General features: G+C 47.4%; 84 protein-coding genes and 3 pseudogenes (1 of these 87 cut by a window edge). 20 read left to right on the forward strand and 67 right to left on the reverse strand.

Features of this window, described 5'->3' with window-relative positions:
• The 8 genes in view from ABEQ74_RS23150 to ABEQ74_RS23185 are tightly spaced (at most 59 nt apart) and all read right to left on the reverse strand, a layout consistent with a single transcriptional unit that may run on beyond the window.
• On the reverse strand, positions 1 to 707 hold the 5' portion of the coding sequence (locus ABEQ74_RS23150) for an N-acetylglucosamine-6-phosphate deacetylase (RefSeq protein WP_430124522.1). The gene continues 457 nt to the left of window position 1, outside the view; only the first 707 of its 1164 coding nucleotides appear in the window; its start codon is at positions 705 to 707; the stop codon falls past the left edge of the window.
• Positions 700 to 1488 (reverse strand): glucosamine-6-phosphate deaminase, encoded by a 789-nt coding sequence (locus ABEQ74_RS23155; protein ID WP_430124524.1) that lies wholly within the window; start codon positions 1486 to 1488, stop codon positions 700 to 702. Before ABEQ74_RS23155 ends, ABEQ74_RS23150 begins: the two co-directional genes overlap by 8 nt.
• Before the next feature lie 20 nt (positions 1489 to 1508).
• Positions 1509 to 2537, reverse strand: a complete 1029-nt coding sequence (locus ABEQ74_RS23160) for a Gfo/Idh/MocA family protein (RefSeq protein WP_430124525.1) — start codon at positions 2535 to 2537, stop codon at positions 1509 to 1511.
• A 52-nt stretch (positions 2538 to 2589) separates the two neighbouring features.
• A complete protein-coding gene (locus ABEQ74_RS23165; RefSeq protein WP_430124526.1) occupies positions 2590 to 3606 on the reverse strand; it encodes a Gfo/Idh/MocA family protein in 1017 nt (338 codons plus the stop codon).
• Complete coding sequence (locus tag ABEQ74_RS23170; RefSeq protein ID WP_430124527.1) at positions 3603 to 4466, reverse strand: sugar phosphate isomerase/epimerase family protein; 864 nt, start codon at positions 4464 to 4466, stop codon at positions 3603 to 3605. Before ABEQ74_RS23170 ends, ABEQ74_RS23165 begins: the two co-directional genes overlap by 4 nt.
• Before the next feature lie 58 nt (positions 4467 to 4524).
• Entirely contained in the window at positions 4525 to 5349 is an 825-nt protein-coding gene (locus ABEQ74_RS23175) for a carbohydrate ABC transporter permease (protein ID WP_430124528.1), read from the reverse strand.
• A gap of 59 nt (positions 5350 to 5408) precedes the next feature.
• Positions 5409 to 6374, reverse strand: a complete 966-nt coding sequence (locus tag ABEQ74_RS23180; RefSeq protein ID WP_430124529.1) for a carbohydrate ABC transporter permease — start codon at positions 6372 to 6374, stop codon at positions 5409 to 5411.
• A gap of 29 nt (positions 6375 to 6403) precedes the next feature.
• Positions 6404 to 7771 carry an ABC transporter substrate-binding protein gene (locus tag ABEQ74_RS23185; RefSeq protein ID WP_430124530.1) on the reverse strand — a complete coding sequence of 456 codons (1368 nt, stop codon included), beginning with the start codon at positions 7769 to 7771 and terminating at the stop codon, positions 6404 to 6406.
• Positions 7772 to 7960: 189 nt separating this feature from the next.
• Between ABEQ74_RS23185 and ABEQ74_RS23190 the strand changes: the two genes are divergently transcribed.
• Positions 7961 to 9832, forward strand: a complete 1872-nt coding sequence (locus ABEQ74_RS23190; RefSeq protein WP_430124531.1) for a sensor histidine kinase — start codon at positions 7961 to 7963, stop codon at positions 9830 to 9832.
• A complete protein-coding gene (locus ABEQ74_RS23195) occupies positions 9810 to 10874 on the forward strand; it encodes a response regulator transcription factor (protein WP_430124532.1) in 1065 nt (354 codons plus the stop codon). Before ABEQ74_RS23190 ends, ABEQ74_RS23195 begins: the two co-directional genes overlap by 23 nt.
• A 143-nt stretch (positions 10875 to 11017) precedes the next feature.
• On the opposite strand, the gene ABEQ74_RS23200 is transcribed toward ABEQ74_RS23195, so the two are convergent.
• Positions 11018 to 11566 carry an NAD(P)H-dependent oxidoreductase gene (locus ABEQ74_RS23200; protein ID WP_430124534.1) on the reverse strand — a complete coding sequence of 183 codons (549 nt, stop codon included), beginning with the start codon at positions 11564 to 11566 and terminating at the stop codon, positions 11018 to 11020.
• A gap of 247 nt (positions 11567 to 11813) precedes the next feature.
• Here ABEQ74_RS23200 and ABEQ74_RS23205 point away from each other — a divergent pair, with 247 nt between their 5' ends.
• Positions 11814 to 12194 (forward strand): winged helix-turn-helix transcriptional regulator, encoded by a 381-nt coding sequence (locus tag ABEQ74_RS23205; protein ID WP_430124535.1) that lies wholly within the window; start codon positions 11814 to 11816, stop codon positions 12192 to 12194.
• A 38-nt stretch (positions 12195 to 12232) separates the two neighbouring features.
• Positions 12233 to 12859 (forward strand): DUF3298 domain-containing protein, encoded by a 627-nt coding sequence (locus tag ABEQ74_RS23210; RefSeq protein WP_430124536.1) that lies wholly within the window; start codon positions 12233 to 12235, stop codon positions 12857 to 12859.
• A 110-nt stretch (positions 12860 to 12969) separates the two neighbouring features.
• On the opposite strand, the gene htpG is transcribed toward ABEQ74_RS23210, so the two are convergent.
• The 9 genes from htpG to ABEQ74_RS23255 all read right to left on the reverse strand — a co-directional run bounded on the left by htpG (position 12970) and on the right by ABEQ74_RS23255 (position 27726).
• Positions 12970 to 14847 (reverse strand): molecular chaperone HtpG, encoded by a 1878-nt coding sequence (gene htpG, locus ABEQ74_RS23215; protein WP_430124537.1) that lies wholly within the window; start codon positions 14845 to 14847, stop codon positions 12970 to 12972.
• 249 nt (positions 14848 to 15096) lie between these two features.
• Positions 15097 to 16338 (reverse strand): MFS transporter, encoded by a 1242-nt coding sequence (locus ABEQ74_RS23220; RefSeq protein ID WP_430124538.1) that lies wholly within the window; start codon positions 16336 to 16338, stop codon positions 15097 to 15099.
• Between the two features lie 54 nt (positions 16339 to 16392).
• Entirely contained in the window at positions 16393 to 19491 is a 3099-nt protein-coding gene (locus tag ABEQ74_RS23225) for a glycoside hydrolase family 2 TIM barrel-domain containing protein (RefSeq protein WP_430124539.1), read from the reverse strand.
• A gap of 148 nt (positions 19492 to 19639) precedes the next feature.
• A complete protein-coding gene (locus ABEQ74_RS23230; RefSeq protein WP_430124540.1) occupies positions 19640 to 20452 on the reverse strand; it encodes a carbohydrate ABC transporter permease in 813 nt (270 codons plus the stop codon).
• Positions 20449 to 21447, reverse strand: a complete 999-nt coding sequence (locus ABEQ74_RS23235; RefSeq protein WP_430124623.1) for a carbohydrate ABC transporter permease — start codon at positions 21445 to 21447, stop codon at positions 20449 to 20451. The genes ABEQ74_RS23230 and ABEQ74_RS23235 overlap by 4 nt, the downstream gene beginning before the upstream one ends.
• A 38-nt stretch (positions 21448 to 21485) precedes the next feature.
• Entirely contained in the window at positions 21486 to 22763 is a 1278-nt protein-coding gene (locus tag ABEQ74_RS23240; protein WP_430124541.1) for an ABC transporter substrate-binding protein, read from the reverse strand.
• Between the two features lie 141 nt (positions 22764 to 22904).
• Positions 22905 to 24080 carry a response regulator transcription factor gene (locus tag ABEQ74_RS23245; protein WP_430124542.1) on the reverse strand — a complete coding sequence of 392 codons (1176 nt, stop codon included), beginning with the start codon at positions 24078 to 24080 and terminating at the stop codon, positions 22905 to 22907.
• Positions 24058 to 25803: a cache domain-containing sensor histidine kinase gene (locus tag ABEQ74_RS23250; RefSeq protein WP_430124544.1), complete on the reverse strand. Its 1746-nt coding sequence runs from the start codon at positions 25801 to 25803 to the stop codon at positions 24058 to 24060. Before ABEQ74_RS23250 ends, ABEQ74_RS23245 begins: the two co-directional genes overlap by 23 nt.
• Positions 25804 to 26013: 210 nt before the next feature.
• Positions 26014 to 27726 (reverse strand): amylo-alpha-1,6-glucosidase, encoded by a 1713-nt coding sequence (locus ABEQ74_RS23255; RefSeq protein ID WP_430124545.1) that lies wholly within the window; start codon positions 27724 to 27726, stop codon positions 26014 to 26016.
• 312 nt (positions 27727 to 28038) lie between these two features.
• On the opposite strand from ABEQ74_RS23255, the gene ABEQ74_RS23260 reads away from it, so the two are divergent.
• Positions 28039 to 28938 (forward strand): NAD-dependent epimerase/dehydratase family protein, encoded by a 900-nt coding sequence (locus ABEQ74_RS23260; RefSeq protein WP_430124546.1) that lies wholly within the window; start codon positions 28039 to 28041, stop codon positions 28936 to 28938.
• 11 nt (positions 28939 to 28949) lie between these two features.
• Here the strand turns inward: ABEQ74_RS23260 and ABEQ74_RS23265 are convergent, their stop codons facing one another.
• On the reverse strand, positions 28950 to 29435 hold the full coding sequence (locus ABEQ74_RS23265; RefSeq protein ID WP_430124547.1) for a MarR family winged helix-turn-helix transcriptional regulator: 486 nt from the start codon (positions 29433 to 29435) through the stop codon (positions 28950 to 28952).
• A 178-nt stretch (positions 29436 to 29613) separates the two neighbouring features.
• Between ABEQ74_RS23265 and ABEQ74_RS23270 the strand changes: the two genes are divergently transcribed.
• Positions 29614 to 30672, forward strand: coding sequence for an NADH:flavin oxidoreductase (locus ABEQ74_RS23270; protein WP_430124624.1), 1059 nt, complete (start codon positions 29614 to 29616; stop codon positions 30670 to 30672).
• Between the two features lie 118 nt (positions 30673 to 30790).
• On the opposite strand, the gene ABEQ74_RS23275 is transcribed toward ABEQ74_RS23270, so the two are convergent.
• The 4 genes from ABEQ74_RS23275 to ABEQ74_RS23290 all read right to left on the reverse strand — a co-directional run bounded on the left by ABEQ74_RS23275 (position 30791) and on the right by ABEQ74_RS23290 (position 33738).
• Complete coding sequence (locus ABEQ74_RS23275; protein ID WP_430124548.1) at positions 30791 to 30997, reverse strand: hypothetical protein; 207 nt, start codon at positions 30995 to 30997, stop codon at positions 30791 to 30793.
• Between the two features lie 19 nt (positions 30998 to 31016).
• Positions 31017 to 32225, reverse strand: coding sequence for a hypothetical protein (locus ABEQ74_RS23280; protein ID WP_430124549.1), 1209 nt, complete (start codon positions 32223 to 32225; stop codon positions 31017 to 31019).
• Positions 32222 to 32689, reverse strand: coding sequence for an RNA polymerase sigma factor (locus ABEQ74_RS23285; RefSeq protein WP_430124550.1), 468 nt, complete (start codon positions 32687 to 32689; stop codon positions 32222 to 32224). Before ABEQ74_RS23285 ends, ABEQ74_RS23280 begins: the two co-directional genes overlap by 4 nt.
• Positions 32690 to 33219: 530 nt before the next feature.
• Complete coding sequence (locus ABEQ74_RS23290; protein WP_430124551.1) at positions 33220 to 33738, reverse strand: TetR/AcrR family transcriptional regulator; 519 nt, start codon at positions 33736 to 33738, stop codon at positions 33220 to 33222.
• A 247-nt stretch (positions 33739 to 33985) separates the two neighbouring features.
• Between ABEQ74_RS23290 and ABEQ74_RS23295 the strand changes: the two genes are divergently transcribed.
• Positions 33986 to 34456: a DinB family protein gene (locus ABEQ74_RS23295; protein WP_430124552.1), complete on the forward strand. Its 471-nt coding sequence runs from the start codon at positions 33986 to 33988 to the stop codon at positions 34454 to 34456.
• Between the two features lie 134 nt (positions 34457 to 34590).
• Here the strand turns inward: ABEQ74_RS23295 and ABEQ74_RS23300 are convergent, their stop codons facing one another.
• The 7 genes from ABEQ74_RS23300 to ABEQ74_RS23330 form a co-directional block, all read right to left on the reverse strand.
• Complete coding sequence (locus ABEQ74_RS23300) at positions 34591 to 35322, reverse strand: nucleoside phosphorylase (RefSeq protein WP_430124553.1); 732 nt, start codon at positions 35320 to 35322, stop codon at positions 34591 to 34593.
• 1 nt (position 35323) lies between these two features.
• Positions 35324 to 35998: a sulfite oxidase-like oxidoreductase gene (locus tag ABEQ74_RS23305; protein WP_430124554.1), complete on the reverse strand. Its 675-nt coding sequence runs from the start codon at positions 35996 to 35998 to the stop codon at positions 35324 to 35326.
• Between the two features lie 89 nt (positions 35999 to 36087).
• The gene (locus ABEQ74_RS23310; protein WP_430124555.1) at positions 36088 to 37011 is read right to left on the reverse strand and encodes an ABC transporter permease; all 924 of its coding nucleotides are present in this window, start codon (positions 37009 to 37011) and stop codon (positions 36088 to 36090) included.
• Positions 36995 to 38062, reverse strand: coding sequence for an ABC transporter permease (locus ABEQ74_RS23315; RefSeq protein WP_430124556.1), 1068 nt, complete (start codon positions 38060 to 38062; stop codon positions 36995 to 36997). Before ABEQ74_RS23315 ends, ABEQ74_RS23310 begins: the two co-directional genes overlap by 17 nt.
• A complete protein-coding gene (locus tag ABEQ74_RS23320) occupies positions 38062 to 39555 on the reverse strand; it encodes an ABC transporter ATP-binding protein (protein ID WP_430124558.1) in 1494 nt (497 codons plus the stop codon). The genes ABEQ74_RS23315 and ABEQ74_RS23320 overlap by 1 nt, the downstream gene beginning before the upstream one ends.
• A 69-nt stretch (positions 39556 to 39624) precedes the next feature.
• Entirely contained in the window at positions 39625 to 40668 is a 1044-nt protein-coding gene (locus ABEQ74_RS23325) for a BMP family protein (RefSeq protein WP_430124560.1), read from the reverse strand.
• Positions 40669 to 41060: 392 nt separating this feature from the next.
• Positions 41061 to 44942 carry an S-layer homology domain-containing protein gene (locus ABEQ74_RS23330; RefSeq protein WP_430124561.1) on the reverse strand — a complete coding sequence of 1294 codons (3882 nt, stop codon included), beginning with the start codon at positions 44940 to 44942 and terminating at the stop codon, positions 41061 to 41063.
• A gap of 192 nt (positions 44943 to 45134) precedes the next feature.
• On the opposite strand from ABEQ74_RS23330, the gene ABEQ74_RS23335 reads away from it, so the two are divergent.
• A complete protein-coding gene (locus ABEQ74_RS23335; protein WP_430124562.1) occupies positions 45135 to 47756 on the forward strand; it encodes a LuxR C-terminal-related transcriptional regulator in 2622 nt (873 codons plus the stop codon).
• Between the two features lie 98 nt (positions 47757 to 47854).
• Here the strand turns inward: ABEQ74_RS23335 and ABEQ74_RS23340 are convergent, their stop codons facing one another.
• Positions 47855 to 49207, reverse strand: a complete 1353-nt coding sequence (locus tag ABEQ74_RS23340; protein WP_430124563.1) for an MATE family efflux transporter — start codon at positions 49205 to 49207, stop codon at positions 47855 to 47857.
• 398 nt (positions 49208 to 49605) lie between these two features.
• Between ABEQ74_RS23340 and ABEQ74_RS23345 the strand changes: the two genes are divergently transcribed.
• Complete coding sequence (locus ABEQ74_RS23345; protein ID WP_430124564.1) at positions 49606 to 50877, forward strand: chitinase; 1272 nt, start codon at positions 49606 to 49608, stop codon at positions 50875 to 50877.
• 93 nt (positions 50878 to 50970) lie between these two features.
• Here the strand turns inward: ABEQ74_RS23345 and ABEQ74_RS23350 are convergent, their stop codons facing one another.
• On the reverse strand, positions 50971 to 51336 hold the full coding sequence (locus ABEQ74_RS23350; RefSeq protein ID WP_430124565.1) for an MmcQ/YjbR family DNA-binding protein: 366 nt from the start codon (positions 51334 to 51336) through the stop codon (positions 50971 to 50973).
• 145 nt (positions 51337 to 51481) lie between these two features.
• Between ABEQ74_RS23350 and ABEQ74_RS23355 the strand changes: the two genes are divergently transcribed.
• Together ABEQ74_RS23355 and ABEQ74_RS23360 are read left to right on the forward strand one after the other, a co-directional pair.
• On the forward strand, positions 51482 to 51874 hold the full coding sequence (locus ABEQ74_RS23355; RefSeq protein ID WP_430124566.1) for a hypothetical protein: 393 nt from the start codon (positions 51482 to 51484) through the stop codon (positions 51872 to 51874).
• Between the two features lie 80 nt (positions 51875 to 51954).
• Positions 51955 to 52710, forward strand: a complete 756-nt coding sequence (locus ABEQ74_RS23360; RefSeq protein WP_430124567.1) for a YheC/YheD family protein — start codon at positions 51955 to 51957, stop codon at positions 52708 to 52710.
• Between the two features lie 115 nt (positions 52711 to 52825).
• On the opposite strand, the gene ABEQ74_RS23365 is transcribed toward ABEQ74_RS23360, so the two are convergent.
• The 7 genes from ABEQ74_RS23365 to ABEQ74_RS23395 all read right to left on the reverse strand — a co-directional run bounded on the left by ABEQ74_RS23365 (position 52826) and on the right by ABEQ74_RS23395 (position 58623).
• Positions 52826 to 53212, reverse strand: a complete 387-nt coding sequence (locus tag ABEQ74_RS23365; RefSeq protein WP_430124568.1) for a RidA family protein — start codon at positions 53210 to 53212, stop codon at positions 52826 to 52828.
• An 87-nt stretch (positions 53213 to 53299) separates the two neighbouring features.
• On the reverse strand, positions 53300 to 54823 hold the full coding sequence (nhaC, locus tag ABEQ74_RS23370; protein ID WP_430124569.1) for a Na+/H+ antiporter NhaC: 1524 nt from the start codon (positions 54821 to 54823) through the stop codon (positions 53300 to 53302).
• Positions 54824 to 54867: 44 nt separating this feature from the next.
• The gene (locus ABEQ74_RS23375) at positions 54868 to 56040 is read right to left on the reverse strand and encodes a MalY/PatB family protein (RefSeq protein WP_430124570.1); all 1173 of its coding nucleotides are present in this window, start codon (positions 56038 to 56040) and stop codon (positions 54868 to 54870) included.
• 56 nt (positions 56041 to 56096) lie between these two features.
• Positions 56097 to 56768, reverse strand: coding sequence for a helix-turn-helix transcriptional regulator (locus tag ABEQ74_RS23380; RefSeq protein ID WP_430124572.1), 672 nt, complete (start codon positions 56766 to 56768; stop codon positions 56097 to 56099).
• Between the two features lie 228 nt (positions 56769 to 56996).
• Positions 56997 to 57506, reverse strand: coding sequence for a CYTH domain-containing protein (locus ABEQ74_RS23385; protein ID WP_430124573.1), 510 nt, complete (start codon positions 57504 to 57506; stop codon positions 56997 to 56999).
• Between the two features lie 131 nt (positions 57507 to 57637).
• Complete coding sequence (locus ABEQ74_RS23390; RefSeq protein ID WP_430124574.1) at positions 57638 to 58102, reverse strand: DinB family protein; 465 nt, start codon at positions 58100 to 58102, stop codon at positions 57638 to 57640.
• Between the two features lie 206 nt (positions 58103 to 58308).
• On the reverse strand, positions 58309 to 58623 hold the full coding sequence (locus ABEQ74_RS23395; RefSeq protein WP_430124575.1) for a DUF2628 domain-containing protein: 315 nt from the start codon (positions 58621 to 58623) through the stop codon (positions 58309 to 58311).
• A 265-nt stretch (positions 58624 to 58888) separates the two neighbouring features.
• Here ABEQ74_RS23395 and ABEQ74_RS23400 point away from each other — a divergent pair, with 265 nt between their 5' ends.
• Positions 58889 to 59863: an aldo/keto reductase gene (locus tag ABEQ74_RS23400; RefSeq protein ID WP_430124576.1), complete on the forward strand. Its 975-nt coding sequence runs from the start codon at positions 58889 to 58891 to the stop codon at positions 59861 to 59863.
• A gap of 71 nt (positions 59864 to 59934) precedes the next feature.
• On the opposite strand, the gene ABEQ74_RS23405 is transcribed toward ABEQ74_RS23400, so the two are convergent.
• The 3 genes and pseudogenes from ABEQ74_RS23405 to ABEQ74_RS23415 all read right to left on the reverse strand — a co-directional run bounded on the left by ABEQ74_RS23405 (position 59935) and on the right by ABEQ74_RS23415 (position 65453).
• Positions 59935 to 63984 carry a tail fiber protein gene (locus ABEQ74_RS23405; RefSeq protein WP_430124625.1) on the reverse strand — a complete coding sequence of 1350 codons (4050 nt, stop codon included), beginning with the start codon at positions 63982 to 63984 and terminating at the stop codon, positions 59935 to 59937.
• A 307-nt stretch (positions 63985 to 64291) separates the two neighbouring features.
• Positions 64292 to 64495: pseudogene (locus ABEQ74_RS23410) on the reverse strand (KGG domain-containing protein); the annotation flags it as partial.
• 196 nt (positions 64496 to 64691) lie between these two features.
• Positions 64692 to 65453 (reverse strand): MerR family transcriptional regulator, encoded by a 762-nt coding sequence (locus tag ABEQ74_RS23415; RefSeq protein WP_430124577.1) that lies wholly within the window; start codon positions 65451 to 65453, stop codon positions 64692 to 64694.
• 187 nt (positions 65454 to 65640) lie between these two features.
• On the opposite strand from ABEQ74_RS23415, the gene ABEQ74_RS23420 reads away from it, so the two are divergent.
• The gene (locus ABEQ74_RS23420; RefSeq protein WP_430124579.1) at positions 65641 to 66597 is read left to right on the forward strand and encodes an LCP family protein; all 957 of its coding nucleotides are present in this window, start codon (positions 65641 to 65643) and stop codon (positions 66595 to 66597) included.
• Positions 66598 to 66646: 49 nt separating this feature from the next.
• On the opposite strand, the gene ABEQ74_RS23425 is transcribed toward ABEQ74_RS23420, so the two are convergent.
• Positions 66647 to 67426, reverse strand: a complete 780-nt coding sequence (locus ABEQ74_RS23425; protein WP_430124580.1) for a helix-turn-helix domain-containing protein — start codon at positions 67424 to 67426, stop codon at positions 66647 to 66649.
• Between the two features lie 153 nt (positions 67427 to 67579).
• On the opposite strand from ABEQ74_RS23425, the gene pyk reads away from it, so the two are divergent.
• Positions 67580 to 68995, forward strand: a complete 1416-nt coding sequence (gene pyk, locus ABEQ74_RS23430) for a pyruvate kinase (protein ID WP_430124582.1) — start codon at positions 67580 to 67582, stop codon at positions 68993 to 68995.
• Positions 68996 to 69154: 159 nt separating this feature from the next.
• Positions 69155 to 70375, forward strand: coding sequence for an L-dopachrome tautomerase-related protein (locus ABEQ74_RS23435; RefSeq protein WP_430124583.1), 1221 nt, complete (start codon positions 69155 to 69157; stop codon positions 70373 to 70375).
• Between the two features lie 83 nt (positions 70376 to 70458).
• Here the strand turns inward: ABEQ74_RS23435 and ABEQ74_RS23440 are convergent, their stop codons facing one another.
• Positions 70459 to 71196, reverse strand: coding sequence for a FadR/GntR family transcriptional regulator (locus tag ABEQ74_RS23440; protein ID WP_430124584.1), 738 nt, complete (start codon positions 71194 to 71196; stop codon positions 70459 to 70461).
• A gap of 109 nt (positions 71197 to 71305) precedes the next feature.
• Here ABEQ74_RS23440 and ABEQ74_RS23445 point away from each other — a divergent pair, with 109 nt between their 5' ends.
• A complete protein-coding gene (locus tag ABEQ74_RS23445; protein WP_430124585.1) occupies positions 71306 to 72721 on the forward strand; it encodes an FAD-binding oxidoreductase in 1416 nt (471 codons plus the stop codon).
• Positions 72714 to 74078 carry a (Fe-S)-binding protein gene (locus ABEQ74_RS23450; RefSeq protein ID WP_430124586.1) on the forward strand — a complete coding sequence of 455 codons (1365 nt, stop codon included), beginning with the start codon at positions 72714 to 72716 and terminating at the stop codon, positions 74076 to 74078. The genes ABEQ74_RS23445 and ABEQ74_RS23450 overlap by 8 nt, the downstream gene beginning before the upstream one ends.
• A 316-nt stretch (positions 74079 to 74394) precedes the next feature.
• On the opposite strand, the gene ABEQ74_RS23455 is transcribed toward ABEQ74_RS23450, so the two are convergent.
• Entirely contained in the window at positions 74395 to 75759 is a 1365-nt protein-coding gene (locus ABEQ74_RS23455) for a helix-turn-helix domain-containing protein (protein WP_430124587.1), read from the reverse strand.
• Between the two features lie 1404 nt (positions 75760 to 77163).
• Between ABEQ74_RS23455 and ABEQ74_RS23460 the strand changes: the two genes are divergently transcribed.
• Positions 77164 to 79500, forward strand: a complete 2337-nt coding sequence (locus ABEQ74_RS23460) for a helix-turn-helix domain-containing protein (RefSeq protein WP_430124589.1) — start codon at positions 77164 to 77166, stop codon at positions 79498 to 79500.
• Positions 79501 to 79561: 61 nt separating this feature from the next.
• Here ABEQ74_RS23460 and ABEQ74_RS23465 read toward each other — a convergent pair whose 3' ends face one another.
• From ABEQ74_RS23465 to ABEQ74_RS23475, 3 genes are read right to left on the reverse strand one after another with little or no spacing between them, the layout of a single operon-like run.
• On the reverse strand, positions 79562 to 80581 hold the full coding sequence (locus ABEQ74_RS23465) for a glycosidase (protein ID WP_430124590.1): 1020 nt from the start codon (positions 80579 to 80581) through the stop codon (positions 79562 to 79564).
• A gap of 59 nt (positions 80582 to 80640) precedes the next feature.
• Positions 80641 to 81555, reverse strand: a complete 915-nt coding sequence (locus ABEQ74_RS23470) for a carbohydrate ABC transporter permease (protein ID WP_430124591.1) — start codon at positions 81553 to 81555, stop codon at positions 80641 to 80643.
• A gap of 24 nt (positions 81556 to 81579) precedes the next feature.
• The gene (locus tag ABEQ74_RS23475; RefSeq protein ID WP_321178645.1) at positions 81580 to 82506 is read right to left on the reverse strand and encodes an ABC transporter permease subunit; all 927 of its coding nucleotides are present in this window, start codon (positions 82504 to 82506) and stop codon (positions 81580 to 81582) included.
• A 333-nt stretch (positions 82507 to 82839) separates the two neighbouring features.
• Between ABEQ74_RS23475 and ABEQ74_RS23480 the strand changes: the two genes are divergently transcribed.
• Complete coding sequence (locus ABEQ74_RS23480; RefSeq protein ID WP_430124592.1) at positions 82840 to 85593, forward strand: alpha-mannosidase; 2754 nt, start codon at positions 82840 to 82842, stop codon at positions 85591 to 85593.
• Between the two features lie 27 nt (positions 85594 to 85620).
• Complete coding sequence (locus ABEQ74_RS23485; protein WP_430124593.1) at positions 85621 to 86901, forward strand: glycoside hydrolase family 125 protein; 1281 nt, start codon at positions 85621 to 85623, stop codon at positions 86899 to 86901.
• A 162-nt stretch (positions 86902 to 87063) separates the two neighbouring features.
• Here ABEQ74_RS23485 and ABEQ74_RS23490 read toward each other — a convergent pair whose 3' ends face one another.
• The 19 genes and pseudogenes from ABEQ74_RS23490 to ABEQ74_RS23580 form a co-directional block, all read right to left on the reverse strand.
• Positions 87064 to 88680, reverse strand: a complete 1617-nt coding sequence (locus ABEQ74_RS23490) for an extracellular solute-binding protein (protein ID WP_430124594.1) — start codon at positions 88678 to 88680, stop codon at positions 87064 to 87066.
• A gap of 343 nt (positions 88681 to 89023) precedes the next feature.
• Entirely contained in the window at positions 89024 to 90916 is a 1893-nt protein-coding gene (locus ABEQ74_RS23495; protein ID WP_430124596.1) for a serine hydrolase domain-containing protein, read from the reverse strand.
• Positions 90917 to 90997: 81 nt separating this feature from the next.
• Entirely contained in the window at positions 90998 to 91945 is a 948-nt protein-coding gene (locus ABEQ74_RS23500) for a sensor histidine kinase (RefSeq protein ID WP_430124598.1), read from the reverse strand.
• Between the two features lie 112 nt (positions 91946 to 92057).
• Positions 92058 to 92756, reverse strand: a complete 699-nt coding sequence (locus ABEQ74_RS23505; protein WP_430124599.1) for a response regulator transcription factor — start codon at positions 92754 to 92756, stop codon at positions 92058 to 92060.
• Positions 92757 to 92917: 161 nt separating this feature from the next.
• Positions 92918 to 93610: a hypothetical protein gene (locus ABEQ74_RS23510; protein ID WP_430124601.1), complete on the reverse strand. Its 693-nt coding sequence runs from the start codon at positions 93608 to 93610 to the stop codon at positions 92918 to 92920.
• A gap of 1149 nt (positions 93611 to 94759) precedes the next feature.
• The gene (locus tag ABEQ74_RS23515) at positions 94760 to 95230 is read right to left on the reverse strand and encodes an SMI1/KNR4 family protein (protein WP_430124602.1); all 471 of its coding nucleotides are present in this window, start codon (positions 95228 to 95230) and stop codon (positions 94760 to 94762) included.
• A gap of 482 nt (positions 95231 to 95712) precedes the next feature.
• Positions 95713 to 96201, reverse strand: a complete 489-nt coding sequence (locus ABEQ74_RS23520; RefSeq protein WP_430124604.1) for an SMI1/KNR4 family protein — start codon at positions 96199 to 96201, stop codon at positions 95713 to 95715.
• 136 nt (positions 96202 to 96337) lie between these two features.
• Positions 96338 to 96682 (reverse strand): Imm3 family immunity protein, encoded by a 345-nt coding sequence (locus ABEQ74_RS23525; protein ID WP_430124605.1) that lies wholly within the window; start codon positions 96680 to 96682, stop codon positions 96338 to 96340.
• Positions 96683 to 96924: 242 nt separating this feature from the next.
• Positions 96925 to 97569 (reverse strand): hypothetical protein, encoded by a 645-nt coding sequence (locus ABEQ74_RS23530; protein ID WP_430124606.1) that lies wholly within the window; start codon positions 97567 to 97569, stop codon positions 96925 to 96927.
• Positions 97570 to 97819: 250 nt separating this feature from the next.
• Complete coding sequence (locus tag ABEQ74_RS23535) at positions 97820 to 98287, reverse strand: DUF6985 domain-containing protein (RefSeq protein WP_430124607.1); 468 nt, start codon at positions 98285 to 98287, stop codon at positions 97820 to 97822.
• 401 nt (positions 98288 to 98688) lie between these two features.
• Positions 98689 to 99615: a WG repeat-containing protein gene (locus ABEQ74_RS23540; RefSeq protein ID WP_430124608.1), complete on the reverse strand. Its 927-nt coding sequence runs from the start codon at positions 99613 to 99615 to the stop codon at positions 98689 to 98691.
• A gap of 244 nt (positions 99616 to 99859) precedes the next feature.
• Positions 99860 to 100261 (reverse strand): hypothetical protein, encoded by a 402-nt coding sequence (locus ABEQ74_RS23545; protein ID WP_430124609.1) that lies wholly within the window; start codon positions 100259 to 100261, stop codon positions 99860 to 99862.
• A gap of 104 nt (positions 100262 to 100365) precedes the next feature.
• The gene (locus ABEQ74_RS23550; protein WP_430124610.1) at positions 100366 to 100953 is read right to left on the reverse strand and encodes a hypothetical protein; all 588 of its coding nucleotides are present in this window, start codon (positions 100951 to 100953) and stop codon (positions 100366 to 100368) included.
• A 770-nt stretch (positions 100954 to 101723) separates the two neighbouring features.
• Positions 101724 to 102236, reverse strand: a complete 513-nt coding sequence (locus tag ABEQ74_RS23555) for a hypothetical protein (protein WP_430124611.1) — start codon at positions 102234 to 102236, stop codon at positions 101724 to 101726.
• Positions 102237 to 102397: 161 nt separating this feature from the next.
• Entirely contained in the window at positions 102398 to 102685 is a 288-nt protein-coding gene (locus ABEQ74_RS23560; RefSeq protein ID WP_430124612.1) for an SMI1/KNR4 family protein, read from the reverse strand.
• 11 nt (positions 102686 to 102696) lie between these two features.
• Complete coding sequence (locus tag ABEQ74_RS23565) at positions 102697 to 102870, reverse strand: hypothetical protein (RefSeq protein ID WP_430124613.1); 174 nt, start codon at positions 102868 to 102870, stop codon at positions 102697 to 102699.
• A gap of 13 nt (positions 102871 to 102883) precedes the next feature.
• Positions 102884 to 102991 (reverse strand): annotated as a pseudogene (locus tag ABEQ74_RS23570) (HNH endonuclease); the annotation flags it as partial.
• Between the two features lie 455 nt (positions 102992 to 103446).
• Positions 103447 to 103848: a hypothetical protein gene (locus tag ABEQ74_RS23575; protein WP_430124614.1), complete on the reverse strand. Its 402-nt coding sequence runs from the start codon at positions 103846 to 103848 to the stop codon at positions 103447 to 103449.
• Positions 103848 to 106336: pseudogene (locus ABEQ74_RS23580) on the reverse strand (hypothetical protein); the annotation flags it as partial. The gene ABEQ74_RS23575 and the pseudogene ABEQ74_RS23580, both read right to left, overlap by 1 nt.

Below are 106336 nucleotides of genomic sequence, written 5' to 3' on the forward strand. Positions count from 1 at the left end.
TCATGCGCAAGCTGCTCCCATATATAATTCGGATGGCGCGGTAGCGTCAGATGTGCCCCATTGCCAAGATGCGTGGACATGGTAGCTCCAGCGGCTACGGCTTCCCTGATTTGCTCAGGCGTGGCAGCGGTATGGCCGATCGATGCAACGATTCCCGCCTCTGCACACGCTCGGATGAATCCCGCTGCTTCCGGCCACTCCGGCGACAAGGTCACGATCCAGATCCGGTTTCCCGATGCTGCCTGCCATCTCATGAACAGCTCCCAATCCGGTGCCTTGATGTACCGCGAATCATGCGCTCCCTTCGGCCCTTCCTCCGGAGAAATAAAAGGGCCCTCCAGATGAATCCCACCTATAGTTGAACCGACCCGCTCATCCTCCCGGCAAGCCGCGTCAATAACACGCAATAATTGTTCTATCTCTTCATCGCCGTTCGTAATAACAGTGGGATAGTACAGGGTTACGCCTTTTTCCCATAAACGCCTTGTTGCCTGGATTACCGTATCGACAGTAAGGGGCAGCGAATTGAAATCATGGCCGTAGCCTCCATTAATCTGAAGATCGATTAATCCTGGAGCGATCCATGTCTCACCATCGCCATGTCCAGGAACTACTCGCTCTATTTCCCCGTCAGGATTCCATGCGAGCTGAGTCCACTCACCTGTAACATAATGCCGCCCTGCACGAACCCTTTCTTGGCTATTCATTCCTGATCTCCCCGTAAGATTCCTGATCCACGTACAGCGTGCAATCCGGATGCCGCCTAAGGATACTTGCAGGGCAGGCCTCGCTTATATCACCATACAGCGTTTTCTGCACGGCTGACCGCTTGCTTGCGCCCGGAACGATGCAGAACAAATGGGTCCCCGACATTAGAGCTGGAATCGTGAGGGTTAGTGCATATTCCGGAACCTCCTCCAGACTCGCAAAGCAGCCGTCATTCACCTGCTGAAGGCGGCAGGCCTCATCCAACTTGACCTGCTTCACCCATAACGGATCGGTAAAATCGGCAACAGGCGGATCATTAAAGGCAATATGCCCATTCTCACCAATACCGAGGACGACCATATCAATCGGCGCAGCCGTGATTAAGCGGCTGTATCGATCACATTCTGCTTCAGGATCATTCATGCCATCGATCAGATGCACCTCGCCAGGGGATACCTGATCAAACAACCGCTGGGATAAGAAGTTCCCGAACCGCTGCGGCGCCGACGAGGGCAGGCCGATGTATTCATCCATATGAAAAGCCGTTACCCGGCTCCAGTCCAATCCTTCCGTTTGAACCAGTGCCGCCAGGCATTCATTCTGCGACGGGGCGGCTGCAAACACGATGCGAATCCGCTCCTTCGCAGCCAGAAGGCGCTGCATCGCTGCGCAAATATCAGCGGCTGCCGCCTTTCCCATTGCTTCACGCCCAGCATGGACGCGAATCTTCAGTTTATCCTGCACCTCTTCAAGAACAGGCTTCAAGCTGTGGCCGGACATGATAGGCTCACCTCCATATTCTAGGATACTGCTGTTCCCGTTTGCAGTTCGATTTCTTGGCGCTGCCTCGAAGCCTCATAAGTACCAAGAATAATCTCCAGTGAATGTCTGCCTTCCTCCCCGGTAATCACAGGCCTGCGGCCTTCTCGCACGGCAAGTGCCATATCCCGGATCTGCAGTCGGTGACCGTCCGGGATCACTTTAAACGGTTCGAATTCTGGCAGCTCGACTTGCACGCCATCGATTTCAAGGGATACGATGGTATCTTCTTCAATAATGAGCACGCCTTTATCCCCGTGGATGACCAGGCGCTGCCCCTTCCCGTCACAAGCTGTGGTCGTGATCTCAAGAACGCCGAGCGCTCCGTTTACGAATTCAAGCGCAGCGATTACCGTGTCTTCAACTTCGATGTCGCGCAGCACGGCTTTGGCCTTCGCCGACAAGGAGGCGACGGGTCCAACAAGCCATTGCAGCATATCCACGGTGTGAATTCCCTGGTTCATCATTGCGCCGCCGCCATCCATCTCCCAAGTCCCGCGCCAGCCAGCACTGTCATAATAGGCTTGATCCCGGTACAGCATGACATACGCCGAACATAAGCTAAGCTTTCCCAGCCGCCCTTCCTGAATGACCTGCCGGGCAAACTTGGCCTGTGGGGACATGCGCCGCGGAAAGACGGTGGCAAGCAGCACGCCGTTCTCAGCACAGACTTCAATCATACGCTCGACATCTTCAAGCCGGATCGCCATCGGTTTCTCCACCAGCACATGCTTGCCCGCCCGGGCAACCATCGCTGTCTGCTCTCCATGCATACCACTCGGTGTGCAGATACAGACCACTTCCACATCCTCGCGTGCCAGCAGTTCTTCCATCGTGCTGCAAATGTCGCCTCCGTACGTTTCAGTCAGCTTGGCCGCCGCTTCGCGTTTCGGATCGAATACAGCGACAAGTTCTGCCTCCTCCGTATTCGAGATACCTTGTGCATGAATGTTCGCAATAATTCCGCAGCCGATGATTCCGAACCGGACCGACAGCTGTTTCTCCGTCATGTTCTTCACGCCTCCCCTATGCATTGTTTGCTGTATGCTCTTATCCACCTTTTTACTCCCGCAAGAGAATCTGTGCCCCTTCATCGGCCTTTACCGTGGCCTCCGAAGCTTTATAAATATCGTCAAACGAAATCATGCAATCTTCTCCCTCAATCCTGCTCAGGAAATCCTGGGCGAGTGAAAATGGGGGGGATGCCAAAGGCATCGAACGAAGCTCCTGTTCATTGATAACAAGCAGAACCTCATCGCTCGATAGTAAGGGATCGCCTTCCAGCCGAATTTCCGCAATACCAAGCGTTCCCGTAATGAATATCCGGCCATCTCCCCAAGTCCAGCTTCCTGCAGGTGTATGCCAGTCCGCGTAGAGCTGTGCCGTTATTCCCCCGTTCATGATGACCTGCACACCGGCAGTATCATAGAAGGTCGGGTATTCAGGCAAAATATGCTTCGCCATATAACTGGATACTGATTTCACTTCCCGCCTTGTCAGCCATCTCAGCAGATCGAAATCATGAACGAGGAGGTCATTCAGGATCCCCCCGGATTGCACTCTATCAAAATGCCAGGCCGGGCGGGTATCCGGATTCAGCCGATGCGGCTTACGCATCGCAATATGAACAATGTCGCCCAATTCTCCGGATTCGATCAACTGTTGAACCGTATGAAGGGAAGGACGAAAACGTTCAGTCAGCATCATGCCTACCTCGATTCTTCCCCGCTCCATAACCCCTCGCAGCCGGAGAAGCCCAGCCCGATCCGTTACCGCAGGCTTGTCAATCATGATGGGCTTGCTGTGCTGTTCGCACAGCTCGATAACATCCATCTTCTCATTATTAATCGCCGCACACCCAATTACAGCCACCTGTTCATCGTTCAGCAAGCATTCCCGATCCTTGATGAGTTCCAAATCATAACGGTCGGCGAGTGAACGAGCTAACCGCTTATTCTCTGGTTCGTATACCCCTGCACATTCGTAACCCAGTGCCTGCATCTCCTCAATGAATATGCCGATGTGAGCATGCTGGCAGCCGATAATTCCAAATTTCCGTCCCTGCCCGATCCCGATCATTCTGGCACCTCCGCTTCCTGCAGCCATTTCTTAATAACCAGCAGATCGTAAGCGAGGCGTTCCTTCGGCGGATAGGGAGCCGCGCATTCCAGCGTCAACCAGCCCTGATACTGCTGCTGTCGAAGTCCTCTAAGCAGCCCGCTATGGTCCACCTCTCCTTCACCAAGGCGGCATTGCAGAAAGAACTCTTCTCCATGACGAGTCAAATTCTTGAAGGTTCCGGGCTCACCCACCTGCCCGATCCGCTGTTCATCCTTGATATGCACATGAAACAACCGGCTTCCAAGCTGCCGAACAGACTCTTCCCCATAGTCCGTGTCCGTGATATACATATTGCCTGCATCATGAATCACACCGACATGATCCTCACCGATTAAATCCAGCAAACGAAGGGCGCTGTCCGTCGTTTCCACCAGACTCTGGTTATGAATCTCCAGTACAATCCGCTTTCCTGCAGCCCGGGCCTCCTCCGCACATTTTTGAATCCAGTGAGCGGCCTTGGCATAATGATAGTCCTCTGCCAGGAAGGCGTTCGGCCCTCCCTGAAAGATGCGCAGCATCTCTGAGTTCAACATGACTGCCCGCTCCAGCAAACCCATAAACTGATCATAGGCCACGGCGCAATCCTCGTCTCCACTTGTTGAGAAATGCCCCATATACCCTGCCAATGCAGGAATCGAAAGACCGTACCCATCCGCAATCGTCTTCATCTCGCGCACACGCGGAAGTGAGGTCTCCGGGCTTAAATGCGGCTCTCGACACGCAATCTCGATGCCATTAAACCCGAGCTCCGCGCAGATTCCCATCGCTTCGTGGATGCTGTAATCAATTAAAGATCCACTGAATGCAGCTAACTTCATCTTGTCTTACATCCTTTCCTTGGATCACAGCATGTCTCACTTTGCTGATAAATGTCCATTACTTGATTCCGGCCATATTGTGGTTTTGCACAAAATACTTTTCTGCGAACAGGAACACCAGCAGGATTGGAACAAGACTGACCAGTGCTGCCGCAATCATCAGCTGCTCATTACCGGTCCATTGTCCGGATAAAGAGAGGATACCGATCGGCAGCGTATACTTCTCATTCGAAGTCAAATAGATAACAGGCGTCAGAATTTCATTCCACTTGCCCATGAACGTAAAGATCGCCAGTGTCGCCAGTGTAGGCCTGGCCATCGGAATGAAGATCCGCAAATAGATCTGAAATGGATTACAGCCCTCCATCTTGGCCGCTTCCTCATATTCCTTAGGAATATTCATGAAAGCCTGCCGCATGAGGAATATCCCGAACGGTTGAGCGAGCCATTCAATGATCCAGAGCGGCGTGAGGGTATCCAGCATGTTCAGCTTATTAAAAATGATAAAGTGCGGAATGATGATCACGACGGCCGGGATCATCATCGTACCCAGCACCATCACAAACAACGTACTTTTCAGCGGAAAACGCAGCCTGGCAAATGCATAGCCAACCATCGAGCAAGAGATCAAGGCGCCGATGACAGACAAGACGGCTACGAAAATACTGTTCAGTGTATACCCTCCGATATTCCCTAGCTTGAATACCTCAGCATAATTGGCCCACTGAAATACCTCGGGAATCCAGCGGGGCGGCACCGTTGTATATTCCTTATATGTTTTTAAAGAGTTCATGAATGCCGACAAGAACGGCACAATCATAATGAGTGAGCTGATTCCGATCAGCACATATCCGATGCTTTTGCCCAGCAGCCTTCTTCTCATGTCAGATTCCTCCTTTTGTCCGGCGCTTTACAAGCTGCAATTCCTTCTTAACCACTGGATCAGTCATAGTGCACCCATTTCTTCTGCGCCCTAAGCTGTACCAGCGTCAACAAGAACAGAATCATGAACAGCACCCAAGCGATAGCGGAAGCATAACCCATTCTCATAAACGTGAAACCCTCACGGTATAAATACAGCATCATGACCAGACTGGAGTTATTCGGGCCACCCGCCGAACTGATATCCCCTCTACCGGTGAGCACGTAAATTTGTTCAAATGCCTGGAAGGTGGAGATCGTACTCATGATGACCACCAGGAATGTCGTCGGCGAAATCAAAGGAACCGTAATATTGCGGAATTTGCGTATAGCTCCTGCTCCGTCAATCTCCGCGGCTTCATACAAATCCCCGGGGACGCTCTGAAGTCCCGCCAGATAAATGACCATGATATAACCGATCCCTTTCCATACCGCGATGAAGACGAGCAGCGGGATGGCCAGCTTCGGATCCTGCAGCCAGCCTTGCCCTGCGAACCCCAGCTTCGCTAGCAGCGTATTCGCCAAGCCAAAGCGTGGATTGAATACGGCGTCAGCAACATACAAGATAACGGTCCATGAGGAGATCACCGGAATAAAATGAGCCATCCGAAACCATTTAAGGCCTTTTAAACGCTGGTTTAACGCAACAGCCAGCACGAGGGCCAGGAAGGTCTGAAGAGGTACGAACAGCACTGCAAAATACAAGGTATTCCATAGGGAACGCATGAACAGCGAATCACCGGCCATACGCCGAAAATTATCCAATCCGCTCCACTGGGGCGGATTCAGCATATCGTAGTCGGAAAAGCTGAAATACAGCGATGCGGCGAGTGGTCCCGCCACAAAAATAATAAAGTGAAGGAGATAAGGGGAGGCCATAAGCAGCCCCCATCTCCCCTCGTGATCCCATTTCCGTTTTCGGGCGGGCCGTTTGTGCGGCATCGGATCGGCTTTGAGTGCTGCATTGTCGTTTATCATATTGCCCATTTCACTCCCGCCTTTCTTCCACCCTTGTTTTATTTTTTATAAAAATCATCGAGGACCGATTGGACGGCTGCATCTGCATCGCTTAGCGCCTGATCAATGGTTGCATCGCCCAGGAACGCACGCTCTGCATTCTCGTTGAATTTGCCTACCCACTCTTCCCAAACCGCATTATTATCGAGCGTCTGTGCAAACTCCAGACTATCCAGGAAGGCCTGGCGGTTCGCTGGCTTCTCCCCCGCTTTGAGGAACACTTCAGATTGTGCTACCGATTTCTTCACAGGCACCGCCTCACCAAGCTCGGTCCATTGCTTCTGTACGTCATCTTCCGTAGCCCAGTATTTAATCCATTCCCAAGCGGCTTTTGCTTTCTCATCATTCGACTTCTGATTAATCACCCACGAGTTGGCAATAACCGGGGAGACGCGTTTGCCGTCAGGTCCCTTCGGCAGCATCGTCACATCATAATTCAGGCCGGCTTCATTCGCTGCCTGCACACGGGCATAGATCCCAATCCGCATGGCAGCCGAGCCGCTTGGGAACACAGCGGTATTGCTCTGGAAGCTCTTCAGGTCAACCGGGTCCGTAATGATGCCCCGCTGCATGCCATCAACCATCCATTCAAACGCCTGCTTGTTCTCGGGCGTATTGACGATCGAATTTTCCGCCTTTTCATCAAGAACGCCGCCCCCATAAGATTTCATGACAGAGAACCAGCCTTCAGTGATGCTAAAGAATGTGAGCCCGAACTGATTGACACTGGCAGCGTCAAACCCGCTGTCCTCTGCCGTTTTTCCACTCGCATCTACCGTCAGCTTCGCAGCTGTAGCTTTCAGGTCTTCCCATGTCCATTCATCCGAAGGATAGTCTACGCCAGCTTTATCAAACATGTCCTTGTTGTAGAACAGAACACCGACCTGAATTCCTTGAGGTACCCCCCAATAACGTCCGTCTGCGTCTTTATTGAAATCAAGCCCGTAATACTCATCCGCCTTCAGGTCACTTTCAATCCAATCGGTCAGATCCTTGGCTGCCCCGCGCTGGGCGTATTTCATTACGTACACACCGTCAGAAAGCCATACGTCCGGTGCCTGACCGGCTGCAATCTGCGTATCCAGCTTTTGATAGAACTGGCCATACGGAGCACTTTGAGTCTTAACCTTAATGTTCGGGTGCTGCTTCTCAAACTGCTCAATCAGCTCCTTCATCTTCGTATCGGAGCTGTCACTGGAATAGTATCCAAGCAGAATTTCCACTTTCTTACCGTTGTCACCGCCGTCGCCCGCCCCCGAGGAAGCGGTTCCACCTTTTCCCTCACTAGCATTGCCGCAGCCGCTGGCCACGATGGATATGAATAATAATGCCGCTAACCAACCGTGAAAGCCTTTTCTTTTTTTCACGAAGTCTCGCCCCCTGATTCAATTTAAATGGATTAATGCGATTGTAGTTGATAATGCCAAAAGCGCCCATGTGCTTTCTTGACTCACTTGTGATTTCTTGCTGCAGCATCATGGTTTTTTATTTACAACTTGTGTTTTTTTGCTACAATGTCCTTACATTCCCTACTTCAATGCCAGGAAGGCGGAAGCATGATGAATATCCAAGGAATCCCTTCAGGTCACTTGACCATTAACCAACGTTTATTCGTTCTGATCATCCTGTTCATTGGCTTTCCTTTCTTTCTGCTGGGCAGCTTCTGGTACCTATCATCGACCAAAGCGATTGAACAATTTGCTGCGGGCGCCAACAAGCGTATCATTGAGCAAACCAACGTGTCGCTCGACTCCTATCTATCCAATCTCGAAAATTCAACCTATCCCTTTATTCATAACCCGCAGATCCAGCAGTTTCTCTCTGCAACTCAGCTTACTCCCTATGCTTACTTCCAGCTATCCAAAAAAGTGGAAGATGATTTGTTTGCTCAGATGATCTATGGCAGATCCGATATCATTGGCATCTCGCTTGTAGCCGAGAACAACAGACAGATCACCGATTACGAAAGCGCTTCCTCACTGCTGGATATGCGGGAAATTCGTAAGCGCAACCGATCCTTCCAGGAGCGGCTGGATCAATACAGTGACTTTCAGATCGTCGGCCTCAGCCGGGTTGGCAATACACCGTCCCTAACTGTAGCCCGAAAACTATACGATAATTCCACCTTCCTCTACAAAGGCTTATTGATTATCGATCTCAATCTGAAGCAAATCGGGGCCATCTGCACTAACGATTCACTGGGTGGCTTTGATGTCTGGATCATGGGCAAGGACGGGCAGGTCATCTACCATCCGAATCCAAATCAAATCGGGTCTGTTGTCGAGCATGAGCTATTTACGCGTATTCAGAAAGAGGACAGCACCTTCTTCCGGCATCAAGACACAACGTCCAACACCGAAAAAATGGTTCTGCATGAAAAGTCGCAAATTACCGGCTGGACGGTTGTTGCCGATCTGCCGCTGAACAATCTTATCGGCGGGCTGATCACGCTGCGTAATTACTCACTAGCCGCCGCTGCCGTGCTGATCATCATTGCTTTGTCCCTTGTGGGTGGTTTTTCTTTTTCCTTGACCAGACAGCTGTCCATGCTGCAGAAGTTAATGGCCCGTGTCGAGCGAGGTGACTTTGTTCTTCCTATCAAATTAGGCAGGTTCCGTAATCCTGAGATGACTGCCGTATTTCACAGCTTTTACAGCATGACGGGAGAACTGAAGCGATTGATCCGGGAAGTCCATGATTCCCAGCTGAAGGAACGCGATCTCATGATCAAGCAAAAGGAATCAGAGCTCCGCTCCATGCAGTCCCATATTAATCCACATTTCTTGTACAATTCGCTGGAGATTATTAATTCATATGCCATCGCGGATGATCATATGGAGATCAGCCGGATGACCCGGGCGCTTGCACATATGTTCCGCTACAACATTGGTCATGCCGGATCAGTCGTGCCACTCCGGGAAGAGATGACGCATATCCGATATTATCTTGATCTGCAAAGTGCCCGTTTCCGCAAACTCCAGATCGACATGGATGTGAAAGAGCAAGATTGGGATCGTGTAATGGCCGTCAGACTCACGCTGCAGCCGATCGTAGAGAATGTATTCATACATGGATACCGAGGCAAGAAGCCGCGTTATGTTCGGATCGGGGCTAGCGCGGAGGCAGACTATTATGCGATCGTGATTCAGGATAAAGGGGTTGGCATGAGCGCAGATACAGTGCGGAATATCAGAGAAATCCTGCAATATCAAGAGCATTCGGAGAAAGGGCTACTGCGGGGTGATGGAAAAGAAACCTCGGGAGGCATTGGTCTTCTGAATGTACACCAGAGACTTCAGCTGACCTTCGGAGCTGAATATGGCCTGTACCTCATGGAATCTATTCCAGGAGAAGGCACCCAGTTTGAAATCAGACTGCCGTATAAAACGAGCGAGGAGGAACGCTATGTATCGGTTAATGATGATTGATGATGAATATGCCATTCATTTTAGCTTACGCAAGCTTGTCGAAAGATCCGGTCTTCAGGTGGAGGTCACAGGAGAAGCCGAAGACGGGGTTGAAGCTCTTCAACTGCTGGAGAGCAGCCGGCCTGACATTATCGTGACCGATATCTGCATGCCCGAAATGGATGGACTGGAATTTATCAGACGTGTTAGGGAATCTCATTCGCATATGCATTTCATTATCCTCTCGGGTCATGATAACTTCGAGTTTGCTCGTCAAGCGATCCGCTATGGCGTTTCGGATTTTCTGCTGAAGCCCATCGACCCTGATCAGTTTCAGATGACACTGGAGCAAGCGTGCAGGGATCTGGATAATCGGCGGGCGAAATTCTCCAGGCAAACGGAATGGACGCTTGTCCAGCAGCACCATAAAGCCAGACTGGCTGAACTGTTATGGTCTGCGAATGAACAGGAGGCCCTAGAGCAAGCCCGTGAGATCATGACTCTTTTTGAAACGAAGGGACCGGCGGAAGTCAGCCTATCACGGTACGTTCGGATGCTGATTCAGGATTTGCTCTCTGCGCTTGACGAACGCGGTTTAACTCTTGCGGTAAAGATCGGCGAGGACGAATGGCTTCTGGAAGATGATCCCGTTGTCTGCGGCAGCCAAGTAGAGGATAAGATCAAGGATTTGCTTGCGTTAATTAAGGGTTCCCGCAATCTAGGATCGCATCATAATATCCAGAAAGCCAAACGGTACATTGAAGAGAATTATGCGATGGAGGATTTGTCGCTGCAGGAGGTGGCCGATTCGGTCGGGATGTCAGTTACGTATTTAAGCCGTACCTTCAAGAATGAAACGAATATGAATTTCGTGAAATATCTGGTGCAGGTCCGCATGGAAAAAGCGAAGGAATTGCTTGCGGAGTCAGAGCTTTCGGCTCAGGAAACGGCCTACCGTGTCGGCTTTTCGGACTATGTCCATTTCAGCAAAACATTTAAAAAATATCATGGCCTGACCCCTTCGGCATACCGAAAGCAGTGCAAGGCCATGGATGGAGGATGAGACAGGCAGGTGTTTAATTAACTTGTTCTCCCGTTCTTCCACTCCTTCGCTCTGGCAAGAAGCTGCTCAATGAACGCAGTCTTCTCATCGGAGTATCGGAGCAGGGTCCGGGCTCCTTGCGAAACGATCAAGCCATGGATCTCTCAGTATCGACTTCCCACAACAGCAGGTGCAAGGACTTGTTCCGCATACCTGGCAGCCTCGGCCTGAAGTGCTTCATCACTGACCCGCTCGACGTTATATGTTACAAATGCAGGAAGATAGGTCACTTTGCACCTGTTAAATGTGGCTTGAATCGGCCTCAGCAGCTCACTGGCGGTAAACCAGTTCTCCCCTCCTGCTTGATATCCGTATTCTAAACCCGCTGCCGTCGTCGCCAACATAAACTCTTTGCCCTTCAGACCGTTCCCTTCGGGACCGAATGCCCACCCGAAGGTCAGCACATCATCGAACCATTTCTTCAGCAGGGGCGGACAGCTGTACCAGTAAAATGGGAACTGGAACACCACACGATCATATTGAAGAAGAAGCTGCTGCTCCCGCTCCATATCAATAATCCAATCCGGATATTCCTTGTAAAGATTCCGAATATCTACATTTCCATTGGCATGCAGTCGGCTGTGCTGCAGCAGTGCTCGATTGGCACGCGAGTTCTCCAAATTCGGATGAGCTACAATTATCATAATTTTCATAGTCAGGTCTCCTATCTGGTTCGGTTTGTTTGACACCCCCATTATGGTTCGGTTCGTAATCTTTGAAAAGTACGCTCTTTTTATGTACTTAGTCCGGTTAATGGTACGTACTCATCCCATGCATAGTACGGTAAAACATACTAAGTACGGTACAGAATAGTACTAGGTTAAAACCAGCTACTGTGCTACAGTAACAATCATCAAGCATCTAATGATCAAATAGCATACTTTCTCGGGAGTTGAGAATATGAGAACAACGGATCAAGGACAGCCTAACACGGACGGCATCCTGACAACGCTGCAATTAATTGGCGGCAAGTGGAAACCGCTGATTCTGTTTATTCTGCTTCAGGACGGAACCAAACGGTTCGGGGAACTGCGGCGTATGCTTCCAGGCGTGACCCAAGGCATGCTGACGAATCAGCTGCGCGAACTGGAACAGGATGGGCTGGTCAGACGCAAGGTGTATCAGGAGATTCCGCCCAAAGTAGAGTATTCCATCTCTGAACATGGAAAGACCTTGGACAGCGTTCTAGCTGACATGTGTACCTGGGGATTTCATCACTTGGAATATGTCGACAATCTCCCTCCCACTATATCCGTAACCCACGCGCCCACTTCCGAATAGGCTAATGTATCTAATGCTGGAATGGAGCGATCTTACGCATGGCGCAATATGTACCGCCGGTAAATGTCCATACCCTCACGCATACGGCACCTGGTCTCGTCATTCATTATCCACAAGTATACGGCCTCATGAATTCGGAGGCGGAGGCTGCCATCAACCGGGCCATTATTCTTCAAATTCAGGAAATGCAGCGTGAACAGCAGCAGGTTCAAACCGGGACCAACCCGCAAACGACGGGTACTTTTGAGATTAAGACGAATGAGCGCGGCATTCTCAGCCTCGTGCTGACCAACTACACCTACTCGGAGCCTATGGCACACGGGTTTACGGTGACGAAGGGCCTGACTTTCTCCACAGCTACCGGAAAATCCTACTCCTTATCAGACCTGTTTCGTCCAGGGTCGGGCTATCAAGCCGTCTTGGCTGCTGAAGTGAACCGGCAGATCAAGGAACGCAGCATTCCCTTGCTGGAGAACAGCCAGGTCACCGTTTCGCCGAATCAGGACTTCTATCTGGCCGACAAATCCCTGGTCATCTTTTATCCGCTCTATGCCATCACACCTTACTATGTCGGATTTCCGATGTTCCCCATCTCGGTGTATGACCTTCTTGGCATAGCACCCGAGAACGGCTTGTTATCGGATCTGGCCGCGAACGTGGTGTAAGCGCCTTAGCGTGATCAGGTTACAGGCAAAAAAACAAACTCGATTCCCTGGTTTCATGCACCAGGGTTTCGGGTTTGTTTGTTATCATCGTTAGCAATTAGCTGTGATGGTTACACCATGATTTTGCAAATATCGTTTGTGAATTCTACCGGATCAGCAATCGGCAAGCCTTCAATCAGCAATGCCTGATTGTACAGCAGATTCGTGTAAAGCTTCAGCTTATCCTGATCCGCTTGCTGTGCTTTCAGGGATTTAAACACTTCATGGTTGGTGTTAATCTCCAGCACCTTATCCGCTTGAACATCCTGTCCGTTCGGCATGGCCTTCAAGATTTTTTCCATCTCGATCGAGACTTCGCCCTCCGTGGACAAGCATACCGGATGGGATTTCAACCGCTTGGAGGCCTTAACGGATTTCACCTTGCCTGCCAAGAGGCTGCCCATAGCTTCAAAGAGTTCCTTGTTGTCGCTTTCTTCTGCTTCGTTCTCCTGCTGATCCCCCTCCGAATCAAGGCCAAGATCACCGCTGGATACCGATTTGAATTCTTTTTCCTTGTATTTCATCAGCATTTTGATCGCAAACTCATCCACATCGTCGGTGAAGTACAGGATTTCGTAACCTTTATCCAGCACCATTTCCGTTTGCGGAAGCTTCTCGATGCGGTCGATGGAATCGCCGGATGCATAATAGATAAACTTCTGATCTTCCGGCATTCTTGATACGTACTCATCCAGGGAGACCAGCTTCTTCTCTTTAGAGGATGTGAACAGCAGCAGATCCTGCAGATCTTCCTTGTTCATGCCGTAATCGTTATAGACGCCGAATTTTAGACCTCTGCCAAAGGATGCGAAGAATTTTTCATAGTTCTCCCGCTCGTCCTTCATCATGCTCTGAAGCGCGCCCTTCACTTTGTTCTTGATATTCTTCGCAATCAGTGTCAACTGCCGATCATGCTGCAGCATCTCGCGGGAGATGTTCAGCGACAGATCCTCGGAATCGACCATCCCTTTCACGAAGCTGAAATAGTCCGGCAGCAGATCGCCGCATTTATCCATGATCAGGACACCGTTGGAGTAGAGCTCAAGTCCCTTCTCGTATTCCTTGGTGTAATAATCAAACGGTGTATTCTCAGGAATGAACAAAATCGCGTTGTAAACAACGGCACCGTCCGCTTTGATATGAACATGCTTCAGCGGTTTATCAAAGCCGTATCGCTTCTCATTATAGAAGTTCTGATAATCTTCTTCCGTAAGCTCGCTCTTGTTCTTGCGCCAGATCGGCACCATGCTGTTGATGGTTTGTTCTTCCTGTACTTCTTCGAACTCGTTCTCAGCGTCTTCTTTCGGCCGCTGCGTCTTCACATCCATCTTGATCGGATAGCGGATGAAATCTGAGTACTTCTTGATGATCGCTCTTAAGCGATACTCTTCCAAATACTCGTCATACTGATCGTCTTCCGTGTTCTCCTTGATCTTCATTACGATCTCGGTTCCAACGGAATCCTTCTCGGCCGGCGTAATGGTATATCCGTCTGCGCCTTCGGATTCCCATTTATATGCCTCATCGCTGCCCAGAGCACGGCTCGTCACAGTTACCACATCGGCAACCATAAAGGCAGAGTAGAAGCCTACGCCGAATTGACCGATGATATTGTGACCGTCCTTCGCTTCATTTTCGCTCTTGAATGCAAGAGAACCGCTCTTCGCGATGACGCCGAGATTGTTCTCAAGGTCTTCCTTGGTCATCCCGATCCCCGTGTCGGTAATGGTAAGCGTACGATTAGCTTTATCTGCGGTAATCTTAACGTAGTAATCTTCTTTGTTAAAGGTCAGGTTGTCGTCGGTCAGCGCTTTATAGTAAATCTTGTCGATCGCATCGCTGGCATTCGAAATCAGCTCACGCAGAAAAATTTCACGCTGCGTATAAATCGAGTTGATCATCATCTCGAGCAGCCGTTTGGATTCGGCTTTAAATTGTTGTTTCGCCATGAAAAAGTCTCCTTTCCAATCTAAACGAGTTTTTTCTTTTTTAGCACTCTATTGAGCAGAGTGCTAACACTTCCTCTATTTAAACATGTTCCAATTTTTAATGTCAATATGTTTGCAGACTTTCGCACGAACAAATCAGGATAAGCTTCAATTAAGAAGCGGACAGCTTGAGATGAATGTGAAAACATACCGAAATCAGCAAAAAGACTGTCTAAAAGAGGTAATTCTCTTTTAGACAGCCTAATCTATTCAAGACTCCATGCTGCTGTTTAATCGCTTGGACAAGACGGGCCGAATCCACCATAAATAATACATACCGCAGATGAACAGTGCCCCTGCTGTGACCAGAAAAGGCAGCCGGTAATCCTGCCGGGCGAGGATCCATCCGGCGACCAAGGTTGCCCCCGATGAGCCCAGGCTCCTGAACACCGACCGCATGCCGGCATACAGATTTCGTTCCTCTTCGTTGAAGGCCGACATCAGCAGACTGTCCAGCAGATTGGACAGCATCGTCACACCCCCACCCCGCAATAGAAACAGCACAATAAACAGCCATACGGGAAGTATTAGGGACAGAATAGCGAACAGGAGGATATTGACCATAAATACCGCAATAATGGCCGTGTTATAACCAAACCGCTCCATGACATACGGCGTCATCAATGAGCATATAAAGAGCAGAATCGCACCGATGGCCAGAATTAGGGAGACCTGATCATCCATTAAGTTCAAACGGAACTTCACGATGACATTCAGGAATGAACCGGTCATCGCAATGCACCCTCCAAGGAGCGCCATGAACAAGGCGAACAACCATAATGTCCCGGAAGATAGTGGTTTCACTAACCTGGTGATTCCCTTGACTGATGAAGCCGCTGCCGCCGGCTTCATCGCGACTTTACGCTCAGGGGGCAGCCAGTATGCCCGGATGATCCCATGAAGCACAAGCACCAGCCCGGTCAGCAGCAGAGAGGCCTCATAGCCCCTGCTGCCTTCAAACCCCTTCGAGATATACCCGGCTGCCAGCGTTCCCAAACCCGAGAAAGCCGTAAAAACAGCAAACATCAAGGAGAATGCACGCGCTTCTTCCTTACGGGACCTGCAATAATGAAAGAGCAGCTGGATCTCCGTCGTTTCCACCAGCGTCAAACCGGCAGACACCAGAATCTGAGCGGCATAGAACCAGAGCAATTGATCACTGAGAGCAAACAGCACATTCCCTGCAGCGATGAAGAAAATGCCGGTGACCAGCAATTTCTTTCTCCCGGTCCGGTTAGCGAGCATGGAAACTGGAATGGCGAGCACACCCATGACCAGAATCCCCATCGATACCAATGCACCAATCTCGTCTTCCCTGAGTCCCCGGAAGAGCAGATGCAGATTGAGGACGAGTGAGTAAAGTCCGATACCGAGGCCGTAGAAGGCCTCACTTATCAGGAATCGGCGCACGCCCGTAGACAGCTGCAGCAGGTCTTTGATGTAAAGAGACATGTTATTCCCCTTTTCCAGAAAATCCGATGACGATTTTGAAATAAAATCAGTCGGTTACTTATACAATTCCGCTTCCGAGCGCATCCGCCGGCTTAATCCAGCCGGGTCGGTATCCTCGCCAGTGTAAGCCTTCAGGAGGATGCGGAATGCAAACGGCTCCGGTTTGATCGAATGCTCAGGCGACTGTGCCGGACCGCAGCTGTTGCTGCCAAGTCCGTTCTGCTGGTAATCCAGATTCAATGTCGTGAAGCTGCGTGGAATCAGATCACTGGCATGTGCGGCAGATTCCACATCCTGATCGGTGTACCGGCTCGCACTAAAGTTCAAGACGGGCTCGCCTACGGCGAGGAGTCCCAATCCCGCGCCATCCGTGAGCGAAATCCACCGGACATCCGAGCGGTTTCCGTTCTCCTGCGGGTAAATATAAGGTGTGAACAAGCCGTCCACGGTGCTGCGGTATTCTCCAAATCGTCCCGCTTCCAGACTGTCCGGATAGCTCTCTCCAGGTCCTCTGCCATACCAGCGGACATGCTCCATGTCCCCCGCTACTTGCATTTGAAGCCCGATTTTGGGCAGCATGGCAGGCGGAGTTCCAATCGGCTCCCCCTTCACGTCAATCACAATCAGACCACTGGAAGTGATCGTATAGGTTGTTTCGCAGCGGAAGCCCCAATCATACACTGGCGGCGCAATTCGGGAGATTCGTCGCACCTCTACGCTGTCCTGGTCCAGTCGCTTCCATTCAAAATGATCGATCCGCTCGGAGAGCCGATCCAGATGCGCTTTACGCCAATCCGGCAGCACATACATATCGTTATCGATCGGCGAACGCCAGAAATTTAGTAGCGGTCCGCTAAGCGCGATTCTTTTGCCTTGCAGAGACAAGCTTTGGAAGCCCGGATGGCGGGAGCTTAATGACACCTGAAAGCTGCCGTTATTTACATAAAGGCCATTCTTCTCCTCGCTAATCTGCAGAGGTCCCTGCCGAAAAGCAGCGGTCGGTTTGAATTCAGGCTTCGACGCTTCGCGCAGCTGAAACTGGGACCACGCCACTTCATGCCCCCGCTCTGCCCAGCGGCAGTCCGCAGCCAGTGAGAGGGATACCTCAAGCCACAGCTCGGCATAAGGGCTTACGCCGATAGCAGACTGTTTCACAATTTCTGCGAGGCTTAGTTCAGCACTTGTGCCTGCCTCGATACGGGGAAGCTCCAGTACCCCGCTATGAACAAGCTGTCCATCAGCCAGCACGCGGTAACTGGCCTCCAAATGATCCAGCGTTATAAAATCATAGCGGTTCATGATGTGCAGCAGCTCAGGGTGCGGCATCGTCATCCGTACAGGTTCAATGACCTTTTTGTATTCCAGCAGACCAGGTGAAGGCGTCCGGTCCGGACGGATCAAACCGTCGATGACAAAATTGCTGTTGTTTGGCACATCGCCGTAATCGCCGCCGTATGCATAATCCAGCTTTCCGTCCGCCGTCCTTCTGCTCAGCCCGTGATCAATCCACTCCCACACGAACCCCCCCGCAAGACAGCGATGCGCTTCAAAAGTATCAAAGTATGGGCGTAGTCCACCAGGCCCGTTGCCCATTGCATGCGCAAATTCGCACAGAATATGCGGCTTGGGATGATCGGTCATTTTGCCGAAGCCCTCCATCTTCTCAACGGAGGAATACATGGTGCTCACCACGTCGCACACCTCAGCCTCGCGGTCCTCTTCGTAATGAATCAGCCTGGTAGTGTCATGCTCCCGGCACCACTCCGCCATCGCGCGGAAATTGCAGCCAAAGCCGGATTCATTGCCGAGGGACCAGAACAGAACGGACGGGTGGTTCTTATCCCGCTCCACCATTCTGCGCACGCGGTCCACGTAAGCTTCCTTCCAGTCCGGATCGTCACTTAAGCGGGAGATGTTGCCGAGCGGCTCAAAGCCGTGGGTCTCCAAATCCGTCTCTTCCATAACATACAGTCCGTACACATCGCACAGATCATAGAATCGTGGATCGTTCGGGTAATGAGCGGTCCGGACGGCATTGATGTTGTGCTGCTTCATCAAACGGATGTCCTCCAGCATCGTGGACAGGGTGACTGTTCGGCCCGTATCCGGATGATGATCGTGTCGGTTAACTCCCTTAAGTAGAATCGCCTTGCCATTGACCAGAAGCTCTCCGTCCTTCACTTCGATTGAACGAAACCCGACACGCTGCGCCACGTTCTCCAGCGTTTCCCCCTGATCATCCCGCAAGGTGATAAGCAGATGGTACAGTGACGGTGATTCGGCACTCCATAATTCCGGGCCCACCACATCCATTTCAAATTCCTCCACGGCGGAGTGTGTAACATCCTTTTGAACTGAACCTAACACCTCGCCGGTTCCATCCAGCAGCTGCAGCCGTACCGATCCAGATTCCGTTCCTGCGAACTCCAATCGCACGTTTAGCTTGGCGTTCACGTATTCCTCATCCAGCTTGGTCGTTACACAGAAATCGTTGATTCGAAGCGCTGACGGCTCGGCGACCAGATAGACATCCCGGAAAATGCCGCTCATCCACCACATATCCTGATCTTCCAGATAACTTCCATCCGACCACTGATATACCCGGACGGATATTTTGTTTACGCCAGTCTTTACGTAAGGCGTCAGATCGAACTCGGAGGTCAGCCGGCTTCCCTGGCTGTAGCCGATAAACGCGCCGTTCAGCCACACATGAAACGCGCTGTCCACACCATCGAATTTGATGCTGATCTCGCTGCCGTCCCAGTGCTCAGGCAGTTCGAACTCACGGACATAGCTGCCAGTCGGATTCGCATTCGGCACATGCGGCGGATCCACAGGAAACGGATAGTACAAATCCGTGTAATGGGGGTGACCGTAGCCTTTCAGCTGCCAGTGTCCCGGAACCGGGATGTCATCCCAGGCCGATACATCGTAATCCTTTTCAAAAAATGCTTCTGGAGCACTCTCGGGCTCCTCGGCATAGTGGAATTTCCAAACTCCGTTCAGCGATTGATACCAGGCCGAGCTGCCTCTGTCATAACTAAGTGCTCCGTCCGCATCCGCAAACGGAATGAAATAGGCCCGGCTCTTCGCCCGGTTTCGCTCCAGCACGCTCAGGTTATCCCAGTCGCGGCCGATACGAGGGTCTTTCATAGATCTCTCCATCCTTTCCAAACGGTCTAATTTTCTAGAGGTAGTTCAAAAAGTCATCTTCCCCTGACTTTTTGAACACACACTTCTATGTTCTGATATTGCATCAAGCTGCAGATCAATCGTGGACGTCTCTTATCGAAGACATCCACTATCCCTTGATCCCCGTCGTGGCTATGCCGCCAACGATATAACGCTGGGCGAAGAAAAATACGGCAAGCGGCGGGATCGAGATCAGGCAGGTGATCGCCATAATGGACTGCATATCAACGCCGTGCATGCCCTTGAATTGGGATAACCCCAGCGTCAGCGTATATTTCGTCTGATCATTCAGGAAGATGAGCGGGCCCAGATAATCATTCCAGCAGCTCATCATATGGAATACAGCCACCAGGATAAGCGATGGTCCCATCAGTGGGACGATGATTCGCAATAGAACCGTCATTCTTCCCGCCCCGTCAATCGTTGCCGCCTCATCCAGCTCCTTCGGCAAGGTCATGATGAACTGGCGCAGCAGGAATATGAAATATGCAGAGCCGAACCAGGATGGAACAATGAGCGGTTTAAGAGTATTAATCCAGCCCAGATAGTTAAACTCCATATACTGCGGAATCATCGTCACTTCCCAAGGAATCATCATGGTGGCCAGCACGATCAGAAACAGCGCGTCCCGCCCCTTGAATTGAAACCGGGCGAATCCGTAGGCCACCAGTGTGCAGGATACAAGCTGTCCGAGCGTGGACAGCAGCGTTACAATCAGCGTATTTTTCATAAACAGATTAAACGGCTGAATGCTCCACGCTTCCGCGAAATTGCTAAAGCGCCAAACGGACGGAAACCATTTTGGAGGAAACAGATACAGTTCTTGCTGCGATTTGAGCGCTGTCGTTACCGCCCAGAAGAGCGGGGCAATGAACAGCAGCGAGCACAAGATTAGCAGCGTGTATGTGGTCACCTTTTTCATATGGAACTTCCCTCCCGACTAGCTTGAGGCCCTCGCTTGGCACGCTTCGGCTTCGCTTTCTCCTTCTTCGTCTTCATCTCGCCCTCATAGAACACCCAGGCTTCCGAAGACTTGAATACGAGGAACGTCAACGTCAGCACGATCAGGAACATGAACCAGGCATTTGCTGCGGAGTACCCCATTTTGAAAAACTTGAATGCATTCTCGTACATGTACATGGCGTAGAAATACGTCGACTTCAGCGGCCCTCCGCCCGTAAGCAGGAGCGCCAGCGTCAGCTGCTGGAAGGCAGCAATGATGGATGTAATCAGGTTAAAGAGCAGCGTCGGCGTAATCATCGGGATGGTCACATTGAAGAACTGCCGAATCTTGCCCGCCCCGTCCATCGAGGCCGACTCATACAGATCCTTCGGAATTCCCTTGAGGCCCGCCAGAAAAATAAGCATCATCGAGCCTTGTCCCCACAGACTTGCGATAACCATGGCGACCAGGGACCACTTCGTATCGTTCAGCCAGTCCGGGCCTTCAATGCCGACTAGAGACAAGAAGTAATTGAGTATTCCGTAATCTCCGCTGTACACCCACGACCAGATCATGGCGAGCGCTACACCGGAAATAACCGATGGCAGGTAGAAGGCTGTGCGGAAGAACGCGCTCCCTTTTACATTCTGATTCAGCAGCATGGCGAGTCCCAAAGCCACGATGATGTTTAGCGGCACAAACAGAGCCGCAAATTTCAACGTAACGAACAGCGATTTCCAGAACAACGGATCGTTCGAGAACATCTCGACATAGTTGTTGACGCCGACAAAGGTCACTTGGCCTACGATCGGCCAATCAAAGAATGAGATGATAAGAGAAAACAGCAGCGGACCAAGGGTGAAGACCAGGAATCCGAATATCCAAGGAAAAATGAAGAGGTAGGGCACGGCCCCACCCCATCGTTTGATTCCAAGTCGCTTCGGGGCCGCTGTCTGCTGTTGTGAGTAAGGCATATCAGTATGGGCCATTTTCGCGAACCTTCCTTCTTCGTTTATTTCAAATAGCGTTCGCTATCCTTCACAGCCTGGTTCAGAACCTCCCCAGCATCGCTGCCGAACATGATGGACTCCACGGCTGCCGACAACTGGCGATTTACTTCATTCCATTTTGGATTTAGCAGGAAGGCCGGCGTATTGTCCGAACGCTCCAGCATCGTGTAATACGGCTTGTAGAGAGGATCCTGATCCTTCTTCAGCTCATTCACCACGCTCACCCGGACCGGAAGGTCGGCGACGCGCATTTTGATCGCTTCATCCGATACGTAATACTTGATGAATTCCCATGCCAAATCCTTATTCTTGGAATCCTTGGCTATGGACAGCGCGGATTCAGCCAGTACTCCCTTCAGAGGTTTGCCCGGGAAGGCCGGCATTTCCACCGTACCTACATCAATACCAGCGTCTCTGAAGGATTCCAGCGGCCAGATACCGCTTTCCCACATGGCGATTTTGCCTGCTTTGAAAATATCCTCTCCGCTCTGCTGGCCTTTGCCGCCGGTCAGGACGGCTGAGCCATTCTTGAGCATATCTCCCAGCATCTGAATGGCTTCTGCTGTTTCTTTGCTGTTCATATAGCCCTCAATCGATTTGCCGTCCTCTGAAATAAAGGAACCGCCGTTGCTCCATACGAACCCTTGAAGATCATACGTATCGTTCTCGGCCCGAACACCGAAGCCGTACTGCTTCTTGGATTTATCCGTCAGCTTCTGGGCAACCTCCTGGAATTCGCCCCATGTCCACCCATCAGCAGGGTAAGTGATCCCTGCATCGTCGAACATCTTCTTGTTGTAATATACAACCCGGGTCGTAAAGCCCGCCGGGATTCCGTACAGCTTGTTGTCGATTTTGCCGTAGTTAAACAATCCTTGATAAAAATCGTCGATATTCAAATCCTTGTCCTTGGACGCATAGTCGTCCAGCGGCTCCAGGGATTGGTGATACGTCGGAAAGTCCCACATGTACATCACGTCCGGCGGATTGGCTGCCCCAAACCCTGCGGCCAGCTTTTGGTCGAATCCGTCAGCATATGCCTCCACTTGTACCTTCGTTCCCGGATGGGATTCCTCGAACTTCTTGGCAATCTCCTGCTCAATCTTCAGCGCATCTCCCGTATCCCACGTAGCGAACCGCAGCGTCGTTGCTGCGCTCGATGAATTGCCATCCGGCTCCTTCGAGCTCCCGGTCCCGCCGCTGCCGCCGCATGCGGCCAGCAAGGATGCCATTAACGTCATAACCGATACCAATGCGATCCAGGACTTTCTCTTTTTCATATTGTCAGCTCCCCTAAAGTATTGAGTTGAGATGAATTGAACCGCTTTCATCATAACTCGGATGAAAGCGGTTCAAAACGTGCGCTGATTCGCAGATGACCGTATTTTTGTTCGAACTTGCGCCTTGGGGTGTTCATTTGTTCACCATGACTCCCCTTTTTGTTCGGCACGGTATTGGCTTGGCGTCTGACCCGTGCACCGTTTAAACCATTTACTGAAATATTTGCTGTCGCCAAGCCCTGTTTTTTCGGCGATCTCCTGCATCGTTAAGGAGGTTTCGCGCAGCAGGCCATAGGCGAGTCGAAGTTTGCGCTTGTATTGGAAGGCGATGAAGCTGTCACCAACCGTTTTCTTAAACAGAATTGAAAAATGACTGCGGCTCAGTCCCACCTTCTGGGCCAGCTCCGCTGCCGACCACTCGTCCGCAGGATATTCATGAAGCAGATGGACCGCATGCAGAATCGGGTCCGGCCAGTCCTCCCCGCTCAGACCGTATACCCTTTCCAGCTCGGCCTCCTTATGCAAGGCTTGGAAGGCTTCCTGCAGCTCCTCTGAATCCTGAAGACCTCCCCGCGAATTCCAGATGAGCTTCCCGCAGCGGCTCTTGATTGCCACAAGGAGGCTGTCCGCTGCTTCCTTGACCTCCTCCGGGATGATCCAATAGCAGCTGTCCGTGCTGTACGGAAGCAACTTGCCGCAGCGTAAATCCCGCTCTTGGGAGCCCTGCTCCTGCAAAAGGCTATTCCATGAGCTATTGCAGCCTGCCGTCTTGACCAGGTACAGGGAGAGGGGCTTGGCATCCGCCTGCCCGGAACGGCTGCAGAGCTTCTTGAGTTCTTGCGGAAAGCGGTCGCTGTGTCCGTTTAGCCAAGCAAACAGCTGAGCAGATAGCCGCTCTTCCTGCTCGTACCCTTGGTCGGACGTATCGGACAGCTCACGTTGGAATTTTCCGAGCATCGCCTCTAGCTCTTCGTCCTCGAAGGCCGTTTTCAACAGGTATCCGGACGCACCGAGACGTATCCCTTCTTGGGCATATTCGAAATCGCGATGACAGCTGAGCAGAATGATTCGGGTTTCGGGCGCAAGCTGCTTCACCTTATGCGACAGCTCGATCCCGTCCATTTCCGGCATGACGATATCCGTAATGACAACCTGAGGCCGAAACTCGAGGAAAGCCTCCCAGGCCGCCTGACCGTTGGGGCTGTCCGCCACGACCTCCATTCCGAAGCGTTCCCAAGGCACGGTGGAGCGGAGTCCCTTGCGTACAATGCTCTCGTCGTCAGCAATCATCACCTTAATGTTCCCTGTGTTCATCATCGTTAGCTTCCTCCCTTTTCGGCCAGCGTATGGTGATCAATGTTCCTTCTCCCTTTACCGAGTGTACCGTTAGTCCGTAAAGCGGACCAAAATGCAGCTTGAATTTCTGGTCGGCGTTTACAACGCCAAGCCCGCCGCGCCCTTTCCGCTTCACCTTCTGCGAGAATAATTGCGACAGTTTGTCCTCATTCATGCCGGCCCCGTTATCGCGGAGCGTAAGCACAAGCTCGTCCTGATCCTCTTTAACCGTCACCTCTATTTCTCCCTCGCCGTCAGTGAAAGCGTGGAAGAAAATATTTTCGAATAGCGGCTGCAGCGTCATTCGCGGAATCAAGTAAGACTGAAGATGCTCATCGCAATCCAGCCGATAATGAAATACTTTTCCGTACCGTATCTCCTGGATCTTCAGGAAGTGGCCGATCATGCGCAGTTCCCTGTTCAGGGTAATAAGCTCCTGCGAAATATCCAGATTTCCCTCCAGCACCATCGTCAGATGGTACAGCATCTGGCGAATGTCCTCTGCACCTTGCAGCCGGGCCTTCCACTGGATGGAATTCAAGGTGTTGAACAGCAAATGAGGATTGATCTGATAATGGAATGCGCGCAGCTCGGCCTCTTTTTTCAACCGTTCGCTCTGCTCTACTTCACCAATCAACGTCTGTACACCCATAACCATCCGGTTAAAACTCATATCCAGGCTGCCCAGCTCGTCACTGCCCTCAATCGGCGTACGGGTATCCAGCTTGCCAAAGCTTACCTTCTGCATCGAGTCCTTCAAGGTCCGAATTCGTGAGGTAAACCGGGAGGAGAACAGATAGGCAATCCCAAAAGCGAGCAGGCAGGAAACCACGGCAACTAGCATTGTATTGGCCCGGATCACGCCTGAGGATTGATAGAATGCCTTGGCCGGTATTCTGGCTTCCATGGTCCATTGATTAACGTCAAGCGTCCGGGTCCAAGTCACATCGCTGTTATGGGGCGTATACGGAGCGTTAGTCTCATACACAACTGTACCGTCCGGTGATTTGATAAGCAGATGCGCATGGGTATCCGCCTCGAACTTGGCATAACTGCGAAGCAGCTCCTCTGCGTTCTCCTCAATGAGAATGACGCTGCCATCCTGTGCTTTGTCCGGATGATGGATCGGTACCGCCAATCCCAGGACAGGCACTTTGTCGCTATCGCTACTCTTTATTGCATGATTCTGCGGATAGAAGCCCAGCCAGTAAGTGCCCGCATAAGCTTTTGGCCTTGTTTTCCACGTCTGGATATTGCTGAGCTTATTCACATCCAGATTGTTCTCCCCATAGTAGTAGCCAGAGGTCGTAATAATGTAAATCCCAGCCGTCAGCTGAGTCCGCAAAGACTTCAACAACGTTTCGAAATCGTTCTTCTCCATAATGTCGCTGTAGGTGGACGGCGTCTCATTTCCGATTCCCGAATGGCTCGGGTCTAGTAAGTATGAATAAATCGTCTCCGCTGTCTGCTTCATCCTGTTCAGACTTGAGCTGGTCTGCTGCTCCAGCTGCGCCACGGCATTATCTCCGTATTTGCCGAACTGGGAATTAATGACCCGGGCGGATTGAATATAGGAAAGACCGCCAAGCGAGAACAGCGGAATCAAGGTTACGATTAAAAAACAGGTCAGAAGCTTCGTTCGTATACTGTGATAGGTGCCGGTGAACTTCCGTCCGGTTCGCTCTTTGATCTCTCGAAGATTCATAGTTATTCTCCCCGTTGTTGTATCGAATCGTATCGTAAAATTGCATCTATATGTTTGCTATGCAGCTGGTACTACCCTACGTAATCATGATACCGCTTTCATTATAAACCGGAATAAAGGGCTTGTAATTAGGCGCCAACTGGAAAATGGGGGAAACGCCAAAAGCACCTCCTCCGCTAGGCAAAAAGCCCGGGAAGAAGTGTTTGGCCGTTATCTATCAAGAGTATATTCATGTCCCAAAATCAAAAATACGCTGGACGTCCAGGTAAACGCCCGATCGCGCAGACCCGCTCCGGTTAAGGCATCGAAATTCTCGGCCATGCCGCTGCGGCTAACCATCCGGCAGTACTTCTCCGCAATTTCCTTCGCCAGTTCCATGTCGCCGGCTGCCGCCACGCCTTCGACAAGCAGCATCGTGGAGGGTGCCCAGATCGGTCCGCGCCAATAACCGTCCGGCTTATAGTAAGGGCTATTAACGCTCTCGGTAGCCCAGCCATTGTTCGTCAGGAATCGATTCTTATCCCGAAGCCCTTCGAGCAGCGTCATCCGAATATGCTCAGGAAGACGTCTTCCCAGCAGGATCGGTACAAAGAGCAGCAAGCTGTCGCCTTCGGATACCTCATGGGTTCCCGATCGGCAGGCGATGAAACGTCCATCCTTCCAGAAATGCCGGATCATGCGGTCCAGCGTATCGTCTGCTCTACGTCTCCATTCACTCGATTCCTCCGACAATCCCAGCAAGCCCGCAATTTCGGCAAGTGTCTCCATCTGGATGATTAGATAAGCGGCAAGGTCAGGGCTTTCCACGGGAATGCCATTATTAAACGCCGTACTGTTGTCCCAGCCCGAATCGTTGCCATGGTTATACTGGGGAATGCCGTCGCCGTCATGATCCCGGTGCGTAAACCACCACTCGGTCCATTTGGACAAAGGGCCATAGACTTCTCGCAGCTGGGCTTCCTTAATAAAATCGGTTCGTCGCATCATCCAGGCGAGCGTCCAGCCATGAATCGGCGGTTTGTTGCAATTCCAAAGCTCGTACTTATCGTTCACGAAATCCGGAATCAGCCCGCTCTCATCCTGCCGGTCAAAAAAGATCATAAACTGATCCCAAGCAAGCTCCGGATTGTGACGCACAAGGGCCATTGCGTTAAAGCAGTTATCCCAGCTCCAGATGTTGGTCATCCAGTTCTTGGACATGTACATGGCAGGTCGGGTCAAACAGCCTTCGGCCGGAACTACACATGACCAAGTAATATAGGCAGCAAGTTCCCTTGCATCCATATACTGCTCCGAGACGGTAAGGGTATGATCCAGCCAGTAGGCATAATCCTTTCGAACGGTGTCCACCGCCTCGTCAAAAGACTCCCATTCGTTGCGCGGCTTCAATACCGTAATAAATTCTTCAACCGCAAATTCCGCCACATGGGTTGCGGGATCTACGGAGAATTCGGCGGTCACCCGCGTGCTCTTGATTTCGTTCCACTCTACTTCCATATCCATCTGGCCAGCAAGCCGGGTCAGCATGAAACGGCAGCCATGCGTAAAGCTGTTCACTTCCCAACTGTCTAGATTTGTCTCATAGGCATAATCATACGCTGCCGGGAAGAAGGTTAGCCGGATACCGCAGCCTTCCGAGCGGAACCGGACGGTCTGGGAGTCCGATAAACAGATATCAACGTGGCCTCCCGCATCGGAGGCTGCAAGGCGAATGTGGTCGGGAGATGCAATAGGTTCAAATGGAACCGGCTCGTTTTGCTGGTCCAGCAGTTCTATCAGAAACGCCTCGCCAAACTTGTCATCCCCTCCGCGGACATTCCGCAGGTACAATCCCTGTCTCCGATCCTTTGCTTCGGGCAGGAGGGATATTGCCAAGAAGGACTCTCTTCGGCTGAAAGGTACGATATTCAGATCAAAATTCATAGGACATCTCCTTCGCTGAGGTATCGCTTTCATTGTAAGCCTTCTCATCAAAAGAGAGGACTGCCGGATGTCTTGCCGATAGAGGGATATTGTTTGCGAGAGGCTTTATGGAGCGGAAGAGGTGTCATTTTGTTCGATTACAGGTGGTGAAAATGTTAGGAATGAGACCCGCACTGGCTGATAATCCGCTTCTTCTGATTGGATTTGATCCTAAGATGGTCGCTAATATAATGTATCAATCATTGACAATTTAGTTTACTTACTAAATAATATACTTAATAATTAAAAATGTTATTTTCAGGAGGGATTGTTATGAAAGTTTTCATCACAGGAGTTACGGGTTACCTCGGATCGGTCATTGCACAGCATTTCTTGTCGCACGGGTATCAAGTATCCGGCCTAATAAGGTCACAAGAAAAAAACGAACAGCTAGTTAAAATGGGCATCTCCCCTATACTAGGGAATCTGGAGGATTTAGCTCTATTGGAGGATTGTGTACGGAATGCTGATGGCGTTATTCATACAGCTATATCGCATACATCGGATATGGAGAAGATTGATGTAACCGCCGTGCATGCTATGCTGAACGGTTTGGAGGGTTCCGGAAAGCCTTTTATTTATACAAGCGGGACCTTGATTTATAACGATACCTTCCAGAAGGTTGTTGATGAGGAATCGGATGTAAATCCCCTGCCTTTTTTACAATGGAAAGCCAATATGGAGCAACAAGTGCTGCAGGCTGCAAAGCGGGATATTCGTACAATCGTTATTCGTCCAGCACTCGTTTACGGACGCGGAGGCGGGCTCGTTCAAGCCACGATCAGAAGCGCAAAGCTAACCCAATCAGCTAACTATATCCATGACGGCCAAAACGCATGGTCCACCATAAACGTAGATGACCTGGCTGACCTTTATGTACGTGCTTATTCAAGAGCATTGCCTGGAACTTTATTTAATGCTGCCTCCAGAGAATTAATAACGACCCAAGAACTCATAACATCCATCGGAAAAATAACAGGGGTTCAGGTTGATTCTTGGAGTTACGAAGACGCGGTAAATGCCCTTGGCCCTACTGCTTGGGGGTCCAGTATTAATCAAAGAATATCCGGATTACGTGCTGAACGAGAACTGCAGTGGAAACCTAATGCTCATTCAATTCTCAAAGAAATTGAAGAAGGTTCATATCAAACCAGGACACAAATAAAACCATAGTCAGATATGGACTATGGTTTGGCCTCATTATGGTCTTGGTAAACACTAAGATATTTTATCGACTTGGATAAAATCCTTACCAGTTGTTCCGTATCTTCCGTTCCCAAATGTTCGCGTAAATGCTGAAAGCGATTAAACAAGTCTTTCTCTCTTGCTTCAATATACGCGTGCCCGGCTTCAGTCGCTGAAACTAGAATAGACCGCCGATCTTTGGAATCCATCTTACGAACAACATACCCGCCTTGCTCAAGCGATTGAACGACATGCGTCACAGCGGCTGAGGTTATTTTTAAATGCTTGCCCAGTTCAGAAACTTTAATGCCCTTGGCTCCCGGAGGGCAAAGATATGTCAGGTTAACAAGCAAATTGGATTCGCTCGGTCTGAGATCATTAGATGGGCTGAATACATGACCCACGCGTTTCAATTGCCCGAATACGAGAGCCAGTTCTTTCGTTAAGTTATCTATATTTGCTGCTTGCCTATCTTTGTCTGTCATTTCATTCCCTCCACTAACTGTATGACATCACTAGATTATTTACTAACTTAAATATATTGTCAAGAAGACAGGAAACAGCATATAAACCAACTTGCTATAGATTATCTACCTTAAGGAGGTATTTCTTATTCAAACTCAATCGGTTCAACCCTTGTTCCAACCGTTTACACTAGGCAATATGACACTGCCTAACCGAATCGTAATGGCTCCCATGACGCGGTCATTCTCTCCTGGAGGCATTCCCGGAGAAGATGTTCTAAATTACTACAGACGTCGGGCGGAAAATGGAGTAGGCCTGATCGTAACAGAGGGTACAGTAATTAATCACCCCGCTGCATCCTTACATCCCAATATTCCTTATTTTTATGGTGAACAGGCATTAAACGGGTGGGCAAACATTGTGAAGGCGGTGCATGAAGCAGGCGGCCGAATTATCCCACAGCTCTGGCATGTAGGCACACAGCGAGGCATCGGCCAGCTGCCTAATCCTGAATCCTTGCCGATAGGCCCATCGGGATTAACTGCAGAAGGCTTCAACATAAACGAGCCCATGACTGAACGGGAAATCGAAGGAGTTGTTGAGGCATTTGCTCAATCGGCGGCGGATGCAAAGAGGCTAGGATTCGACGGCATTGAGCTCCACGGAGGACATGGTTACTTAATCGACCAATTCTTTTGGGACCAAACGAACCGACGCACAGACCGTTACGGGGGTGACTTTATCGCCCGGACACGTTTTGCCGTTGAAATTATCCGGGCATGCAGACGTGCGGTAGGACCTGATTTTCCGATTATACTCCGTTACTCGCAATGGAAAAGAAGACCCTTCACAGCTAAATTAGTAACAACCCCACAACAGCTGGCCGAGTTTTTATCCCCTTTAGTTGATGCCGGGGTTGATATATTCCATTGTTCTACCCGCCGTTTCTGGGAACCGGAATTCGAAGGCTCTCCCCTTAATCTTGCAGGCTGGACCAAAAAACTGACAGGTAAACCAACCATTACGGTCGGGTCCGTTGGGCTTGATACCGAATTTATTCGTTTTTTTGCGGAAGGCAAAGGTGCCCTCAACGTCAATATCAATGGATTAATTGAGCGCCTTGAACGTGAAGAATTCGATTTGGTGGCAGTAGGTCGGGCTTTATTAGTAGATCCGGCATGGGCTGAGAAGATAAGAACCGGGCGTGTGGAAGAGCTAATTCCCTTTACGGCTGAAGCTTCAAAAACCTTATATTAATTTATCTACTGCACGCAGTTCCCTTTAAACTTGACTCCAACTAAAAAATCGTCGATGCTGGAAGGCATCGACGATTCGTTATGAGTAAGTATAGTGCTCTACCCTCTGCTTCTGCGGATTAGAGCATTCTTCTTCCCATCATCATGATGGTTTCAAACAGCGATTTCCACTTGCTTCCGACTGTTCGTGCAGTCGTTGTGGTGTGGGCTGCTTCATTGCGTTCATTGCGTTTAGAGCGCAATTTCGTTGCCATCCTGCATCGTTCTAATTCCTGACGGAGATCGCGAACATGCTGTTTGGCAATATCTTCATTATTGATATTCATATTTCATTCCTCATTTCTGTTATAGCGACAACATTCCGACATTACCAATACCCGCAAGCTCCTCTTCCGTCCCCTTCACTATCATACTTCCATTGTTTACTCTAAGGTAAGGGTACAAAATGCCTTTAATTCTTTTTTCCCCTACAACGACTTCACCGAAAAGATCCAGAGAGGACACCGATGCCTTAATATCTTCCTCGGTCACGTCATCATCAAAAGTCAGCGTCCCATCAACAATAAAGCTCGCCTGTTGCCCCAAAGCCAACAACTGATCTCTTGACCAGGTCTCTTCACCGTTGATGAAGACAAATTGCCGCTCGTAACTTACAATTTCCGTATTCAGATCGGGACAGCGCTCCCAGACCAGATCCTCGATCTCCTCGCTGCAAATGATGAAGGAAGTCGAATGTATCTCTGAGATGGCCTGGCTGAAGGCCTCCCGGCTCACATCCGTTTCAATAATGAACGGCTTCTTGGTGTAGAACTTATGACCTTTAAAGCGCCGAATATTTCTTGCGTTTAGCCTTAGCGGTTTGATTACGTATTCGAACCCTTCCGGGATCACCTCAACCAAGCCGTTCATCGTTTTCAGTTTATCGTAGAAATAAGGGGATTGATGCTCATAAATAACCGCTTTGCCGTTAATACGGAGACTCTCAATCCGGGCTGCGAATTGCTCCATATCCAGCTCCTTATCCAGCTGTATCTTGCCGTTTAAGATCAGATCCATAGGCTCATTGCTGGAAGTGAGGTACGCATTGTTCAACTGCACCTTCCCTGACTCGAACCTGGGCTCGTATTCATAAGCATGAACCTCCGCGCTGGCTCCTCCCACTTTGATGAGCGCTGCAGTAACGGCAGCGGCCAGATGCCGGGGGGCATAGACCTCGCCGTTGACCACCAGATGCAGCGGGCTGTTCTGGAATGCTTCAAGGGATACTCCTTTATCGATGATGACCGTGCCGTTAACGAATACGCGGTCCGGCTGCTCCAGAAGCTGAAAGTAATCCTCGCTCAGCCTCAGTGTGCCGCTGTAATAACGGTGTCCCTCTGGAATTTCAATCGTCTTTCCGATATTGCCTGCGTTTTTCAATTGCGTGAGGAGGTATGACGTCTCTGAACGGTATATCACTAGACCTACGTTTCCGATCCGTTCGATGCTTGTTACGCTTTCCTCCGTGGCCTCTGTAAGATCCAGGACCCCTACGTTTCCAATCATTCTGCTCATGTCATATCTTCCTCCCATAATTTTCTCATTTTTCTGATGGCTGTCTGCAATTTGTACCGCACCGTTGCTGCCGGCATGCCCAGCTGCTCGCCGATTTCCTGGCTGGACATCCCGAGCCAGAAGCGCTTAAACACGATATCGCTCTGTGATTGTGGCAAACGGGCGAGCCATTCCGTCATTTCAATATTGCGGCTTGAAACAGGGAGCACGGCGACGTCCAGATCATCCTCCCACGATACGAGCCGCTTCTCCCGGCGGCTAATATCGATCATGCGATTTTTGACGACTCTGAAGAACCAGGCCTTTTGCTTGTGAAGGGGCAGTGCTGCCAGGTTCGGCTCCTTGATGGCCTTCATAAAGGCATCCTGGACCAGATCATCCGCTTCATAAGCATGCTTGGCAATGGATCTGGCATAACGCTGGACATCGTCCTTCAGGTTTTCATAGAGATCACATACTTCCATTAGCCAACCTCTCACTCTTCGTTTTGTCTTTCTTGTTAATATAACGTTTGGGAAAATGAAACTGATGGATATTCTCGAAATTTTTTTCGAGCCTATAAAAAACACGCCGACCGTCTACGCGGTCAGCGTGTTTACGAACATTAATCCCACATGGAGAACAGCACCAGTAGTACGGCTGCTACGCCCAGCAAGAACGAGTGCCTGGAAAACCATATCGAACGCATCTCTTCCTTCATGCTTGCATCCTCCTTCGATTTCCAATTAATCGCTAACAACTCATCTTCCCTGATGCTTTAATCCCACCAGCTAAGCATGCACACCAGCATAATCGCTACAAAGAAACCGTCCATAAACTTGAGCTGAAGTTTAGCCATATTGGATTCACCTCCTTTTTAAGAGACAATAAAACTAGAGCGAGAAACCTTAACTTATTTATTGATTGATCAATTACAATTGATTAAAAAAGAAATGCCCTTTCTCCACCGCGCACAACCTTATGCAGTACGCGGTGCGGCACTTACACGCGTGCCTTATATAATGGGCATCATATTCGGCATATTCATCGCCATGGCTACATTGCACAGCATCCCCCGGGCCAGGAAATCGGAGGTTTTCTTGTCGGCATCCCCGAATCCCGCTTTCACGAAAGCATTCTGTACCAGGTCCTTCACCTCATTCATTCCCTGCTGCATCGCTTCGCGGATAGGCGCTTCCTGGATCGTCTGGGCCTGCATCTGCAGCAAGATCTCGCTGCGATGGGATTGCACAATCTCTTCGTACGCCCGGATCAGGCCCGTCTCCAATTCCTCCGGAGCAGCGGACTCGATCACCGCTTGAAATGCCTGCACGATGCGCTTCCAGGAGACAGTCAGCGATTCGACAAGCAGCGATTCCTTGGTAAAGAACCGATAGACATAAGGCTGGGATATCGCTGCCCGTTCGGCAACCTGAGCCGTGGTCGCGCGATAGTATCCGATCTCTGCAAACACTTCGATTGCTGCCGCTACGATTTCTTTACGTCGATTCGCAGAGGTTGAAGCTCTAGCCATTCAACCAACCTCCTCTCACTCATTTAATTCAATTATTGATTGGCCAATCACTAATTGAACCCAGTATATACGGTCCGTTTTCCTTTTGCAACTGCTTTCTGTCAAAATTATTGAATTCAACACATGGACATAGCTTGCGTATAGGGCAGGAATCCGCTATTTCTTATCGAACTGTTTTATGAACCACGAATAAGGTGGGCAACTATTTTCAAGACTTTATTCTGTAATCAATCAAGGAGGATCAATTATGAGTCATGAAGGTCAACAGCAATTCGAACGATGGCATAGACACCGGACGGTCTTGCTTCCACTACTGCAGGACATACACAGCGAGAATCTGGATTATAAACCGTGGGAGAATGCTCACACTTTGGGTGCGTTAGTCGTTCATATTGCGGCGTCCTCGGATATGTTCCTGCGCTCCATTCTAAACGGCTCGTTCTCTCCGCCTTCGATTTCCACCCAGTACGAAACCATCGATGACATCAGAAGTATCGTACAGGCATCATCCGAATCATCCACGGCACTCTTTGCCGAGTTATCCGACAGTCAGTTAGAGCAGCCCCTGGACTTTAACGGATTCGTTGCCCCGGGAGGAGTATGGCTGAACAATATGGTCGACCACGAAATTCATCATAAAGGACAACTATTCACGTACGTACGGAGTGCAGGAATTGAGAAGGTTCCCTTCTTCATCATGCAGCCGTCAAAACAGTAACGGCGGGGACGACTGGACTGGATTTTCTTCGTTACAAGTACAAGTTACCTAAAGGGATTTCATTTAGACCAAATTAAAAAGCCGGATATTCTGCAGCTTACGCTCAGCATATCCGGCTTTTATCTGTCTTATTGTTAACCCTGCTTCGCCAGCTTCACCACAGCCTGCAAGGCCGTTTGAATCTCACGCTCCACCGCGTCGGCAACCACATTCGTATTCGGATCGTACTCGGCTGCGAGATCGGCGTCTGCAAAGCCGTCCATCGCCACAATCGCTCCAGCGCGAACGCCGCGGATCGCTGCAACGACATAGAGTGCCGCAATTTCCATCTCTACACCGAGCGCACCTGCCGCTTTATATTTCTGATGCGGCACCTCTTCAACTCCGTTAAAGAACACGTCCAGTGTGACGGTTATGCCCTTGCGCACAACGCCTTCACCGATCGCAAGCGCAGATTCGTATAACGCTTCCGCCACCTGGCTATCCGCAACCGCCGGAAAACCGTCCGGTACCAGCTGCTTTGTCAGTCCATCCGTACGGATGGCTGCAGTACTGACCACGAGGCTTCCCGCAGGGGTATCTGCACGATAGGAACCAGCGGTTCCCACGCGAATCAGGGTCTTCGCTCCTGCACGAATTAGCTCCTCAAAACAAACTGCAGCTCCCGGACATCCTACACCGTGGCTGGTTACGGCCAGTTCCACGCCTTCATACGTCCCCACGAAAGTGCGATACTCGCGGCTGAATGCCAGCTCACGCGCATCATCCAGCTTGCGGGAAATGACCTCCGCACGCTTGGGATCGCCGCAGACGATCACAAATTCAGGAATATCTTCTGAGTTTACTTGCAAAATAGGCATCAACATATTAGTCAAACTCCTTACGTGTCCATTCGTCTTCAGGTATATCCAGTGCCTCGCCGCTAAACCGCTCTTCCTTGAACGGATCCGCTTCGTTATGGAAGCCGTTTCGTTCCCAGAAGCCCGGGCGGTCTTCCTTCATAAATTCAATCCCGCGCAGCCATTTGGCACTTTTCCAAAAATAGCGATGCGGTACAACCGTACGCAGCGGCCACCCATGCTTGTCCGTCAGCGGCTCGCCGTTAAAACGATAAGCCAGCAGCACATCATCCTTCATCAGATCTTCAATCGGTACATTCGTATCGTAATCGGGGTCGGCATGGAACATAACGTATTTAGCATCCGGCTTGATCCCAAGCCCCGCGATAAAATCACGGAACAGAATGCCCTCCCATATGGTATCAAACTTGGACCAGCGTGTTACGCAGTGAATATCGGTATTCACGGTTACCGTTGGCATCGCCATAAGATCTTCATAGGTAAACGTCCGTTCCTCTTCCACTTCGCCGAATATCTTGAGGGTCCATTCTGACATGTCATAATGGGGAACCTCCCCTTCATGCAATATCGGGAATTTCTCGGTCAGCGTCTGTCCCGGAGGCAGCTTGGCCTGCTGCTCTTCGGTCAGGTTGCCTACCGCCACCGGCTTCATTTTCTTCAAACGTTCTGCTTTTTTATGCACCAAGTTCATCTCCTCTATGCTTGATCGCTTTCGCATCCGCCTATCGACGGGAGGACTTCAATCACAGGTTGTCTAGGCGCCATTCGCGCCTATCTGGAGCTGGATCCCTGCTTCAATGCATCCTTCTGGAAGCTTTTATCCTTAAAGAAGAACATCGCCAGAATCGTAACGACATAAGGCAGCATCTGCGTAAAATGCGTAGGCAGCGCCAGCCCCTGGAAGCGGATGCTCAGTGCATCCATAAAGCCGAACAGCAAGCTTGCCGCCGTTACTCCAAGCGGGCCCGACTGGCCTAACATCGTCGCTACCAGCGCGATAAAGCCGCGACCAGCCGTCATGCCTTCCGTAAACATCGTCACCTGTCCAAGAGACAGCTGTGCACCGGCAAGCGCACATAACACGCCGCTCGCCAGCACGGCTCCATACTGATACCGTCTTACACGGATGCCCATGCTTTTGGCAGCAAGCGGATTCTCGCCAACAGCCAGAAAGCGGAAACCGTTCTTCGTGCGATAGAAATAATACCACATAAGGCCCGCAATCAGAAACGATAGATAGACAAGCGGCGTCAAACCGGCCAGAATCGGACCGAGCACCGGAATATTCTCGATAATCGGGATATTCCATTTCGGCAGCCCGACCATCGTGTTGTCATAAAATGCACCCTTTACATCAAAGAGCGCCCGCAAACTAAATGTAGTCAAGCCAGCCGCCAGCGCATTCATCGCGATACCGACCACAATGACGTTGGCCTGCAGATTAATGCTGAGATAAGCAAATATAAAAGAAAATATCGATACGATCGCAATCGCGAACAAAATCGCATAAAAGACATTGCCGAAGAAATGATTTCCCACCACGGCAGAAAAAGCGCCGAGCAGCATAAAGCCTTCCAAACCGACGTTGAACAGTCCGACGCGCGAACACAGGGCACCGCCGAGGGCCGCAAGCAAGATTGGAGTGAGCACACGGAGGGCCGAGTTGACTAAGGCAAGATCAAACAGCTGTTCCATCGGATTTGTTCCCCTTTCTGCGCTTCAGGAAGCTGTAAGTGAATCGGGCGGAAATAAACAGAATCAGCACGGCTTGGATAATGGCTCCCACCTCAAGCGGCACTTCCGTATTCCGTTCCACGCCCATGCCGCCTGTCTGCAGCGCGGCCAAAAAGATCGAGGCAATCAGCGTACCGATCGGATGCGATCCTGCCAGCAATGCAGCCATAATGCCCGTCCAGGCATAGTCGGCCGTAGATAATGCACCATCGATATAGCGATACTGGGAGCCCAGAATTTCAACGGCTCCGCCAAGTCCGGCCAAGCCACCGCTGAAGAACATCGCACCAAGCATCATCGGTCCGCGCTTAACCCCGCCAAACAGGGCAAACAACGGATTGCCGCCAAGCATCCGCACTTCATAGCCGATCACGGAGCGCTTCAACAGCACGAATATAATGAGCGCGGCCAGCACCGCGAGCACAAAGCCTGCATGCAGCGGCATGCCGGAGATCAGCTTCGGCAGCCAAACGCTGTTATCAAGCATTTCGGACTGCGCCATCGCAGCCGAACCCGAGCGGTCCTTTAGCGGATAGGCGACCAGATAGCCTGCAAACAATACGGCTACATAGTTCAGCAGCAGCGTAGAGATCAGCAGGTTCACCCCGAACCTGGAATCAAAATACCCGGCCATTACCGACCATAATCCGCCTGCGATCACACCGGCAAGAATAGCCGCGATACACACCAGCCAGCCCGGACCCGGCATATACAATCCGACCAATGCGGCGGACAGAGCACCAAACACCATCTGCCCTTCTGCGCCAAGGTTAAAGAAACCTGCACGGAAGGCAAACGCTGCGCCCAGACCAATCAGAATGATTGGGGTCGCGCGGGACAGCGTATTCGTAAAGAAATACATCCCCCCGAAAGCGCCCTTCCACATCTCCGCATAAGTCTGCAGAATATCGCCGCCGGCAATCATGATCGCTATAGCTCCGGCAAGGAGTCCCACAATGATTGCGGCAATTGGCTGAAGCAGCGGAAGCGTTAATTTTGTCCATTTATTCATTACAAGGTTCCCCCCGCCATCAGCAGTCCCAATTTCTCTTCTGTCGCTTCCTTCGCCGACAGCTCGCCCGCGATCCGGCCTTCAAACATAACCAGAACACGGTCGGAGAGCTTCAATATTTCCGTTAATTCCGATGATACCAGCAAAATCCCCGTACCCTCTTCACGCCGTTTGAGCAGCTCGCCATGAATCGTTTCCATAGCTCCGATATCGACGCCGCGCGTCGGTTCGGCAGCGATGAGAAACGGGGTTCCCTGCTCCAGCTCCCGTGCGACGATCAGCTTCTGCAGATTGCCGCCGGATAAATACTGCGTGCTGGTCTCCAAAGAGCCCGTCTTGATTGAGAACTTCTGAACCCACCCGGAGACGAGGGATCGGATGTCTTTCAGATTAAGAAAACCACCCTTTTGCAAACGGCGTTGGTGTCCCATAAGCCCGGTATCCATCACGGTTGCCGTTCGATTCGCTCCCCACACATAGCGATCCTCCGGGATATGGGCTAATCCGTGCTCCCGTATTTCTCTTGTCGACATGCCGGTCACGTCCTTGCCCGAAACGGCAATTCGTCCGCTGTCCGGCTGAGCCAGACCCGAAATGACCTGAAGCAGCTCAGATTGCCCGTTGCCAGAAATACCGGCAATCCCGACAATCTCACCTGCCCGTACTTCCAGGTTTACTTCATCCAGAACCGGCTTCCCTTTTGTGCCGCGGATTGAAACATTTGCTACCTCCAGCACCTTCTCACCTGGGGTGATTGGCTTACGGTCCAGCTCTATCAGCTCTCGGCCAACCATAAGACGGGAGAGCTGATGGGCATCCGTGTTCCCTTTCTCAACAACACCCGTGACGGCACCGTCACGGAGCACTGTGATGCGATCCGCCACATCCAGAACCTCGCTGAGCTTATGACTGATCAGAATAAAGCTTTTTCCCTGTTTGGAGAGCTGCTTGATCGCATCCAGAAGCTCCTGCACCTCCAGCGGCGTCAGCACGCCCGTAGGCTCATCCAGAATGATGATTTCAGCACCCTGGTACAGCACCTTCAAAATTTCAACTCGCTGCTGCACGCCGGGAGCGCTGCTGCTGACAACGGCGCGCGGGTCCACCTTCATTCCGTATTGATCACACAGACCCTCTACAATCTTTACAGCTTTCTTTCGATCAAACTTTGCACCTGATCCAGGCTCATTACCGATCACGATATTCTCAGCGATCGTAAACGTAGGAAACAGCATAAAGTGCTGGTGCACCATGCCGATGCCGCCTTGAATTGCGTCAAGCGGGCTTGCAAACGAAACTTCCTTGCCATTAAGCCGAATCGTACCCGAGGTTGGCTGCTCCATCCCGTACAATATCCGCATCAGCGTCGTTTTGCCTGCGCCATTTTCTCCGACGATCGCATGAACCTCACCCGCGCGCAGCGAAAAATCAATGCCGCGGTTTGCGCTAAACTCGCCATACTTTTTCGTAATATTGTCCATCTGGAGTAGCATCGAGTCATGCCTTCCTTTCGCTTCTGAATGAAAGACCGACTGCTCATGCGCAGCCGGTCCAGGTGAGAACTAATTTTGTTCCAATGCGTTGGTTACTTTAATTTTTCCAGCGATAATATCGTCGGAAATCACCTTGAGCTGATCCACGATGTCTTGTCCAATGAATGGGTTAAGCGGTGTTTTGCTCTCATGCGTTACGTAAGTAAGACCAACCGCGCCTTCCTTCAAGCCGTACTCACGAGTATCGAATGTGAATTTGCCTTCTACAAAATCCTTGATCGTTTCATATACAACAGCGTCTGTTCCTTTCAATTGCGCAAGCACCACATGCTCAGGGTCCGTCCCTGTGTTATCCGTATCTTGTCCGGAAGTGTAGAAGCCCTTCTCTTTCGCCGCTTCGAACACGCCCAGGTCGCCAACAGCAGACATGCCTGCTACGAAATCAGCGCCTTTGGAATTCTGCAGGAGCGCGAGCTCCTTCGCTTTGGCCGGATCGTCAAATGCCCCTACAAAGTTTACGAAAATCTCAACATTAGGATTGACCGATTTCGCGCCTTCTTCAAAGCCGGTCATATATTTGTGCATAATTGGAATGTCGTTTGCCACAACGTTGCCGACCTTGTTCGTCTTGGTTGCCAATCCCGCTGCAGCTCCGAGAAGATAAGCCGCCTCATGCTCACGGAATCCAACACTGCGTACATTCGGCAGATCCACAACTGTATCGATAATAGCAAAAGGAACATCCGGGTTTTCTGGTGCTACCTTCTTCAATGCATCCTCCATTTGGAAAGTGGATGTAATGATCAGATCATATTTCTCGGCTACGGCCGTGCGCAGGTTCTGCTCAATCGAGGCCGGGTCTGTCGATTCAATAGTTTTCACTTCAACGTCGAAATCAGCAGCAGCCTTCTTCAGACCTTCGTCCATCAAGGCAAAGAATGGGTTGACGCCAATCTTCTCCGGCATAACTAGTGCGATGCGTTTCTTATCTTTAGATCCTTCTGAACCGCCATCAGCAGAGCCGCTATCAGCAGCCTTATCATTGTTGCCGCAACCTGCAAGCAATCCAACGGATAATACGAGTGTTAATAGAATTGACCATGTCTTTTTCATTTCCTGACCTAATCCCCCTAGATGTGCACTTTTTATACTCTTATCCTATGGCATAGACAGTCAGTTGTCAAAGTAAAAAATTTAGCGTTTTATGTAGTTTAATGCCTATTATAGCAAAAAAATGGGTGAAAACTGCGCATATCACAGAACATTCCCTTGTTAAAACAACGATATTGTTCGGAAATTGCCAACATTTAATCACACGATTCCGGCATGAATCGGAGATGAAAACGCATTTTTTTCAAATTTCTGGCATCGCGCAAACCTGGCTTCTCTCTATCTAATATAAAAAGGATGCCGTTAGGCATCCTGCTAATGCATGTTTTCTATTAGATGAGACAACATACGAATTTGTTAAATTCCTTCGACAGCGGCCTGATTCCACCGCCAATTCAATCGATTAGCTCTGCTCCCTTCAATAACCGCTGCAGCATGACCGCAGCTTCGCCACGGGATAGCTTCTGGAGCGGCTTAAGCCCTGCGCCCGATCCCAGGACAATTCCATGTTTCAAAAGGACGGCCGCAGCCGGTTTGGCCCAATCGGACAGTTCTTCAAGGTCCTGGTGAAGGGAGAGGACGGCTGCCGCTTCCACCTCATTCACTGCACTCGTTATTCCCGCCAGCTTCATCACTCTCGCCATAACCGCCATGGCCTCTTGACGCGTGATGCCTTGGGCTGGCCTGAAACGGCCATCCTCATACCCCTGAAGAAGCCCATACTGCACAGCTTGCGTTATGACGCCGTTATACCAATCGTCGGCGCCGACGTCCTGGAAAGCAGGAACTCCGACCTGCACCTCATCCAAGCCGAGCGCCCTCACGATCATGGCGGCAAACTCAGCACGGCTCACTTGTGCATTCGGCGCGAAATGAATTGCTGCGGGCTGATCCGCGTTTATGTCTGTCCAAGCTTCGGCAAGTCTGGTTCCGTTCAGGATCATTCGCGAAGCAAGATCGCTCACCGCATCCTTGGACCAGTGGAACGATACATCAGCAACATGCACTTGATGAGAGATGAAAGCAACCGTACCTGCTGCGAAGCGGTGCAGAATCGCCTCGCTGCTTCCGTCCTCCTTCAGCTCGAAACGCGTCGGGATTGGGTGTAAGTTGCCGTTCCGATCCAGCAGGACAGCCGTTGTCATCTGGCCCGGCATTCCCTTCGGCCAAATGATTCGCTGCTTCATATATTGCGGGAATGGATCTAACTGTAGTACCGTGTCCTGAGCTTTAGCTGTGATTTCAAACTCGATAGGCAAACCGACAAGCGTAGTGCCGGATTGCAGCGCAGTCTTCTTAACGGCCTCTACCTTGGCAGCGTCGCTGCCAGCCATCGTCAGGGTTACCGTAATTTGATCCGCAGTCGGCAAATCCGTGCTTCCTGGCGCGTGCCAGCGCGATGATGCCATCAAGGCCGCAGGAACATGGAAATGACCAAGCGACGACTGGATTTCAATGGCACCCTGCTTGGCTTTCAGCAGGTCAAGAGCAGCTCCGCTTGTTTCCAGGGAGACCTGATCTGCGGGCCGTGCCAGCGAGATGACGATTACCGGATTGTAGTCCACTGTTCTTAAACGGGCTTCCAGCTTAGTCGTATCCAATTTCATCGATACGACGGTATGTCCATTGGCCTCATGGAACAAACCTGTAACCATCCCTTCGTGTGATTCATCGTTTATCGTAACTTTGACGTCTACTCTATTCGAAGGTTCAGACGTACCCGATGGGTCCGGCATAGCCGATCCTTGGCCGGAACCTGCCGGGGATGAACCTCCTGGTGACGAACCTTCCGGCGACGAACCTTCCGGTTCTTCAGGCGTTCCGCCACCGCCTCCGGATGAAGCTCTACTCACCGTCGTTCTGTAATTCAGATGCTGGCCGTCAGGGGTTGTCACCACGACCTCAATGACCTGGCTGCCTTCGGCGACAGGGAGGAACGGGCTCTCCTGACCGGAGAGGAGATCTGTCGGTCCCCATACCAAATCCCCGGCCTCCCCGTACACGCTGGCTGTTACCGTCGCCCTTGCATCATACACCTGCGCCGTCACCGTGAGACGATCCGTATCGTTTGTGACCTGCGCTTTGTAATCATAGTGAGCTCTGGCGAATTCAGGGCTCAGTGCGACCTCCCCGCTCGATGAATAAAGCGCCATTGCTTTCAAAGTAGCATCGTACGCCGGAGCCGATTGTTCTCTGACCGTAAAGCTCCAAGCATCGCCCCCCTGAATGCCGGCATAGCTGGCACCCGAATGGTTACCGGTAAAAGCCCCCTGCTCGATCTCAACGTAATAGGCCGCCCCCGCATCAAATTCGTTCAGCGGATCTATGCTCGCCGTGTTCCCGAGAATCGTGACGCTCCCGGCATCGGCAGCATCGATAGTTTCGACGATGCGATGATCCGAAGCCAGTCTAATCGTAATCGATTTACCGGATACCGCTGTCACTTCTTCATTAAAGACAACCTGCAAGATTGTATCTCTGTCAACGCCGACAGACTGATGAGACGGCGTGTACGAAACGGCTTTAAGCTCGTCCGGAGTCTGGATCGCCTTCCACTGAGCATACAACGTGACGTCCTGTGTACCGAATATAAGCTTACCCCCGGCAGGATAATCGATTCCGCTTCCGTCGGCCTCTGTGTTCCAGCCTGCGAAGACAAACCCATCCTTGCCCAGCCCCCCCGTATTGTCCGCCACGACCGTTTCGTCGCCTCTGGCAAACAAACCATTGATTACCGGAACATTCCCTGTGGTATGTCCATTGCCGTCATAGGTTAACGAGTAGATTTGCGGCCATTTGGTTGTCACCTTCAACATGCGGTATGCGCTTTTCCTGCCGACGGCATCTTTGACTATGACGTTAAAGTAATAATCTGTACCCTCCGTAAGTCCGTTTACCACAAGTCCGGTTTGATCCTCCGCGTAGCTTCCGACCGGCTTTCCATTCCTCTCCATTTGACTGACATCCCCGATATTCGGGCTGCCGGATATATACAACAGATATTGCAGCTCTTGCTGCTCCGTCATATTGTCCGAGGCTTTCAGCCATTCCAATGCAACGGAGTCAAACGTGATGGTGTACGGAGTCAGACTCCCGCTGCCCGTATCCGGAGACGTGGTATCCAGCACGGCTTTTGTCAGGGTAGGTACATCCCTGGTATTGTTGTAAGTCCCGTCTCCGATCTGACCTCCGGAATTATAGCCCCATCCCCAGACGGTTCCATCCTTCTTCATGACCACGCTATGAAAGCCGCCGGCGGAAATTTCGCGTACTTGCTCGATCCCTGGCACAGGGATCGGGCTGAGACTGGAGGCATTCGAGCCCAGGCCAAGCTGCTTCTGACTGTTATCCCCCCAGCTCCATACGTTTCCTGCCTGGTCCACTGCAAGGCTGTGATAACCACCTGCCGCAACGGCAACGATATGCTGCAAGTTTCGAACCTGCACCGGTCTCGTCCGGTGGGTTCTCGTACCGTCCCCAAGCATGCCGTACGTGTTAATTCCCCAGGCCCATACGGTGCCGTCTTGTTTAATAGCCAAACTATGGGAACCGCCAGCGGCGATCGCCATGACGTCACTCAGTCCGGCAACCTGCACAGGAACGTATCGATCCGTCGTCGTCCCATCGCCAAGCTCTCCATTTCCGTTCACACCCCAGGCCCACACGGTACCATCCGATTTCAAGGCAAGACTGTAATATCCTCCAGCCGCAATCGCCGTCACATCACTTAGACCCGTCACCAGAACCGGGGTATTTTGTTGTATTGTCGTTCCATTGCCCAGCTCGCCGTTATCGTTTTTCCCCCAAGTCCATACGGTGCCGTTCTCTGAAAGCGCCATGCCGTGATAGCCCAATCCGCCCGATATCGCCTTGATACCGCTTAGACCCGCAACTTGGGCGGGAGCATTCACATTCGTTATCGTTCCGATTCCTAACTGTCCGTTCTCGTTGGCGCCCCAGGTCCATACCGTTCCGTCCTGCCTTAGCGCCATCGAACTGCGGACGCCGGAGTGAATATCGATGACATGGTTCAGATTCTTCGCCTTGACCGGAGTCGTTCGGGTATACCAGGTGCCGTCACCCAGCTGCCCCCTGTCCCCGTACCCCCATGAGTAAACTTCACCGCTGCTTACGAGCGAAGCGGTATGATAGTACCCGGCAACAAGCTTCGGTGCAACGGACGCGGCCGCAAAGGCTTCGCGATTTCCCATTATCCCATTGAGCTGCAGTAGCAGCAAAGCCATACACAGCAGAATTTTTCCTGAACGCCTTAACATATTCTCCTCCTTCGTTTCATCAACGTTATACAATCTGCGGCCCGATTGGGACCGCGGCACCAAGGATGCTATCAAATTTATGGGAGGAAAACGATTGACAAACGTTAACTTTTCATCTTTTTTTTCATATAATCTAGTTATCTCGACTCAATTTCCGTGAAAATAACGGTTCGTATATTGCGAGGGTATCCTATGAAACTACTAAACGACTCACCCATTCTGAAAATGAAAATAAGCCTTCCCGGCCTGAAGGAGCATCTGATTCGCCGGGATCGGCTGTTGCAGGATATGGCATCTGGCCGTAGGGGACAGCTGACAGCCATCATTGCGCCTGCCGGATACGGCAAATCGACGCTGCTCGCCCAATGGGCTCATGAAGCCGCTGAACGATGCGCCTGGGTTTCGCTGGATGAACGGGATAACGATCCTGTCCGCTTTTGGCGATACGTTGCGGCCTCACTGGCCTCGATTCTTCCGAAGCAGCAAGGAACTCGTCTTATGAACCTTACACAGCTGCTCCCAAGCGCCTCGATTGAAACTTTTCTGGATACGATGATCAGTGAATTATGTGAGGATAGCGAGCCCCTTAATCTCATTCTTGAGGACTTGCACAGTATTCACTTTACGGCAATCCATGAAGGGATTTCCTACTTGATCGATTACCTCCCCGAACATATTCATCTATTCATCTCGTCACGGACCGAGCTTCCATTCCCGACGATCAAGGGCGTTGTTAACCATGAGGTCCATCTTATCGGCATGAAGCAGCTGGAATTCACCTACGAAGAGGCGGAGCGTTTTTTTCGTCATACATCAAACGGTGGCCATCCCAGCCTGACTTCGATGCAGCTTGACACATTATGGAATCAAACGGAAGGCTGGATTACCGGGCTGCAGCTTGCTGTGCTTACCATGGGAAACGGCAGTGGGCTGGAAGCTTTCATGGATGATATGAAGGGAAACCCGCTTCTTGTTTCCAAATATTTGTTTCAGGAAGTCGTAAGTAAGCTGTCTCCAGGCGTATTCTCCTTTTTGCTCCAGACCGCTGTCCTTTCAGAATTGCACCCGCAGGTTTGTGATGCCGTTACGGATTTCAGCGACAGCCGTCCAATGCTGGAAGAGCTTAAGAAGCTGAATCTGTTTCTTGTTCCGCTGGATGAACATCATACCTTTTTTCGTTACCATCACTTATTCTCGCAGTTTCTAATCGACCTGCTTCAGCGCGAGTTTGACGGGGAATATACCAAACGCCATCGGCTCGCCGGGGAGTATTATGCCTCCATCGGCTCCATGGATGATGCGATCGACCACATGTTGGCAGCGCAGGACTTCGAGCATGCCGTGAACTTGCTGGAGTTGCATATACAGTCCGTGCTCGAACTTGGGGAGATTGCTACTTTGCTGAAATGGTTTGACCGCATCCCCTCCAGCTTTCCGTTGACGCCCGAAATGTCGTTGGTGCATGCCTTTATCTTGGTATTGACAGGAGATCTCGAGCGGGCCGAGCGCAAGCTGTCCCTTATTGAAGAAGCCTGCGCTTCGCTTGGATCATCGGACCGGAGGGAGCAGCTTAAGAGCAGCATTCTGTTTGTTCGATCCAATCTTGTTTTTCTGAACGGTGACTTCGGCAAATGGTTCGCTTTCAGCGAAGGCATCCTCGACAACCTGATGCCCGATAATCCGATATACTACCAGTTCGATTACAATCGGCGGGAGCCTTACGTCAGGCGTACCTCACTCGGCATGAAGGGAGCTCTCTCCGCCGATACGGAAAGAATCGCGCATCTGTTTACCGGTGTGATGGAATCTCACGGGTGGGAGCATTCCCTCATGAACTTATACGTAAAACAATCCTTATGCGAGGGGTATTATGAATGGAATCGGCTGGCAGAATGCCGGCAGCTGCTGGTGCAGATTCGAAACGCGCCGCCCACCAAAGAAACGATGGGGCTGTTCGTGCCGCTGCATATTACCGAAGCCAAGCTGTTCGCTGCAGAGGGCAAATTCCATCTTGCCCATTTTGCTTTAGATGAAGCGTGCTCCGCTGCGCACTCCAGGAAATCGAGCCTTTGGCTCGCCCCCTTAAAGGCCGTAAGGAGCTTGATCTATATCCGGGAGGGGCGCATAGCCGAAGCAAGGAAGGAAATCGCTGAGCTCCCGGTTTCCCTCAAGGACAAGCCCGCCTATAGCCGGGAAACCGAATACCTGTCGTTAGTGCGCATGTTAGGTAGACAGGGCAAGGAAACCGAGGCGCTGCGACTTCTGGAGCTGTTGAAACCTCAGGCCGAGCGCGAACAGCAGCGATCCAGCATCATCGAAATCACAAGCCTGCAAGCGCTGCTGGAACATCAGCGCGGCCAGCGTCAGCAGTCGCTTCATCTTCTTGGCGAAGCCTTGCGTGTGGGGGCGCAGAACGGTTATGTCCGCACCTTCCTGGACGAAGGAGAGGAAATGTTCCAGCTGCTGCGGCTGTATACGAGAAGCCTCGAACAGGAAGACGGTTTGAGCCCGGAGGACCTTCAGTCGCTTGACTATGCATGCACGCTCGTGAAGCATTTCCCGGCTTGTTCCGAAGCGAATAACGCTTCCGCCGAGACATCCTCACAGGCTCTTCCTGAACCGCTGAACCGGAACGAGATGAATCTGTTACGACTGATCCGGCAGGGTGCTGCCAATAAACAGATGGCCGCTGCACTCGGCTTGTCTGAAGGGACGATCCGGGTGTATTTGTCCAGACTGTACGGCAAGCTCGGCGTGACAACACGCACGCAGGCTCTGGTTAAAGCCCAGTCATTGAACCTGCTGGAGGATTAAGCGCATACTCATACAGAAGAACCCCGGGACACGCGTTCCCGAGGTTCTTTTTTTACGCTATGGATTTCCTTATTTTATGACAACACCATTTGCTCTCTTTATGAATTAAAGGCTCGTATCCATTTATATCGGTTAACCTTCACAATCGCCACAAAGCACTTCAGTATCTGATCGGACTTCAGACATATGAATATGACAAGCGGCGACAGATTGAACACAAACGCACATAGTGCTGAGGAAGGCAGTACAATAAGCCACATAAATATCAAGTCATTATATAGTACAAAGCGTGTATCTCCGCCGCTGCGCACAATACCTGTCAATGCCGGCATCTGGTAGGCTGTGCCGACAACCGTAATCGATAATACCGTCATGAAATGCAGTGCAAGTGTCTTCGCTTCATCGGATATGGAGTAGAGGCCCAGGACGAGATCTTTAATGATAAAAAGCACGGCGCCTGTCAGCAAACCGAGAAGGATATATAGAATCTGCAGCGTCTTGGCATAGGATACGATTTTGTCCATTGATCCTTCACCGATCGTCTTCCCGATCAACACTGCTGTTGCACTGGCCGATGCGTATACGATGACCGTCACCAGCTGAAAAATCGTTGTGGCAATGCTGTTGGCGGCGATCGCCGCCTCCCCCATATGACCTAAGATAGCCGTCTGGGCAGCCATTGCAAGCCCCCAGATCGTATTGGATAACAAAATGGGCGAGCCCACTCGGATATATTGCTTGAAGAGCTGCCGATCGAATTGCAGAAAGTTCTGCAATTTTAGCTGGATTTTACGATCGAATCGCTTCACATACACGATAACAACTACGCATTCAATGATTCTTGCCGTCAGTGTAGCTATTGCCGATCCCCTTATGCCCAGTTCAGGAAAGCCCCAATGGCCATAAATGAGCACATAATTCAGACAGATATTGATGACCAAAGTGGAGAGAGATACAACAAAAGCGATTTTTACCGTCTCGACGCTTCGCAGTGAAGCCAGCAGTGAACTGGTTACAGCGAAGAAAATATAAGAGAAACAAATGATTCTTAAATATTCGACGCCTGCCGCGATAACACTTTGTTCCTTCGTGAACAAGGACAGCACCTCATGCGGGAAAAAGAATACGATGATCCATAACACTATGCTGAGTAAGATGGCCATGCGCATGCCGATGCTTGCGGCTTTTTGAATCGTGCCCAAATCCTTTGCTCCCCAGAACCTGGAGGACATAATAACCAGACCTTCGCATACACCCATCACCAGCATATGCAGCAGAAATTGAATCTGGTTCGCGAGCGCAACGCCGGATAACGCCGATTCGCTGTATCCTCCCAGCATGACGTTATCTGATAAATTCACGCCGACCGATATCAGGTTCTGCATACCGATTATTAACGTCAGCCAGAAAAAGCTTTTGTAGAATCCTTTCTCCCGAACAAATAAACTCATGTCAGCTAACCCTTCTTCGTCTATTAAGATGTATTTCTCTAATATATATGAATTCCCAAAAATGAACAGAACAAATTAAGGAGAATCGTTCTTTTCATAGATTAAGAAACTCATAGAATCGAAAACATACTAACATTATAATGTTTTTTGTTTGAAAAACTAGTCATCAAGTAGGGGTATACTGTGAATATCTATACTAACCGATCGACAGCATTCTTTCTTTTTCTTCAGCAAATCCCCTGCCAATGGTCACATTTCCACTGGTCAAATAAAATATAGCCCTCACTCAAAGGATGCCTCTACGCAGATTCGTGGGATTTCCTGACTATGTACAAAACGACATACCCTATATATGATGACTGTGTAATCCAATTCCAATGATATAGGGGAGAATGCGTATGACCGTGTGGAAATATCCGTTATCCGGCAAGATGATTCAGCGAAGCATGATTGCAGCCCTGAGCGCTGCCCTCCTGGTGACTCCGCTCCACGCCTTTGCAGCCGATGCGAAGCCCCAAGCCGCTGCCGCGCCCGTCGAAGCACCCGGCAATGTAACCATCATCCTGGATACAAAGCCAATTCTTGACGCTCAAGTGGATTCTTTGGCAGTCGGGGAGCATCGACTGATCAACCGTAAGCAAATCGAGCAGAACTGGGAAGGACTTGATCCGGATTATTCACCGGAAAAAGCGATCGAAGCGGTTAAGTCGCTTCTATCTGAACAAGATTACGAAGCGTTGTTCCCTTACCGCCTTGGATCGAAAGAATGGTTTAAGGTCGCAAGCGGCAAAGAATACTTCAAAGCGAATCAGACGGACTATTTCTCATACGACAATCTCATAAACGCTGTAGCGGAAGTCTCCAATCTAAAGATCAAAATTGTTACTCGGGCCGGAAATCCTGCCGCCCAGGAGGTATATCGACTAGACAAGGATGCCCGAGTAGAAACCCTTGTGGTGCGGTCCGCGGACTTCTATTCGGCTGAAAATATTAACAAACCAATTGAAAGCGTCATCATTGACGGAGGCACCTTCCTCAAGGAAGGATTCAAGAAGGACCGCAAGCGTGAACTGGCTGCCTTCCTCGCCAATCTGTCGCACGAGACAGGCGGAGGTTGGGCTACCGCTCCAGGAGGCCCGCTGCGCTGGGGATTATTCTGGAATGAGAATATTGCTGGTCGTACAGGGGTTAACATGGACGCCTTCGTGGATCCTGCAAGCGCCGAGCTGTATCCCGGATCACCGGACAAACGCTACTATGGACGGGGACCGATCATGCTCAGCTGGAACTTCAATTACGGGCTCTTCAGCTCTATCATCTATGGAGACAAAAGCGTGCTGCTAAACAATCCTGAGATCGTTGCCGCTGACGGCAAGATCGGTTTCATGACCGCCATCCTGTTCTGGATGACGCCGCAGGATCCGAAACCATCCGCTCATGATGTCATGGTTGGCGGATGGAAGCCTACCCCGATCGAGAAGTTCAGAGGCCTGGGAGATCCCGGCTTTGGTACGACGATCATGGTCTTAAACGGACTGGAGGCGAATCTTGGAGAAACCGAGGGCAGCTCTGTACAGCGGCGTGCCGGACACTACCGCGATATTACAAGTCGCATGGGCGTTGATATTACCGGGGAAAAAGTAGATACATTAGGAATGAGACCATTTTAAAACAAGATTACTTACAAAAAATCGCCCTTTGGCGAATGGATGCCCTGCCGGCTCCACTCTGCTAAAGGGCGATTCCTCTTTACGTTCATGACTTCATACCAGCCGCTGGGAGATGGCAGTACGCTGAGCTTTGGGCAAGCTCTTCAGCACCAGCTCATAAGAATGATCAATCATGTCGTGCAGGTCCGTTTCAGATAAGGAACCATCTATGGTTACGGTATTCCAATGCTTCTTGTTGAGATGATATCCGGGCTGTACGGCTTCATGCTGTTGGCGCAAGTTCTCCGCGATCACCGGATCACATTTCAAAGAGATATGGCTGACCTTATCCTCTTCCGTGGTGGTAATCAGGGCAAACATTTTGCCGCCTACCTTCATGACGATTGGAAGCGGTCCGAACGGATAATCCTCGGCTGCAGCTTTTTTCGAAAGACAGTAAGAAATGAGCGGGCTTCTCAACTGGAAATTCTCCCCTTTTAGATCATATCTCTTTGATTATAGTAGATGAGGTTATCCCGTTCAAATCCCTTCCTATTTTGTTCATGCTCCGTTCATATAACTCCTGTATATTGGGGCTGACTCAAGATGCAAGGGGGGATAATCCATGCTCGTTTATAGCAAGTGGTTGATGCGAATTGCCGCAATCTATACACTTATCGGTGCATTAATAGGCGCTGACATGGCAGGAAGAAGCAATTACGGTATGGTTGCAGGTCATGCCCATATTCTGGTGGTTGGCTGGTTGACCTTATTTGCCTACGGCATGTTCTACTACGTGTTTCGGGAGAAACTCAGCATGAAGAAGACGGCCGCTCTGCACTTCTGGACAAGCATCCTCGGGGGCGGTATCATGCCGCTGGGCATGCTGATGTATTATCAAATGCAGAATACAGCTACCCTGCTGGCCTTCATCATTTCGGCGTCAATCTTGCTTATTGCAGCAGCTTTATTTATCGTCATCCTGTTCTTCGATAAAAAATTATTTTCAACCGTATAGCTTGGCTTAAGGCCATCGTGGAGGCTTGCTCTACTCTTGCAGCATATGCTGGACAAAAAAGAGAGGTGAGCCTCTTCGCTATGAGTTATAAAAGCAGTACCATCAAGAGCAAATGGAAAAAAACAAAGTGGTTGAACGAAGATTCTTATTTCAAGCCTTATATGCCTCACACACTGCAGTTCAGCAAAAAAAACCTCAACTCCATGCTGGCTGACTACTCTACGATTTTTTTCAAGCCCACAGATGGTTCAGGCGGCAGCAATATTATTCGGATTCGGAAAACAAACGGCGGCTATCAAAGTCAACTGAATACAAAAAAAACGTCGTACGCCGGCTCATCTCCGTTGTATCGTGCTCTGAACCGACATGCCGGAAGCAGACCCTATCTGCTGCAAAAGGGTATTCAATTGGCCAAAAGTAATGGCAAGCCATTCGATATCCGAGTTATGGTCCAGAAGACCAGACAGGGAACCTGGGTCAGTACCGCACTATTCACCAAAGTGGGCAACCCTAACAAAGTTGCCACTAATTATAATCAAGGCGGCACCATCGGAACATTTCATAAGACAATGAGCAATGCCAATTTTAACTCGGCCTTCATCCAGCAACTGGAATCCGAGCTCAAAAGACTTGGCGTAGCGGTAGGCAAAAATTTTGACCGCCACTATAAAGGTTTTAAAGAGCTCGGTCTGGATGTGGCTGTCGATTCCAAAGGGAGACCTTGGATTCTCGAAGTGAATACGCGTCCGCAAATATATCCGCTCAAGAATTTAAAAGACACCAGCTTATACCACCAGGTATTGTCTTATGGGAAGCATTATGGCCGTACGAAATAATATTGATCTATTCTTGTTTATACAAAACAAAACTGTCGGGCTGTCATGCCCGGCAGTTTTGTTGGTGCTAAATATAAGTTAATGAAAAATGCTGGTTTGCCAGAGAAACATCGGGTTAGGCCTTGATAGCCACCACTTCAATCTCTACCAGGCCATCCTTCGGTAAACGAGCTACCTGCACGGCACTACGAGCGGGATAGGGCTCAGCAAAGAAGGAAGCATACACTTCATTGACTGCTTGGAAATCATTCATGTCCTTCAGGAACACCGTGGTCTTCACTACATGCTCCATCCCGAAGCCGGCTGCTTCAAGGATCGCCTTCACATTAAGCAGGGAGCGCTTCGCCTGCTCCTCCACCACCCTGGCGAATTGCCCAGACGCATCCATTCCTAACTGGCCGGAAGTAAACAGAAGATTTCCGTACTGCACGGCTTGTGAATAAGGGCCGATAGCTCCTGGAGCTTGGCTCGTAGCAATAGTTGTTCTCTCTTGTTGTGTCATGGTGTTCTCTCCTCTGTAGCGTGTATTTTCACGCATTTATATTAATGATGTGTTACCAGCTTCATAATACATAGAAACCTGCATTCCTTACACCGTTTGTGCCATTCCATCTTCCACCTGAGACTTATTCTGATTTCGATGATCTGGATTGTCATATTCCTTCAGCATCTCTTGCTGCTGCTCAGGCGTAAGCTTGGTGATTCCGAAACCGGTAAAGCCCCAAATTGTGGCGAATATGATGCCTGTCCAGCATAACACCGCCCAAGGTAAATAGGATAGAGTCGCTACGCCCAGCGTCCCCGCCATATAGGCACCGGCTGCAGTCCATGGCAGAATCGGTTCAATAATGGTCGCAGAATCCTCCACCGTCCGCCCTAAGTTCTTCGGATGAAGACCGCGCCGGATATAAGCCTCACGAAGCATCTCACCAGGCATCAGAATCGAAACCTGCCCATTGCTGGTAACCCCGATCATGGTCAAGCCGGTTGCAATCGTAGCCAGGATCAACGATCCTGTCGAACGTACGCGCTTCAGAATCTTCTCGACAATCAGTTCGAGTGATCTGGTCAGTGAGATCGTACCGGCAAATGTGATCGCACTGAAACAGATAAGCAATGTCCCCATCATGGAATTCATGCCGCCCCGGTTAATAAGACGAGGAATATCCGCACTGACGGTATTCGGATCAAATCCGCTGACATGTACCATCGCGATATCGAATCCACTCACAACCGAAGTTACCACGTCATGCAAAGTGAAGCCATGGAATATCATGCCGTTCGCCATCGCTACGATCGAGGACAACAGCATAACAGGAATCGTTGGTTTCTTGGTGATCGATCCGTAGAGGACAATGATTACAGGCAAAATCAGAAGCAAGTTCCAATCGTATATGCTTCCAAGCGTATTCATGATCTCAGTGACCTTCTCAGGAACGCCGACACCGGATACATGGGTATTCAATCCCGTGACCACATAGACAATCCCCGCCACCAAGAAGGACGGAAGCGTCGTGTACAGCAAATGACCGATGTGCTCATATAGATTAACGCCAGTGGACAAGGCAGCAATATTGGTTGTATCGGAAAGCGGTGAAAGCTTGTCTCCGAAGTACGCACCAGCTACAACCGCACCCGCAACCGCCGCAAGATTTACGTCCATGCCAGCGCCAACTCCCATGAAGGCAACCCCGATGGTTCCTGCAGAGCCCCAAGAAGTACCTGTACATATGGATACTACCGATGTCACCAAAAAGGCTGTGATCAACAAGAACTGCGGATTAATGATTTTTAGACCGTAATAGATCATCATCGGGATAGTCCCCCCGACCATCCATGCGCCAATCATAAATCCGACCACAATCAGGATAAGGATGGCGGGCATCGTTTTCGCAATCTTTTGCGAGATGGATTCCAGTATATCATTATAGCTGTAGCCTAGCTTGATCGCGATCAAGCCAGCGACAATCGCTGAGGCTATGATCAGTGGTTCGGGCGGCAGTTCAAATAATACGTAACCAAGGCACAGCAAGATTACCATCGTAAAAATCGGAAGCAGTGCCAGAAACATCGTTGGCTGCTTGATTACTCGTTCCTCTTTCGGCTTAGCCATTATGGATTCCCCCTGATGTAAATAAACTTAGAGTTGTGTTTCCTTTAAGGTTGTATCGGATAAGCAGCGGCAAGCCGTTCCAGACCTTCCTGCAAAACGCTGCGCGGAGCAGCCACATTGACCCTGATGTAGCCCTCTCCTCCTGGACCGAAAGATGAGCCGAAGCTAACGCTTACGCGAGCTCTATTCTGAATCCACTCCACCAAATCTTCTTCCTTGCTGCTTACGGCCATACAATTGACCCACAGCAAATAGGTCCCTTCCGGTTCAATCACTTCCAGCTCAGGCATATGATCTGCGATGAAAGTTCGGGCAAACGCTATATTGTCTTTGATATAAGCACGAAGTTCTGTCAGCCATTCATCACACGAGGTATACGCGACTTCCAAAGCTGGTATCGAGAAGAAGGTGGGATTATGAATCCCTGCCTGCTGTAAACCAAGTTTGAATTGATCCCGCAGCGTTTCATTAGGAATGATAATGTTAGCGATTTCGAGACTCGCCAGATTGAAAGTTTTACCCGGTGACGTGCAGATGATGGAACGGTTCGCAATCTCCTCCGACAGCTTGGCGATGATGGTATGCTCGTGCCCCTCATGAATGAAGTCGGCATGAATATCATCGGACACGATCAGGGCATCATACCGGATGCAGAGGTTCGCCATTCGTTCAAGCTCATCTCTTGTCCATACGCGTCCAACCGGGTTGTGCGGGGAAATCAGCAGAACAATCTGAACCCCCTCCTGCATCCGCTGCTCCATATCTTCGAAATCGATCTCGTACCGCCCGTTCACAAGCTTAAGCGGACTTTCAACCAATACCCGGTCGTTTATCGTAACCGCTTTCGCAACAGGCTGATAAACAGGCGTATGGACTAATATCTTGTCTCCAGGTGCTGTGAATTTCTGTATAATGACCGAAACGGCTTGTACAATTCGCGGACAAAATACGATCCAATCCTGTTCAACCTGCCAGTCATAGGCTTTATCAAGCCAGCTTCGGACCGCTTCATAGTAAGGCGGAAACGGGTCGGTATATCCATAAATCCCGTGACGGGCAACTTCTGCGACCTTCTCCACCACCATTGGCGGAGCCGGCAGATCCATATCGGCTACCGAGAGAGCGATCATATCGCTCCCCATGCTCAGTGCCATCCCGTCCCATTTCGCACTATTTGTTCCGTAACGGCTGATCACCTTGTCGAAATTGTATGTCATGTTGTCACCTTCCCTATCAAGATGTATCCGTTTTCTAATTTAGGAATGAATCCGCTTTATTTAAGTTTCTGCAAATATCGATACACGGTCGGTTCCGAGATGGATAAAGCTGCTGCAACCTCGGATACTCCGCCTTTCAGCAAAAAGACGCCCTGTTCATTCAATTCCTTCACAACCTCTATCTTCTCGCTTGAAGATAAACGGTCCACCGGGATGCTGATTCTCCCCAATACGGTCTGGATCATGTGCTGGAGCAAATCGTCGACATTCCCCTGCAGGTATTCGGTTGACGGCTTCTCTTCTTTCGGCGCACCCAGTGCAGTCGGCGGTGTAAGCGAACCACCTTGCAAAATACTGTTGATCCAGTCGGCCGCCACTTCCATATGCGTAACATCAATGTTCAGGCACATCAGACCGACCAGCTCGCCGTTATCGTTCTTAATAAAATATGTCGCTGATCTGAATGTCTGTCCCCGTCCACCAGATGCCTTGTAATTAGCGATGAACTGCTCCTCGCGGTACGCCTCTGCCTTCAAAATTTTTAATACAAGGTCAGTGGAAGCGTCTCCAACCCTGCGCCCACTAATATGTCCATTCTCAATAAATATGATAGAACGTTCAGGATCACTTATATCATGAACAACGACCTCACATTGAGGTCCAATGATCGCTGCGATAAAAGAAGCAATCGGGAAATAGCTTTCCAGCAGCTTCTGGCTCTCCTTCATGGAGATCCTCTCCCCTTTCCGAATAGCTGTCATTTTTATGAATTGCAACCACTTACAATATAATAATTAATTATCATGATAATATTATATTATAATTATAAATCGCTTACAAGAACTTTGTCAAAAAAAGTCGACAACAACTTAAAAAGCCCGTATCCAGCGAATCAATTCGCATCGATACAGGCTTTTTGCCGGCTTATTATAGCAGTTGACTATTGTTTTGCACCTTTATGCTTCATTGCCTGCTTGCGTCTGCAGATCCCGCCACACCTTTTTGTTGCTGTATTGTTTATCGGTGCTGATATCTTGTCCGAACCACACTGGCGGCACAAAGCTGTCTGCAGCTTCGATAGATGAAAACTCGACTTCCAGCACAAGCATATCGATCTGCGCATAATCGTCGATTTCAATGACCGTGTCGCCCCATCGGGCAGTTACCCGCCTTTTGGTCAGCGGAATCGCTCCATGGGCTTTTACCACTTGATCATAAAGTCCCTCGGAAATCGTAAACTCCACTTCCTCCCGGGCAATCCCCCACCCTTTCTTGAATGTATGCGTATATTCCACTAGGCCTGAGTGTGGATCCGTGATTTTGCGCACCCTGAGCTCCTGATCTCCATCCAGAGCCAAATACGTCTGCTCGATAAGCTGCTCCTTCTCGACCTTAATGATGCCTTCCTGAATCAGGGTATTGGGGTAAGCATCTAGTAGGTATTTGCGTTCGATCTCTATGGCCATACTGTAATAACATCCTCCTCGTAATTTCCGCTATGGATTTCATTATAAGGACCTTTCATCCTAGCGACAAATCAAAAAAAACGGCAGAAGGACATCCTTGCGGTCCCTTCCGCCGTATCATTCACATGGAATTACTTGATCAATTTCTTATAAGCCTTGATGGTCTGTGTGTGCATACCTTCATGATACATACTGAACGAAAGAAATTCTCCTACCGTTTGGAATGTCAGCGGCCCAATGGTCAGCGGATGAGCTGAAGATTGGTTAAGGCGATTCGCGAAAGTCTCCCGAATTCGGGCCGTTTGCCCGCGCAGGAGTTCCAGCAGTTCAGACAGCGCAGGCGGCTGTGTTGTCCAATCGGCAGGCTTGGTTCCTGTTGCGAACCATTCCTTGAATCCTTCCGGAAGATGAGGCTGTTCACCTGCCGTTGCAAAAGCGAATTGCTCATGCACCGTATAAATGTGTCCAATATTCCAGCGGATGCTGTTCGTGAATCCTTCCGGAATGATATCCGCTTCCTGCTCTGTTACATTCTCTACGCTCTGAATGGTTGCACCTCTGGCAAAATCCAGTTGGTTAAAAATAGCTTCACTCATCAAAAACATTCCCCTTTCTAATCGTATGTTACTATCCTATCGTAGTATGACCCTTATAGCAAGGAACCTGTAAGCAACCCCCCCTACCCTAAGCTGTGAAAACAAATATTACAAGCTGGTTCATTAATTAGGATAAAGTAATAGTAAAGCCTGGAGCTTAGAGCGAAATTTTCGCTCAAAGTCCAGGCTTTATGTATTCAATCGTATTATGCTGCTCTTGCAATAATGTGGTTATTCTCAAGTACAACTCTTGCTTCCTCTGAAGCAGGGCGATAACCTTTCTCCAGCAATTCTTTAATGTAAATCTTGTTATATACAAAAGAGAAAATAATTCCGCTAATCCAAGCCCCGATGCCCAGTGTAAATGGACCAACAACAGCCGAGATTAAAAACATGATTACAGCCCACTTCAGATCCCCGCGAAACAAGGCTGGGAAGAAGGCAAAGAACAAGGTTGTCCAACTGAAGCCCACCTTAACATGCTTGGTGACACCCGCATCATTCTTCAAATAAATCTTCATGATTCACACTCCAACGATTAGTGAAAAAAGAAGTCGTGCTCCAATTGAAGTAGTTCTTATGTAGTAACACCATGTTTATTCCGAATCTTTTTTCCTATGACTATATTACCATCATTTGTCATGGAAGTTAATCTATATTTTAGATATTGTCGAAAAATAATGTAGATTCTTACATTCCTTTCATTCTTAAGCATGGATTCATTTGAATCGGCTTCAAGATCATGTTTATACTATAGTAAATCTGCACATAAAGGAGTCGATCAAGATGAACTACCGCCGTCTTGGTAACAGCGGACTCAAAGTCTCCCAGCTGGGGCTGGGCACGAATGCTTTTGGCAAAAGAGCTGATCAAGCCACATCCGCCCGCATTCTGGACCACGCACTGGATCATGGCATCAATTTCATTGATACAGCCAATATATACGCTGGCTCGGAATCCGAGCGCATCATTGGGGAAGCGTTGGTTGGCAAACGAGATCAAGTCGTATTAGCTACTAAAGCTGGACTTGTGAAGGGACAAGGCCCCAACGAGCGCGGCTCCTCCCGTTATCATCTGCAGCAGGAGCTGGAGAACAGTCTCAAACGACTTAAAACCGATTATGTAGACTTGTATCAAATACATACATTTGATCCGGATACTCCACTAGAGGAAACCCTGCGCACGCTGGACGATATGGTATCGTCAGGCAAAGTCCGGTATATTGGCGCCTCCAACTATGCCGCTTGGGAAATTATGAAGGCGCTCGGGATCAGCGAACTGAGAGGGTATTCCCGCTATGTCTCCACACAGACGAGTTATTCGCTGGCTGATCGTACGCCGGAGCTTGAGCTTGTCCCGCTCTGTCTTGACCAAGGTGTTGGCATCATCCCGTATTTCCCGCTGGCCGGGGGTATCCTCACCGGAAAATACAGCGAAGGAGACCGTACGCCTTCCGGCTCACGCGCGGACACAGATCCGAACTTTAATCGCTTCCTGGAAGATCATAATCTGAAGCTTGGACAGCAAGTCAGTCAGCTGGCAGCAGAGCATGGTCATTCTCCAAGTGCTCTATCCCTAGCATGGCTGATGAATCGCCCTGCTGTCTCCACCGTTATTGTCGGCGCTACCAAAACCGAGCAGCTTGATGATAACCTGAAGAGCTTAGACATTGTCCTTGATGAGACACTGGGCTCCCACCTGGATGAAATCAGCGGCGATTTTGTATATGCGAAGCCATTCGCATCGTATCGACTGGGATAAACACTATAGGCTGTAAATAGAAGAGCTGCACCAGGGACCATAAGTTCCCTTGGTGCAGCTCTTTTGAATAGCTAGAAGCCTATCTTACTTGACACATCTTCAATCAATCCAGAAGCAGAAAGCATCCGTAGAAGTGTGGCAGCCGTTTCTGCCCTAGTCATATTACTTTGTGGGTTCAAGTTACCCCCATAACCGCTCATGATTTCATAGCCAACCATCTCAGCCGCTGCCGCCTTCGCCCAGCCTGCCAATTCAGCTTGATCCTGGAAGATATCTAGTACGGCATCCGAATTCAAATGCCCTGGTCTGAAGGCAGGATCTGCGATCTTTAGGGCTCTCTCGAGTATGACCATCGCCTCCTGTCTAGATATCAAGTCATTTGGAAGGAAGCTACCGTCGGCATAACCATGGACGAGTCCGTACTCGCTTGCCGCCGCCACGGCCCCCACATACCAATCGTGTGAAGCCACATCGTGAAAGTCGGTTGAACTCCCTTGCTCCATTAAGCCGAGTGAGCGCACCATCATCGTGACGAATTCGGCACGGGTGATTGGCGCATTAGGATGAAACCCTGACGCATCTCGGCCGCTCACTATGAGGCGTGACGCCATCTCGTTCACCGTCGCCTCGGCCCAATGGCCTTTCATATCCGATAATTTATCATTTTCAGCATAGCCGATTAAAGCATAAGTGCCGTTATATAAACCTTTTACTCTTGCGTAAGTCTTGCCGTCTCGTACAATCAACCGGGTTGGAGCATGATGAACCTTACCTTCATCATCAAGCAGCACAGCGGTAGTTACAAGTTTGGCAGCTGCTTCTTCGTTCAGAGGAATCTCCAATTCCACATAAGAAGAATAGGAGCTTCCACTCAGCTGCTTCCCTTGATCGTAGGCAATGACGTTTACCTCTATCGATCCGTAGATTGTACGAAGATGCCTGTCATTCCCCGCTTGCTTAAGCTTCGCGGCCAATGCCGTTTCCCCACTGGCTAATACAAGATGAATCGATCCTTCATTCGTTCCGGTGAAACTGCCGATCTGTTTAGAAATAGCCTTCAGCGGAATGTGAATGCTGCCTGCCAAGGTATCCAATTCAATGATCCCGCCGTTTCCTTTCAGTGCTTTTGCAGACTTATTATCCAGGACCACCACGACTTGATCGAGATCGTCCGTGGATTGAAGCCGGATGACCGGACGTGTGTTTTTCCCTTCTGTCGTCAACGATTGGAGTTTATCTCCATTCAGCTTGACGGTCAGCACGGTTTGCCCATTCTCATTCGTTAAAGCCGTTGAAAGAACATCGGTTAGCAACTTTCCATTTAAATACAATTTCACATATCCGCTCTCGTCTGCACCTTGCCCCCCACTTGCCCCTGGTCTGGTTTGAGAGAGATCTCCTCCTGTTGTCCCTGCGCCTTCGGACGAGCCCGATCCCTCGCCCGAAGTATTACCGCTGTCTGGATTAGCAGGCTGCTCTGGTTTTGGTTCAGGTTTTGGTTCAGGCTTTGGTTCAGGCGAAGCTGCTGCCTCCCTGAACACATCAACCACGTACGTTTTTGTTGTGCCGTCAGATGCCGTAACCACAAGAGTTACACTGTTAATACCAACCTCGAGACCAATCGGGTCGGACAGATGACCCTTGGAAACTACCTGGCCGTTCAAAGTCACCGTAGCCAGAGGATCGGAGACGATCGGGGTTACACTTATTTCCGTTATACTATTCCCAACACGGCTGGTATAGCTGGTAATGTCAGAGCGAAACGACGGTTCAAGAGTTCCGTGTGATAACAATAATCCACTCAAATTCGCATCACCTGGAACTGGTATCGAAGCTCCTGATGGCACAGCCGATACTTCTTCCGAGAATGTACTAGAACCTCCGTCATTTCCGGCCTTAACAGCAAAATAATAAGTCGTTCCGTTCTGCAGCATCTGCGCCAAGTATGTTGTATCTGGTACCGTTGCCACAGGTGCTACCCCATAGATCCCAGATTCCGTTCCGGCATACACGTCATAATAGGTTGCTCCGGTTACAGTGAACCATTGGAGGGACACTTCACCATCTCCGGCCATAGCCGTCAAGCTTGCAGGAGCAGCAGGTATGGCTGTAGGCTCCGCCTCTGTTGTAAAACTCCATCCGCCAACACCTTGCATGCCTCCATAGGGATTCCCGGCTTCATCTTGAAATGCCCCATCCTCAATCTCTATCTCATAACGTGTCAGATACGAGAGATTCTGTGAAAGTCTCACCGTAACTCTCTTATCAATCACGCTTACATGAGCACTGTCCGTCACATCGATCGATTCGATTATTTGACGGTCCGCAGCCCTAATAACCAATATATTTTTACCACGAATGCCTACTATGGGTTCATGGAATTCGAATGATAGCGTCGTGCTGATCGACACCCCATCCGCCGAATCCGCAGGTATCTGAGCTACCACGACAGGCGCATCCGCATCAATCCATTTGGCATAGAGCGTCAGATCAGTCTGAATTGGTAAAGCAAAATCATAGGGCTGGCTTAAAGCTTGGTCTGCATACCATCCCCCGAAAACTAAGCCAGGCTTCACAGGATCTTGAGGCTTGGTCACAGTTGTATCATAAGAGACCACCATATCGGCGACTGGTGATCCTCCGTTACTGTTAAATGTTATGGTTTTCGGATAATAAATCGAGAACTTTATACGCGTCATATTCCCGGCACGATCCGTTACGATAAGTTCATACTGACCTTCTATATCTACCTTGTCCCCACTTCGAAACACTTGTTGATTGAGAGTCGCATTCCCTTCATTGAAAAAAATCTGCCGCTCCTGTTCGTATCGCTCCCCGTCTGTCACACCCGAAACCACTGGCGCAGTCTGATCGATCTCAAAATTGGCCGTGACCTTTTTTCCGCGTGGAGACTCAACGACCAGCTGATACCGGCCATCCAGACGGATGGTTGTGCCGCTGGCAAAAGGCTGCCCATCCAGCGTACCGGTACCATAAACATAGAATGGCGTCACAGGATGATTATAAATCCCCCCATCAGCTACTCCATTGATCTTTGGTTCAGGCTCCGCAACGTTGATGGTAACGAGGGTGACGCCACTACTCTTATTGTTGTTACTTGCGATATAAGCAAAGGAATCAGTCCCCTCAAAATCGAGATCTGGTGTATATGTAAAGCCACCCTTCTTGGACATTGTGACCTGTCCATGCATTGGTTCCCCTACTATTTTGGCTGTCAGCACATTCTTGTCGTTACCCATTACTCCCGGAGAGGAAATAGATAAAGGAGTAGAAATCGCCGTGGTATATTGGTCAGGCACACCGACAGGCTGATCCTGCTGCAAGGCAGGGACATATCCGTCATGAAACACATAATATTGCAGCGATGGATTGCCGGAAAGATCAGGAAGCGCAAAGGTTTGAGCCGGTGTTCCTCCGAACCTGCTGCCGATCAGCTCATATAGGTCCCGGTTCGAAGCGATATCCAAAACCTTGCCATCCGCCTTATAGGATGACAGCGCTGGAATGTCCAGTGGGAATAGGCGCGTATCGCCAGCATAAACCGCATTTGCACTGCTCGCCTTCTCTCCAGCCTTCGCGATGTAATACTCGATTTTTGGCTGTACTGGAGCGATTTTTGGTAATTGGAAGCTGCCCGGCCATCCTTGGCCGAATGCCTCACCATAGACTTCATACAGAGGCTCAGAATCACTCATATAATTTCCGTCAGCCAAAACCCAATTATCGTTCACCACCATTCCATAGGGAAAAATTCGAACCTCACCCAACATTGTTCCAGGGCTGAGAGATACACCTCTCGGGTATATTCCTTCAATTGCTATATAGTATCCCATGCCGGGTACCGGCTCTTCTCCCCGTAGATCAGGGAGCGCAAACGTCTTGCCGCCTTCCCCGCCAAACTGGTCGCCTATTAGGGAAAATAGTGCTGAAGTTTCCACACTTAACTTCAAGTCCTGCCCTGCACAATACATCCATCCTTCGGGACCGTTCTGATAAGGAAACAGGCGGATCTCACCGAGATAGTGCGTGTCTGAAGGATTCGCTCCTACTGTCTTTGGCGATGCCAATACTCCTATTGCAGCCTCAAAAACTACCAACATGGATAACAATATTTTGGGCCACCTCATCCTATTATCCCGCCATCGCTTTAGCATTTTGCCTTCCCCCTAATATTCATCCCTAAGTTTATATAACACTAGAAAGTATGATAACATTACTCGTGAGTAATATAAACGAAAATCCGATATTTTCCGTCAAAAAATAGCGCGCCTCTTTCTTCAAAAACACGCAAAAAAAGATGGCCTCCGAACAAAGTCGGAAGGCCATCTTCATGCTATTCGTTAATGAAACATACCCGCAACCCTTGTTGCTAGAGCCCGGCTGTTCAGAGCCGACCATGTTTCATTATTTATTGTTTTGATTACCGCGAGATTCTCCGCCCTTGCGGCCAATATCCTCATAAAATCCCTTATCATGCGACTTCGATGTTGCCTCGCCGCCCTTGCGGCCGATTTCTTGATAAAACTCCTTGTCGTGATTCTTGGCTGTCGTTTCGCCGCCTTTGCGTCCTGCTTCTTCTCTGCTCATTTTGTGATCGTTGTTGTTAGCCATTGTTCATCACTCCTAAGTTGTTTTTTTTATTTATAGATTGCTATGCCCTGTATTTAACCGATCCGAGCAGATCTAAACATGCTCTTTTTGGAGCTTTCATACTCTACATAAAGCTCTGTACCAGGCCTGTAATAAACGCCAACACTCTTAGTTTCAATATATCACCTGAAAGGATAAAAGCCGCGACCCGCGCGGCTTAATCACCCTGTTTAAGCCAGATTGCATACGCTTCCGCAGCCGCTTGCAGATAATAGGCCAGCCCCGTCTGCTGCTCCTCCAGCATCCGAAGATGAAAATCATCATTTAGAAAAAACTTCGTTTGAACCGCAAAATCCGCAGCCGTAAAGGCGTTGCCCTGCTCATTCATAAACTGTAGATGCTCGCGGATTGTATCCCGAATACGCTCATCATCATGCCTGATTCCCGTCTTCAAAGCATGAGCCATGCCCGCCATGAAAGCTGCCGCTTCCCGTGCCTGTTCGTTCATGCTTGTAACATCGACAGACTCATTCTCCAGCATATCCACATCATACCGCTCCTTCAGATGTTGATTATGCTCCGTTAAGGCTTCCTTCCACTCTTCTTCGCTATCAAAACCTCTGAACATTTCTTTAGGCTCCATGTTCTTCCCCTCCTCCGTACTAGTTAAGGATTGTCTTAAGGTTTGCAGAATCGTGCCCAGTCGATCTACGCGATCCATCAGCAGCTTCTCCTGTTTGAGCAGCATCTTCGGCCGCTCAGGTGTTTCCTCCATCAGCATCTTGATTTGCTCTAACGGAAAATCCAGTTCCCTGTAAAACAGAATGTGCTGCAATCGCTTCAGCTCATTCGAACCGTACAAGCGATAACCCGCTTCGCTGATCTCGGCAGGCAGAAGCAAACCGATTTTATGATAATGATGCAGCGTCTTGATGGTCACCCCGGACAGCTCCGAAACCTCTTTCACCGTGTACAGCATATCGTTATTCCCTCCTTCGAATCCCAGTCTAGAGCCTCCTCTTAGAGGAGAGTCAACCCTGATCATTTAACCGAATGATATGAAATATTTTGAATCGCTTTTTCGAGAAAATATGATTTTTATTCATTATTTTGCTAGAATAACCCAATATGCGATTTGAAGAAGAGAAAGGATGTAATCAGGAAAGATGAAAAAGAAATGGCTTAAATACACCATGCTCTTATTATCCCTGGGAGTTTTGGGTATTGTTTCGTACTACACTTACGCTATCATACAATTCTCAAACCAAATTTCGACCGCTTCGCATCCTGTGGAACCCAAGGAAACAACGGACGACGCTCAGGAGCAAGTCATTGCAATTCCAAAGTGGGAGGGTAAGGAGCGTGTCAATATTCTCCTAATCGGGGGAGATTCCAGGGGAGACGATGCCGGCAGATCAGACACGATGCTGGTCGCGTCCATTGATCCTGTCACGAAAAAAGCCCATTTGTTCTCGATTCTGAGGGATACCTATGTGGATATCCCCGGCCATGGCAAAGGACGGCTGAATTCGGCTTTTGCTTACGGAGGGATCGAGCTGGCCAGACAGACTATCGGCGACTTGCTGGACTTGCCGATTCATAAATATGTTTATACCGATTTTGTCGGTTTCATCGCGCTGGTCGATTCCATTGGCGGAGTCGACATTGAGGTAGAGAAGGACATGTATTACATAAGCAAAGCTGACAAGCATATGTACGATATCGATCTGAAGCAGGGACTTCAGCATCTGGACGGCGACATGGCACTGCAGTATGTCCGCTTCCGGCATGATGCGAGATCCGACTTTGCCCGGACGGAACGTCAGCGGATTCTCATGACAGAGGTTGCCAAGAAAATGCAGACCACGGGCTCCTTGATCAAGCTGCCTGGCATCCTGGAATCCATTGCGCCTTACATTGAAACCGATTTGAGCCCCAAAGAAATGCTGAAGCTGGCGGCACTTGGATTCGATGTCAATTTGGATAAAATTGATCAACAGCAGCTTCCCCCGTTCTCCCTGCTGACGAATGAGACCGTAGGACGGGCCCAGGTGCTGGGTGTAGACAAGTCGAAACTGCAGCAATACGTGAAACAGTTACTGGAGACGGAGAACGCTCCGTAATTCAAACAACCGCAAGAGGGCACAAGCCCTCTTTTTACATTGGCATGCCTTATACTGTCCTTGGTCGTTCATGCAATAAATCCGAGGGGGCGCTGCCCGTGATTCGCTTGTAAACCCTGTAGAAATACGAGATATCCTGATAGCCGAGAAACGTCGCGATCTCCTGTATCGTCAGCTGCGATTCCGTTAACAAATAGGCTGCCCGTTTCATGCGCTGGGCGTGCACGTATTGGCTGATCGTCTGCCCCGTTACACTTTTGAAGAGGGCTGCTGCATAATTGGGTGTGATGCCAACAGCATCGCCCAGCTCCTCTTTCGTTATTTTCTCCCGGTAATGCCGATCGATGTAGGACTTCATTCGCTCCACATGCAAATGCTTATCCGGTGCAATCCTGCCTCTGTCCAGCTCACGACTGACATATATCAAAACCTCCGTCAGCAATGCTTCAATCATCTTCACATAATAAGACGGTCGTTCCTGCCACTGCTGCTGGATGATCTTCAGCCGTTCCTGAATCAACTCATAACAGCCGGGTTTGTGCTTCACCGCTTCCTCTCTGTCTATCACGGATAATCCCGCCTCTGCCTCTTCACTCCACTCGATAACAACTTGTGTGTGCGTTAAGGTGGGAATGCTTTTTCCATAATACGGAACACCGGCTGGTATCAGCAGTAATTCCCCCTTCTCCATAATTTGTTTATCTCCATTCACCCAATATACACATTTGCCATAGGTCACCAGACTTAAGCGCCATGCTTTCTTCTCAGCGCCCGCGGTTTCATACCAATCAACGCCACTGATTTGCTGTACCCCTGTTAGAGTGGCCATAAAATCACCTCATGAACGTACTATAATCCATCTATTGTACTATAGTTCATACCATGAATCGACAAGACAGGCTACAATGTGATCATTAGGATAGTCTGAATGAACCAGAATGCTGCACAATACGAATGAGTGTGAATCCGAGGAGGTACGACGATGCTAAAAACAAAAATCATCTGTACAATGGGGCCAGCGTGTGATTCCATCGAGCTGTTGAAGAACATGATTCTGGAGGGAATGACGGTTGCCCGCTTAAATATGGCACACGGCGAGCTGGAGGATCATGTTACCCGTATCCGGAATATTCGCCAGGCTGCGTCTGAATTAAACACGTATGTGCCCATCATGATGGACATTAAAGGGCCCGAGGTTCGGATCGGCAAGCTAAAAGAAGACTCCTGCCTTCTAGTACCGGATCAAGAACTGATCTTGACTACAGAGGAAATCTTAGGCGACGCGCAGCGCATATCGGTCAATTATGATGAACTCAACCAAGTAGTGAAGCCGGGAGACCGCATCTTAATCGACGATGGCCTCGTAGACCTGAATGTTCTCCGTATCGACGGAAACGATATATATTGCAAAATCATAAGCGGCGGCGTGCTCAAACCACGCAAGGGCGTCAATCTGCCGGGAATCAAAACGACGCTGCCTGGTGTCACCGAGCGTGACCTGATGCATATTGGCTTCGGTCTGGAGAATGACGTTGAGATGATTGCCGCTTCTTTTGTGCGTCATGGCGATCATATTCGTGAGATTCGGAGCATCTTGAAGGAACGCGGTGCTGAGCATGTACAAATCATCTCCAAAATTGAGAATGAAGAGGGCATGCACAACCTTGATGACATTATTAAAGCATCCGACGGAATCATGGTTGCCCGGGGAGACCTCGGGGTTGAGGTGCCAATCGAGGAAGTACCGATGATGCAAAAAGAAATGATCGATAAGTGTAATCTGGCTGGTAAACCGGTTATCGTTGCAACACATATGCTTGAATCGATGCAGGCTAACCCACGCCCAACCCGCTCAGAGGTAAGTGACGTAGCGAATGCAGTCATCCAGGGCGCAGATGTGGTTATGCTCTCCGGCGAATCGGCTGCCGGTAAGTATCCGGTGGAATCCGTTCGTACGATGGCCGCGGTCGCCCGACGTGCTGAGACGATGATCGATTACAAGGACCAGTTTAATATCAAATCCAAACAGCAAGTAGCAGATATTACCGAAGTCATCAGCCAAGGAGCCGTCAGCTCTTCCCTCGTACTGAACGCCAAAGCCATCATTACGTCAACGGAGAGCGGTTTTACTGCACGAATGATTTCGAAGTACAGACCGGAGGCTCCGATCATTGCGGTCACGCAGCATCCGGAAGTGCTGGCCAAAATCTGCTTACTGTCCGGAGTCATACCGGTTAAGGGCGATAAAGTCACAACGACGGACGAAATGTTCGAGTCCGCGACGCGCAATGCAATCAAAACAGGTTACATCGAGAAAGGCGACATGATTGTATTGTCCGCTGGTGTGCCGATCGGCCAATCTGGTAACACCAATCTGATTAAGGTTCAGCAAGTGTAATTGTTAGAATAGATATGCTCTTAAAAATTGACCTCCGCTCATAGTTCTTGTTCCATTCCGTCCCTCTGGGCATATAACTAACTCAGAGGAGCTCTGTCACATGCATGATGGGAGCTGCCCAGTCGGATGAACTGAACATGTATCGGAGGTCATGTTTATATGGATATTCCGTATCATTCCCTGAAGAGTCGAGAGCGGCAAGCCGCTCCCCTTCCGTTCAGGCAAAGCAGCAGGACGCCCTCAAGCCCATACCAGATGCTGTTCCATTGGAGCCGTCTGGACTGGAACTTCCCGCATCCTGCCATGAAACAGCGGTTCGAGGAACGCGAGGCTTGGAAGCACTGCATGCCCGCAGGGGTCAAGGTCGATCGGCTGGGCCGCTTCTATGTATCAGTTCCGCGCTGGGCCGAGGGCGTTCCGGCTACACTCAATACCATTGTCATGGTGAATGGCAAGCCCGTGCTGGATGCTTTTCCAAGCTGGAAGTGGAACTTACCAGGGGATGTACGGGCGCTGCAATCCGTCCTCGGTTATGAGATCGATGAACATAACCGGATGTGGATTGTGGATCAGGGCAAAATTGCTTACAACACATCTCCCGAAGGCTCGCAAAAGCTGGTGATCTGGGATTTGAACACCAACCGCCTGATCGATTCCATTATCATACCGGACGATATCGCGCCGCCCCGAACGTCGTTTCTAAATGACATCGTGGTGGATAATCGAAACGGCTACGCCTATATCACCGATTCAGGCTCAGGCTGGCCGGACCATACGCTGTATGGCGGGATCATCGTGTACCATATGCGCACAAGAACCTTCCGGCGTGCCCTGGACAGCCATTATAGTACGCAGGACGTGCCCCGCTTCCGTTTTGAAATTGATACCGAACCGGTATACCGCAACAAGCCGATTCGGGTTGGCGCAGACGGTATTGCGCTCTCCGCGGATCGCGAAACGCTCTATTACTGCCAGTTAACAGGGCGCAATCTCTACGCTATCCATACAAGGCTGCTGCGAGACTTCAATATTCCCGATTCCGTCATCCGAGATTCCGTGCAGGTCCTGGGCAGCAAAGGAACGACCACCGACAGCATGCATGCCGACAATAAAGGACATGTATTCTATACCATGCTCGAAGGCAAGGGCATCGGCTGCTATGATCCCTGTACACGCACATTCAACAAACTGCTGTCCGACGATAGAATGCTGTGGGTGGACGGGGTAGCTTTTGATCAACAGGGCTCGATCATCTTCAACAATAATCGCCTGCACCGCATGTTCGAGGAGCCGCAAAATATCGATTGGGACGATCCTTACAATCTGGTCATATGGCGAGCCTATATCGGACCGGATGTGAAGTCGTATTTGTATGGATAATGATGATATTAACAAAAGGGTTAAGCAGAAGGGGCGCACATGCCCACTGCCTAACCCTTTTTTAGTTCCATGGCCGCTAAGTCTCAATCTTTCCTGCTATCGCTTTCCTTCTCCAATGCCGCCCGAAGTACCTGCTCAACCTTAGTCAGATGAGCAGCGATTCCGGCGCCGGCTAACTCTTTGTCCTGCTGCTCAATGGCTGCAAATATCGCTTGGTGCTCTTTCAATAACCGGGAAGCAGTGGACTGTTCCTTATAGAACCATAACTCCCGGCTTTTCTGTATAGATGCATTTAAACGGTCGGACAGTGACTCCATCATCTGAATGAGGAGTGAGTTGCCCGAGGCAGCCGCTATAGCCATATGAAAAGCGACATCTGCCCGTTCGCCTTCCGCGGTATCGTTCACGTTCAGCCCATGCTCCATGAGCGAGAGGGCATCTCGCATACGTTCCAGATCCTGCTCCGTTCGGCGTTCCGCCGCCAGGGATGCAGCACCCGATTCCAGCACCTTGCGGACTTCAAGCAGTTCTACCAGAGATTCAGCTCCTTGGAACAGCAAGTCGGCGCCGCTTCGGGGTTCACTTGGAAGCACGGACTTCACGTAGGTACCGCCTCCCTGGCGCACATCAACCCATCCCATGGCCTTCAGGGCACTTACCGCCTCGCGAATCGTGGATCTCCCTACGCCATACGCTTCAGCTAATTCGACGACGGAAGGCAGCTTTTGCCCTGGTTCAAGCTGTCCTTCCCGGATTTGCTGAAGAAGATGTTCCCCCACGATTTCGTGCCCTTTCTGGTGCTCCACTTTGATCGTTCGCATGGTCCACTTGCCTCCTGATTCTATTTTTGTACTATTCATTACTATAATCATGTCATATAATAAAACAAAAGTCATCAGATGACCTGATCAATTAGGAGGGATTTCGAATATGTTAGAACCGGCTCTCATCGCACAGCTTCGTGACATCGTAGGGCATGCCCACTTCCGGGATGATCCAGAAGCACTTATCGCTCATTCCTATGACGGAACCCCTATGCTGCAAGCTATGCCGGATGCTGTAGTCTACCCGGCTAACACCGAGCAGGTTTCTGCGATTATGAAGGCGTTATCCACATACAAAGTGCCACTGGTATCCAGAGGGTCCGGCTCCAATTTATGCGGCGGAACCGTTCCGGTTGAAGGCGGAGTCGTCATGGTGATGCACCGGATGAATCAGATACTGGAGCTGGATATGGAAAATTTGACGGCTACAGTCCAACCCGGCCTGATCACGGCTGATTTTATAAATCACATTGAGGCGTTGGGTCTCTTCTATCCCCCAGATCCGAGCAGCATGCGCATCTCAACAATCGGCGGCAATATCGCCGAATGCTCGGGCGGGCTGCGCGGCCTGAAATACGGCACGACCAAGGACTATGTGCTCGGGCTGGAAGCCGTGCTGGCCAGCGGTGAGATCATTCGCACCGGCGGCAAGCTGATGAAAGACGTGGCCGGATATGATCTAACCAAGCTGTTGGTTGGGTCCGAAGGCACGCTGGCGGTCATCACCGAGGCAACTTTGAAGCTGATTCCCCCACCGCAGAGCAAAATGACGATGCTCACGATGTTCCGCGATCTATATGGAGCGGCACGGACCGTATCCGCGATCATCGAATCGAAGATCATTCCGGCGACGCTTGAATTCATGGATAATCCGACGATTCGTGTCGTCGATGATTTTGCCAAACTCGGGCTTCCTCTGGACATGGAGGCCATCCTGCTGATCGAGCAGGACGGTGATCCGGAAAGCGTGGAAAGAGATATCGAGCAAATTCGGCAAATCTGCATGCGTGAGCAAGCAGATAGCGTGCAAGTAGCAGAGACCCGCGAGCAAGCGGAGCGGCTGCTGACGGCAAGAAGGAGCGCCTTTACCGCGCTGGCCCGGCTTCGACCGACAACCATACTGGAAGATGCCACCGTTCCCCGCTCCAAAATTGCTGATATGGTGCTCCGCATCAACGAGATTGCTACCAAATACAACGTCACAATTGCCACCTTCGGCCATGCCGGTGACGGCAATCTGCATCCTACAGCAACAACAGATGCGCGGGATCCTGAAGAAATTCATAGAGTTGAGCAAGCCTTTGAGGACATTTTTGCGGCGGCTCTGGAACTGGGCGGTACCATCACCGGCGAGCACGGGGTGGGCATCGTAAAGGCACCGTACCTTGAGTGGAAAGTTGGAGCCCCCGGCATTTCTCTCATGAAAGGAATCAAGGATGTATTCGATCCAGAACATATATTAAATCCGGGCAAGGTGTTTGCGAAGGAAACGCGGAAAAGGGTGGTGTTACAACATGGCTAGCAAGGTGAATACGGGAAAGAAACCACAAATCAATCATACCACCCCCTTGGCGCAAGCCTTGCTGGAGAAGCTCGATTATGATCAACTAACCAACTGCATGCGCTGCGGCTTTTGCCTCCCGGCCTGCCCGACGTTCAGGGAAACCGGCGTGGAGCCGGAGTCTCCTCGCGGACGCATCGCCTTAATGAAGGCTGTGGCCGACGGGCTTATGGAGCCGGATGACATGTTCCGCGATCAGATGAATCATTGCCTCGGCTGCAGAGCCTGTGAACCGGTATGTCCGGCAGATGTCAAATACGGCCAGCTGATCGAGCAGGCGCGAGACGCGCTTGAGGATCATTCGATTCATTCGCTCCCCGTGAAGGGGATGCGCAAGCTCTTCTTCAAGGGAGTCTTCCCTCATCGCAGCCGTCTGAAGTCACTGGGCAGAACGATGAAATTCTATCAACAATCAGGGCTGCGGCGCGTGGCGAGAGGATCGGGGATGATGAAGCTCTTCCCCAAGCATCTGCAGGATATGGAGCGAATTTTACCCGATGCTACAGCTCAGGGCGTAATCGAACAGCTGGGAACCGTCTACCCTGCGAAGGGGACTCCAATCGCGCGTGTCGCTCTATTCAGAGGCTGCATCATGGATGTCATGTTCGCCGGCACAAACGTCAATACCGTAAAGCTGCTGGCTGAAGCGGGATTCGAGGTTGTCATACCTCCAGAGCAGGTTTGCTGCGGTGCTCTCCATGCCCACAGCGGGGAAATGGATCTCGCCAGAGATCTTGCGAGAATTAATGTGAAGGTATTCAAGGAGATGAACGTGGACTACATCGTATCCAATGCGGGCGGCTGTGGCGCCCTCCTGGTGGAATATGATCATCTGCTTCATGAGGACGAATCTTGGAGGGAACAGTCTGCCTGGTTTGCTAGCCGTGTCGTGGATATCAGCAAGCTGCTGGTGGAGCACGGCAGAATACCCGCCTTCAGAGATGACGCGTCTTCATCATCTGAACCTGTTGTTGTGACCTATCAGGATTCATGCCATTTACGAAATGTCATGCGCAGCGGGTCGGAACCCAGACAGCTGATAAGCCAAGTAGGCAATGTTACCTTCCAGGAGATGAAGGAAGCCGACCGTTGCTGCGGCTCAGCAGGTATATACAATGTGACCCAGCCGGAGATGGCCGGTCAGATTCTGGAACATAAGATGGAGAACGTGAATGCGACTGGAGCCAGATACCTTCTGACCAGCAATCCGGGATGCCTGATGCAGATGAAGCTCGGCGTAGACAAGCACGGCTGTGGCGAAGCCATGGAAGTGCAGCATGTGGTTGATTTTCTGTATGAGCGATTGAATCATTCGTGAGGTTGATTGGGTCTAATGCACACGGTTTCTCTGATCATGTCTACAATAAAAATGAACCGGCCCCCGCCGAATAGCGGGAGTCGGTTCTTCTAGTTAAGCGAGTGGTTTTGTTTTAAGAGTGGCTGAAATTTGGTCTGTTCTGCTTCTCCGTCATATGCAGGAACTACTCTAAATCAATATCCTCCGCTCCCATGAGTATACGTCTGAATAGGAGGATTTGGCTGAATAGGAAGGTTTGACTGAGTAGTATGTAAAGGTATGTTAATAAATATAGTAACAATTAAAGTAACTAACAGCAGCCTAACTTTTCTGTTCATTACATAGGCACCTCGCTAATTAGAATTTTATATCTATATTTCGCTTCAATTGAGGTAACATCTCTGAATTTCTCAAACATTTTTACACAATAAAGAATAGACCGCTCATTATGAATTTCCATAGCCGATACCAAACTATTTAACAATGTGTTTATACCTATATCATATCGCTGATTACGCAAATAATAAAGAGATAACCCGCTTAAGAAACGAGTATATCGATCAGCTGTAACTTGATCGGTATATGTACCGATATCGGCCTGTTTAACTGCTAATGCTGAAATCTGGCTTTCAAATTTCTCCAGTATATTATCTATATCAATATTATATGTGTTAGCAGCTTGGACAATTTTAATTAGTGCCGGAAGAATTTCTGCCTCTCTTAATTCAATATAATTTATATACTGTGGCAGTACTTCAACTTGCCCCATCATAAGTTGATATAAACATGTATTTATCTCAGCAAGCATAGCAAATTCCTGTTTGAGACGAAGTGCCTCTTCCGAATCTTCTCTAACCCAACTCAAATCTGAATATAATGAAACATAACTTAACGCTTGTTCATAATCACCTTGTTCGTCACAAACAGCTGAACGCAGTAAGTAAGAATATATAATATACAAAAATAATGGTCGTTTGGGCTTTTTATGTAGATCCTTATCAAACCTGCTGGTCTGATTAAATATTAGATTGTATTGGATAGTTGCCTTTTTGCCCATTTCTTCTGCCATTTCATCGACCTTGTCCCATTGCCGAAGTGATAAATAAGTATTAGCTAAGTCCTTCAACGCATCTAGCTGATCCACTTCATCTAAGCGTTCGACGAAACCCTCAAATTTGGTGGCTGCCCGAAGATTTAGTTCCTGATCTTGATTTAGCGAGATTGTAAACAATCGATAATGGCATAAAGCCAATCGTTCTGAATGTTGATATTTCTCACTTTCGGCTACAGCTTCGTAGATAATTGCAGCTGCTGTGTTTTTCCCCTGATTAAACAGCTCCTCTGCTGCGTCAAAGAGCAAAGGAACATAAGTAAGGTTATCCGTCATATATCGAATCACCCTCTGAATTAGCTCTAATTTGTCCAGTTCTGCACATCGGAACAGAAACGGCTTCAATCTTCTCCAATTCAGCGGATAAGCAAAGCATTCATCAGCATACAACTCGTAATAACTACCCTCAGGAAGTCCCATAGCCGAAACTATTCGGTCTAATTGTTGCATAGCAATGGGGCGCTTACCGTTGATAATTGTACTTAACGTTCCTGAGTTGATCTTTGATTGCTCAGCAAATTGATTTATCGTTAATCCAGTTTTTTTCAAGTAAATATCCAATTCTGATCGTATCGTGGTTGTGTGTATCAATTCAACAACCTCCAATAAGAATATTCGCTTTAACAACAACCATAATTTAGTATAAAACTATAATAACAGTAATAGTATAGATAAATTTAACACCTGTCAATTAATTCATAAATCTAGCATAGAACGCACATAAATTAGCTTTTCTATAAATTTATCTTTCATATATTTTTGACCCTACTTTACGAACAAAGAGTTGTAACGCACCAAGAATACACAGCCATAGCATGCTCCCATCTAGTGTCAGTTACATAAAAAAAGAACCGCCCTCCTTATAAAGGAGGCCGGCTTTTTAAATGTAATATGAATGCTGTTTAGATCCTCTTTCCTTTTACATACACACGTTGTGTCCCTACCATCTCATTCACACCATCCAATGAATCAATGTTAATTGCTATAGTAGCTGTCACGTAATAGGTTTATGAGCCTCCAGTAACAAGTTTATATTATTCACTAAGTGGTGGTTTAACGGATGCTGAATATCCAAAGCTACAGTCAAGCCATTTGATAAGGTATCCAATGCCTCCTTATATCTTTGTCTGTTGATATGATAAGAGGCGAGTTCTATCAAAAAGTGTGTGTACCGATCCTCCCCCACTTGTTGCCGACCGACCTTTTAACGCCGTAAATGAAGATATTTTATGTTGGAATTTAAGCAAAATATAATCTGCATCAATATGATATTTATTAGCAGCTCGGAGAATTTGAGTCAATGCTGGCAGAATCTCATCTTCCTTCGATTCGATTATAAGACACATAATCATCCAAAACATTAATCTGACCTGACTTCAGTTGATACAAATACGTATTTGCCGTTGCCCACATTTTATATTGCTCTATAATCCTACGAGATTCCTCCGTATTCTTCCGAACCCAATTGAAATCTGAATAAAGTGCTACATATCGTAAAGCCTGTTCATAATCTCCCCGCTCATCGCACACAGCCGAACGCAATAAATGGGAGTATATAATATATAAAAACAACAGACGTTTAGGTTCTTTCTGGAGATCTCTTCTCGTCTGATTGTACTTATATGTATACTGAATAGTGTTATTTTTTGATAGGTCTGCGAATTGGTTAATAGTTAATCCATTCTTCTTCAGAATGTATATCCAACTCTGATCGTATCGTGGTTGTATGCATCAACTCAAACAACCTCCAATAAAATATTCTCAATGCATAACCATATTTTGGATCAAAATTATAATAATAGAAAAAATTTGGTTAAACACTACATTTATCAATAGTGCCTTTCATAAAGCGGCAATATTGTATGCTTTATTTGAAGCCAAGACTAGCCTACCTGCCTACCTTTACAGGGACATTAATTTAATAGATAATAGGTAAACGGTCATGTTACCTTATATCAATTAGGGTTGGCACACTTCATTGGAGGGAACATATTCGTGGCAAAGCTAATGTTCAAGACATCTTTTAGGTCCAAGGTCCGAATGTTCGGAAACCAATTCAAGTCGAAATTACTCCTCAAATATACTTTTTCCTACATCTTAATATTCCTCATTCCATTAACCGTCGTCACAATGTTCATTTATGAAAACGCAGTCACGAGCCTGCGATCTGAAATCGAACAGTCCAATGTCAATCAGCTTAACCAAGTAAAAATGACAATTGATGACCGCATGAGCGAACTACAGGAAATCGCAAATAAAATAGCTTACGACCAACATCTCACGCCTTATATGGTTCGTAATCCGTACTATAGTCTTGAGGCGATCAATACTTTGGCCAGTTACAAGGCAAACAGCAGCATAATTGAGGATTTATTCTTATATTATCACGATGATCATATCATTTACTCTTACCGTGGATTAAGTGATCTGGACGTCGTATTTGGCGACATGTATCACTACGAGAATTGGAACAAAGAAGCTATATTCCGTGATCTGAATGAATCTACTCAGCCGATCATGCGCCCAGCTGAAAATGTAACCGTTAACTCTCGGAAGGAACCCCTGCTTACGTTTCTCGTTCCTATTAAACCCAATGACCCGTATCCAACCGGGACTGTGGTGTATTTGATGAGTGAAGCCAAGCTGATGGGTGTCATGGACTCGATTCTTAGTGATTTTTCAGGCAGCAGCTACATTTTCAATCAAGATGGCGAGGTTCTTACCTCCAACAATCGTGGAGTAAGCTCAAACAAAGAAGTGCTTAGCACCTTGTCCTCGCTCGAGCCAGGTATACATAGCATGGATCTGGATGGAGAGCAGCACTCTGTTGTTTCCGTCAAATCAACCTGGAATAACTGGACCTATGTAATCACGATGCCTAGCTATCAATTTTTCAGTAGGGTAGCTCATATCCAGACCCTTATTTTTATGGTGTTTTGTATTGCAGTATTAACAGGCATTGTCGCAGCTATGTTCTTAGCCAAACGACAATATCACCCGATCAGGGACTTAATTGAATTTACCAAGTTAAAAAACAAAGAGGTCGATACCTCCAAGACGCGTAACGAGTGGGATTGGATCAAACAGACCATTCATAATTACAGTACAACAATCGATACTCAGGAGCCTTTTGTCCGAAACCAATGCCTGTTACTCTTGTTCAGGCATGGTAAGCCTGATGACCCGGAAATTGAGCACATGATCGCGAATGCCGGACTTGAGTACCCTCATGGGCCAGGAAAATACTTCTCCGTTAAATTAGCTTGGGATGAACCGCCGGAGGGTGACGAGTCCAGGAAAGTTCGCCATCACATGCAAGAATTGCTTGGTGAGCTTGAACTCCCGGAGTTAAATACGTATGTCTACGGAGTGGAGTTCTCATCTACAGACCAATTCGCGCTTATGGTCTCGATGCCAGCAGTGGATGATGCTTATATTCAGACGCAAATGGAGCAGATCATTGATACCATTCAAATGATGGTTACTGACAATTTTCAGATCATTCCATACATCGGCGTAGGGACCGTGTATCGTGATCTTGCCGGAATCAATCAGTCCTTCATAGAGGCAGCAACCGCAATGGAAAACCGTATGGTGGGATCCAGCGGCCGTGTCACCTACTTTGAGCATTTATCCGAGATCACCTTGTCAACGGCAGAAACATTCTGGATTCCAAAGAAATCCATCCTGAAGCTGGAACAGAGCCTGAAGCAAGGCAATGAATCCGTAGCGGATCAAATGATCTCGAGTATCATGGATACGATTAAAGATGAATCACTACCGATATCCTTGCTGAGGTGTATCAGCTTCGATCTCCTGAACGCCTTGATCCGCACAGCCGCCGAGCTTGGAGTTAACGAAGTGTTCACGAACATCTCCAGCTACTCCAACTTTGAAACGCTTGGAGAACTGGAGAACAAATTGACCTCCATGACAGCACTTATCTGTCAGCAGGTGCAGCTTAACACGGAGACTGAACAGCCTTCATTAATAGATGACATTGTGGCCTATGTGGATCTCAAATATGCTGACTATACACTCAGCCTGGAGCATGTCGCCCTAAAGTATTCCGTCTCTCTTTCGTATCTTAGCCGCAGCTTCAAAGAGAAGATGGGCTGTAATTTCTCGCAATATATTTGGCATAGACGAATGGAGGAGGTAATTCGGCTGCTTGTTAATACCGATGCTCCTCTTAAAGAAATCATTGAACGTGTGGGGTATTTGGACGCCCCGAACTTTATCCGGAAGTTCAAGAAAGAAACAGGTTATACGCCTGGACAATATCGCAAGCTGAATGCCGCTGAGATTTCAGCGGCGCAAGAGAACGAATAAAAGCTTGAATCCTCGTCGCCTCGTGCGCGGGGATTCAAGCTTTTTGGGTTGCTTCGCTATATTATACTTGCGGTTCGTTCAGTATATATTCTACCAGCTCGTCCAAAGGAACGGTTGCAAGAGCAATTGCCGTATCCGTAACTCCGTAGTAGATGTACAGTAATCCATCCTTCACAACGTTTCCTGTAGGGAATACGACATTTGGAATTTGATAACCGAATTTCTCATAATAGGTTTCTGGCTCCATGATGAAGTTTTTGGTTCTTGCGATAATCTTCTCTGGGTTCTCCAGATCTAATAACATGGCTCCAACCCGGTATACAATATCCTCGTCTACCCCATGATATAACACCAGCCAACCCTTATCCGTTCTGATCGGCGGCGTTGATCCCCCAATCTTTCTCGATTCCCATGATAGATTCTCGGCCTTAGCCAACAGCTTTGGCTCTTCCCAATGGATTAAATCCTCTGAATAAGTAATCCACATGGCAGCCTTCTCCGTACCATAGGCTTCCCCTATGTACTCCTCCGGACGACGCAGCAGCACAAATTTACCATTGATCTTCTCAGGGAACAAAATATTGTCCCGGTCATTGATATCAAGCGGAGTTGTATCGGCTACAAACTCCCAATCGATCAGGTTCGTGGATTTAAGGATAGAAGAACGAGTTAACCAATGCCCCTCTTCTTCCCCCCACCCATCTGGATACGTAGGGATCGAGCGTTCCGGCACACCTGCTCCTGTAGGGTAATAGCTCATGGCACAAGGGCGCAATGCGTAGTTCATATAAAAGATGTCGTCTATTTTCACAATCCGCGGGTCCTGCACACTCCCATATGGAAAGCCCAGCATATCCGGAGTCACAATGGGCTCGTCCTTAACATGGGTAAAGTTCACCCCATCTTCACTCTCCAGCAAGCCCAGAAAATTCTTACATGGAGTAAGCGAGCCAGCGGTTCTTTCAATCATGTAAAATTTATCGTTATCTATAATGACAGCAGGATTAAATACCGTTACTTTACGCCACTCATAGCCACCAGGAACGACGATTGGGTTATTGGGATGCCTTGTAATTTTCATGATATGCCTCCTGAATTTTTTTCATGGATACTCTAAGAATAAACTCTAATCTCAAATGGTTAGCCCTTCACGGACCCAATCATAACGCCTTGTACAAAATAACGCTGCAAGAATGGGTACACGGCGATGATGGGTAGCGTCGAAACGATAATAACGGCATATTTGACTAGCGATGCAATTTCAGCCTTATCATTCATGGCTTTAGCAATATCCCCGCTCACACCCGAGCCTGTTGTCTCTGTTGTCATTTCTTGAAGCACCAGAATTTGTCGCAGAACCATTTGCAGAGGATACTTCACTTCATCATTGAGATAAATTAAAGCCGGGAAATAACTGTTCCAATGACTCACTCCATAGAATAAAGCCATAACCGCTATGATGGGCGAGGACAGTGGTAACACAATGCGCAGGAACAGCTTGATATTCGTACACCCGTCGATATAAGCAGCCTCTTGGAGCTCTTTAGGAATACTCGATTGAAAGAATGTTCTGGCAACAATGATGTTATATACGGATGCGGCCACGGGCAGGATGAGGGCTCCCATCGTATTAATCAGCCCTAAATCTTTGACCACTAGATAAGTCGGAATGAGTCCCCCGTTAAAGAACATCGTCACCAGGAACATCCCCATAAAGAACTTACGTCCAACAAAATCCGATCGGCTTAGCGCATAAGCCGCCGGCAAGGTAATCACTAGGTTGAGCATCGTACCCAAAAAAGTATAGAGGATCGTATTCCCATAACCCGTCCAAATTTTTGGATTCTCAAATACCAGCTTATAACCATTCAATGTAAACCCCTTGGGAAACAGCCACATTTTACCGGAGCTCACATAGGCGGGGTCACTTATAGATGCACTAATAATATAGATGATGGGATAAAGAACGATGACAAAGGCTATTATCAAATAAATATAGTTTGCGAGAAGAAATATCTTGTCCGTCTTGGATTCTTTAATTGCCTTAACAACCATATCGCGGTCCTCCTTCCTTTCTTCTTACCATAAGCTAGTGTCACTTGTACGTTTGGCAATTCTATTCACCGTAATGAGCATAAGGGCATTAATAACCGAATTGAACAAGCCAACGGCTGTGGAGAAGCTGTATTGTGCACTCACTAGACCCGTACGGTATACAAATGTTGAAATCACATCTGCCGAATCCATATTCAGTGGGTTTTGCAGCAAGAGAACCTTCTCGTAGCCTACTCCCAGAATATTCCCTACATTCAGAATCAATAGAATTGTAATGGTCGGGATAATCGTGGGCAGATTGATATGCAGGACACGTTTAAATCGGCTCGCTCCATCCATAATTGCTGCTTCATGCAGCTGAGGGTCCACACCTGATAGCGCTGCGAGATAAATGATCGTTCCCCATCCCGTACTTTGCCATACACCGGATAATACATACACGGTCTTAAACCAACGAGGGTCCGTCAAAAAGGCTGGGGCCTCCATGCCCACGAGTTCAATCATTTTGACAATCATCCCTGTAGAAGGCGACAAGAATGTAATGATCATTCCTGACATAACAACGATGGAAATAAAATGTGGGGCATAGGTAATCGTTTGTACTGTCTTTTTGAAGGCACCGTTCCTCACTTCATTAAAAGCAAGTGCCAATAGAATAGGAAGCGGGAAGCCTATAGCAAGTTCGTAAAAACTGAGACTTAGCGTATTCCATAGTAAATCCCAGAAATAATAGGAATTAAAAAAACGCTCGAAATGTTCAAATCCTACCCATTCACTTCCCATGATCCCTTTCGTCGGAATGAAATTTTTGAACGCAATTTGAATTCCGTACATCGGTCCGTAATGAAATATAAGGAAGTATAAAAATGCCGGAGCAATAAATAGATACAACTCCCAATTTTTTGTGATTCTACCGGTCAGCGAATCGCCACGCAGTTTTCTTCTGTTCATCACAGTCGCTTTTCCATGGTCCTTCATGTTCCTATATCCTCTCCTTTCTCTGTGTGCCTATCTTTCTAGCTGCTAACGCTTACAATCAAAATTGTAGTGAATAGGGCCTGCCACCGTAAATATGTAGAATCTGCATTGTCAGTCGGAAAGGCATCAACACCTTGTTATAAAAGGGCTTACATAATTATGAGATGCAATTTCAGGCTGATCTCCTGAATGGATGATGTGTAGTTTTTATCCCCCTGTTCCGGCGTGCAAATGATACATATTGAGATTTCGATCAAGATGTGTGAACCTTCATACGAATGTCTTTGATCATAGGAGGTTTTTTATATGACCCGTACAACGGCTCACCTGATCTCCCATACGCATTGGGATCGGGAATGGTACATGCCCTACGAGCACCATCACTATCTGCTGGTAGAATTAATGAATAACCTGCTTGAAACCCTAGAACAAGATGAACGCTACCGGTACTTTCACCTGGATGGACAAACGATTATTATTGAAGACTATTTGCAAGTGCATCCTGAAAAAAGAGAGCAGCTTGAAAAGTACATCACCGAAGGACGCATTATCATCGGCCCTTGGTATGTACTTCAAGACGAATTTCTGACCAGTTCGGAAGCCAATGTCCGCAATCTGCTTATTGGACATCAGGACGCTGCTAAATATGGCGTGATCTCAAAACTGGGATATTTTCCGGATTCCTTCGGTAACATGGGCCAGGCACCTCAGCTGCTGCAGCAAGCTGACATCGATACCGCTGTGTTTGGACGCGGGGTAAAACCTACTGGGTTTGACAATGTGGTCATCGATCCGATCAGCTCCAGTTATGAGTCTCCTTATTCCGAGATGTTCTGGACTTCCCCCGATGGGTCCAAAGTGGTCGGGGTGCTGTTCGCTAACTGGTACAGTAACGGAAACGAGGTGCCTGTAGACCCCGAAGAGGCTAAAATCTTCTGGGACAAGCGTTTGGCCGATGCCGGGAAATACGCCTCAACTTCAGAATTGCTGTTTATGAATGGCTGCGACCATCAACCTGTTCAACAAGATCTAGGGGATGCCATAGACACAGCTAAGGCATTGTACCCTGAGGTTGATTTCGTTCATTCAAGCTTCGATAACTATATGGCAGCCTTGAAGCAGCAGCTTCCTGCCGATTTGGTGACCGTGGAAGGCGAGCTGCGCAGCCAGCATACGGACGGCTGGGGGACACTCGTTAATACGGCTTCGGCACGCATCTATCTGAAGCAGCTCAATCAGGTTGGCCAAACCTTGCTGGAAAAGGGAGCAGAGCCGCTAGCTGCTCTTGCTCATCTTGTCAGCGGCAAGGACTATCCGCATCAATTGCTAACCTATGCTTGGAAGACACTGATGCAGAACCACCCTCACGACAGCATTTGCGGCTGCAGTGTAGATGAAGTCCATCGTGAAATGATTGGTCGCTTCGATAAGAGCAGACATATTACAGAAGCGATTATTGAGGAGAGCCTGCAGGCCGTGGCGGGACAGATCGACACTTCCGGTGTGGAAGCCTGGGGAGAAGATTCCCTGCCTGTGACCATCTTCAACATGACCGGGTGGGATCGCAGTGGTACGGTGAGCGTAGAACTAATTGCCGCCAAATCCTACTTCAAGGAAGGTCCTAATCCTGTGGCGATCGCCGAACGTCTTGCAGAGCTCCCGCTTCATTTGGAAGAAGGTTCTCTAGTCGATGACAGCGGCCGCATCGTTGCTGCCAAGGCCGAGGATTTAGGCGTTCAGTTCGGATATGAGCTGCCTAAAGATCAGTTCCGCAGACCTTACATGGCCCGTAAAATACGCCTGACCTTTGAAGCAGGACAAGTTCCGGCATTAGGCTTCAAAACCTTCGCCTGGGTGCCGTCATCATCCAAGTCAGCCCAAGCTCCCCATAGCTCCCTTGTCGCTCTGGACCATGGCATGGCCAATGAGTTTATATCCGTACACATTCATGAGGACGGTTCCTATGATGTGACGGACAAACGCAGCCAGCAAACATTTAAGGGACTAGGTCGATATGAGGATTGCGGAGATATCGGTAATGAATATGTATTCAGGCAACCAGATGGCGATATTGCGCTTACCACTAAGGGGGTTCCTGCACGAATTACGCTTATCGAAAATGAGCCCTACCGAATTCGTTATGAAATTGTACATGAGTGGGAAATACCTGCCGCGGCCGATGCGTTATTTGAAGAGGAAAAGCGCAAAATGGTACCTTTCCGTAAGCGTCAGGCTGCTCGTTCGAAAGAAACACTGCCGTTTAGAATCGTCACCACACTTACCCTGGAGCAGTCAGGTAAAGGGGTTCAGGTATCGGCCTCATTTAACAATCAGGCCAAAGACCACAGGTTGCGTGTCCTGTTTCCTACAGGATTGGAAGCAAAGACACATCATGCGGATTCGGTGTTCGAGGCAGCGGAGCGCGATATTATTCCGGCACCTGAGTGGATTAATCCAAGCAATGCTCAGCATCAGCATGCTTTTGTCAGTGTATCTGACGGCAAGTCGGGTTTTACCGTTGCCAATAAGGGGCTTAACGAGTATGAAGTGCTGCGCGACGGGCTTAATACGATAGCGGTTACGTTACTGCGCAGTGTAGCTGAGCTAGGAGACTGGGGAGTGTTCCCTACACCGGAAGCACAATGTCTCGGTGATCACACAGTCGAGTTTGCCATCTATCCGCATACAGGAAACGTAATTGAATCCATGACCTTTGCCGAGGCTTATCAGTATCAGTCTCCATGGTTCCACACCCAAACAGAACCTAAGCAAGGAACCCTGCCTTCTACGTACCAACTGGCAAAATGGAATGGTCATTCACTGGCTCTGTCGGCATTTAAACTCTCTCTGGACCATGAAGATGTGATCATTCGGTGGTACAATCTGGCACATCAATCCGAGGAACTCACACTGGAGCCTTCCTTCCCGGTGGAGAATGTCTATTCCAGCGATATATTAGAACGCAGACACGGCCTTAACCAGCTTGCTGAAGGTAAACTGCAAGCCTCCGCCGGCAAAGCACAGATCATCACGTATGCACTGCAACCATTAAATAAATGAATTGAATCATGAGGAGGATCACTTGATATGAATCTACCAGCTTCCATTTCAGAATTTCTGAATGCGTCCGATGAGCGACTCGCTCATCGTCCCAAACTCCAAAAGTTGTTCAGAAACTGTTTCCCTAACACACTCGAGACGACAACCAAACTGCTTGACGATGGCACGACTTTTGTATTCACTGGGGATATCCCGGCGATGTGGCTGCGCGATTCCGTCGAACAAGTACGGCATTACATTCCCTATGCCAAGGAAGATAAAGATTTGCAGCGTATCCTTGCCGGCCTAATCGCCCGTCAGATGTTCTACATCAATATCGACCCATATACGAATGCTTTTAACGAAACGGCGAACGATAAGCATTACAGAGCCACGGACGATTGCAATCTGAATCCTTGGATGTGGGAACGCAAATACGAAATAGATTCTCTTTGCTTCCCGGTCCAGCTTCTCTATTCCTACTGGAAAGAGACGGGACAACGTGATGTCTTCACAGATTCTTGCTACCAAGCGTTAACTTCCATTGTTAATGTACTTATTACGGAGCAGCATCATGAACAGAAATCGCCTTATCACTTTATCCGTCAAACGGTACAAGAAACCGAGACTTTGCAGAACAACGGGCGTGGTCTGCCTGTCAATTACACGGGGATGTCTTGGTCTGCCTTCCGTCCAAGCGATGACGCTAATCTATTCGGTTACAATATCCCTGGCAATATGTTTGCGGTTGTGATTCTCGGACATATCATCGAAATTGCCAAGGAAATCTACAATGATACTAGATTGGCTGATCGTGCGGAGAAGCTTCGCAAAGAAATTGATTTCGGCATCCGTACCTATGGTATTGTTGACCACCCGAAATACGGCAAAATATATGCCTATGAAACGGATGGATACGGCAATTACTGCCTCATGGATGATGCAGGCACCCCAGGGCTGCTCACGATCCCATACATCGGCTATGCCGGAGTAGATGACCCCATCTATCAAAATACACGCCGGTTTGCTCTTAGCTTTGATAACCCGTTCTACTTCGAAGGCAAGTTTGCCAAAGGTATCGGTAGTCCGCATACACCAGGAGGTTATGTGTGGCATATGGCACTATCTATGCAGGCGCTCACTTCCAATAATGATGAAGAGATCAAGGAACTGATTCAAACCTTGATCGACACGGATGCAGATACGGGTTATATGCATGAAGGCTTCCATCCTGACGACCCTTCGGACTTCTCACGGGAATGGTTCGCTTGGTCTAACAGTCTCTTTGCTACACTGATTTGTAAAGCTATGGATAAAGGGCTCGTATAGTCGAGCAGTTACTCATAAAATCACAAACATGCTAACGACAGCAAGCCTCCGATGTATGGAGGCTTGCTGTTTGGCATTGTCAGATCCTTATTAGAGTACGCAAAAGAAGGGGCGTCCTCTAACCATTTACACGGCTTCGGACACCCCTTCTGTTCTAACAGATTAGCTGTTTTTCCAACGATCATATGCCGTTTGATATACTTCGGCCAAACGTTCTCCGCCCATTTTCTTAACGGTATCTACATATTTGTCCCAATTATCCAACGATTCCTGGCCTGTAACAAACTTGGCTTCCATTTGTGAAACATAAGTACTCAAATCCGAGCGTAATGTCGTCACTTCTGTGGATTCCTCAGCAGTCAGGAACAGAGCCGGGAAAGGAACCTTCGCTCCACGATCAAGCAGCTTGGTTTGTGACTCCTTAGCAACCCATTCGTCAAACTCATTTTTTGAGGGCTCATCAGGCACTACCATTGGTGTTGCTACTCCATAGTTAGGGGTTAGCTTCGAACGATATTCTTCTCTGTCTCCTCCATCTGGAACAGGCAGATACTCAATTTTTGTTTTGCTATCATCGGTATACTTCCACAGTGTTCCTTCAGGTCCTTTATTAAACAACATGGACCCTTCATCAGTATACATATAATCAACCCAGCGGATCGATGCTTCTGGTGACGGATTACTGTTGGAGATTGCAAACGCGCCCGTAGCAAAACCTTTATTTCTAGCGATAGACGGGGCATCAACCATATCACTCTTCACAGGACTAAACATTACATCCTCCGTGCTAGGTTCTCCTCCCAGAGCCATATAGGCATTCCACTCAGAGAACAACAGCACTTGATTGTTTTTAATTTTCGCTTTCTTCTGATCGTCTGTTTGTGAGAAGGATTCATGATCCAGAAGGTTCTCATCCCATAGTCTGTTCATGTAGGCTAGATAAGCCTTGTAGGGCTCTTCCATTGGTGTATAGTGTACTTTTTCCTGATCATCAACATAGATTTCCTCTTCATTTGCCCCAAAAGCTCCAAGGATCCAAGTACGAATATCTCTTAACTTATTTGTACCGTTAGAAGAGGAAAGAGGAATTTCATCCTTAATACCGTTACCGTTAGGATCCTCGTCTCTGACACGTTTTAATAGCGTATACAATTCTTCTGTCGTTTGAGGAATTTCCTTCACATCAAGTGCTTTCAGCAGCTTGCTGTTATACCACATTGGATTTCTGTACCACGGTTGGAACAACTCAATCCGAGGCAGAGAATAAATATGTCCATCTGGCGCGGTAATGGATTTACGAATATCCGGATGATCCTCTAGTACTTTTTTGATGTTAGGTGCATACTCATTAATCAAATCTTCAAGAGGAAGCAGGATACCTTGTCCTCCATAGTTCAATTCTTCAGATTGAGTCAATTTAGCCCCGAAGAAAATATCAGGATAATCCCCACTTGCAAATACTAGGTTCTTCTTGGTGTCAAAGCTATCTCGCGGTGCATTTAAGTATTCGATCTTAATCCCTGTTAGCTTCTCCATCTCCTGCATAACAGGCATGTCCTTCCAATTTTGAATCCCCATATCGGGAGCCATGATAGAAAGAGTTAAAGGTTCATTAACAATGGGATATCCCTCTTTATTGATGGCAGCTGTATTCGTATTCTTCTCTGCTCCCCCGTTATCCTTGTTAGCAGCTGAACCGCAACCACTGAGCAACGTAAGCGTCATTATTGCAGCTAATAATATCGCTATGCCCTTCTTTTGTTTTGTACGCACACCCATTTCCTCCTCTTGATGTTTCTCTATTATTGTAGGTTGATTTTATAATATACGAAGAGAATGGTACCTTCGAATATTACTTTTCCAACCGCGCTATTTGCTAGCGCTTACAACAAAATTGTAGACAACATGAGGGCATAGCGTAAATATGTAAGTTTTGCATTGTCACAACAACGGCAGTAACCCTTTACCCATAAGGGCTCCGCCCGTTATCATACGCCTATGAAGCGTACATCTATTCTCAACAATATGTAATTTATGAAATCGCTTAATCCTGCAAAAAATACACATTTACATGACAATGGAGCAGTTGCTAACAAGGACTTATCCAAGGACAACTCTTCATCTAATATAAATCCAAAAATGCCGCATACACTAAAGCTCCGCAGCCCGATAACATGGATAGAGTATAATAGATACATCCAAGCCATGATATTTGCCTATGATGTATCATTTTAAGCAAATAAATAGATAGTCTAATTAGAGCTATGAGAATCAGAATACTTATAACCATCACTGCAACCAGTACATTCCCTCTAAATGAATCACTTGTGGTAAGCATAACGAGAATGATGCATATCCCCAATACCAGCGTCAGGACACTTAACATATTAGAGGATTGCCTGGCTCGGCGGGCAGCAGCATCTAAGTTGCCTTTACGTTTTCTTCTGAAAAATTGAACAATCCCCACCAGGAACGCGATAACCGCCATACCAAAAACAAATGGCCTGATGATCCCCTCCATAAAAGCCTCAATAGAATCAAGTTTCTCCAACGTTTGCATCGGTACCTTTTGATTGATAATAAGGTAATGCTTTCCCTCCAGATCTTGCTTGAGATATAAACGTCGTCCATTGTCCGCATTGATATATAGATGATCGCCGGCATGGCGATATTCTCCTGATACGCTGGAATCAAAAGCACGCACCTTCATAGTCCCATCATCGGTCGCCTTTATTTTTACTTTTAAAAATAATCCCCTGCTCTTTAAAGGTCCCTCTTTTAGTCGTTGTGCAAACACATAAGATCCATTATATGAATGTATATCTTCAACCTGAGAAGGATTCTCTAACCCGATGCTCGAAGTATCCTGATCCAAACCCACACCATAATGTCCATAAATGACATTCTCGATTCCATCCCGCAGTTTGCCATCATCCAGCGTATTGTAGGATATAAAATAACCTAGGTTAGCTTCAGGATACAGAGACAATTGACTGGTGAATGTATCAACGTCCCCATCGTGTGTAGGGATTTTGGGATTTTTGAAGTTTTCATAGTAACCGTATCCATACCCAGGCATCGTTTCCTGGACAGTGAACTGTCTTTTCCTAATATCCAGCGCTGTTTCTCTATTGAGAATTTGTTTATTTTTATAAGTACCATTCTGTAGTTGTGATTGTAGGAAATTTCCCATATCCGATGCCGTTGATGCAATGGAACCAGCCGGATGAACTAAAATGTTACCATAAGGTTCAACGACATAATTACCATTCTCGTATGAATACCCTTTTGACACGCGACTTTCTCCGGGTGATATGGAGTAGATGGTGTTGTCCATCTCCAGCGGCTGAAAAAGATGCTCTTTCACGTATTGATCAAACGGTTCCCCGCTTGCTTGTTCTACTAAATGCCCCACCAGGGCGTAACCAAAATTGCTATACTGTATAACCTCACCAGGAGGGCGAACAACTGCCGGCATATGCTGTTTCAACGTTTGTGATAGAGGTACAGGTTCCTCTGTTAACACCTCGCTGTATACGCCATCCAACCTTTCGCTCAAACCACTTGTATGTGTCAACAGATGGGACAATGTGAGTGGAGTGGTATAGGGATTGTTGACTTTAAAATCGGAAAGGTAGGCATTAACATCCTGATCCAACCTTAGACTTTCTTGTTCTACCTGCTGCAAAGCCGCAATCGCAGTCAATACTTTACTTACCGATCCGATTCGAAACATGGTGACATTCGGGTCGACTAACTTCTGATTTTCTATATCTGCATAGCCGTACCCTTGCTTCATCACAATTTGACCATCCTTTACGATGACAAGGGTGGCACCAGCAATATGTTGATCAGCCATTGTTTGTTCCATATACGCATCCACTTTACTGTGCAGCTCTTGATTTTCTTCATTCTCTGCATAGGCAGCAATAGGTAAGCAGGATATGCTTGTGATGGAAACCATAACGATCATAACTAACGCCAGGAAGCGTCTGAAACCGCGATTTGAAATCACTTTAACCTCACCTCAACATGAATTTCTGTTCAGTATAGGCTAAAGGGATTAAGACAAATAAACGGAATCCTTACAACTTTATTAAGATCCTAAAGGAAGACGTACCATGAACCTCGTTGATTCTGAATGACTCTCAACAGTGATGTCCCCTCCGTGCATAATGGCAATGCTCCTACAGATCGCGAGACCCATGCCTTTTCCACCTGTATTTGCACTTCTGGATTTCTCTTCCCTGTAAAACCGTTCGAAAATATGAGGCAGAACGTCTGCCGGTATTTCTCTTCCATAATTCACGACTGTTAACACCATCTCATCGTCGTTTTTTGCCAAATGCAGTTCGAGCCCTTTTTCATCCTGACCATATGTTATTGCGTTACTGATCATATTCTGCAGCATTCGGACAACTAAGCCCACGTCCACGGAGATAAACAGAGGCTCACGGGGAGCCTCGATATGAAAACTCATATTTGCGGCCTCAAGCTGCGGTACAAAGTCAATCATCACCTGCTGCACCAGCTCTTTCATTTCTACCTTTTCTAATTGGAGCACATATTCCCGTGAGTTAATCGTACTGTAATCTAATAAATCATAGATCAGACTTTTCAGTTCCAGGCATTTTCTCTCGGCAATCCGCACATATTTCTCACGCTCCGTAACCGAATCATTCAAGTTCCCCTTCATCAGCTCAATATATCCGAGAAGAGAAGTTACCGGGGTTCTTAGATCATGAGAGATATTCGCTATCATTTCCGTTTTGAGATTATCAGCAGCCAGTTCCTTCTCTCTTAGCTCCTTAAGACTGGCCACCATCGCATTCATCTGCCTACCCAGGTTACCGATCTCATCATTTATAGATGTATGTATCTCAATGTCCCAATTTCCTTGTCCTACTTCATTAACACAGGTGTTCAAATGCTCAATTCTTCTAATCGTTTTATGAGAAAATAAATAGTAGAAAATAGATGTAAACAGGATGAACACGAGGACATAATAAAAAGAATACTGTTCTTCCAGACGGGATACATCCACTCCCCTTAGACTCTGTGACAACAATGACTGCAATAGAGTAATACTAATGAGAGCTAACCCAATACTAGATATAAAAATCACGAAAAATTTTAACCGTATCCCCATTCCCCAGCTACTCCTCAATTTTATAACCCACTCCCCATATATTCTTAATAATTTTGGATTCTCGTAGATGATCGTCGATTTTCTCGCGAAGCCGAGCAATGTGAACCATAACACTGTTGTTACCTGAAAAATAGCGCTCCTTCCATACCTTTTCATAAATTTCTTCCATCGTGAATACTCTGTTCCGGTTTTGAGCCAGCAGCAATAAAATGTCATACTCCGTCTTCGTCAACTTCACAGACTTACCATAAAGGGAAACACTCCGTGCAGCAGGGTCTATCGTTAGTTCTTGAATAGTGAGTTTATGATCCGTTACAGGTTGGGTTCTGTTATTTAGATAGGTATATCTGCGCAGCTGCGCTTTAATTCGGGCAACTAATTCAATCGAGCTAAACGGCTTGCTTATGTAATCATCTGCACCTGCCCCCAGACCGAATACTTTATCCATATCGCTAGTCCGTGCACTTAACATAATGATGGGGATCGGCTTACTCTCCCTAATTCTCCGGCAAAGCTCAATCCCATCGATCTCTGGCATCATCACGTCCAGAACAATCAACTGTATATCTTCACTTTCCAGGTATGTTAAAGCATCCTGCGCATTAAAAGCTTGGATGGCTCGGTATTGCTCCTTAGCCAGTAATACACTTATAAATTCAACAATATCCTGATCGTCATCTACAATCAGAATAGTCTCCTGTTTCATCACATCTCCTCCTGACAATAATAGAGACAGCTCTACCCCTCTCAAGGTATCACTGTCCCTATTCATTAATCAATTTAAAAATCGTGTCGAACCATATGTTTATGAATAACTACGCACCCGTTGCCTCTGATCTTTACATCATCGGTGGGTTCAATTGATACTTATGTACTTAATGTATTGCTACGGTGAATGACGAGTTGCTTAGAGGGAACGAGCCATTTCCTAACTACCATTATGAGCATGATCAAGTTAATCACTCCGACAATGACAAACACTGTCTTATACCCGAACTGAAGCAGAATTTCCACCACGAAATAGAGCACAGCCGGAATCCGGAAAGAGTACTCCGTTGCCGTTTCCAAGTAATATACAAAATAAGCAAGCGCGAATCCAAATACAAGGGTTTGAAGCAAATAAAGTAATGGCTGCCTTACGGACTCAAATCTACTGTTATCCTTCTCTTCCTGAGTGAACTCGTGCCCTGCCAGTTCATGAAAATCGGTTAGAAAGCGTTGCTTCTCTGTCTCTTCTTTAAACACCATTCGCGAACTCTCCACTAGTCCTGTTACTGCCTTTCGGTAAGCCAGCACTACCGATGTGTCTCCCTTCAATGTCGTGGAGATGCTTGAAATATCACCAATTTTCGACACGAAGAGTTTACGGATCGACAGTCCTTGTGTATGGTCTACAAATTCCTTCTCCTCCATGCCATCGAACAGCTTATTCATTATAGATTGTGCCTTCTCCGCCGTTACTCCTCCAAGCAGGATATTTTCGTAGTGCACCAGAACACGTCCATTCTCCAAGTGGTATACTTGCAGATCCGCTTCTGCGTTTGTTTCATGATTATCCATGTTTCATACCTATTCCTTTCCATATTTTTGATTTTCCCAGCACAACATCCTATATTATTACATTAATTCCACTCCATATTTATAACGGATATTATCACCATTTTATTTACCCCATATATACTATTAATCTATTTAGTGGGAATTTGATGGAATAGAAATGTTAATATATGTAACAAAATGTTATAATATACTAGATAATGATGTATTTAATCAGAATAGAAAGGAGGTTATTTTAGTTGTTACCATTCGTTGCAAACAAAATTGAAGGAAAGATCAATCAATGCATAGCTGCCGCTTGCATTTCATTCGCATTTACTATGATCTTCCACATAATTAACATTTACATCTCTGGTTTCACCGTAGACACCTTGTTGAATTACATTGACCCGCTAGTTCTGGTTATATTAGCTTTTGGTGTTGCCAAAAAGAAGAGTCGAGTATGCGCTATTTTGATGTTCAGCTTATTTATCATTTCAAAAATGATCCAGGTTGTATGGTCCCCAAACCAATTAAACGCCGGCTCTATCATTTTCAGCTTTTATTTGATCTTCGCCTTTTGGCAAGGGATCTCAGGTACTTTTGAATATCATAAAATGATGAAATCAAAGAACACTACGAATTCGAATTCGGTTAGCACAATTACATAATCGTTGAAGTAGAATAACTACATATATCAATACATAATTTTCTGAGTTTCCAATATCAGCAGCATGCAGTCATCCTCTTATGGAAGGTGCGAAAGTGCTGAACGTAGGAATGCATCCCCCACAGTGGAAAGCACTGTGGGGGATGTTTCTTTTGACAGTTGTTCACTGTTACATGATTCATAGGTTCAACAGAAAAAAACAGGTTGATGATGTTCTGCCTGACCATGATCAACCTACTGTTAAAATTAAAGTTTTATGCGCGTACAACCGAAATGGAGAAATCTTCATACGGGGATTACATAGGTTAGATGTGCTATTGGTTGATGTTGGGTTCATTCGGCACTGGGTGGGGTATTTTTGAATAGCTGCCACTTGGCATGTTTGTATTGTTTAGCTTATTACGGCGGAAATAAAGAAACCACCACACGGCGGTTAGCTCGTATTGTGGCGTGATACCTAAAGATCTAACTTCTAAACACTGTTTTATTGACTTGATAAATAGCTATCGAAGCAGGCTTATAAACTCTTCAAAACTATCTGCAACATGATAGCATACTGGATCAAAGTCACCGGAATTTGAATGATCCCAGACACAAACTGTCGGATTTTCTCTCGGTTCTCGAAAGTCTAAACAAAGAAAATCACCAGCAAATAAAACTGCAATCGGTAATAAAGCCACTCCAATTAGATCACCATCATCCGTAAGTCTTTCGTCTAATTGCGTCCAAGTTACATCTATATCGAACATCCCTAATTCTGCTTCTTCTGGATCTTCAAGAATGCAAAGAAATCTAGTTAGCTTGTAAGAGCGGTTATTACAATTAAAGACTAATTCTTCTGGTATACCTCCATTATTTAATTCGATAAACCTTTTATAATCATCAGGCAACTTAACTCTCCAAACTATTTCATTATCAGAGATTAATCTTCGAGGTGGCAATGGCATAATAATCGAGCTGGGCTTTATTTTCATCTTATTCTCCTCCTATTACTGCACTATCAGGGGCATCTGCCCATAGTCAAGCAATTCTTCCTCCATTATGTAGAGTTAAGACATGGATTCCAAAGGATAGCTACTCCATAACAATCTCTCCACCTCACGAAATCCTTCCAGAATAAAATCAAAACTCCATTATAGTACTCCCTACATGATCTGTGAATTTCAACTACACCATGCATGTTATCTAAAGCATAATTGTCTCATAAAAAACAGAAAAACACTTATTGCCTACTAGGCAATCAAGCGCATTATGATTTTATAATATATTTTATTACTATGAGCCTGTTTAATTTCGTAATTTTTCGGCTTATACCTTGTAACAAGAACTCATTAGATAAAATGCCATATTGCCAAATTATCAACTTATGTTTCTTTCGCAAAATATTGTTATACAACACCCTGTGGGAGGACCACCTTAATGTGCTTTTGATTTTAATGTTTATTTTCTTAAATTCTTAGTCATGTAGCTTATCAAGAAATTCCGTAAATGTCGCTGCAACGTAAGATATCTTTTCTCTTGCACGTTCTTCAGTCTGTTCTTCCGATAAACCTTCTTCTTGCATTAGCGTTTCTTTTTCCGCTGCATTTTCATGTTCCCAAAAAACTACAATTGGATTATCCTCATGCTCCTTATAATCAAAACATAATAAGTTTCCAGAAGGGTCAAAGGCAAAAGGAATTATCCATTTTGGAAGTGTATCCCTATATTCATTAAAGACTTCTATTATATGCTCATCATCTTCTTGATCATATGTTAGTAGTGTTCCAAATACCTTTTCTGTTCCTTCAACTTGAAATAATTCAGGGCTAACATGTGCACCATTATAATTCATAGCAACTTCTATATAATCTAATGGAAATTTCACTCCTAATTTTTCTCCAACATTCTCTACTTCTATCTTAGTTACTGGTTCATCCCATGATCTCCATTCTACATTACTCACCTGATACCATCTCCCTATAATTTATTGCTACCTAAGTAAATTCAAATTATACATCTTAAATTTCCCTTATCTTTAAAGTTGGAATAAGGTTTGAAAGTTTTTCAAGTATATTGACAGCCCTTTCTGTATTTCACATTTATTTTTGTATAGAGTCTTTCACCTTCTCTAAATGCGCACTTCTATAACTTATTTCAGTATCATTAAGCCCTTCTTGTTTCCAAAGTGTTATTAATCTCTTATCACAAATAATTTTTAATGCTTCTTCTCTTATTTCTTCCCTTAAACAGTTATGTCGTACACCTATCTCTGCTAACAATACATTAAACATCCATTTAAATGCCTCATAGTCATCGGTTTGCATTTCATACTCATCTATCAGTCTGGAAATTGCTTGTTTGGGATGCAGACCAGCTGAAACAAACTTATGATAATCTTTTGGAACATATTCCATTAGTTCCTCATAAGTCATCGGTTCTAACACTTAAATCCCTCCATTTTTTTATCTTTTTAATTCTTTAACGAAGTATACATAAACCTCGATATCGAGGAATTTTTCGTTCAATTATTGGGCTACAACTTGTCAAGGTTCACGATCATTGTCTAAGTCGATTCTCCCTTTTTGTTGTTAAGGTTTTAACCCTTTTAACTGGTCTGTAATATCCTCTAAAATCTTAAACTCTGTATCCCACTTTCTAAGAACACGAACCATCCCCATCTTTAGAATTAGAATTCACTTATGTTATAGGGTTCAGTTGATACAAACTTATCAAACCACCCATTTAATGGTATATATTTAACGTTTTGTATCTCTAATTCCTGTGGTCTAATAACAAAAAAGCCCCCTCTTTCTAAGATTCTGATTAATGGTTCATATACATTTAAATACTCAGTATATTTTGGTTTTTTATCAACATATATTGATAATTGTATATAAAACACAAATAGTTTTTCTATATATTGGTGGTTAGCAACAAACTCCAAAACCCTTGAATTACAATACATCGAAATAAGTAATTCATTTTCAGTATCACCAAGTAATTTTGCTATATTAGAAAACATAGGTGGTTGTGGTCTCAGACACTCATTTTTATAAAATAATGCTAACCTTCTTAAAAATTCACAAGCCAAATCTGCATCTTCATTTGATACAATAGTACCGACTTCTTCCCATTTAATATCATTAATTCTCGATACTGCATTATCTAGATAGATCTTTCTCTCACCTCTAAATTTAATAGTCAATTTTGTTGTTAATATTTTTTCATACTCTATGTACTTATCATAATCTGGGAAATCACGAGTTGATTGTTTATCAGTTAAATTTGCCTTATCATGTGCATTTTTTTCATATCTGTTTCCAAATGCCATATGTTATATGGCCTTACGCAAAAAAAAACTCATTCCTACTCATAACTCAAGTGGTAACATAATTTCCCCTCTACTAGCTGTACATGTTTTCCCCTCTCATTTAGCTCCTATGTTTATTTTTCTACACACATAAAAAAGCTCGATCCTAGTCATATAACAAGTTGGAAAGAACTTTTTGAATTATTTGTTGTACTATCTTATAGTTACATTATAAATCCAATTATGAGTTAAACTACTCTGACCCTGACTATCAAATGGCAACATCTTGGTATCCTACATCAACTACTTTTTCATCTAATAAACGAAGTCCTAAACCATTTTCTAAATCCCATGTACAATTAAAGATGATTCCGATATCACGTTCTTCGTTAATATCTCCATAAGGGACAACAATACCATCTAAAGTAATCATCTGCATAAGTTGTTCAGTTGTATCAATAAAAGGATAATTTGCATCAAAAGTGATGTCATAACCTAGTTCATGACGCTTTTGCTGATAATAGTTTAGAATTGATTGCAGTAAACTTATCTGCATTTGCTCCCAGTTTTCCATTAACATTTGATATGCAAAATACTGTTCTTTATCAAATATCCCTTCATCATCCCCTTTGACCATAAGTGATATCGGCGTTTCAACTCCAAAATAATTAACAGTAGTATCCTTAGACCAAATGCGATCATAATCAAGTTCCCCAAACACTCCATCATTAATTTTCATAATAAAATCTCCTCTCTATCTCTCCGCAAATCTTCTAGGTTCAAACTCACCTGCGTTTACTTCACCAACGTCTCCAAGCTATGCTTCTTGCTTGAGCTTAGTTTTATCTCTGAGCATTGTAAAAGTGTTCGATTAGTAGATTTAGGGGCATAATTCAACACTTGCCCCACAATAATCTCTCTCGTATCACTATGTACTGAATAACCTTGCATCTCCGACTATCATTCATCATCATTTTCTTTATGTAGTCGCTTAAATAACTCAGCAAATGAATAACATATTGATATTCAGAGGCTATAAACACTTCAACTATATTAGCCTCTTCATGTGAAAAACATATGTTATTGGCCTTTCCGATTCGATCTATTCTACTCCATATTCTAACTCCTAGTTAATCTTTGTTAAAAACCTTTGGGCTTATAAATCCATTCTCCCTGTGGATTGATATAGCCCCATTCTCCATCAAAATTAATGCGTCCGAGTCCATAGTAAAATTCATGGGCAACCAAAAAAGCATTTTTCCATATAAATTTCCCTTTTCTATCAATATATCCATATCGTTCTTTACTTTCTACAGGGGCAAGGCCCTCTTTGAAGGCCCACACGGATTGAAATTTAGTCTTAATCACTTCTTCCCCCGATGTGTTCAAATATCCCCATTTGCCTCCGGTTTTTGTCCGAAATCCTGCTAGTCCTTCGCTAAAGTCTTTTAATTGATAGTATTTTGGAGGAATGACAAATTCGCCCAATTTATTGATAAAACCGTAGTTTTCTCCATCCAAGGAAACGGAGGCAAGTCCACCAGAGAAAGAGGATACATCCAAAAATATTGATTTTATAACAACGTCACCATGTTCATCTATGAAACCACATTTTCCACTATTCTCGAAAAAGGCTAACCCTTCAGAAAAAGTTCCTAATGAATCATAGATTGGTTTAATGATCTCCTTGGCATTTCGATCAAACAACCCCCACTTCCCGCTAACCTCGGCGGAATAGCTACTAGACGAATTGATTGCGTAAATACTATCAAACCTTGGTGCTGCGGCAAACTGTCCGTTTTTGTTTATACAGCCATACTTTCCATTAAGAGATATAATCGCAAGCCCATGTGAGAAATCCCCCAGATATTCTGCAGAACACAACTCAATGACCATTTCATTATGAATATTGATATATCCTCGTTTATTATCAAAAGTTTTTACACAAGCAAGTCCTTCACTAAAATTACTAGTCCTTTTATACATTGGTGGAATAACCCATTGACCTTGTTTATTTATAAATCCATACTTTTCTTCTTCTTTCATTTCATATAGATGGTGATCCATTCAGTCATCTCCTTGCTAATGGAATGGCGCATTACCATTGTATCCGTCGTTTTGCCACCTACTTGTATTCATAAAAGTTTGACCTCCGAAATCACGGTATCATGAATTTCTCGTCAGTTTCGGAGAAGCTGCAGGGGCTCTCTGGTGCGTTTATAACTTGTTAACAGAAGAATAAGAACCCTGTGAGGAATTAACCGGCTGCACGATACTACATTGAGTTAAAAATGAGACATTAGACGAATGACTATGCTAAACCTATTCTTTTGAGAAATTGATACCATTCTTCTGATTGAACATTAGGTACAAGTTCCTCGTATTTTCTACCAAAAACGTAGTTAAGCAGAAATAAATTGAAATCTCCTAAAGTTTGCCCTACCCTAGCTGGATGCCCTTGAAAGAAGCAGTATACTTGACCAGAACTCTTTTCAATTACCAAAGGCTCATATAGTACTTGTCCAACTTCAAACCATTTTTCTGTCCCCCCAAAGAATTCAGTTACACGAAACTGATGTGAAGGTAACTCTTCAAATGACCACAGATCAACTGCTCCAAATCTTGCACCATCGGATTCAGTTAAGAATTCAAAGTACTGTTTAAGATAATCCTTGTCGAGCTTAATGTCTGTGATACCTTCATTCAATGCCAATAAATTGAACCATTTAGTTTGGTCACCGAAATAGGCCTTTCAATGGTATGTAAATTCCTTTTGATGACTAACAATTGTTTCAATTCGATCCTTTTTCACCGCACCTAAAAAGTCATCAATAATCCGGTTCTCATATCAGCTGCTTCATTATATAGTTTTATTAATTCATCATAAGCTTCAACGATCTCTGAAAAAGTATGTTCATACAAAACCTCGGAAAGAGGCATTCCGTTTTCTATAATTGTACCTCTCAAATCTTTTAAATCTTTTAATACTACAGGAATATCATTTATCTGAATGATTCCCAATCCCATCCCTCCGGGATCAAGACTAAATTTTTCTGATTCTATGGGGTGGCCGAGAATATAATATTCAGGATCCATTTTTGTTGGTAACATCTTTAAAGTCTCTAATAGCGCATCCCATAAATAAGAAAGACCTCTGTCATCTTCTGGAGAATAGAAGCATGTCATTGCAAAATCCGCGAGTTCCTGCACACCCCCAAGCTCGAGTTCATTCTCCCAGTTGTTTTCCAACAACTCCCCAGTATATACCGAACGGACCTTCCCAATATTTTCCACTATATATTCGTGTAAAGGTTTTGGTTCGTTTTCTTCACCAGAAGTAACTATAATTTTTCGAAGCTCCTGATCAAACCCTTGTGTATCAAAAAGGAAAGCCTTATGCTCCATAACCCTACTCCTTTCTAATTCTTTGTATCGTCGTAATATTATCAAGGTTTCATTTAGTTTCATTTAGCCCTTAACAAACCATAAGTCACATTAATTCTGGCTCTTTGAGTTTCGTGGTTAAGTGCTTCTAAAAACCTTGGGAGTAACTCTCTGGGATTTAGCCGAATTTGCTTGGTTTCGTTATCCCCAACCCGCCTGATTGGCGGTGCGTGGTGCGCGGTGTCGGTATGTTATACAGGCATTACATGGATTATATATATTGTTATTGGTTGAATAATGGTTCATTCGGCACTGAGTGGGATATTTTTGAATAGCCGCCACTTAAATAACTATATTTTTAAGCATGAAGCGGCGGATAAAAAAGAAACCACAACACGCAGTTAACTCGCATTGTCCGTTGTATTGTATGTTAATGGATTGGCCACCTACGTTGTATGCGTAGAAGTTTAACCTCCGAAATTACGGTATCCATTAATTTCTCGTCAGCTGAGGGGAGAAGCTGCGCGGCCCTATGATACGTCTATCTCTTGTTAACTGAAGTATATAGATTCTAAAGTGCCTAATTATCAAATGCACAGTTGTACACATTAGGTCTCGAACAAGATCTTAAAGAAATCACTCCTAGCCCTAAGCCTTTTTTCAAATCAGTCACCGAAGAAGGGGTGCTGAGTGAACTAGACCGCTTCAAGGAAGTTGGGGCCAAGATAGAAACACCAAATCCCCTTCCCTACTACATCGGTATTACACATCAGTAACAAGACAGCCTACGGTTAGAAGTTTATTATTCTCCAATCGGTCTCACATTTTTTTTCGTATGTCATAAAACCTTCAGACGAAAACCTTTTTTCAAGTATTTTACTAGCCTCATATTTACTACAATTCTTTTCTAGATAAATCTCATCATGTAAAAACAATATAAATATAGAACTAGATGTATTGTTATTCGCTAAATAGAAACCAAATAATTCGTTGTATTGAGTGCTAAAAAACAAACATAAATACTCTACTTTGAGTTTAATATTTTCTTTGCATTCAATTAATCCTCCTTCATAACTAGCAAATAAATTAAAATCATCCAAATCGTAAACCCTATTCACTGAGATTAACGGATTCATGCCTCTTATATACAAGCCTATAACATCTTTATTATCCTCCTCTAGGTAAAGAACATGGTCTAATCTCTCGTTATCATCCTCAGCATGTAAATAAATAATATTCGAAATTTCTTTTTGTTCGAAATAATAATCGAACTTTTTTGTAATAGATAATATGTAATTATTCATTCCCATCCTCACTCTCTAATCAAATCTAATTCCGATTTCAACTTGCTTGACAAGCGATCTCCAAGTTTAAAAGTGGGATGGTTTTGTTAGTTGTATTGTAGTTGTAGGAACTATAAATGCATGAATACCAACCAATAACAAGCTATAGTATACCTTATTGTTTAATCAGTTAGCATTTTCAAAAAGTCTTTAAAACTTTTCGCAACACAATAACTAACTGGATGAAATTCACCAGAATTTGCATGATCCCAAACACAAACACTAGGAGAGCTTCTAGATTCACGAAAATCTAAGCATAGAAGGTCACCAGCAAACAGAGCAGCTACCGGCAACAACGCAACTCCTATTAAGTCCTCATCATCGATCAATCTCTCACCAACTTGGGATTTGGTGGCATCAATATCAAATATTCCGAATACATTTTCGGTTGGATCTTCAAGAATGCACAAAAATCTAGTAATTAAGTAATTATGACCATCACAGCTAAAAGAACGTCTTTCCGGATGCCTCCATTGTTTATTTTAATAAATTCTCTATAGTCTGAAGGCAACGCTACCCTCCAGAAACCTTCCTCTTTTGATAACAACTGATCCGTAGGTAATGGATAAATAATAGACTCTGCTCTCATCTTCACAAGTGTTCCTCCCTTATCTCAGTCCATCCGTCCATGTTCCGGTTGATCTACCACCATTATGAGTAGTAATATTGAGAACACCGAAGGGAGCTAATTGCATTTCCCCTGGTCCTTCTGTGTAATGCCATGTGTAGGCTCAGCTGTGGACTGTTTCCATTAGTCTTTTTTTCTGCTCCTCCAAAGAATTCAGTTACACGAGACTGATGTGAGGATAACTCTTCAAATGACCATAGATCAACTGCTCCAAATCTTGCACCATCGGATTCATTTAAGAATTCAAAATTAGTTCATCAACCAAAGCGATCCATGGCAGCCCTTCTGAAGACTTATTTATACCTCTTTCTCTTAATTGTTCCGCATGAATCACATAATACTTACTTGGTGAATCTATAGATGCCTGTTTTGTAGAATTTCTGCACAAAAAAAGCTCATTCCTTCTCCATGGTTCAAGTTGGAAAGAGCTTTTGAAAGTAAATCAACTGTCTGAATTATTTAGTGTTTGGTTTGTTGATTGAACTGGCTGTACATGGTCTACACAAACTGTTGAAAGAGCCAAAAATATGATGGAAAGTATGACTAATTCTTGTTTTTCTTTTTTAGATACTCATAAACCAATTTGAAATTACCGTTTTCAAGAACATATCTTCTCGACGAAACCTTTGCATCAATTTCATCCATGTACAATAGATAAATATACGAAAGGTTTTCACAAAGAAGGTCCAACATTTTTTCAGGTTCGTTTATCCGATTTAATTCAAGTAGTAAGGGGTATTCTTTAAAATCCTCTTCCTGCCAGTCATCGTCGATATAGTTATAAATCAGCCTAATACTCTCCGTTTCAGATAATTGGGCAACATTATATTCTCCCCAATAGCTACTTTCATGCTCTTCAAAGCGTATGTTTAAGAGATTTTGTAAATCTTTAGTCACATACTTCATATCATCAATACTTATACCAAACTTTAAGTACTTATTCATCATGGTGTCACCATTAAACTTGGTCGTTTCAGTGCTTGTTCTACACTCTCATAAAGCATAAAACTTACAGGGCGACCAGCTTCCTTTGATTTCTTCTCTACAATTTCCAACAGTCCAAGAATTTCGAGCTGCTTCTCATCCAGTGGTCCAATTCTATTAGGGTCAGTTTTCATTTTAAACCCACCACCTCTTCCAATCTCTAATGCTTCCAAGAATAAATCATCATTAACCAAAGCAATATCAAAATCGCTTACTCTACCTTGGTCAAATGGCAACCCTTTTTTGTGACTCACCCCAGTCACGGAACTACCTTGGAATAAGATTTGTGTTCCTTCTGGAAGCTCTTGTTTCAAAGAATTTACTAGATCATTATATTGCTTAACACTTGAAAAACCAAATGGAAGTGGGTTACCATTTTCATCATAAATACGATTTGGAGGTTTACCTGATCCCCCAGAGCCACTCCGTGTCTCAGGCGAACGATCTCCTCCATTCCCTCCGCCCCCACCACCACTTCGACGATAATCTTCCATGTCGAATCTGTAAGGCGTTGTGTTGCCTGCACCATTAAATGCTAATCTGTTCTGAATATTCTTAAACGGATTCGGAATGTTATTGGCGAGTTCTTTCATGCTCCTTCTGATGTTGTCCTGAAGGTTTAAGTTTTTAAACCAATCCACACCGTGTTGCGTTGCCTTTTGTGCTCCAACCTTCAGAAATCCTGCTACAGGGGCTAAGGCTGCAAAACCACCGGCAAACAATGAACCATACAATCCTGCAGTAACTGCATCTACAAAGTTGGGGGATCGTCCATTTATCAATTCGGTCAGGGTATAATCGGTATAGCTACTCATAAATCCGATTCCTACATTAGTGGCTAGTTGTCTTACCACCTGACCGGTTGTTGCAGGGACTAATGAAGTCGCCACTGATCCCCCAAACGGGCCAAATATCGCTCCTCCTATCGCACCTACGATAATTCCCGTGGCGGCACTCTCTATATATTCCCAGGCACTACTCATTTCTCCGCGCGCGATGTCGTTGGCTACCATAGTCCCGACTGTCGCCGCTGCTCCGGTTACAGCTCCTATCAACGCTGCACCAGCTACTGCACCAGCTACTGTCCCTGCTCCTAGGGTTGCTACGGACACAGCTACGACAACGGCTACAACTGCTACGGCAACGAGAAGTTTCCCCCAGCTAAACTTCTTCTTCTTCTTTCCTTCCTGCTCCTCTTCCTTCGGTTCCTCTACCTTCGGCCCTTCCCATGTCGCTGGCTCGTCATTATACTTCGGATAACTTGTCCGGTCCCGGCCGTCGGCATGGACCAGGTCGCCCAGGACGTGGTACTCGCTTTCGATCGTAAACCCGCTTAGTTTGCTGAGCCTCTTGGCTACAACCATATTCGGCGTCCGGATGATAATTCGCTTGGGGGTGTAGAGGGAGATATCATCGACCGCATGAAGCGTCAGCTTCCGATGGCTGGTCAGGATGATGCCTTGTTCATCGTCGATGCTGATCTTTAACGGCTCCTGACTCCCGCTCGTGATGTTAATCGCGGTCGGCGTAATCTCCAGCTCGCTGCCGTGCTCGGTGCCAAAGTAGCGATTGTTCGGGTTCCCTGTCTTGCCGCAGCTTCCACCGTTTGTCCGCACACAGCCAGTGACTTTTGCCTTGCCCCCGGCATCATTAGGAAAATACAGGGTCGCATTCGTCCCGATCTGCGGCATGCAGTACATGACATTGCCGGTGGGCGGGGTAAATGGGAACCAATAGGCCGTTGATTTTGGCTGTTCCTTATCCATTGTTAAATGAAGCTTGACCAGCGACTCTTTGACATCTAATACTTTACCATCGACAGAAATACCGACTAATTTCTTGTTATGTATCTGGTTCTGTCTTATGCCGTTTCTGCGCCCGAGACGGTATGTGTAGATGAACTGCCCCTTGTCCATGGCAGCCCGGACTCCGCTAACCACCATCTGCTTCTTTCGGAACTGCGCTTCGTTTCCGATCCGATAACGATGTCCGCTATGAATCTCATATTGGAAAAAGTCCTGTTCCTGCAGCCCCTGCTGCGTCGCGTTCGCCCGTTGATATTGCAGGGTATTGTTGCTGACCGTATACGGAATATCTATCGGTAATTCGATCGATTCCAGCTTCGGCACCCCGATATGTATTCTTGGCTTTGCTTCCAATATATCACTAATGACAACCGTTTGGGAATGACTTGCGATTCGCTTCAAGAATTCCCAGTCTGTCTCATCATACTGCACGATCGGCTCACCGATTGGCTTGCCGCCCCCTTCCAATACGATCGCATCTGCACCTGAATACGGGGCAAGCACTGCCTTGATCAAAGCTTCATAGGTCATCTTCTCATTTTGGAATGAACGCCGCTTCTTCTGCACATCCAGCACCGATGTTCCCGACAGCGCTTCAAACTCCAGAGTGTATACTCCGGCTCGATGAACCGTCCGTGCTGCGG

The organism is Paenibacillus solani, from assembly GCF_050475945.1.
Classification (GTDB): domain Bacteria; phylum Bacillota; class Bacilli; order Paenibacillales; family Paenibacillaceae; genus Paenibacillus_AQ; species Paenibacillus_AQ solani_A.

Coding starts and splice junctions, on each gene's coding strand:
- nhaC (WP_430124569.1), bottom strand. CDS start 54,823: ATGGCTAAGCCGAAAGAGGAACGAGTAATCAAGCAGCCAACGATGTTT.
- ABEQ74_RS23310 (WP_430124555.1), bottom strand. CDS start 37,011: ATGGAACAGCTGTTTGATCTTGCCTTAGTCAACTCGGCCCTCCGTGTG.
- ABEQ74_RS23270 (WP_430124624.1), top strand. CDS start 29,614: ATGACACTGCCTAACCGAATCGTAATGGCTCCCATGACGCGGTCATTC.
- ABEQ74_RS23220 (WP_430124538.1), bottom strand. CDS start 16,338: ATGTCTCTTTACATCAAAGACCTGCTGCAGCTGTCTACGGGCGTGCGC.
- ABEQ74_RS23295 (WP_430124552.1), top strand. CDS start 33,986: ATGAGTCATGAAGGTCAACAGCAATTCGAACGATGGCATAGACACCGG.
- ABEQ74_RS23390 (WP_430124574.1), bottom strand. CDS start 58,102: ATGAGTGAAGCTATTTTTAACCAACTGGATTTTGCCAGAGGTGCAACC.
- ABEQ74_RS23205 (WP_430124535.1), top strand. CDS start 11,814: ATGAGAACAACGGATCAAGGACAGCCTAACACGGACGGCATCCTGACA.
- ABEQ74_RS23365 (WP_430124568.1), bottom strand. CDS start 53,212: ATGACACAACAAGAGAGAACAACTATTGCTACGAGCCAAGCTCCAGGA.
- ABEQ74_RS23285 (WP_430124550.1), bottom strand. CDS start 32,689: ATGGAAGTATGTGATCTCTATGAAAACCTGAAGGACGATGTCCAGCGT.
- ABEQ74_RS23510 (WP_430124601.1), bottom strand. CDS start 93,610: ATGGATAATCATGAAACAAACGCAGAAGCGGATCTGCAAGTATACCAC.
- ABEQ74_RS23340 (WP_430124563.1), bottom strand. CDS start 49,207: ATGAGTTTATTTGTTCGGGAGAAAGGATTCTACAAAAGCTTTTTCTGG.
- ABEQ74_RS23235 (WP_430124623.1), bottom strand. CDS start 21,447: ATGCCTTACTCACAACAGCAGACAGCGGCCCCGAAGCGACTTGGAATC.
- ABEQ74_RS23530 (WP_430124606.1), bottom strand. CDS start 97,569: ATGGCATTTGGAAACAGATATGAAAAAAATGCACATGATAAGGCAAAT.
- ABEQ74_RS23260 (WP_430124546.1), top strand. CDS start 28,039: ATGAAAGTTTTCATCACAGGAGTTACGGGTTACCTCGGATCGGTCATT.
- ABEQ74_RS23315 (WP_430124556.1), bottom strand. CDS start 38,062: ATGAATAAATGGACAAAATTAACGCTTCCGCTGCTTCAGCCAATTGCC.
- ABEQ74_RS23190 (WP_430124531.1), top strand. CDS start 7,961: ATGATGAATATCCAAGGAATCCCTTCAGGTCACTTGACCATTAACCAA.
- ABEQ74_RS23515 (WP_430124602.1), bottom strand. CDS start 95,230: ATGAAAATAAAGCCCAGCTCGATTATTATGCCATTGCCACCTCGAAGA.
- ABEQ74_RS23380 (WP_430124572.1), bottom strand. CDS start 56,768: ATGAAGGAGAGCCAGAAGCTGCTGGAAAGCTATTTCCCGATTGCTTCT.
- ABEQ74_RS23325 (WP_430124560.1), bottom strand. CDS start 40,668: ATGAAAAAGACATGGTCAATTCTATTAACACTCGTATTATCCGTTGGA.
- ABEQ74_RS23420 (WP_430124579.1), top strand. CDS start 65,641: ATGAAAAAGAAATGGCTTAAATACACCATGCTCTTATTATCCCTGGGA.
- ABEQ74_RS23575 (WP_430124614.1), bottom strand. CDS start 103,848: ATGAATAAGTACTTAAAGTTTGGTATAAGTATTGATGATATGAAGTAT.
- ABEQ74_RS23400 (WP_430124576.1), top strand. CDS start 58,889: ATGAACTACCGCCGTCTTGGTAACAGCGGACTCAAAGTCTCCCAGCTG.
- ABEQ74_RS23240 (WP_430124541.1), bottom strand. CDS start 22,763: ATGAAAAAGAGAAAGTCCTGGATCGCATTGGTATCGGTTATGACGTTA.
- ABEQ74_RS23330 (WP_430124561.1), bottom strand. CDS start 44,942: ATGTTAAGGCGTTCAGGAAAAATTCTGCTGTGTATGGCTTTGCTGCTA.
- ABEQ74_RS23275 (WP_430124548.1), bottom strand. CDS start 30,997: ATGAATATCAATAATGAAGATATTGCCAAACAGCATGTTCGCGATCTC.
- ABEQ74_RS23550 (WP_430124610.1), bottom strand. CDS start 100,953: ATGGAGCATAAGGCTTTCCTTTTTGATACACAAGGGTTTGATCAGGAG.
- ABEQ74_RS23505 (WP_430124599.1), bottom strand. CDS start 92,756: ATGAAACAGGAGACTATTCTGATTGTAGATGACGATCAGGATATTGTT.
- ABEQ74_RS23490 (WP_430124594.1), bottom strand. CDS start 88,680: ATGGGTGTGCGTACAAAACAAAAGAAGGGCATAGCGATATTATTAGCT.
- ABEQ74_RS23445 (WP_430124585.1), top strand. CDS start 71,306: ATGTTAGAACCGGCTCTCATCGCACAGCTTCGTGACATCGTAGGGCAT.
- ABEQ74_RS23540 (WP_430124608.1), bottom strand. CDS start 99,615: ATGGATCACCATCTATATGAAATGAAAGAAGAAGAAAAGTATGGATTT.
- ABEQ74_RS23335 (WP_430124562.1), top strand. CDS start 45,135: ATGAAACTACTAAACGACTCACCCATTCTGAAAATGAAAATAAGCCTT.
- ABEQ74_RS23415 (WP_430124577.1), bottom strand. CDS start 65,453: ATGCTGTACACGGTGAAAGAGGTTTCGGAGCTGTCCGGGGTGACCATC.
- ABEQ74_RS23245 (WP_430124542.1), bottom strand. CDS start 24,080: ATGATGAACACAGGGAACATTAAGGTGATGATTGCTGACGACGAGAGC.
- ABEQ74_RS23280 (WP_430124549.1), bottom strand. CDS start 32,225: ATGAGCAGAATGATTGGAAACGTAGGGGTCCTGGATCTTACAGAGGCC.
- ABEQ74_RS23255 (WP_430124545.1), bottom strand. CDS start 27,726: ATGAATTTTGATCTGAATATCGTACCTTTCAGCCGAAGAGAGTCCTTC.
- ABEQ74_RS23385 (WP_430124573.1), bottom strand. CDS start 57,506: ATGGCCATAGAGATCGAACGCAAATACCTACTAGATGCTTACCCCAAT.
- ABEQ74_RS23555 (WP_430124611.1), bottom strand. CDS start 102,236: ATGAATAATTACATATTATCTATTACAAAAAAGTTCGATTATTATTTC.
- ABEQ74_RS23300 (WP_430124553.1), bottom strand. CDS start 35,322: ATGTTGATGCCTATTTTGCAAGTAAACTCAGAAGATATTCCTGAATTT.
- ABEQ74_RS23395 (WP_430124575.1), bottom strand. CDS start 58,623: ATGAAGATTTATTTGAAGAATGATGCGGGTGTCACCAAGCATGTTAAG.
- ABEQ74_RS23470 (WP_430124591.1), bottom strand. CDS start 81,555: ATGGTTGTTAAGGCAATTAAAGAATCCAAGACGGACAAGATATTTCTT.
- ABEQ74_RS23475 (WP_321178645.1), bottom strand. CDS start 82,506: ATGAACAGAAGAAAACTGCGTGGCGATTCGCTGACCGGTAGAATCACA.
- htpG (WP_430124537.1), bottom strand. CDS start 14,847: ATGGCGAAACAACAATTTAAAGCCGAATCCAAACGGCTGCTCGAGATG.
- ABEQ74_RS23405 (WP_430124625.1), bottom strand. CDS start 63,984: ATGTTGGTAGTTTTTGAGGCTGCAATAGGAGTATTGGCATCGCCAAAG.
- ABEQ74_RS23290 (WP_430124551.1), bottom strand. CDS start 33,738: ATGGCTAGAGCTTCAACCTCTGCGAATCGACGTAAAGAAATCGTAGCG.
- ABEQ74_RS23225 (WP_430124539.1), bottom strand. CDS start 19,491: ATGAAAGACCCTCGTATCGGCCGCGACTGGGATAACCTGAGCGTGCTG.
- ABEQ74_RS23465 (WP_430124590.1), bottom strand. CDS start 80,581: ATGAAAATTACAAGGCATCCCAATAACCCAATCGTCGTTCCTGGTGGC.
- ABEQ74_RS23265 (WP_430124547.1), bottom strand. CDS start 29,435: ATGACAGACAAAGATAGGCAAGCAGCAAATATAGATAACTTAACGAAA.
- ABEQ74_RS23320 (WP_430124558.1), bottom strand. CDS start 39,555: ATGCTACTCCAGATGGACAATATTACGAAAAAGTATGGCGAGTTTAGC.
- ABEQ74_RS23200 (WP_430124534.1), bottom strand. CDS start 11,566: ATGAAAATTATGATAATTGTAGCTCATCCGAATTTGGAGAACTCGCGT.
- ABEQ74_RS23155 (WP_430124524.1), bottom strand. CDS start 1,488: ATGTCCGGCCACAGCTTGAAGCCTGTTCTTGAAGAGGTGCAGGATAAA.
- ABEQ74_RS23435 (WP_430124583.1), top strand. CDS start 69,155: ATGGATATTCCGTATCATTCCCTGAAGAGTCGAGAGCGGCAAGCCGCT.
- ABEQ74_RS23450 (WP_430124586.1), top strand. CDS start 72,714: ATGGCTAGCAAGGTGAATACGGGAAAGAAACCACAAATCAATCATACC.
- ABEQ74_RS23360 (WP_430124567.1), top strand. CDS start 51,955: ATGAGTTATAAAAGCAGTACCATCAAGAGCAAATGGAAAAAAACAAAG.
- pyk (WP_430124582.1), top strand. CDS start 67,580: ATGCTAAAAACAAAAATCATCTGTACAATGGGGCCAGCGTGTGATTCC.
- ABEQ74_RS23160 (WP_430124525.1), bottom strand. CDS start 2,537: ATGACGGAGAAACAGCTGTCGGTCCGGTTCGGAATCATCGGCTGCGGA.
- ABEQ74_RS23345 (WP_430124564.1), top strand. CDS start 49,606: ATGACCGTGTGGAAATATCCGTTATCCGGCAAGATGATTCAGCGAAGC.
- ABEQ74_RS23175 (WP_430124528.1), bottom strand. CDS start 5,349: ATGAGAAGAAGGCTGCTGGGCAAAAGCATCGGATATGTGCTGATCGGA.
- ABEQ74_RS23180 (WP_430124529.1), bottom strand. CDS start 6,374: ATGGGCAATATGATAAACGACAATGCAGCACTCAAAGCCGATCCGATG.
- ABEQ74_RS23210 (WP_430124536.1), top strand. CDS start 12,233: ATGGCGCAATATGTACCGCCGGTAAATGTCCATACCCTCACGCATACG.
- ABEQ74_RS23440 (WP_430124584.1), bottom strand. CDS start 71,196: ATGCGAACGATCAAAGTGGAGCACCAGAAAGGGCACGAAATCGTGGGG.
- ABEQ74_RS23425 (WP_430124580.1), bottom strand. CDS start 67,426: ATGGCCACTCTAACAGGGGTACAGCAAATCAGTGGCGTTGATTGGTAT.
- ABEQ74_RS23170 (WP_430124527.1), bottom strand. CDS start 4,466: ATGAAGTTAGCTGCATTCAGTGGATCTTTAATTGATTACAGCATCCAC.
- ABEQ74_RS23480 (WP_430124592.1), top strand. CDS start 82,840: ATGACCCGTACAACGGCTCACCTGATCTCCCATACGCATTGGGATCGG.
- ABEQ74_RS23485 (WP_430124593.1), top strand. CDS start 85,621: ATGAATCTACCAGCTTCCATTTCAGAATTTCTGAATGCGTCCGATGAG.
- ABEQ74_RS23230 (WP_430124540.1), bottom strand. CDS start 20,452: ATGAAAAAGGTGACCACATACACGCTGCTAATCTTGTGCTCGCTGCTG.
- ABEQ74_RS23355 (WP_430124566.1), top strand. CDS start 51,482: ATGCTCGTTTATAGCAAGTGGTTGATGCGAATTGCCGCAATCTATACA.
- ABEQ74_RS23250 (WP_430124544.1), bottom strand. CDS start 25,803: ATGAATCTTCGAGAGATCAAAGAGCGAACCGGACGGAAGTTCACCGGC.
- ABEQ74_RS23165 (WP_430124526.1), bottom strand. CDS start 3,606: ATGATCGGGATCGGGCAGGGACGGAAATTTGGAATTATCGGCTGCCAG.
- ABEQ74_RS23375 (WP_430124570.1), bottom strand. CDS start 56,040: ATGACATACAATTTCGACAAGGTGATCAGCCGTTACGGAACAAATAGT.
- ABEQ74_RS23535 (WP_430124607.1), bottom strand. CDS start 98,287: ATGAAAATTAATGATGGAGTGTTTGGGGAACTTGATTATGATCGCATT.
- ABEQ74_RS23195 (WP_430124532.1), top strand. CDS start 9,810: ATGTATCGGTTAATGATGATTGATGATGAATATGCCATTCATTTTAGC.